This is a genomic window from Salipiger bermudensis (genome assembly GCF_019801965.1).
GTDB classification, from domain to species: Bacteria; Pseudomonadota; Alphaproteobacteria; order Rhodobacterales; family Rhodobacteraceae; genus Salipiger; species Salipiger bermudensis_A.
Genome location: NZ_JAHVIA010000002.1, coordinates 1 through 111,771, shown reverse-complemented (window position 1 = coordinate 111,771; position 111,771 = coordinate 1). Strand labels below are relative to the sequence as shown.

The window sequence follows — 111,771 nt, the reverse complement described above, 5'->3', positions numbered from 1 at the left end:
GTGCTGACCGGCGACTGGGAGGGGCTCTACGACGAGATGCGCCAGTTCCGCGAGGCCTGCGGCGAGGCGCATGTGAAGGCGATCCTCGCCACCGGCGAGCTCGGCACGTTGCAGAACGTCGCCCGCGCCTCGATGGTCTGCATGATGGCCGGCGCCGATTTCATCAAGACCTCGACCGGCAAGGAAAGCGTCAACGCCACCCTGCCGGTGAGCCTGGTGATGATGCGAGCGATCCGCGAGTATTACGAGGAAACCGGCTACCGCGTCGGCTACAAGCCCGCCGGCGGCATCTCCAAGGCCAAGGACGCGATCACCTACCTGGCGCTGGTCAAGGAAGAGCTGGGCGACCGTTGGCTGCGGCCGGACCTGTTCCGCTTCGGCGCCTCGAGCCTGCTGGGCGATATCGAGCGCCAGCTCGAGCATCACGTCACCGGCGCCTATTCCGCGAGCTGGCGTCACGCCATCGGCTGACGCGGCGCCGCCCCTGCCCGTTTCGCGGGCACCGCGCGACGCCAATGATTACCGGGCATGCGGTTTGCGCCGCATGCGACGCTTCTTCCTTTGCCAGCCCCTGCCGAAACGCTTACCGTCTGGTCAAAATTTAGACCAAAGCCAGGGGGCCACATGACCGACAGACGCACGCTTCTCACCCAGTTCAGCCGCCGCCGCATGCTCATGGGCACGGCCGGTTTCGCCGCCGCGGCGGGCACCGGACTTCTGCCCTCGCGCCTGCTCGCGCAAGAGCCGATCGCGGTCGCCGGGATCTACACCGTGCCGGTGGAGCAGCAATGGGTGAGCCGCATCCACATCGCCGCCGAGGCCGCCAAGGAAGCCGGCCAGATCACCTACAGTTTCTCGGAAAACACCGCCAATACCGACTATCCGCGCGTCATGCGCGAATATGCCGAGGCCGGTGCCAAGCTCATCATCGGCGAGATCTTCGGCGTCGAGCAGGAGGCCCGAGAGGTGGTGCTCGATTACCCCGACACCGCCTTCCTGATGGGCTCGTCCTTCATGCCCGACCCGGCCTACCCGAACCTCGCGGTGTTCGACAACTACATCCAGGACGCCTCCTATCTCTCGGGCATCATCGCCGGTGCGCTGACCGAGACCGGCAATATCGGCATGGTCGGCGGCTTCCCGATCCCGGAGGTCAACCGCCTGATGCACGCCTTCATGGCGGGCGTGAAGGAAATGAAGCCCGACGCCAGCTTCCAGGTCAGCTTCATCGGCTCCTGGTTCGATCCGCCCAAGGCCAAGGAAACCGCCTTCGCGATGATCGAGAACGGCGCCGATATGCTCTACGCCGAGCGCTTCGGGGTCTCCGACGCGGCGCAGGAGAAGGGCATCCTCGCCATCGGCAACGTCATCGACACCCAGTCCGACTATCCCGACACCGTGGCCGCCTCGGCGCTGTGGCATTTCGAGCCGACCCTGCAGGCAGCACTCGCCAAGGTGGCGGAGGGCAGCTTCGAGGCCGACAATTACGGCGTCTACAGCTTCATGAAGGAAGGCGGCTGTTCTCTGGCCCCGCTCGGCACGTTCGAGGGCAAGGTGCCGCAGGAGGCGCTCGACCTCGTGGCCGAACGGGAGGCCGCCATCAAGGCCGGCGAGTTCACCGTCGAGATCGACGACAGCGAGCCCACCTCCTCCTGATGACAGACCAAGACACGGCGCAGGGCGAGACCGTCCTGCGCCTCTCCGGCATCACCAAGCGCTTCGGCGCGCTCACCGCCAACGACGCGATCAGCTTCTCGCTGGCGAAGGGCGATGTCGTGGCGCTGCTGGGTGAGAACGGGGCCGGCAAGACTACGCTGATGAACATCCTCTTCGGCCATTACACCGCCGACGAGGGCATGGTCGAGGTCTTCGGCCAGGCCCTGCCCCCGGGCCAGCCCGGCGCCGCGCTGGCCGCCGGCGTCGGCATGGTGCACCAGCATTTCACCCTCGCCGACAACATGACCGTGCTCGAGAACGTGCTGCTTGGCACCGGATCGCTCTGGTCCCCCGGCCTTGGCAAGCCCGCCGCGCGGCGCAAGCTGCAGGCGCTGGCGCAGGATTTCGGCCTGCTCGTCGATCCCGACGCCCGCGTCGCCGAGCTTTCGGTGGGCGAGCGGCAGCGCGTCGAGATCCTCAAGGCGCTCTACCGCGATGCCCGCATCCTGATCCTCGACGAGCCCACCGCGGTGCTGACGCCGCAGGAGGCTGATGCGCTCTTTCTCACCCTGCGCAAGATGGTGGAGCAGGGGCTGTCGGTGATCTTCATCTCGCACAAGCTGCACGAGGTCATGGCGATCTCCTCGCGGGTGCTGGTGCTGCGCCATGGCAAGTTGGTGGGCGAGACCGCCACCAAAGCCACCGACCGCCACCAGCTCGCGACCCTCATGGTCGGCGCAGAGATCGAGGCCCCCGCCCCCGCTGAGGCCCGCCCCGGCGCCGTGCTGATGCGGCTCGATGGCGTGAGCACCGCGCCGCAGGGCAACCGGCCCGGGCTCAAAGCCGTCGATCTCGAGCTCAAGGCGGGCCAGATCCTCGGCCTCGCCGGGGTCTCCGGCAATGGCCAGGGTGCGCTCGCCGACCTGATCTCGGGGCTCGAGGCGCCCGCCTCCGGCAGGCTCGAGATCGCCGGCCACCCGGTCACCGGCTGGAGTCCGCGCAGCGCGTTGCTATCCGGCATTGGCCGCATCCCCGAGGATCGCCACCGCACCGGCACGGTGGCCGATTTCAGCCTGACCGAGAACGCCGTCCTCGAGAGCTACCGCGACGCCCCCATTGCCCGCGCCGGCTGGATGGACTGGGCCGCCGCCCGCCGCGCCACGGAGGCCATCATCACCAAATACGACGTGCGCTGCCCCGGTCCCGAGGCCCGCATCCGCCTGCTCTCCGGCGGCAACATGCAAAAGCTCATCCTGGGCCGCGTGCTCGAGGCCGCCCCGCGCATCATCCTCGCCAACCAGCCGGTGCGCGGGCTCGACATCGGCGCCGTGACCTATGTCCAGGAGCAGCTCATCGCCGCCCGCGACGCCGGCGCCGCGGTGCTGCTGATCTCCGAGGATCTCGACGAGATCCTCACCCTCTCCGACGTGATCCGGGTGATCTCAGGCGGCCGGCTCTCGCCCGAGTTCGCCCGCGGCGAAAAGACCCCGGCCGAGCTCGGCCAGTGGATGGCCGGCCAAGGCTTCGACCATGCCGCCTGACCCCGCCCTCCCCAGACCGACGCCCCTGTCTTCTTCTGGCCCAAAATATCCCGGGGGTCCGGGGGCAGCGCCCCCGAACCGCCCTCTCCGCCAGGTGCACCCATGATGCGACTAGACCCCATCGCCGCGCCCTCCCCGGCCCGCACGCTGGGCCTGCCGGCGCTCGCCATCCTGGCGACCATCGCGCTGGCAGCAGGCCTCGCCGCCATCGCCGGCGCCAACCCGCTCGAGACCTTCGGCCTCATCGTGAAGGGCGCCGTGGGGTCGAGATTCGCCACGCTCGAGACCCTCAACCGCGCCACGCCGCTAATCTTCACCGGCCTCGCCGTGGCCGTCGCCTTCCGCGCCCGGCTGTGGAACATCGGCGCCGAGGCGCAGCTCTATGCCGGCGCGCTGATGACCGTGGTCATCGGCACCCAGCTCGGTCTTCCCGGCCCGCTGGCGATCCCGCTGATGGCGCTCGGCGCCATCGTGGCCGGCGCGCTGGTGCTGCTCGGCCCGGTGCTGCTGAAGACACGGCTCGGGGTCGACGAGGTGGTCACCACGCTCTTGCTGAATTTCATCATGGCGCTGTTCATCTCCTACCTGCTCGAGGGCCCGCTGAAGGATCCGATGGGCATGGGCTGGCCGAAATCCCCCGCCCTGCCCCGCGACGCCCGCCTGCCGCGCATCGTCGAGGGGCTGCGGCTGCACTGGGGCTTTGCCCTGGCGCTGATCTGCGCCGCCGGCGTCTGGGTGATGCAGACCCGCACCACGCTGGGCTACGAGATCCGCGCTGTCGGCCAGAACCCGCAGGCGGCGCGCTTCGCCGGCATCCCGGTGGGCCGGGTGCTGGTCAAGACCGCGCTGATCTCCGGCGGCCTGGCGGCGCTTGCAGGCTTCTCCGAGGTCGCCGGCCTCAAGGGCAACCTGACCTCCGATCTCTCGCCCGATTTCGGCTATACCGGCATCATCGTCGCCATGCTGGCGCTGCTGCACCCCTTGGGCGTGGTGGTCTCTGCGCTCTTCGTCGCGGGCATCTTCGTCGGCGCCGACAGCATGTCACGCGCCGCCGAGGTCCCCACCTACATTGCCGACATCCTGCTCGCTGCGGCGCTGCTCTTCATGGTGCTGGCAATCCTTCTGACACGATACCGGGTGGTGCGCGGATGACCGAGATCGCCGATATCCTGATCTCCGCCAGCTTCTGGGCCGCGGTGCTGCGCATCGCCTCGCCGCTGATCTTCGCCACCATGGGCGAGCTGATCTGCGAGCGCGCCGGCGTGCTCAACCTCGGCATCGAGGGCATCATGGTGATCGGCGCCTTCGCCGGCTGGATGACGGTCTACGCGGGCGGCGGGCTCTGGACCGGCGTCGCCGTGGCGATGCTCGCCGGCATGGCCTTCGGCGCGCTGCATGGCGTGCTGACCGTGCCCTTCGGCCTGTCGCAGCACGTGGTCGGCCTCGGCATCACGCTCTTGGCCACCGCCTCGGCCTATTACGCCTACCGGCTGGCGCTGCCCGAGGTCACCAACCCGCCCCGCATCGAGCCCTTCCAGACCCTGCACATCCCAGGCCTGTCGGACCTGCCCTGGCTCGGCCAGGCGCTGTTTTCCCAGACCGCGCTGACCTGGGCCGCCTTCGCCTGCGTCGCGATCGTGGCGCTGGTGCTCTACCGCACGCCGCTCGGCCTCGCCCTGCGCGCCGCCGGAGAGAACCCCCACGCTGTCGAAGCCCAGGGCCTCTCGGTCGGCGCGATCCGCATCGGCGCGGTGATCGTGGGCTCGGGTCTGATGGCGGTGGGCGGCGCCTTCCTGACCATGTCGGCCTTCTCGTCCTTCTTCTTCGAGATGGTCAACGGGCGCGGCTGGATCTGCATTGCGCTGGTGGTGTTCGGCGCGTGGAAGCCCGGCAAGGCGCTCCTCGGTGCGCTGCTCTTCGCCGGGTTCGACGCGCTTCAGGTTCGGCTGCAGCAGACCGGCATGGGACAGGTGGTGCCCTACCAGGTGTTCCTGATGATCCCCTACCTGCTGTCGATCCTCGCCCTGATCCTGATGTCGCGGCGCGCCCGGGTGCCCGCCGCCCTGATGACCCCCTTCAACCGCGGAGAGCGCTAAGATGGCCAGCTTCGACATCCTCGTCACCGGCGGCACCCTGCCCGACGGCACCGTCAAGGACATCGGCATCACCGGTGACCGCATCGCCGCCATCGGCGACCTGACCGGCGCGGAGGCGGGCGAGGTGATCGCCGCCGCGGGCGACCTGGTCTCGCCGCCCTTCGTCGATCCGCATTTCCACATGGATGCGACGCTGAGCTACGGTACGCCGCGGATCAACGCCTCCGGCACCCTGCTCGAGGGCATCGCGCTCTGGGGCGAGCTCAAGCAGATCGCCAGTGTCGACGAGATGGTCGATCGCGCGCTGACCTATTGCGACTGGGCGGTGAGCATGGGGCTGCTGGCGGTGCGCAGCCATGTCGACACCTGCGACGACACGCTGAAGGGCGTCGAGGCGCTGCTGCACGTGCGCGAGGTGGTGAAACCTTACCTAGATCTACAGCTCGTGGCCTTCCCGCAGGACGGCTTCTACCGCGACCCGACGGCGCGGGCCAACACCCTCCGCGCGCTCGACATGGGCGTCGACGTGGTCGGCGGCATCCCGCATTTCGAGCGCACCATGGCCGACGGCGCCGCCTCGGTGCGCGAGCTCTGCGAGATCGCCGCCGCGCGCGGCCTGCTGGTCGACCTGCATTGCGACGAGACCGACGACCCGATGTCGCGCCATATTGAGGCGCTGGCCTTTGAAACCCAGCGGCTCGGGCTGCAGGGCCGGGTGGCGGGCTCGCACCTGACCTCGATGCACTCGATGGACAACTACTACGTCTCGAAACTGCTGCCGCTGATCGCCGAGGCCGGGATCGCGGCCATTCCCAACCCGCTGATCAACATCACCCTGCAGGGCCGCCACGACACCTACCCCAAGCGCCGCGGCCTGACCCGTGTGAAGGAGATGCAGGCACATGGCATCACCGTCGGCTGGGGTCAGGATTGCGTGCGCGACCCTTGGTATTCGCTCGGCACCGCCGACATGCTCGACGTGGCCTTCATGGGGTTGCACGTGGCGCAGATGACCTCGCCGCAGGAGATGGCGCGCTGCTTCACCATGGTCACGGAAGAGAACGCCAGGATCATGCATCTGGACGACTATGGCCTCGCCGCCGGCAAGATGGCCTCGCTGCTGGTGATGGATGCTGGCTCGAGCATCGAGGCGCTGCGGCTGCGCCCCGACCGGCTCTGCGTGATCTCCAAGGGCAAGATTGTCTCCCGGCAGGCGCGCAACGACGCCCGCCTCGCGCTTCCCGGGCGCCCGGACAGCGTGCGGCGGCGGCACAAGATCGCCGACGGTTAACACCTGGTGGCAGGAGCAGAAGGGGGCCAGCCCCCTCTTGGCCTTCGGCCAATTCACCCCCGAGGTATTTTTGAACCAAAGAAGACGAGGGCGCGGCGCCCCTGGCTTCTCTTCGTCAAAACTACTCCCGCCGGAGGCAGGCCGGCCCGTGGGTCAGCGCTGATCCTCGGCAAGGGCGCGATCACGCGACCATGCGCTCCGCCTTCTTGAGATCGACCGAGACCAGCTGCGAGACGCCCTGCTCCTGCATGGTGACGCCGAAGAGCCGGTCCATGCGCGCCATCGTCACCGCGTGGTGGGTGATGATCAGGAAGCGGGTGTCGGTCCGGCGGCACATCTCGTCGAGCAGATCGCAGAACCGGGTCACGTTGGCGTCGTCGAGCGGCGCGTCGACCTCGTCGAGCACGCAGATGGGCGCCGGATTGGCGAGGAACACCGCGAAGATCAGCGCCAGAGCGGTCAGCGTCTGCTCGCCGCCCGACAGCAGCGACAGGGTCGAGAGCTTTTTGCCCGGCGGCTGGCACATGATCTCGAGACCGGCCTCGAGCGGGTCGTCGCTCTCGACCATCACCAGGTTGGCCTCGCCGCCGTTGAACAGGTGGGTGAAGAGCATCGAGAAGTTGCTGTTGACCTGCTCGAAGGCGGTCAGCAGACGCTCGCGCCCTTCTCGGTTCAGGGAGGAGATGCCGGCGCGCAGCGTCTTGATCGCCTCCTCGAGATCCTGCTTCTCGGAGACCAGCTGGTCGTGCTCCTCGCGCACCTCCTTGGCGTCCTCCTCGGCGCGCAGGTTCACCGCGCCGAGGCTGTCGCGCTGGCGCTTGAGCCGGTTGACCTCGGCCTCGATCTGGTCGGAGGGCGGCATCTCGTCGGGGTTGGCCTCGAGCCGATCGAGCAGTTTCGACGGCGTGGTCTCCTGCTCCTCCTCGATGCGCTCGGCGGCGGCATCGACTGTCTCCCGCGCCGCCTCGACCCGCGCCTCGGCCCGGGCGCGGGCCTCGCGCGCCTCGGAGGCGCTGCGCTCGGCGTCGCGCTCGGCGCCGATGGCCTCGCGCAGCTGCGCCTCGGCATGGGCCAGCGCGTCGCCGGCCACCGCCTTGCGCTCCTCGGCCTCGGCGATCGACTGGCTCATCTCATCGCGCTTGGCCGCGAGCTCGGCGGGCGCGGCTGAGGCGCTCTGAAGCTCGGCCTCCGCCGCCGCCTTGCGCTCTTCGAGCTCGTCGGAGCGGGTGCGCGCCGTCTCGAGCCGGTGGCGCCAGCCCGAGAGCTCCTTGGTGACCTGCTGGCTGCGCGCCTTGCGGGCGTCGCCCTCGCGGCGCAGCTCGTCATGAGCCGAGCGCCGGGTCATCATGGTCATGCGCGCCGCCTCGACCGTCATCTTGATGTCCTCGGCCTCGGCGCGGGCGGTCTCGAGATCGTCGAGCTCCTCGAGCGCGCGCTCGGCCTCGAGCAACTGCTTGCGCGCGCCGGTGGCCTCGTCCTCGTGGCGGGTCACGGTCATCGCGAGGCTCTCGAGCTTGCCCTCGGCAAGGTTGCGGTCGGCCTCGGCGCGGTTCATCGCGCGGGTGCTCTCGTTGAGCTGCTGGTCGGCCTCGCGCCGCGCCTCGCGCGCCGCCTTGTCGGCACGGGTCAGCTCTGCCAGCCGCATCACCAGCGCCTCATGGGCGGTGCGCATGCCCTCGACGCGCGCCTCGGCAGCCGCCATCTCCTGCTTGAGCTCTTCGAGCCGGTTGAGCTGCTCGAGCCGCAGCGCCGCCGCCGAGGGGGCATCCTCGGCCCAGGCGCGGTAGCCGTCCCAGCGCCAGAGATCGCCCTCCGGGCTTACCAGGCGCTGGCCAGGCTTCAGGAGCGGCTGCAGACTCGCGCCGTCATCGGAATCGACCAGGCCGATCTGGCCCATGCGTCGCTCGAGCACCTCGGGCACCGAGACGTGGTTGGTCAGCGCGGTGACGCCCGGAGGCAACGGCTGGTCGCCATCGTAGGGCGGCAGCACGGTCCAGCCGGAGGGGCCCTCGGCATCGACCTCGGGGGCGCGCAGATCGTCGGCCAGTGCCGCGCCGAGCGCTTTCTCGAAACCCTGCTGCACCTGCAGCCGGTCGAGGATCTGGCCGCCTTCGGCGGTGTCGCGGTCGAGCAGCCGGGCCAGCGCGGTGACCTCGGCACGCAGGGCGTTGAACTCGCCCTCCGCCTCGGAGCGCTCGGCCCGTGCCTCGGCCTCGCGCGACTGGGCGTCGGCGCGCGCCTCGTCGGCATCGGTGAGCAGGGTCTCGCAGCGCTCGGCCATGTGCTGCGCCTCCTCGGCGCGGACGCGGGCCTCGCTGACGCGGTCGGTGGACTCCTCCAGCGTCTGCTTGGCAGAGGTCACGGCCTCGCGGGCGCGGCTTGCCTCGCCCTCGTGGCGCTCGAGCATGCGGCGGGCATCCGCGAGAAAGCGCTGCGCCGACTGGTGGCGGGCCGCAAGCCGGGCGACGTCCTCGGTGTATTGCGTGAGATCCGCCTCACGCTCCTGCAGCATGGCGGAGGCCTCGCTGGCGGCCTCGGCGGCCTCGGCGACGCGCTCGTCATGGCCGGCGCCGGCCTTCTCGAGCTCGCGCGCCTCCCATTCGAGTCGCTCGATGGTCTCGCCGGCGTCGCGGTTGAGACCGGCCTCGCGCTCCATGTCGCGGCGCATCTGCTCGATGCGGCGGGTCAGCGCGGCGATGGTCTCGGCGGCCTGGCGTTCCTGGTCGGCCAGCGCATCGCGCTGCACGCCGAGACGCTGCAGGATCGCCACCGCGATCGCCTCTTCCTCGCGCAAGGCCGGCAGCGCCTCCTCGCGCTCGGCCCGCAGCTTGGCGGCGGCGCGGGCAGTGCCCTCGGCCTGCGCGGCGGCGGTGACGCGTTCGCGGTGCTCGGCCTCGGCCTTCATGCGGGCCTCGTCGGCTTCCTTCCAGCGACGGTAGAGCAGAAGCCCCTCGGCGCGGCGCAGGTCGGTGCCGATGGCACGGTAGCGCGCCGCCTGCTTGGCCTGCCGCTCGAGCTGCGACAGCTGCGAGGCGAGCTGCTCGATCACATCATCGACGCGCAGCAGGTTGGCCTCGGTGCCGTTGAGCTTCAGCTCGGCCTCGTGGCGGCGCTGGTAGAGACCCGAGATGCCGGCGGCCTCCTCGAGGATGCGGCGGCGGTTCTTCGGCTTGGCGTTGATCAGCTCGGAGATCTGGCCCTGCCGCACCAGCGCCGGAGAATGCGCGCCGGTGGAAGCGTCGGCGAAGAGCATCTGCACGTCGCGGGCGCGCACGTCCTTGCCGTTGGTCTTGTAGGCGGAGCCGACATCGCGGGTGATCCGGCGGACGATCTCGAGCTGGTCGCTCTCGTTGAAGCCCGCCGGCGCCAGACGGTCGGAATTGTCGATGGTCAGGCAGACCTCGGCGAAGTTGCGCGCCGGGCGCGAGGAGGCGCCGGCAAAGATCACGTCCTCCATGCCGGAGCCGCGCATCGCCTTGGCGCGGGTCTCCCCCATCACCCAGCGCAGCGCCTCGAGCAGGTTCGACTTGCCGCAGCCATTCGGCCCGACGACGCCGGTCAGCCCCTCGGAAATGACGAGGTCGGTGGGGTCGACGAAGCTCTTGAAGCCCGTGAGTCTGAGGCGGGAAAATCGCAAGTCTGGCTGCCCTGATTCCTGATTATCGGGTATTTTCGCTGTCCGGCCGGGGGCGAGTCAAACGCTTTGCGCTGCATATCGCGGAGAGCCGCTCATTATCCACAAGATATTGCGTAGTTACCGTGAAAACGAGTTCTTGACGAATGGCGTGTTAGCGCTTTTCATCATCGCGCCTGCGAGGAGCTGCCCCATGCCTCTAGCCATACGACCGATCTCGCCCCGCGACCCGCGCGCCCGGGCGCTGCTGAGCGAAAGCCACGCGCTGATGAACGCACTGTTTCCGCCGGAGGAGAACCATTACCTCGACATCGAGGCGCTTTGTGCCGAGGGCATTACCTTCTATGGCGCCGAAGAGGAAGAGGGGGGAGACCTTCTCGGCTGCGCGGCGCTGGCCCGGCGCGATGGCTATGGCGAGGTGAAGTCGATGTTCGTGGCGCCGGTGGCGCGGGGCATCGGCGTGGCCCGCCGCCTGCTCTGCCATATCGAGCGCGCGGCGCTGGCCGAGGGCCTGCCGATGCTGCGGCTCGAGACCGGCGACAAGCTCGCCGCCGCGGTGTCGCTCTACGAGGGCTCGGGCTTCATCCGGCGCCCGCCCTTCGGCACCTACGAAGACAGCCCGTCGAGCATCTTCTATGAGAAATCGGTGGCGCTGCCCGCGCGCGGCTCAGCCTGACCGCCCCTTCCGAACGCACCGCTGGAGCCGATACAACGGAGGCCGCCAGTTCGCTTCGCCCCAGCGCCGCCGCAACGCGCGCTCGCAGATCGCTTCGCCCCAACGCAGTCAGCCTCAGTATCCCCTGCAGTCCAGCTCCGCGCTGCCGCCGAGCCCGGCGCTGGCATAGCCGCTGAAGATCGCGCAGGAGATCCGGCCCCGCCTTGGCTTGCTCGGCGCCGGCGCGCCATCGCAGGACAGACCCATCACCAGCACCGCAGGATCGCCAATGACCCAGTCGGGCTCGCAGCCGGTGTGAAGGAAGGCAGCCGTCTGCGCCCGCTGGGCAATCGGCTCGAACCGGGCGGGAAATTCCGGGCTGATGCGCGTTGCCTCCGCCATCGCGCCGTTAACCCGTAGAAGGAAACGCGTGCCCTCAACCTCCACCTTTTGCGCCGGAAGGCCGCGAAACCCGGGCCCGCCCATATTGCAGGCGGAGATCAGCAAAACCACCGTGAGCAGCACCCATCTCATGCCGCAACATAGGCAAGGATTGGTTAACCAGCCCTTAAGCCCGGCGGGCTCTCGGGCCGGTGCGCGCTTTTGGCGCGGGCGGTAGTATTTTGACATTCTTTTTTTTGAATGTATTATACATTCCGTAAAGCGAATTTATGGGAGGCCGTCATGGCACGCACGCTTGCACGACCCGCAGACACCTACTCGCCGACCTATTTCCTCGCGTCGCTGGGCGCGGGCGGTACGGCGGTCTCATTCTTCATGTACCTGATGTTCTGGGTGCCCCACCCCGGGCAGGCCGTTCCGGTCTTCGAGGACATCGCCGCCGCATGGGCCAAGGGGGCGCTGCCGCAACAGGTGGCGATCGCGGTCGCCATGCTCGGGATCGCGGTCTTCGCGGTGCTCAACATCAAGTCGCTGATCTGGAACCTGCGCAGCTTCAGCGCCTTCAAGCAGACCGTCGCCTGGCAGGAGATGAAACAGGCCAACACCGAGAGCTCGGTGCTCGCGATGCCGCTGGCGCTCGCCATGACGGTGAACGTGGGTTTCATCCTCGGGCTGGTCTTCGTGCCCGGCCTGTGGTCGGTCGTCGAATACCTCTTCCCCTTCGCCATGGTGGCCTTCACGCTGATCGGCGTGCTGGCCTTCCGGCAGCTCGGCGCCTTCCTCAGCCGGGTGCTTTCGAAGGGCGGTATCTTCGATGTCACCGCGCACAACTCCTTCGCCCAGCTGCTGCCGGCCTTCGCCATCGCCATGGTCGCCGTGGGCTTCGCCGCCCCCGCCGCGATGAGCAGCAACCCGGTGACCGTGGGCACGGCGCTGGTGCTCTCGACCTTCCTCGGCGTGACCGCGATGATCTACACCGTGATGGCGGCAATCACCGCTCTGAGCTCGATGCTGCACTACGGCACGGCGCGCGAAGCCGGTCCCACCCTGCTGATCATCGTGCCGATCATGACGGTGCTCGGCATCATGTTCCTGAGGCAGGCACACGGGCTGCACACCACCTTCGACGCGCATGGCAATGCCGGCGAGACGCTTGTCTTCCTAGCCCGGATGCTTTCGGTGCAGGTGGTGTTCCTGCTGCTCGGGATGACGGTGCTGCGCGCCCAGGGCTATTTCCGCGATTTCGTGCTCGGCCCCAAGACCTCGCCCGGCTCCTACGCCCTGGTCTGCCCGGCCGTGGCGCTCTCGGTGATGCTCCAGTTCTTCATCAACAAGGGTCTGGTGGCCGCAGGCATGGTCGACAAGTTCAGCCTCGCCTTCTGGACCCTGACCGCCGTGGCGCTGATCGCGCAGGCCATCGCGGTCTGGCTGGTGCTACGGCTGAACCGCCAGCATTTCGGCCGCCGCGAGGAGATCGCCATCCCGGCCGAATGATCCCGGTGCCACACTCACGAAACGCCAGGCAGGGCCGGAGGAACACCCTCCGGCCCTGCCCCTATTCGCGATATAGGCGAGTCGGAGACTTTTCTTTCGCGCAATCTCGTTTCGCGTCATGGTGATGGAACGGGGACGGTCCAGCGTGGTTACCCCTGCAGCACAGAGGAGTGACACATGTCCGGCCCCATGCCCCAACACGACACACCGCCGCGCCGCCCGCTCGGCCCCGACTGGCGCTGGCTGCTGGTTCTCGGCGCGCTGCTGGTTGTCGGCGGCATCGTGGCCTTCCTGAACCCCTTCGCCGCGTCGCTGACCGCCGTGGCCATTGCCGGCAGCATCCTGCTGCTGGGAGGCGTCCTCCAGCTCTGGATCGCGTTCCGCTACGATGGCCCCGGCACCGAGCGGCTGGTCTCGGGCCTGCTGGGCTTTCTCGTGCTGGCCTTCGGCGTGGCGCTGCTGGCCAACCCGCTGGCCGGGATCGTCTCCCTGACGCTGATCATCGCGGGCTTCTTCATCGCCGTCGGGCTGCTGCGCGTCCTGCTCGCCTTTCACCTGCGCGAGCGGCGCGGCTGGGGCTGGCTGGCGCTTGCCGGGGCGATCTCGGTGGCGCTCGGTCTCTGGATCATCTTCGCCATCCCGGAAGCCGGCGGCGGCATCCTCGGGATCTTTCTCGGCATCGAGCTCCTGAGCTCCGGGATCGGCGTCGCGGCGCTGGCCTGGCGGCTGCGCTAGGGGCGGATCAGAAGCGGATCTCGACGTCGGGCAGGTTGAGCGTCGACATCAGGTCGCGCAGCTCCTGCCGGGCGGCCACGTTGGAAATGTTGAGCTGCTTAACGCCGATATCCTTGAGATCGAGCAGCGTCAGCCCGCGCGGGAACAGCTCGCGGAAGATCACCCGCTCGGAGAAGCCCGGCGCAATGCGAAAGCCGATGCGCTTGGAGAGCCGCTCGAGCGCCTTCTCCATCTTCATCTTGTTGATCATCTGCTGGGCGCCGAGACGGTTGCGCAGCACGATCCAGTCGATCGGCTTGAGCCCGGCCTGGGCGCGCAGCTGGCGGGCGTTCCAGACCATCTCGGAATAGACCGAGGGCCCGATGATCTTGTCGCCGTCGCTGTCGATCCGGGCCAGAAGATCGAAGTCGATGAAGCTGTCGTTGAGCGGGGTGATCAGCGTGTCGGCCAGCGTATGCGCGACCTGGCTCAGACGGGTGTGCGAGCCGGGGCAGTCGATCAGGATGAAATCGCTCTCGGCCTCGAGCATCGACACCGCCTTGCTCAGGCGATGATCATAGGCGTTCTCACCCGGCGCCAGCTCGGAGGGATCGACCTGGGGCAGCTCCATGTAATGCGGGCTGGGCAGTTCGAGCCCCTCGCTCTCGAGGAAGCGGCGACGATTGTCGCAGTAGCGGCCGGTGGTCTGCTGGCGCAGGTCGAGGTCGAGCGCGCCGACCCTGTAGCCCAGACGGGCAAGCGCGGTGGCCACATGCATCGAGACGGTGGATTTGCCCGCCCCGCCCTTCTCGTTCCCGACGACGATGATATGTGCCACGCTACCCTCTTGTCCTGATGACCACATGTTCCGCTGTGGACCCGGTTGGGCTACCGTATCTGGTGGGCGCCAACAAGCAAAGTCTTGCCGACGGCATCCCGACAAGGCAAGCCCCGACCGTGTTCCACGTGCCGCAAATCCGACCACCAGACGCAGAAAAGCCCGACCAGATGGCCGGGCTCTTCCGAAATCTCAGGAACCTTGCGGGTCAGTGCAGCTTGGCACCGACCTCGGCGATCGACTCGTCGATCATCCGGTCCTTGTCTGCAGCGCTGGTCTGCTGCGCGATGACATCGCGGGCAGCTGCCACGGCCACGGCTGCGGCACGGTCGCGCACTTCCTTCACGGCCGATGCCTGAGCCGAAGCGATCTGGTCTTCGGCGGCGGCGAGACGGCGTGCGATGGCATCCTTGAGGTCCGCGCGGGCCTGTTCGGCGGCCATCTCGGCCTCTTGCTTGGCGTTCTCGACAATGCGCTCTGCCTGTGCCGAGACCTCCTGCTGCTTGCGCTCGTAGGAGGCAAGAAGCGTCTGGGCCTCTTCACGCAGCGCGCGGGCTTCGTCGAGCTCGTTGCGGATATCGTCGGCGCGCTTGTCCAGCAGCTTGCCCAGCATGCCCGGGACCTTGAAGTAGGCCAGGACGGCGAGGAAGAGCAGGAAGCCGAGCAGCACGACGAAATCGGTGTTGCGCAGCGAGAAGAACGGGCCGGACGCCGCCAGCGCGGGGCTGGCAAGGCTTGCGCCAATGGCGCTGGTGATGATCAGCTTGCGCATCGGCTCACCCTTTCATCCGGTTGTCGACAGCCGTCGAGATGGCTGCCTGGTCCGTCTTGCCACCGAGAGCGGCCACGATGGCCTCCGCAGTGTCCTTAGCGACGATCTCGACATTCGCGAGCGCCGACGCGCGGATCTCGGCGATGGCCGCTTCCGACTCGGCGGTCTTGGCAGCGATCTGGGCGTCCGCTTCGCGGGTCGCCTCTTCGAGCTTCGCCTTGATGTCCTCACGGGTCTGCTGACCGATGGCCTGAGCCTCGGCACGGGCATCCGCGAGAGCCTTGTCATACGCCGCTTCGGCGTCGGCGGCTTGGCGCTTCAGCTCCTCTGCGGCGGCGATGTCATTCGTGATCGTGCCCTGGCGCTCGGCCAGGACCGAAGCGATCCGCGGCAGAGCGATGCGCGACAGCACGAAGAAGATCACCACAAGCGTGATGACAAGCCAGAAGACCTGGTTCGGGATCCACTCAGCGCAGAGCTGGGGCATGCCGATGGCGGAGCCATGGCTGTCCACGCAGGCGCTGGTGATTTCTCCGGCGATGGGGTCTGTCGCCATGTCGTCCTCCGTCGGAACGTTGTCTCTACATCGGGCGGCCCGTCAGGGACGGGACCGCCCGCGCGTAAGGATTTTCGTTCCGTCTATTAGACGGCGAACATCAGCAGCAGAGCAACGAGGAAGGAGAAGATGCCCAGTGCTTCGGCGAATGCGATGCCGATGAACAGGGTTGCGGTCTGCGATGCGGCAGCCGAGGGGTTGCGCAGGGCGCCGGCGAGGAAGTTCGCTGCGACGTTGCCCACACCAAGTGCGGCGAGACCGGTGCCGAGACCTGCGAGACCTGCGCCGATGTGTGCGAGTTGACCTTCCATGGTGGTATCTCCTTACGTGTGGAAGTGATCGATAGGGTGTTCTGCGGGGTAGAGCGGGGCAACAGCGCCCCGCCGCTACGTCAGTGATGCGGGTGCAGTGCGTCCTTGAGGTAGACGCAGGTGAGGATCGTGAAGACGTAGGCCTGCACGAAGGCCACCATGACCTCGAGACCGTAGATCGCGGTGATGGCGACGATCGAGAGCGGCGAGATGATGGCGAGGCCGGCGAAGCCTGCGAAGACCTTGATCACCGCGTGGCCTGCCATGACGTTGCCGGCAAGACGAATGGAGTGGCTCACCGGGCGCACGAAGTACGAGATGATCTCGATGATGGCGAGCACCGGGCGCAGCGCCAGCGGCGCCGAGGTCACCCAGAACATCGACAGGAAGGACGGGCCGTTCTTGACGAAGCCGAGGATGGTCACGCCGAGGAACACGCAGAGTGCCAGCACCACGGTCACCGCGAAATGCGAGGTGGTGGTGAAGCTCATCGGGATCAGGCCGAGGAAGTTAGCCACCACGATGAACATGAACAGGGTCATGATGTAGGGGAAGTAGACGAGGCCTTCCTTGCCGGTCACGTCCTCGACCATCTTGTGGATGAAGCCGTAGGCAAGCTCGGCCACCGACTGGCTGCGCGACGGAACCACGGCACGGCGCGAGGTGCCAAGCACCATCAGAGCGACGATGACCAGGATCGCGATCGCCATCCACAGGGTGACGTTGGTGATGGTGAACATGCCGACCGCACCGTCGCCGAACAGCGGCTTGACGATGAACTGATCCATCGGGTGGAAGACGAGACCGCCCGTTTCAGCTGCGTGCTCCGCACCATGTCCGGCCATCTCAGCACCCTGCGTTGCTTCAGTCGCCATTGCGATCCCTCTTCTCGTCTTCTCCGGCCTGCTTGGCCAGTTGCGCCTGCTGGATTTCGGCTGCGCTGCGCAGCATCACCCGGATGCCCGCCACGATCCCCAGCAATGTGAACAGCACCATGAGGAACGGGGTTGTGCCAAACAGCACGTCGAGCCCGTATCCGATGCCAAAGCCGATCCCGAGACCGGCAACCATCTCCGTGACCATCCGCCAGGCGAGCTGTGCCTGGGAATAGTGTTCCTCCTGGTGAACCTTGTCGCTTTCCCGGGCGGCCTTGGCCGCCGCGATCTTCGCCTCCAGCGCATCGAGTTGCTGCTTTGGATCGGGATCGCTCACTGTTCAGCCCCAAAGGAGTTCCGCGATGTTGCTATGCGGCGGGACGCCCTGAGTCAAGAACCGGTGAACAGAGGATCAAGGCCACCCATCCATCTGATATTAAACAAATTTAGTTTCACGACCTGCACCACCTTCACATCCCCTCGGCCCGGTTAGCGCCAACGCCGACCCAAATCCTTATTCAACTGTGCGGTTGAGCATGGCCGGGAGCGGCTTGACGGCGGCCCCGGGGGCATCGCTTATGGCGGCATGACCGACACGCTCTCCGCCGTCTTCGCCGCCCTCGCGGACCCGACCCGTCGCCGCATCCTCGCGATGCTGCTCGAGGATGACATGGCGGTGACCGACGTGGCCGAGCCCTTCGAGATGTCGCTGGCAGCGGTGTCGAAGCACCTCGCCATCCTCGCTGCCGCCGGGCTGATCAGCCAGGAGAAGCGCGGCCGTGTGAAGTGGTGCAAGCTCGAGCCCGACGCGCTGCGCGAGGCCTCGGTCTGGATGGTGGGGTTCGGGCTGGTCGAACCGGTCAATCTCGACGCGTTCGAACGCTTCCTGGCAGAGGAGCTGGGAACGGGCCCCACGCCCTGAGCCGCAGCCTCACTCGTCCTTCAGCAACAGCAGCAGCGCCGCGATCGTCAGCGCGACGCCGACCAGCATCGTCGCCGGCGGCACCCCTTGCCCCAGCGCCAGCGTCCAGAGAATGACCCAGGACGGCGTGAGGTAGGTATAGGCCATGACCTTGGCCGAGGGCAGTCGCAGCGCCGCGAATTGCAGCAGCACGAATGTGGCGGCGGTGGCGGCAATGGCGGTATAGGCGATGGTGATCCAGACGATCGGCGGCAGCGCCGCCCAATCGGTCGCCATCAGCGCCGGCCAGCCCCAGATCAGCAGGAGCACGGTGCCCGCGAGGTTGGTCCAGAGGGTGAAGACCAGCGCCGGCTCGCCGCGGTTGAGCCTGCGCACCATTGGCGCATAGACCGCATGGGCCGCGCAGCCGACGAAGTAGACGGCCTCGCCGCGCCCAACGCCAAAGGCCAGCAGCGCGCCGAGATCGCCGCGGAAGATCACCCACAGCGCCCCGACGGCGCCCACGGCGAGCGCCAGCGCCATGCGGGAGGTCATGCGCTGGCGCATCAGCAGCCAGCCGAAGCCCGCCGCCATCAGCGGCGTCAGGGTGAAGACCGCCGACATGCTCACCGGCGCCGCGGTCTTGAGCCCTTCGAACATCAGCACGAAATAGGCGATCATCAGACCGCCGAGCACGAGGTAGCGCCACGGCGCCTCGAGGGAGGCGCGGCTCACCTTGCCGCTGGCCAGCGCCACGGCCGAGAGGATCAGCGCCGCCAGCACGAAGCGCACCGCGTTGAGCGCGGTGGGGGCGATATGCGGCGCCGCCAGCGATCCCATGGCGAAGGAGCCCGCGACGAGGGCCGAGAAGGCCAGCATCGCGAGGTGGCCCTGACTTGCGGGGCTCACGTCTTGTCGCGCTCGGTCGCGTAATCCTTCAGGTGCTTGAGGAAGGCCTGCACCTTCGGGGTGCGGTGCAGGTCGACATGGGTCACCAGCCAGAGCGGCGACGACCAGTCTTCCTGCGCCGGCAGGATCTGCACCAGGTCGGGATCCGCCCGCCCCTCCTGCTCGGCCATGAAGCCGAGCCCGGCCCCGGCGCGCACCGCCTCCTGCTGCACCCGGCCGTCTTCGGCGCGGAACACCACGCGCTCGAAGGGCACGTTCTTCTTCATCCAGATGGCATAGGGCGCGCGCGAATCGGGGTCGTCATAGCCGACGAAATCGTGGCTCTGCAGCGCCTCGACGCCCTCGGGCTTGCCGCGCCGCTCGACGTAGCCGCGCGATCCGAACAGCGCCACCGCCTGCCGCGCGAAGGGCTGCACCACGTTGTCGGGCTCCTGCGGCGCCGAGCCGGCGCGCAGCGCCACGTGGGCCTCGCCGTATTCGAGCCGAAACAGGCGCGTCCCGGTGAGGTAGCGCACGACGATCTCGGGATGCGCTTCGCGGAAGGACTGCAGCGCGCCGACCATCAGCGGCGAGAAATTGATCAGCGAGGTCACCAGAAGCTCGCCCGAGACCCCTTCGCCCTGCCCCTTGATGCGCCCTGCGAGCTGCTGGAACTGGTCGTCGGTGGCCTGCGCGACCCGGGCAAGATCCTGTCCGGCCTCGGTGGGCGTGTAGCCGCGGGCGTGGCGCTGGAAGAGCTTGACGCCCATGCGGGCCTCGAGCGCATCGATATGCCGGATCACCGTGGCGTGGTGAACTCCGAGAACTTCGGCCGCGCCGCTGACGGTGCCCAGTCGCGCCACCTGGTAAGCGGTGCGGATCTCATCCCAATTGGTCATGTCGCTGCCTGTGCGTCGGATCACATACAGCCCCGATATGCCGGGAATTCGTGCAGGATTTCAATGGCTCAGGCGCGTTTCGCGCCAACCGGCGCAAATTAGCCGGCGATCCCGGGGCCTGAAACACGAAACGCCCGGCACAAGGCCGGGCGCATCGAATTTCTTGTCGCACAGCGTCACCCTCGGGCGATCGCCGAAGCGCTGGCTTAGTCGGCCACGATGGTGGTGGTGGTCGACGAGCTGCCGTCGTCGTCATCCGAGGATGCGATCAGAGCGACGAGCACGGCACCGCCTGCGATGGCCGCGATGGCTGCCGGCGAGAGCGAGCTTGCTGCTTCGGCAACAACGAAGGGATCGTCTTCGACGACAACTTCGGTCGGGCCAGCTGCATATGCTGCGGAAGTGGCGAGCATGCTGATGATGGCCGCCGAGGTCATGAGGGATTTCAGTTTCATGCTACACCTTTGCAAAATGAGCGTTTCTCAAGTCTTCAATACCGGCTTCTTGCCGATTCAACCAGTCCGAATTCACGTTACGGCAGCATTCCGCGCGTAAAATAGCCACGTGTGTTATTTTTGCGCAGTTTGCCGGCAACGCCGTCCGGTGAGCGCGCGAGGCATCCACCATTCGGATCCGATCTTATCAACAGCTAGCGCAAAGCGTGTGCCACGACAACGGTTTGAATAGGATTAATGCTGCGCATGCAAAGCCCATAATACTTGACTCCAAGCCCCGCGCCCCGTATCCGCGACCCGACTCCGGAAGCCGAATTGCGCCTCCGGTCCCTTGGGGTCTGCCCGGGATCGCCCTCCGTCAGCGCGTTGCGCCCACGGGGGCCATTCTGCATTGCCCCGATGACTCATCGCGCCGTCACTCCTATCTCGGGGGGACACAAGGACAACAGACGGGAGGCCCGCGGCCCCATGTTCGAGAATCTATCAGAGCGCCTTGGCGGCGTCTTCGACCGGCTGACGAAACAGGGCGCACTGTCCGAGGACGATGTCCGCACGGCGCTGCGCGAGGTTCGCGTTGCCCTGCTCGAGGCCGACGTCTCGCTGCCGGTGGCGCGCCAGTTCATCAAGGCGGTCGAGAAGAAGGCCACCGGCGCCGCGGTCACCAAGTCGGTGACGCCGGGCCAGCAGGTCGTCAAGATCGTCCATGACGAGCTCATCGCGGTGCTGGCCGGCGAAGGCGAGCCCGGCTCCCTGCGCGTCGACAGCCCGCCCGCGCCGATCCTGATGGTCGGCCTGCAGGGCGGCGGCAAGACCACCACCACCGCCAAGCTCGCCAAGCGGCTGAAGGAGCGCGACGGCAAGAAGGTCCTGATGGCCTCGCTCGACGTCAACCGCCCCGCCGCCATGGAGCAGCTCGCCATCCTCGGCACCCAGATCGGCGTCGACACGCTGCCGATCGTCAAGGGCGAGGATCCGGTCTCGATCGCCAAGCGCGCCAAGACCCAGGCGGGCCTTGGCGGCTACGATGTCTACATGCTCGACACCGCCGGCCGCCTGTCGATCGACGAGGAGCTGATGGCGCAGGTCGAGGCGGTTCGCGATGTCGCCAACCCGCGCGAGACGCTGCTGGTGGTCGACGGCCTCACCGGTCAGGACGCGGTGCACACCGCCGAGAACTTCGACACGCGAATCGGCATTACCGGCGTGGTGCTGACCCGGATGGACGGCGACGGCCGCGGCGGTGCGGCGCTCTCGATGCGCGCCGTCACCGGCAAGCCGATCAAGTTCGTCGGCCTCGGCGAGAAGATGGACGCGCTCGAAACCTTCGAGCCCGACCGCGTCGCCGGCCGCATCCTCGGCATGGGCGACATCGTCGCGCTGGTCGAGAAGGCGCAGCAGACGCTCGAGGCCGAGCAGGCCGAGCGCATGATGAAGCGCTTCTCTAAGGGTCAGTTCAACATGAACGACCTGAAGATGCAGCTCGAGCAGATGATCAAGATGGGCGGCATGGAAGGCATGATGCAGATGCTGCCCGGCGCCGCCAAGATGGCCAAGCAGATGGACGGCGCGGGGATCGACGACAAGATCCTCAAGCAGCAGATCGCGCTGATCAACTCCATGACCAAGAAGGAGCGCGCCAACCCGCAACTCCTGCAGGCCTCGCGCAAGAAGCGCATCGCCAAGGGCGCCGGCATGGAAGTGTCGGATCTCAACAAGCTGCTGAAGATGCAGCGCCAGATGTCCGACATGATGAAGAAGATGGGCAAGATGGGCAAAGGCGGCATGCTGAAACAGGCCATGAAGGGCATGTTCGGCAAGGGCGGGATGCCCGAGGGCATGGACCCGAGCCAGATGGACCCGAAGGCGCTGGAACAGGCGGCCAAGGCGATGGGCGGCCGGATGCCCGGCGGCCTGCCCGGACTCGGCGGTGGCGGCGGTCTGCCGCCCGGCCTGAGCGGCATGGGGAAGAAGAAGTAAGCCCGTGCCCGCCCCCGTCCTCCATACCCCGCGGCTGACCCTGCGAGGCCACGTGCTGGCCGATCTCGAGGCGCTTTGCGACCTGTTCGAGACCGACCGCGCGCGCTTCATGGGTGGCCCGCTTCCGCGCAAGGAGGCGTGGCGCTGGATGGCGTCCGAGGTCGGCATGTGGGATCTGCGCGGCTTCGGCTACTGGGGCATCGAGACGAAGGACGGCGCCTTCCTCGGGCAGGTCGGCCTGTCGCAGCCGCCGCATTTCCCCGAGGCCGAGATCGGCTGGACCCTGCTCGAGGGCGCCGAGGGCAACGGCTATGCCGCCGAGGCGGCGCAGGCGGCGCTGCACTGGGCATGGGGGAACGGCTTCGAGACGCTGGTCTCCTACATCACCCCCGGCAACCACCGTTCCATCGCGCTGGCCGAGCGCCTTGGCGCAACGCAGGACGCAGGCGCACCTCTGCCCGAGGGCGAAACCCCGGCGGAGACCGTGGTCTACCGCCACCGCGCCGATGCGGATGGCAGCCCGGAGGCCTACGCATGATCGTGCCCAACGCCCCCCGCCTTGAGACCGAGCGCCTGATCCTGCGCGGCCCGGAAGCAACCGATGCCGAGCCGATGATCGCCTTCCTGCTCGACCGCGAGCGCGCCGACGGCTTCGGCGGCTACGAGCATCGCGGCGACGCGTGGCGCTGGTTCGCGCTCAACATCGGCCATTGGCAGCTGCGCGGTTACGGCTACTTCACCATCGAGATGAAAGAGACCGGCACGCCGGCCGGCATCTCCGGCATCTGGAATCCCGAGGGCTGGCCCGAGCCGGAAATCGGCTGGGTCGTCTTCGAGGGCTTCGAGGGCCGCGGCATTGCCCGCGAGGCCGCCGAGCGCGTGCGCCGCTATGCCTACGAGGATCTCGGCCTGACCACGCTGACCTCCAACATCGTGCCGGGAAATGCCCGCTCGGTGGCGCTGGCCGAGCGCATGGGCGCCACCTACGAGCGCACCTACGTGAACTACAACATGGGCGAGGACATGCTCTATCGCCATCCCGGACCCGAGGAGGTGCTGGGATGAGCGTCGAGGTGCCCGTGATCGAAACCGACCGCCTCGTGCTGCGCGCCCCGCGTCTCGAGGATCTCGATCCGCTCTGCGGCTTCTTCGCCGAGGAGCGCTCGAAATATGTCGGCGGCCCGTATGACCGCGGCGAGGTCTGGCGGATGCTGCTGCGCAGCGCCGGGCAATGGCAGCTGCGCGGCTACGGCCTGTGGCACATCACCGTGCGCGACAGCGGCGAGATGATCGGCCATGCCGGCGTGCTGCACCACATCGAGTGGCCCGAGCCGGAGCTCGCCTACGGCATCTTCGCCGCCTACGAGGGCAAGGGCTATGCCCACGAGGCCGTCGAGGCTGCGCGCGCCGCTGCCGCGCGCCACTTCGGCCTGACCCGCCTGATCAGCATGATCGACCCGACCAACGATCGCTCGCGGGCGCTGGCGCTGCGCCTCGGCGCGCATTTCGAGGGCGAAGACACGCTCTTCGGGCAGACCTGCCACGTCTACCGCCACCCCGAGCAGCGGGAGGGCGTGTGATGGCGCATCATGATATTCCCGTGCTCGAAACCGCCCGCCTCGTGCTGCGCGCCCCCGAGCCGCAGGACTACCCGGATTTCAAGGCGACCTTCGCCTCGTATCGCTCGCGCTTCATGGGCGGTCCGCTCAATGCCTACGAGGCATGGATGCTCTACGCCGCCGAGATCGGCCATTGGGAGATCCGCGGCTACGGCATGTGGATGGTCCACCTGCGCGACACCGGCGAGACCGTCGGCATGGCCGGCGGCTGGTACCCGGCGAAGTGGCCGGAGCGCGAGATCGCCTGGATCATCTGGCCCGACAAGGCCGGCAAGGGTTTTGCCCTCGAGGCCACCCACCGCGTCCGCGCGCACTTCTACGACGAGAAGGGCTGGGAGACCGCGGTCAGCTATATCGACCCGAAGAACCTCGATTCGATCCGCCTTGCGGAACGGCTCGGCGCCAAGAAGGACGCCGAGGCGCCCTCGATCGACGGCTCCGACGCGGTCTATCGTCATCCCGCCCCGGCGGCGCTGCGTGGCACGCAGCTCGCCCACGGCATCGACATGGAAATCGCGAATTTCCAGGATCCCCTGTTCAAACCGAAAGGCTGGGCCATTGACTGAGACCCAAGATCCGGTGGCACGCGCCGCGGCGCTGCTCAAGGAACACCGCGAAAGCATCGACCGGCTCGACGCGATCCTCGTCTTCACGCTGGCCGAGCGGTTCAAGCACACCCAGGCCGTGGGCGTCCTCAAGGCGCATCACGACCTCCCCCCTTCCGACCCCGCGCGAGAGGAAAAGCAGATCGCGCGGCTCCAGGATCTGGCGGAGAAGGCGGATCTCGACCCCGACTTCGCCAAGAAGTTCCTGAATTTCGTGATTCAGGAAGTCATCAAGCACCACGAACAACACCAATCGTAAGGCCGGCTCAACCGGCACGACCCAACGCCATTCGATAAGGAGAAACTGAAATGGCCATCAAGATTCGTCTCGCCCGCGGCGGTTCCAAGAAGCGCCCCCACTACGCCATCGTCGCATCCGACTCGCGCATGCCGCGTGACGGCCGCTTCATCGAGAAGCTCGGCACCTACAACCCGCTGCTCGCCAAGGACGACGAGCGCCGCGTGGTGATGGATCTCGAGCGCGTGCAGTACTGGCTCGGCCAGGGCGCCCAGCCCACCGACCGCATCGCGCGCTTCCTCGAGAACGCCGGCATCGCCGAGAAGAAAGCCCGCAACAACCCGAACAAGGCGAAGCCGGGCAAGGCTGCTCAGGAGCGCGCCGAAGCCAAGGCCGCCAAGGCCGCCGAAGCTGCAGAAGCGTCCGAAGAGGCCGCCGCCGAGTAATTTCGGCTGCCTTTCGGCAACACAGGCGCAGCGGGTTTGCCCCGCTGCGCCTTTTTTGTTCCATGACAGTGGGAAACGGTGCCAAAGGCGCTAGACTACGAGTCGCATCGCCCCAGTCAGGAGCCGCCCGATGACATCCCTTCGCAAAGCCGCCGCCCTTGCGTTCGCCCTGCTTGCCGCCCCCGCCGTGGCCAGCGCGCAGGATGTGAAATCGATCCTAAACGCGCCGTCCGACTACGCCGCCTCGACCGCGACGCTGTCGAGTCAGGGCGCCCGCCCGCGCGGCTTCGTCTTCTCCCTGCGCGGCGGCGTCGGCATGGCGCCGAAATATCTCGGCTCCGACGAATATGCCGTGGTGCCGGATCTCGGCTTCCGCTTCCACAGCCTGCGGCTGTCGGACGGGCTCGATTTCGGCGACGCCGATGCGTGGAACGATTTCCGCGGCGTCGATGTGCATGGCTCCTTCGATTACATCGGCAAGCGCGACTCCTCGGAATATGACGAGCTGCGCGGCATGGATGACATCGACGCGACGGTCGAGCTCGGCATCGGCGTCGGCTACACCACCGAGAACTATCGCACCTATGCCGACGTGCGCCGCGGCTTTGGCGGCCACGAGGGCTGGGTCGGCGAGGCCGGGTTCGATTTCATCACCCGCCCCACCAGCGCGTGGCGCCTGAGCATGGGCCCGCGGCTCTACTGGGGCAATGACGAGGTCGCCGACACCTATTTCGGCGTCTCCGCCTCCGAAGCCACCGCCGACCGCGCGGCCTTCGATGCCGATGGCGGCCTGCTCGGCGCCGGCGCCGAGTTCGTGGCACGCTACCAGCTCAACCGCGACTGGGGCCTCGAGGGCGGCGTGACCTATCGCTCGCTGCTCAACGATGCCGCCGACAGCCCGATCGTCGACGAGGGTGCGAAGGACCAGTGGAGCGTCCGCTTCGGCGTCATCCGCGTGATCCGTCTCAACTTCTGATCCCGCGTCGATTGCCAAGCGCCGCGGCTCTGGTCTATCCAGTAGCGCGGTATTTCAGGCATGAGCGAGGCCGACGTGAGCGAAACCATCTGTGTCGGAACGATTGCAGGCGCCTTCGGGGTGCATGGCGAGGTGCGGCTGAAGAGCTTCACCGCCGAGCCCGAGGCGCTGGCCGAGTATGCCCCGCTGACCACCGAGGATGGCAGCCGCAGCTTCGAGGTGCAGATCACCCGCCCGGTGAAGGGCGGCTTCGCGGCGCGGCTCTCCGGCGTGCGCAGCAAGGAAGAGGCCGACGCCCTGCGCGGCACCGGGCTCTACGCCCCGCGCGACCGGCTGCCCGCCCTGCCCGATGACGAGTTTTACCACACCGACCTGATCGGCCTCGCGGTCTACGACACCGGCGGCGCCGAGCTCGGCAAGGTCAAAGCGGTGCTCAATCACGGTGCCGCCGACCTGCTCGAGCTGACGATCCCCGGCCAGTCCAAGACCGTTCTGCTGCCCTTCACGCAGGCCGCGGTGCCGACGGTCGATCTGGCCTCGGGCCGCATCGTCGCCGATCCGCCGGAGGGCCTGCTCGAATGACCCGCGTGGTCATCCATGCAGGCTTTCACAAGACAGGAACCAGCAGCGTCCAGAGCACGCTGCGCGCCAATCGCGGCCTGCTTGAGCCGCATCTGCGGGTGTATCTCAAGGAAGACCTCGAAGCTCTGACAGAGGCCACGCGGGCGCATTGCGCCGCGCCCGAGGAACAGGAGCCGCTCAACGCCGTCGGGCGCTACGCCCTGCGCTTCTTTCGCCGCATCGATCGCCAGGATCCGCGGCCGTTGCTGATCTCCTCCGAGGATCTGTCGGGTCACCTGCCGGGCCGGCGGCGCCATCCGGGCTATCACGCCGCGCCGCGGATCATGTCGGTGATCGCCGAGAATGCCCGCCACCGCTTCGGCGAAGCGCTCGAGCTGAGCTTCTTCTTCTCGACGCGCGAGCAGGACAGCTGGCTGCACTCGACCTGGTGGCAGAACCTGCGCTCGACCCGGATCATCGACGATCTCGACCTCTACGCCGCGCGCCCGGAGCTTGCCGCCCCGCTGTCGCAGACCGTCGAGGCGGTGGCGCGGCAGGTGGCCCCGGCCCGCGTCCTGTCGGAACCGCTCGAGCAGAGCCGCACGCGCCGCGAGGGGCCGCTGGCGCCGCTGCTCGATCTGGTTGCTCTCGATCCAGGGATCCGCGCCCGGCTCACGCTGCTCCCCCCGGTCAACGCGCAGCCCGTCGCCGGTCTCGACGAGGTCTTCCTCGCCCTGAATCGCAGCGGGCTGGACGACGAGGATCTGCGCGACGCGAAGAAAATCCTGCGCAAGATCGCAAACAGAGGAACCGAAACAGGTCCATCGTAGAGCCCCGGGAAACAACCCGGCGCCAGAACCCGATCTCTCTGGCAATTGAAGAAATTCGTGCCAATCTGAGACCGTTGTCTCGGGAGGAGGGCGCGCTTTTGGTGCCGGCAGTTCAACGTGTGGTCTGGTCTGGTGCCGTCGCCGCCCCGGCGCTCGTCATCCTCATCCTTCCGCACTGGCTTGGCCCGTTCCGGACCGGCCACGCCGCCGCGGTGACCGGCATTGCCGCGGCGACCGCGCTCACGATCGTCGCCGCCCTACTCTCGCACCACGCCCGCCGTGCCCCGGAGCGCCGCAACCCTGCCCTGCTCACCCGTGCCGCCCGCCGTCGCCTCCAGCGCGATCTGCCCGACCCGGGCAGGCTACGTGAGGATCTCGCGGCGTTGCTTCTGGGCGCGCCCGCGCGGCGCGACAGCGCCGCTGCCACAGGCCCCGAGACCGCGACCGACGCGCTCTGCCGGGTGCTGTCGCGCGTGCTGCAGATCTGGCGGGCCGATAGCGTCGCGGCGCTCGACGACACCCAGCTGCGCGCGCTCTGGCTGCTCAGGCAGCTGATCGCCGCGCCGCCGCGCCGGGCCGGCGAACTGGCGCAGAACTTCCGCAAGCCCGACACCGTGCTCGAGATCCGCGACCGGATCCTCGAGATCGACGCCCGGCGGCAGCGCTTCGAGCGCGCGCGCCCGGCGAGCCGCGAGGCGCGCGGCACCGCTTGAGCCGCCCTGCCCTTGCGGCTACAGGAGGCGCATGAGCCAGTCACCCAAATCCCACGGTCGCAAGACCATCCGCCCGAGCCTCAAGCCGCGCGAGCTGATGACCGACCGCCCGGCGCTGGCCCGCGCCTGGACGGCGCAGATCATCACCCTTTTCCCCGAGGCCTTCCCCGGCGTGCTCGGCCTGTCGCTGACCGGCAAGGCGCTGCAGGACGGGCTCTGGCAGATCGACCCGGTGAACCTGCGCGATTTCGGCGAAGGCAAGCACCGCAATGTCGACGACACCCCCGCCGGCGGCGGCGCCGGCATGGTGCTGCGCCCCGACGTGATGGGCCGGGCGTTGGAAACCGCGCGCCGCAAGATCTCCAACGCCGCGCCGATCATCTACCTGTCCCCGCGGGGACGCCGCTTCGACCAGCCGATGGCGCGCCGCTTGGCGCAGGCCCCCGGCGTCACGCTGATCTGCGGGCGGTTCGAGGGGCTCGACCAGCGGGTGCTGGATCATTACGGCGTCATGGAGGTCTCGCTCGGGGACTACGTTCTGACCGGCGGCGAGATCGCCGCGCAGGCCATGCTCGACACCACCGTTCGGTTGCTGCCGGGCGTGCTCGGCAATGCCGACTCGATCGAGGAGGAGAGCTTCTCGCACGGGCTGCTCGAGCATCCGCAATACACCCGCCCCGCCGAATGGCAGGGCCACGAGATCCCGCCGGTGCTGCTCTCGGGCCATCACGGCGAGATCGAGAAATGGCGCCGCCAGCAATCCGAAGAGATCACCCGTGCCCGCCGCCCGGATCTCTGGGAAGCGCATGAGCGGGCGCTGGCCGAGGCCCCCAAGCCCAAGCGCTGAGCCCGGCCCCGCGCCTGCCCCGCCCCCGCCGAAACCCCTTGATTTGCGGGCCGAGGCGGCTTAACAGGGCGCATTCACGGCTTCGGGGCGACTCGGGGCCGTTGGATATTGGTGGACGGGCCGATCGCGGGCCGCCGCCACAAAACAAAGAACAGCCGACGCATCTGTGCCTGCACAGCTCTGTCAAGGACATCACCCGCGGGAAAACCGTGATGAAAAAGGAGAAGGTCAGATGGATCTGATCGCACAGCTCGAGGCGGAACAGATTGCCGCCCTGGGGAAAGACATCCCCGACTTCAAGCCCGGCGACACCGTGCGCGTCGGCTACAAGGTGACCGAAGGCACCCGTACCCGTGTGCAGAACTACGAAGGCGTCTGCATCAGCCGCAAGAACGGCGCGGGCATCGCGGGTTCGTTCACCGTTCGCAAGATTTCCTTCGGTGAAGGCGTGGAGCGTGTGTTCCCGCTGTACTCGACCAACATCGACTCGATCACCGTCGTGCGCCGCGGCCGCGTCCGTCGCGCCAAGCTCTACTACCTCCGCTCGCGTCGCGGCAAATCCGCCCGTATCGCGGAAGACACCAACTACAAGCCGCTCGCCGGCGCCGACGCATAAGGAGCGACGTCATGAAAAAGGGCATCCACCCCGAGTACCACGTCATCGACGTCAAGATGACCGACGGCACCATCTACCAGACCCGCACCACCTGGGGCAAAGAAGGCGACACCCTGTCGCTCGACGTTGACCCGACCGTGCACCCGGCCTGGAACGGCGGCACCTCGCGCCTGATGGACACCGGCGGCCGCGTGTCGAAGTTCAAGAAGAAATACGAAGGCCTCGGCTTCTGAGCCAACGCCTTTCGGTATCGCGAAGCGCCGCCCCTCGGGGCGGCGTTTTTCGTTTCAGCGCCCCCCCCCTCCCATGCGCCGAAGCCCGACGGATCGGCACGAAATGGCGGGCCTTGCACCAATGGCAACCATGCGACGCGACAACGCAGGACAAATTCATTACAATGAATGTATAGACACCCTGCCCATGATTCCTGTGCTGGAGGAGACGCGCCTTGGAATTCCGCAAAATCAACGAAGACCTCACGGTCTCGCCGCAGATCGCTCCGGCCGACCTGTCCGAGATCGCGGCAGCCGGCTACCGCTCGATCATCTGCAACCGCCCCGATGGCGAGGGCGCCGATCAGCCGGGCTTTGAAGAGATCGACGCGGCGGCGAAAGCGGTCGGTCTCGAGGCGCGCTACCTGCCGGTGATCGCCGGCAAGGTTCAGGATGCCGACGCCGACGCCTTTGGCCGCGCCATGCGCGAGCTGCCCGGCCCGGTCTTCGCCTATTGCCGCACCGGCACCCGCTCGGCGACCCTGTGGTCGCTGAGCCAGGCCGACCAGATGGCGCCGGCGCGCATCCTGATGGCCACCAAGCAGGCGGGCTACGACATGGCCGGCGTGGTCCGGCGCATCGTCAACGGCGGCAAGACCCCCACCGACACCGGCGATGCCAGTTTCGACGTGGTGGTCGTAGGCGGTGGTGCGGCGGGCATCGCCGTCTCGGCCAGCCTAAAGGCGCGCAAGCCCGATCTCGAGATCGCCCTGCTCGATCCGGCCGACGTGCATTACTACCAGCCCGGCTGGACCATGGTCGGCGGCGGCATCTTCGAGCCCGAGACCACCGCCCGTACCATGGGCAGCCTGATCCCCAAGGGCGTGCACTGGATCAAATCCGCCGTCGCCGCCTTCGAGCCGCAGAACAACGCGGTGATCCTCGATGGCTGCCGGGTGGTGAAATACCAGCGCCTGATCGTCTGCCCGGGGCTCAAGCTCGACTGGGCCAAGGTCGACGGGCTGGTCGAGACGCTGGGCAAGAACGGCGTCACCTCCAACTACCGCTACGATCTGGCGCCCTACACCTGGGAGTTGGTGAAGGGGCTGAAGGGCGGCAAGGCGCTGTTCACCCAGCCGCCGATGCCGATCAAATGCGCCGGCGCGCCGCAGAAGGCGATGTATCTCTCGGGCGATCACTGGCACCGCACCGGCATCCTGCCGCGCATCGACATCCAGTTCATGAATGCCGGCGGTGTGCTCTTCGGGGTGAAGGATTACGTCCCCGCTCTAATGGACTACGTGAAGCGCTACGACGCCACGCTCAATTTCTTCCACAACCTCGTGGCGGTGGACGGCCCGGCGAAGAAAGCCACCTTCGCGGTCAACGCACCCGACACCGAGCCGACCACGGTCGAGGTCGAGTTCGACATGATGCATGTCTGCCCGCCGCAGACCGCGCCCGACTTCATCCGCGTCTCGCCGCTGGCGGATGCGGCGGGCTGGGTCGATGTCGACCAGAGCACGCTGCGCCACAAGAGCTTCGACAATGTCTGGAGCCTCGGCGACGTGATGAACGCACCCAACGCCAAGACCGCCGCCGCCGCCCGGATGCAGGCGCCGATCGTGGCCGAGAACGTCGCCGCCGATATCGACGGGCTGTCGCCGCACGCGGTCTACAATGGCTACGGCTCCTGCCCGCTTACCGTCGAGCGCGGCAAGATCGTGCTGGCCGAGTTCGGCTATGGCGGTGCGCTGCTGCCGAGCTTCCCCAAGTGGCTGCTCGACGGCACCAAGCCGACCCGCGCCGCCTGGCTGCTGAAGGAGCAGATCCTGCCGCCGGTCTACTGGAAGGCGATGCTGCGCGGGAAGGAATGGATGGCCAAGCCCGAGAAGGTCACCGCCGGCTGAGCCGCGCAGGCGGCGCCAGAACATCCTTCCGGCTCCGGGCTTGATCCGGGGCCGGCTTCCCTCCTATCGAGGGAGGGGGACACCGATATTCCATTTCCCCCCTTCACAAATTCTATGTTTTGAATATATGTAGCGGCAACTCGGCGACTCTCCCCAGCCGCCCCTTCTGCCACCGATCCGCAGGACCATCTCCATGACCGTGCCCAGACCCACCCGCGAGACGCTCTTCCGCTATCTCCCAATCCTGACCTGGGCGCGGGTCTACAACCGCGACACCGCGACCTCTGACCTGGTGGCGGCGGTGATCGTGACGATCATGCTGATCCCGCAATCTCTGGCCTACGCGCTGCTCGCGGGCCTGCCCGCCGAGATGGGGCTCTACGCCTCGATCCTGCCGCTGGTGGCCTACGCCATCTTCGGCACCTCCCGGGCGCTGGCGGTGGGCCCGGTGGCGGTTGTCTCGCTGATGACCGCGGCGGCGATCGGCCAGCTCGGGCTCTCCAGCCCCGGCGACATCGCGCTCGCCGCGATCACGCTGGCCTTCATCTCGGGCGTGTTCCTGACGCTGCTGGGCGTGCTGAAGCTGGGATTTCTTGCCAACTTCCTGTCGCACCCGGTGATCGCCGGCTTCATCACCGCGTCGGGCGTGCTGATCGCCGCTTCGCAGCTCAAGCATATCTTCGGCATCGATGCGGGCGGGCACACGCTGGTCGAGCTGGTGATCTCGATCGGCGCGCATATCGGCGAGACCAACCTGATCACGCTGGTGATCGGCGTCTCGGCGACGGCCTTCCTGTTCTGGGTCCGCAAGGGGCTGAAGCCGCTCCTGCGCAAGGCTGGGCTCGGACCGCGCCTGGCCGACATCTTCGCCAAGGCCGGCCCGGTGGCGGCGGTGGTCGTCACCACGCTGGCGGCCTGGGCCCTCGGCCTCGGCGATCACGGCGTGAAGCTGGTGGGCGAGGTGCCGACCGGCCTGCCGCCGCTCTCGGCGCCATCCTTCGACCTGTCGATGTGGCAGACGCTGCTGCTGCCGGCGGTGCTGATCTCGATCATCGGCTTCGTCGAGTCGGTCTCGGTCGCCCAGACCCTCGCCGCCAAGCGCCGCCAGCGCATCGACCCCGACCAGGAACTGATCGGTCTCGGCACCTCCAACATCGCCTCGGCGATCTCCGGCGGCTTCCCGGTCACCGGCGGCTTTTCGCGCTCGGTGGTGAATTTCGACGCCGGCGCCGAGACCCCCGCCGCAGGCGCCTACACCGCCATCGGCATCGGCATCGCGACGCTGGTGCTGACCCCGCTGCTGTACTTCCTGCCCAAGGCGACGCTCGCCGCGACGATCATCGTCGCCGTTTTGAGCCTCGTCGATTTCTCGATCCTCAAGAAGACCTGGGGCTACTCGAAGGTCGATTTCACCGCCGTCACCGCAACCATTGTGCTGACCCTGCTGGTCGGCGTCGAGGTCGGCGTTTCGACGGGCGTCCTGCTGTCGATCTTCCTGCACCTCTACAAGACCTCGAAGCCGCACGTGGCCGAGGTCGGGCTGGTGCCGGGCACCCAGCATTTCCGCAACGTGAAGCGCCACAAGGTCGAGACCCTGCCCGGCGTGCTCACCCTCCGGGTCGACGAGAGCCTCTACTTCGTCAATGCCCGCTTCCTCGAGGATTATGTGCTCGAGCGTGTGGCGGACTGCGAGAAGCTAAGCCACGTGGTGCTCATGTGCCCGGCGGTCAACGAGGTCGACCACAGCGCGCTTGAAACCCTCGAGGAGCTGAACCGGCGGCTGGCCGAGCAGGGCATCGAACTGCACCTCACCGAGGTGAAGGGCCCGGTGATGGACCGCCTGCAACGCTCGCACTTCCTGCAGGATCTCTCCGGCCGGGTGTTCCTGTCGCAGTATGACGCGTGGTGCGCCCTAAAGCCGGGAGCGGCCAAAGGGTCCGAGGAGGAAGGCGTCGCGGCCCAGTAGCACAGCCGGGTAGAGCGGGCGCCCGTAGCCCGCGCCGCCATCCATGTTGAGCCGGTTCGGGTAGAGATGCGGCAGATCGAGCGCCGTATGCCCGTGCACCACCAGCCGGCCGTAATCCCCGGAATGCTCGAGGAAGCCCTTGCGAATCCACAGCAGGTCATCCTCGACCTGGTCCTCGAGCGCCACGCCAGGGCGCAGCCCGGCATGGACGAAGATCTGTTCCTCGGTTTCGTGCAGGCGCGGCAGCGCGGCGATCCAGTCGCGATGCGCCTGCGGCACCGCTTCGCGCGCGTCGGCGTGGATCGCCTCGGCGCTGCGGCGCGGGTCCATGTCGACGCCGTAGGAGGCCAGGGTCTTGTCACCGCCGATCGGCGGATCGGTGTAGAGCAGCGGCCGGCTGACCTGCGGATCCTGGTAGGTCGGGTCTTCAAGGTAACGCAGCAGGAAGCGGTCGTGATTGCCCATGATGCAGGTCCAGGGTTGCCCCTGGGCCTGCCCTTCCATCAGGAAATCGATGACCCCGCGGCTATCGGGACCACGATCCACGAAATCGCCGAGAAACACGATCGGCTGACCCGCCGCTTCGTCATTGAGGGTGAATTCGAGGGCCTTGATAAGCTCGTCGATCTGGCCGTGAATGTCGCCGATCGCGAAGATGGGGTGCATGATACTCGTCCTTTGCTTCCCTATCCTAGATGCCGCCTGCTGCAGCGCGGCGCAACCCAGCCTCCGGAAAATGTTAGCGCGAGCGCCGGCTGGCGGAAAACGCGCTCCGCCTCGCAATATAATCTCCATTTGATACTCGTCGTTTTCGCGCCATGCTGACAGCACGGGTGCGCGATGCCGCCCGCGGTTTGTTATCCATTGCGAGGGCAAAGACATGACGCAAAACGAATTGGGGCCGGACGCGCTCGAGTGGCTGGGAACCCGCTACAAGACGATCCTGAGCACCGCGGCGAGCGGTGGCGCGATCTCGGTGACCGACAGCGTGAGCCCGCTGCACAGCGGCCCGCCCCGCCATATCCATCATGACGCCGACGAAACCTTCGTGGTGCTGACCGGGCACTGCCTGTTCTGGCTCGAAGGCGAGACCTTCACCTGCGGCCCCGGCGAGACCGCCTTCATCCCGCGCGGCAAGGAACACACATTCCGGATCATCGGCGACGGCCCGTCGCGCCACCTCATCATCCTGAACCCCGGCGGCTTCGAGGGCTTCTTTGCCGAGATGGCCGAGCGCGCCTGCCGCATTCCGGAGGATATGGAAGACGTGGTCGCCACCGGCAAACGCTACCACCTCGATTTCACCGGCCCGCCGCTCGACGGCGAGGGCTGACACCCGGCAACGAAAAACGCCGCCCCGGGGATCGGGGCGGCGCCTTGGTTTCGGGATCCTTCTGCGAGGATCAGACCACGTCGAACTCGAGCGGCTTCACCTGGCGGAACAGGCCGGTCTCTTTCAGCGCCTCGACCACCGACGGCTCCATCGCTTCATCGAGATAGGCGATGGCGATGGCCTCGCCGCCCTGCGCGGCGCGGCCAAGGGTGAAGTTCGCGAGGTTGACCTTGTGGTCGCCCAGCAGGGTGCCGAGCTTGCCGATGATGCCCGGCACGTCCTCGTTGGTGGTGTAGAGCATGTGCTCGCCGACCTCGGCATCGATGTTGATGCCCTTGATCTGGATGAAGCGCGGCTTGCCGTCCGAGAACACCGTGCCGGCGATCGACCGCTCGCGCTTCTCGGTGGTCACGGAGACCTTGATGTAGCCCTCGAACACACCGGATTGCTCCTGGCGGGTGGTGGCGATCTGGATGCCGCGCTCCTTGGCGATGACCGGCGCGGAGACCATGTTCACCTCGGGGCTACTGGCCTTCATGATGCCCGCGATCAGGGCGCAGTTGAGCGCCTCGAGGTTCATCGTGGCGGCCTCGCCGTCATAGGTGATGTTGATCGCCTTCACCGCCTCTTCGGTCATCTGGCCGATGAAGCCGCCGAGATGCTCGGCCACCTTGATCCACGGGCCCATGACCTTGGCTTCCTCGGCGGTCACCGACGGCATGTTGAGCGCGTTGCTGACGGCGCCGGTCAGCAGATAATCCGACATCTGCTCGGCGACCTGCAGGGCGACGTTCTCCTGCGCCTCGGTGGTCGACGCGCCGAGATGCGGGGTGCAGACCACGTTGGGCAGACCGAAGAGCGGGTTTTCCTTGGCGGGCTCCTCGGCGAAGACGTCGAAAGCAGCGCCGGCGACGTGGCCCGATTTGATCAGCTCGGCCAGCGCGGCTTCGTCGACGAGGCCGCCACGGGCGCAGTTGATGATGCGCACGCCCTTCTTGGTCTTCTCGAGGTTCTCCTTCGAGAGGATGTTGCGGGTGCCATCGGTCAGCGGCACATGCAGGGTGATGAAATCGGCGCGGCGCAGCAGCTCGTCGAGCTCGACCTTCTCGACCTGCATCTGCGCGGCCTTTTCTTCCGACAGGAAGGGATCGTAGGCCACCACCTTCATCTTCAAGCCCCGGGCGCGGTCGCAGACGATGCCGCCGATGTTGCCGGCGCCGATCACGCCGAGGGTCTTGGCGGTGAGCTCGACACCCATGAACTTGGACTTCTCCCACTTGCCGGCCTGGGTCGAGGCATCGGCGGCGGGGATCTGGCGGGCCACGGCGAACATCATCGCGATGGCGTGCTCGGCGGTGGTGATCATGTTGCCGAACGGCGTGTTCATCACGATCACGCCCTTCTTGGACGCCGCTTCCTTGTCGACATTGTCGGTGCCGATGCCGGCGCGGCCCACCACCTTGAGGTTGGTGGCGTGCTCGAGGATGGTCGGGGTGACCTTGGTGGCCGAGCGGATGGCGAGGCCGTCATACTTGCCGATCACCTCGGCGAGCTTGTCCTTGTCCTTGCCGAGATCGGGCATGAAATCGACGTCGATGCCGCGATCGCGGAAGATTTGGACGGCGGTTTCGGAAAGCTTGTCGGAAACGAGAACCTTGGGGGCCATTGGGCTTGTCCTTTGGATATGATGAGAGAAGACGGTGGGCGCTCCGGCCCGCTCCGCACTGTCATTCAGGTATTCTTTGGAGGGTCGGGTGGGCGCATCGCCCACCCTTGCGGATCACGCGGTCGCGGTCTGCGCTTCGAGCACTTCCTCGAAGGCCCACTTGAGCCAGAGGGTCAGGGCCTCGACATCCGACGACTCGACGGTCGCGCCGCACCAGACGCGCAGGCCGGCAGGGGCATCGCGATACGCGCCGACATCATAGGCGGCGTTGTAATCCTCGAGCTTCTTGGCCACCGCCTTGGCGAAAGCCGCGCCGTCCTGGATGCGGTCGTCGGTGAACTTGAGGCACACGGAGGTGTTCGAGCGCGTCACCGGATCGACCGCGAGATTGGCGATCCAGTCGTTGCGGTCGCAGAAGTCCCACAGCACCTTAGCGTTGGTGTCGGCGCGCTTCATCAGCTCCGGCAGGCCGCCGATCTTGCGAGCCCAATCCAGCGCCACGAGATAATCCTCGACCGCCAGCATGGAGGGCGTGTTGATCGTCGCGCCGGTGAAGATGCCGTCGATCAGCTTGCCGCCCTTGGTCAGGCGGAATATCTTCGGCAGCGGCCAGGCGGGGGTGTAGCTCTCGAGCCGCTCGACGGCGCGCGGGCTCAGGATCAGCATGCCGTGGGCCGCTTCGCCGCCCATCACCTTCTGCCAGGAGAATGTGGTCACGTCGAGCTTGTCCCAGGGCAGATCCTGCGCGAAGGCGGCCGAGGTGGCGTCGCAGATGGTCAGGCCCTCGCGGTCGGCGGGGATCGCGTCACCGTTGGGGACGCGGACGCCGGAGGTGGTGCCGTTCCAGGTGAAGACGACATCGGTGTCGAAGTCGATCTCGGCGAAATCGACGATCTCGCCATACTCGGCGGTCTTGACCTCGGCCTCGATCTTGAGCTGCTTGACGACGTCGGTGACCCAGCCCGCGCCGAAGCTCTCCCACGCCACCATGGTGGCCTTGCGGGCGCCGAGCATCGACCACATCGCCATTTCGACGGCGCCGGTGTCGGAGGCGGGGACGATGCCGATCTTGTAGTCGGCGGGGATGCCCAGAACCTCGCGGGTGCCCTCGATGGCGGCTTTCAGCTTGTCCTTGCCGACCTTGGCACGGTGCGAGCGGCCGAGCGGAGCATCGGCGAGCATATCCAGGGAATAATGGGGAATCTTGGCACAGGGGCCAGAAGAAAAACGCGGGTTTGCCGGCCGCGCGGACGGGTGCTTGGTAGCCATATCTGCCTAACCTTCCAGATAGATGCCCCTCGTTGGGGAGGGGTGTCCCGCCGCTGGAGCTAAGCCCCCGGACGCGACAAGGCAAGCGAATCTTTTTGCCGTTTGCACGAGAATTGCCCGAGCCACCCCTCGCCGGGGCGCCGCCCGCGCCCCTCCGGAAACCGGCATCTCCTATGGGAAACGGCGGTTTGCTGAAGGAAATCGACGAAAGTTGCGCCGGTCCGAAACCGGCACTTCGCCACATCTTCGCGACACGCAATTTTGTGTCAGCGCGTCTCCCCGCCCCGGCCGATCTCCGCCATCTCCCTGCGCCGGCACGGCGAATCACCGGCGCGACGCTCGGCCTTTTCTTGCAAGCCCCGCGCGGCGGCGATACCAAGAGGGCCATTCAGGGCAACGGACAGGTCGCATGACTGCGGAAACTACCGACTTCGCCGAGGCGCTGCGCGCCGCGGGGCTGCGCGTGACGCAGCAGCGTCTGCGCGTGCTGTCGATCCTGATGCAGGCGCAGGACCATCCCAATGCCGACGAGGTCTTCACCCGCGCCCGCGAGATCGACGGCTCGGTCTCCTTCGCGACGGTCTACCGCACGCTCTCGGCGCTCGAGGAGGCCGGACTGATCCAGCGCCTCAGCTTCGAGAACGAGCCGGCGCGGTTCGAGGTCATGCCCTCCGCCGATCACGACCACTTGGTGGATATCGACACCGGCGAGGTGATCGAGATCACCAGCGACGAGATCAACCGCCTGCGCGCCGAGCTGGTGGCGCGGCTGGGCTACGAGATCGTCAGCCAGCACACGCTGATCCGCGCCCGCCGCAAGCCCGACGCCTGAGCCGGAGCCCGCGCCGATGACAGCGCTGATGATCCAGGGCACCGGCTCGAACGTGGGCAAGTCGCTGCTGGTCGCGGGGCTCTGCCGCGCCGCCCGCAAGCGCGGCATCGACGTGGCGCCGTTCAAGCCGCAGAACATGTCGAACAACGCCGCCGTCACCGCTGATGGCGGCGAGATCGGCCGCGCGCAGGCGCTGCAGGCGCTGGCCTGCGGGTTGCCGCTCTCAAGCGACATGAACCCGGTGCTGCTCAAGCCCGAGACCGACACCGGCGCGCAGGTCGTGGTGCAGGGCCAGCGGCTCGGCGCCGCCGAGGCGCGCGAATACGGCGCGCTCACGCCCCGCCTGCTAGGCGCAGTGCTCGAAAGCTTCGCCCGGCTGCGCGCTCGCCATGATCTGGTGATCGTCGAGGGCGCGGGCAGCCCGGCCGAGATCAACCTCCGCCCGCGCGACATCGCCAACATGGGCTTTGCCCGTGCCGGCGACGTGCCGGTGGTGCTGGCCGGTGACATCGACCGCGGCGGCGTCATCGCGCAGATCGTCGGCACTCAGGCGGTGCTCGATCCCGCCGACGCGGCGATGGTGAAAGGCTTCCTGATCAACCGCTTCCGCGGCGATATCCGGCTCTTCGACGATGGCTTCCGGATGATCGAGGCGCAGACCGGCTGGCCCGGCTTCGGCACCCTGCCGTGGTTTACCGACGCCTGGAAACTTCCCGCCGAAGACGCTTTCGACCTCCACACTCCGCGCCGCGCCGAAGGGCTGCACGTGGTCTGTCTCGCGCTCTCGCGGATCGCCAATTTCGACGATCTCGATCCGCTGGCGCATGAGCCGGGCGTGCGGCTCACCATGCTGGGGCCGGGCCGCGCCATCCCGGGCGACGCCGATCTGGTGATCCTGCCCGGCAGCAAGTCGACCCGCGGCGACCTCGCCTTCCTGCGGGCGCAGGGCTGGGACGTGGACCTCAGGGCGCATGTGCGGCGCGGCGGGCGGGTGCTGGGGATTTGCGGCGGCTACCAGATGCTGGGGTGCAGCGTCTCCGACCCGGAGGGCATCGAGGGCACGCCCGGCACTACGCAGGGTCTCGGGCTGCTGGAGATCGACACGGTGATGACCGGCGACAAGCGCTTGACCGAGACCCACGCCACCCATGCCGCGACCGGCCAGCGCTTCCACGGCTACGAGATCCATAACGGCCGCAGCGACGGCCCGGACCGTGCCCGTCCCTTCGCCCATGTCCAGGGACGCCCGGAAGGCGCGGTGAGCCCGGATGGCCGCATTGCCGGCAGCTACCTGCACGGCATGTTCAGAGACGATGGCTTCCGCGCAGCCTGGCTCGCCGGCTTCGGCGTGGAAACCGCCGGGCGGTATGACGCCACCGTCGAGGCGGTGCTCGACGCGCTGGCCGCGCACATGGAGGCCCATCTCGACGTGACCGGCCTGCTCGCGCTGGCGCGCTAGAGGCGGCTCCGACTCAGCTCCAGCTCATGCCCGCGAAGTCCTCGCGATGGGCAAAACGCTTGAGGTGGTCATCGATGATGAAACGCGCTTCCGCGAGATCTGCCTCGCTCTGCGCGCTGATCTCCACCAGCAGCGCCTCGGCACTGGCGCTGAGCAGCGCCGGTCCCGGCGGCAGCGCGGCGCGCCCCTCCGACTCGTCGAAGATCACCGCCACCTTGTGGGCGAAGTGCTTGCAGAGCTGCTGAAGGTATTTCGAGGCATTCGGCGTCTGGAACGTGCCGGTTTGCTGCAGAGCCATGACGGCACTCCAAAAGTTGATCGTTTATGTCAGTTACCGCATTGCAGGCAGGAGAAACAATCCGTTATCAGACGAATATCCTTGCGAAGCCGGCTGACGCCACGCCACGCACCCCTCAACGACCGGGAGCCTCCCATGCGTCCTCTGCTGCTTGCAGGGCTGTTTGCCTGCACCTCCGCCGCCTCCGCCCTCGCCCACGAGATCACCATCGAGACCGCCGCCGGCCCGATGCAGGTGCCGCATCCGCCCGAAACCGTCGTCGTCTTCGATCCGGCTTCGATCGACACCATCGCGGCCCTCGGCCAGCCGATCGCCGGCCTGCCGAGCCCGCTCTACCTTGACGGCATCGATGACGTGAAGGCCTCGGCCGAGGTGGTCGGCACGCTGTTCGAGCCGGATTTCGAGTCCCTCGCCGTCATGCAGCCCGACGTGATCGTCATTGGCGGCCGCTCGTCCGAGCAGGCCCCGGCGCTGCGCCAGATCGCGCCCACCATCGACATGACGATCTGGGGCGATGACATGCTGGCGCAGGCGCGCGACCGCATCGCCGCGTTCGGCACCCTGTTCGACAAGCAGGACGAGGCCACCGCGCTGACCGAGGCGCTCGACGCCAAGATCGAGGAGGCCCGCGCCGCCGTCGAGGGCAAGGGCACCGGCCTCATCCTCCTGACCAATGGCGGCAAGATCTCGGCCTATGGCGTCAACAGCCGCTTCGGCTGGCTGCACAGCGCGCTCGATCTGCCCGAGGCGCATCCGGGCCTGTCGGACGACACCCACGGCCAGGCAATCTCGTTCGAGTTCATCGCCGAGACCAACCCCGACTGGCTGCTGGTGATCGACCGTGCCGCCGCCATCGGCGCAGATGGCGAGGCCGCCGCCTCGACCCTCGACAACCCGCTGGTGGCGCGCAGCACCGCCGCGCAGGAAGGCCAAATCGTCTATCTCGACGCCGCGCCGATGTATGTCTCGGGCGGCGGCGCCAGCTCGATGATGCACACGCTCGACGAGATCATCTCGGCCTTCGGCGGCGCGAGCGAGAGCTGATCCCGCCGTGCGCCTCTGGACCCTCACCTTCGCCCTGCTGGCCGCGCTGATCGTGACCAGCCTGTCGCTCGGAGCGGCCTCGTTCGGCGATGACGCCGGCTGGCTGCTGATGGTGAGCCGCATCCCGCGCACCGCCGCGGCGCTTCTTGCCGGCGCCGGGCTCGCGCTGGCGGGGGTGGTGGTCCAGCAGGTGGTGCAGAACCGGCTGGTGGAGCCGTCGCTCACCGGCGCGCCGGAGGCCTCGATGCTGGGGCTGCTGCTGGTGACACTGATCGCGCCGGGCATGGCGGTGGCGGGCAAGATGCTGATCGCCGCTGCCGCCGCGCTGCTGGGCATGGCGGGCTACCTCGCGCTGGCAGCCCGGCTGCCGCGCGAGGATCCGATGCTGCTGCCCATCGTCGGCATCGTCTATGGCGGCATCGTCGGCGCCATCTGCGTCTACATCGCCTGGGCCACCGACCTGATGCAGTTTCTCGGCGCCTGGCAACTGGGCGAGTTCTCCGGCGTGATGATCGGGCGCTACGAGTGGCTCTGGGCGATCGCCGCGCTGGCCGGACTGCTCTACGTGGTGGCCGACCGCATCACCATCCTCGGGCTCGGCGAGGCGCAGGCCCGCAGCCTCGGGCTCGACTATGCCCAGACCCGCGCGCTGGGGCTGGTGGTGGTCTCGGTGATCACCGCGCTGGTGCTGGTCACCGTGGGTGCGTTTCCCTTCGTCGGGCTCGTGGCGCCGAACCTGATCGCGCGCTGGCGCGGCGACAACCTGCGCGTCAACCTGCCGCTGATCGCGGTGGGCGGCGGCATGCTGCTGCTGACCGCCGACATCATCGGCCGGGCCATCCGCTATCCCTTCGAGATCCCCGCCGCGACGGTCGTCGCCGTGTTCGGCGCCGGCGTCTTCCTCTGGCTTCTGCATGCGGCCCCGGGGCGACGTCATGGCTGAGCGGCGCGTCCTCTGGCTCGGCCTCGCGCTGCTGGTGCTCTGCGGCGCCTTCCTGGCGTGGCAGCTGCGCGCACCGATGGGTTTCATCCTCGGCCTCCGCGCCGCCAAGCTCGGCGCGCTGGTCTGCGTCGGCGCCGCCACCGGCGCCGCCACCGTGCTGTTCCAGACCGTCGCCGGCAACCGCCTGCTGACCCCGGGCCTCGTCGGCTTCGACGCGCTCTTCGTGCTGATGCAGACGCTGCTGGTGCTGCTGCTCGGCGGCGTCGGCGCCGCGTCGCTGCCCGCAGGCCCGCGCTTCCTGATGGAGGTCGCCGCCCTCGGCGTCGCCTCCGTGGCGCTCTTCGGCCTGCTGTTGCGCCGCGATGCGCGCGACATCACCCGCATGATCCTCACCGGCATCATCCTCGGCGTGCTGCTGCGCGGCCTCTCGAGCATGGTGCAGCGGCTGATGGACCCGTCGGATTTCGCCGTGGTGCAACAGGCGATGTTCGCCAGTTTCGGCCGGGTCGACCCGCAGCAACTGGCGTTCTCAGCGGTGGTCCTGCTGGCGGCGATGGCGGTGGCCCTGCGCATGGCCCCGGCGCTCGACGTGGCCGGGCTCGGCCGCGACACCGCGCGCGGGCTCGGGCTCAACCATGACCGCGTGGTGATGACGGCGCTCCTGCTGATGGCGGCGATGGTCTCGGTCTCGACTGCCCTCGTCGGCCCGATCACCTTCCTCGGCCTGCTCACCGCCAGCCTTGCACGTCAGGTCACCGGCAGCCACCGCCACGCCGTCCTGCTGCCCGCCGCCGCCATACTCGGCGCGCTGATCCTCGTCGCCGGCCAGTTCCTCTTCGAGCGCCTCCTCGGCAGCCAGTCGGCGCTGGCGGTGATCGTCGAGTTCTTCGGCGGGCTGGTGTTCCTCTTCCTCGTGCTGAAACGGAGACGTCGATGATCGAGATTTCCTCGCTGAGCTACCATGCCGGACCGACCCCGATCCTGCACGACATCTCGACCCGGATCGAGTGCGGCGGCATCACCGCGCTGATCGGCCCGAACGGCGCCGGCAAGTCGACCCTGCTGCATTGCATCTCCGGGCTCGAGAAGCCCTCCTCGGGCAGCGTGCGCATCAATGGTATCGACCCGTTCTCGGTACCACATCGGCAGCGGGCAAAGACGGTGGCGCTGCTGCAGCAATCGCCGGCGCTGGTGAGCCGGTTGCGGGTGCGCGAGCTGGTGAGCTTCGGGCGCTGGCCGCATCATCAGGGCCGGCCCTGCCGAGCCGACGAGGAGGCCGTGGACCGCGCGCTGGTGGCCTTCGCGCTGACCGAGCTCTCCGATCGCACCATCGACACGCTCTCGGGTGGCCAGCGCCAGCGCGCCTTCATCGCGATGACCTACGCACAGGACACGCCGTGGATGCTGCTCGACGAGCCGCTCAACGCGCTCGACCCGCGCCACGCCCGCGACCTGATGGCGCGGCTGCACGGGCTGTCGCGCGATGGCGCGCGCAGCATCGTCATCGTGCTGCACGACATCAACGCCGCCGCCGGCTGGGCGGATCACATCGTGGCGATGAAGGACGGGCGGATCATGGCGCAGGATGCGAGCGCGTCGGTGCTCACCGAAGAGACCCTGCGCGACGTGTTCGACACGCCCTTCGAACTGTTGCAGCACAAGGGCCGTCCGGTGGTGGTGGCACGGTAGAGGCAAAGACCGCGCGGCACGGCGTCTTCTCTTGGGGGCTCAACGTCGGGACGCCGCCGCGCATCGCCGGTCCGCGGGGCGGCGAACGAACCGGTGAATCCCTCGATTTATCCCAGCCAAGTCCGAAAGACCTCAAAGCTGTGCGCGGATGTAAAGCTGTGCGCGGATGTCACCATATCGCCGGCCCGGGGGGGGGGGGCGGACCGGCGATGCGCGGCGGCGCTTGCAGCGCCTTGATCCCGCGCAGCTCAACGCTCCGAGGATCAAGCTTGATGGATGCTTTCAGCATGACCGATGCGCGGCGGCCTGCGGCCTTGATTCCGCGTGGGGCAACGCTCAAATGCCGCGTGCTCACCCAAGCAGTAGCACCCCTCAACAAATCCGCGGCAACTGCTCCCCGACCAGCATGTCGACGATCCGTGTGCCGCCGAAGGCCGAACGCATCCGCACCGGGACGCTGCCCTTCTCCACCGCCCGTCCGACGATCACCGCCTCGCGCCCTGCCTCGACCGAGCGCATCGCGGCCAATGCCGCCTCGGCCTCGACCTCTGGCACGAAGAGCACCAGCGCACCCTCGTTGGCGAGGTAGAGCGGATCGAGCCCGAGGATCTCGCACATGCCCTTGACCTCCGGGCGCAGCGGCAGCGCCGCCTCGTCGAGTTCCACCGACACCCCCGCCGCCTCGGCCATCTCGTTGAGCGCCGAGGCCAGCCCGCCGCGCGTTGCGTCCCGCGCCGCGCGCAGGTTCGGACAGGCCTCCGCCACGGCGGCCACCAGGTGCCCGAGCGCCTGGCAGTCCGACTGCAGCGGCGCCGACAGCGCAAGGTCGCCCCGCGCTGCGAGGATCGTCGCGCCATGATCGCCCAGCACACCGTTGACGATGGCCACGTCGCCGGGCCGGATATGCACCGCTCCGAGATCGCGCCCCGCCGGGATCACCCCGACGCCGGAGGTGGTGATGAACACCGTGTCGCAGGAGCCCTTCTCGACCACCTTGGTGTCGCCGGTAACGATCTTCACCCCCGCCGCCTCGGCCTCGCGCGCCATGCTGGCAACGATGCGGCGCAGGAGCGCGATCTCGCAGCCCTCCTCGATGATGAAGGAGGCCGAGAGCCAGAGCGGCTCGGCGCCACCCACGGCGAGATCGTTGACCGTGCCGCAGACCGCGAGCTTGCCGATGTCGCCGCCGGGGAACTCCACCGGCGTGACCACGTAGCTGTCGGTGGTGAAGGCCAGCCGCGCGCCCGTGACCTGCAGCGCGTCATGCATGAGCCGAGCCTGGTCCTCGCCGCTCTCGGGCCGGAAGACCCCCGTGAAAACCTCTTCGATCAGGTCGCGCATGGCGCGCCCGCCGCCGCCATGGGCCAGCGTCACGCGGTCGCCGCGCAGGCGGGAAGGTTTGGAGGCCATGTTCATTCCGCCGGCTCCATCACCCGCGCCCCGCCATAGGTCCAGTACGCCGCGCAGGCGCCTTCGGACGAGACCATCAGCGCGCCCAGAGGGGTGTCGGGGGTGCAGCCACGGCCGAATTGCGGGCAGGCGGTGGGCTTGATCCGCCCCGTCATCACCGCGCCGCAGGCGCAACCCTCGGGCTCCTCGATCTTTTTCCGCCCGACCGCGTAGCCGATGCCGAATTTCTCCTCCGCATCCCAGGCGCGATAGGCCGCGCGGATGCGCAGGCCGGAGGCGTCGATCTCGCCAAGGCCGCGCCATTCAAACGACGGCCGCTCCTCGTAGACATCGGCGATGGCCGCAAGCGAGACCGGGTTGCCATGCTCGGGCACCACGCGGGCATACTGGTTTTCCACCTCGGCGCGGCCGTCGCGGATCTGCTCCAGCACCATGAGCACCGATTGCAGCAGGTCGAGCGGCTCGAACCCGGCCACGGCGATGGGCTTGCCGTAATCGCGGGCGATGAAATCGTAAGGGTGGATGCCGATCACCATCGAGACATGGCCTGGCCCGACGAAGCCGTCGAGCCTCATGTGCGGATCGTCGAGCAGCGCCTTGATCGGCGGCGGCACGGTGATGTGGTTGCAGAACACGCTGAAATTCGCGATCTCCTCGCGCGCAGCCTGCTGCAGGGTCAGCGCGGTCGAGGGCGTGGTGGTCTCGAAGCCGAGCCCGAAGAACACAACCTCGCGGTCGGGGTTGCGCCGCGCCAGCTCGAGCGCGTCGAGCGGCGAGTAGACCATGCGGATATCGCAGCCATCGGCCTTGGCCTGCATCAGCGACTTGCGCGAGCCCGGCACCCGCAGGGCATCGCCGAAGGTGGTGAAGATGACACCCGGACGCTCGGCGATCTCGACGCATTCGTCGACCCGGCTCATCGGCAGCACGCAGACCGGGCAGCCGGGGCCGTGGATGAACTCGATGCCCTCGTGGACCAGCTTGTCGAGCCCGTAGCGGAAGATCGCGTGGGTGTGACCGCCGCAGATCTCCATGATGCGGACGGGCGCTTCGCGGGTCGCGCCGATCTCGTCTGCGACGCGGGCGATGGCCGCCAGAACGCCCTTGGCGGCCTTGGGATCGCGGAATTCCTCGACATATCTCATTGTGCCGCCTCCACCTTAGCGGGCTCGTCAAAGGCCCGTGCGCCCTCTTCCATCGCCTCGAGCGCCTCCTGCGCCTCGCCGAGGCCGCGCAGCGCCTCGAGCGTCTCGGCGGCCTCGTGTTCGTCGATCACCGCCATGGCAAAGCCCACGTGGATCAGCACCCATTCGCCCACCAGGTCCGCGAGCGGACGGTCGGCGACCGGGGCGAGGCTCACCTCTCGCTTGACCCCGGAAACATCGGCCATCGCCATCTGGCGGTATGGGTCGGTGATCTCGGTGATCTGGCCGGGAATGCCCAGACACATGGCTCAGTCCTCCTCCGATACGGACGCGTGCGGCTCGATGCCGTACCGGTCCAGCTTTGCCCGAAGCCCGACGCGGCTGAGCCCGAGCTCTGCCGCCGCCTTCGACTTATTCCATTTCAGCCGGGTCAGCGTCTCGCCGAGGATGCGCATCTCCATCAGCTCGACGCGTTCCTTCAGCGTGCCTTCCAGCGTGCAGAGATCGGTGCCGCTCGCCGGCAGCTCGGCCCCCTCGGCGCGCTCGCCGTGATTGCCCGCCTGCAGGATGTGGCGCGAGATCAGCTCGGGCCCCAGCGTCATGTCCTGCGCGAGGATCAGCATCCGGGTCACCTCGTTGCGCAGTTCGGGCAGGTTGCCCGGCCAGTCGTAGCTCTCGAGGAAGGCCAGCGCCGGGCGGGCGATGCCGCGCACCGGCTTGCCATGCAGCTCGGCCGCCTCGTGCAACATGCGCTCGGCCAGAAGCGGGATGTCGGGGACGCGGCTGCGCAGCGCTGGGATGGCAAGCTCGGTCACCGCCATCTCGAAGAACAGGTCGCTGCGGAACTGGCCGCGCTGGATCATCGCGCGCAGGTCGCGATGGGTGCCGAAGAGCAGCCGCGCGCCGCTCTGCAGGGTCTCGTGCCCACCCACCGGCTGGAAGCTGCCCTCGGTCACGAGGTGCAGGAGCTGCAGCTGCATCGCCGGGCTCAGCGCGTCGACGCCGTTGAGAAAGAGGGTGCCGCGATCGGCCTTCTGCAGCAGACCCGCCCGCGCCTGCACCGCGCCCGGCACCGCGCCGCGCTTGGCGCCGAAGAGCTCGGCCGCCAGCACCTCGTCGGACATGCCGGCGCAATTGAGCTTGTAGAACGGCCGGTCGGCGCGCAGCGAGCCGTAATGCATGGCGCGGGCCAGATCGCCCTTGCCGGTGCCCGCCTCGCCGGTGATCAGCACCGGCACCTCGAAGCTGGCATATTGCCGCGCAAGAGCGATGGTCGGGTTGAGCGGGCTGCCGGTGCCGCGCAGCACCTTGTCGAACCCCGCCGCCTCCTGCGCCTGCTGGCGCCTGGCCTGCATCTTCTGGGTCGCGGTGTTGCCGAGGTAGCGCATCTCGAGGCTCATGCGCTCGTGCTCGCGGCTCAGTTCGAAGAGCCGCGCCGCGTTGCGCACCGCCATCAGGAACTGCTCGGGATGCCATGGCTTGGTGATGAACTGGTAGATCCCCGCCTTGTTGATGGCGTCGATCATGTCCGAGCTCTCGGTGTAGCCGGTGACGATGATGCGCACCGTCTCGGGCCAGCGGTCGCGCACGTCCGAGAGCAGCTCGACCCCGGTGCGGCCGGGCATGCGCTGGTCGGAGACCACCACCTGCACCCAGTTTTCCTCGAGCAGGCGCCACGCCGCCTCGGCGTCGGTGGCCTCGAGCACGTTGAAATCGTCCTCCAGCGCCATGCGCATGGAGGCGACCGAGAACGGCTCGTCATCGACGACCAGAACGGTGGGAAGCGTGCCGCCCGACATCCCTCTTACTCCGTCGCCTGCGCGCGGCGCTTGGCGAGCGCCTCGCTGCGCAGCCAGCCGATCCACTGGTCGAGCCCTTCGCCGGTGCGGGCCGAGACCCGGATCACCTCGATGGTGGGGTTCACCCGGCGCAGGTTGGCCTCGTAGAGATCGAGATCGACATCGCAATGCGGCGCGAGATCGACCTTGTTCAGCAGCGCGATGCGCGCGGCGGTGAACATGTCGGGGTATTTCAGCGGCTTGTCCTCGCCCTCGGTGACCGACAGGATCGCCACCTTGGCATCCTCCCCGAGATCGAAGGCCGCCGGACAGACGAGGTTGCCGACGTTCTCGATGAACAGCGTGGCCTCGTCGTGCAGGTGCAGGTGATCGAGCGCGTGGCCCACCATGTGGCCGTCGAGATGGCAGCCCTTGCCGGTGTTGATCTGCACCGCAGGCGCCCCGGTCTCGCGGATGCGGTCGGCATCGTTGCTGGTCTGCTGGTCGCCCTCGATGACGGCGACATCGCCCCCCATGGCGCGGATGGTGGCGCAGAGCAGCGTGGTCTTGCCCGAACCGGGCGAAGAGACGAGGTTGACCGCGAAGACCCCCTGCCGCGCCAGCCGGGCACGGTTGGCCGCAGCGTAGCGGTCGTTTTCCGACAGGATGCCGGTCTCGATCTCGATCAGCCGTTCCTGGCTCATGTTGCCCACCGCGACGCCGGCAGCGCCGGTGCCGAAATGGATGTCGCCATGGGCGCCGTGATGGTGGTGGTGATCGTGGTGGTGATGGTGATGGCCATGTCCATGCGCGTGGCCATGGGCGTGGTCATGCGTATGCCCCGCGCCGTGATCGTGCGAATGCCCGTCGACCGTGCTGCCGCTGCAGCCGCAAACCGTGCACATCAGATGACCTCCATATCCTTGATTCTCATTTCGTCGCCCCCGTCGGGCATCAGCTTTCCGCCGCCGCATGTCGGGCAGGGATCGAGCCGGTGGGCGATCTCCACCGTCTCCATGCAGTCATAGCAGAGCGCGCGGCCCGGCAGGTCGATCATCTCGAGCGCCGCGCCCTCGGCCTTGGAGCCGCGCATCACGACCTCCCAGGCAAATTCCAGCGCCGGTTTCTCGACCCCGGCGAAGCGGCCGATCTCAAGCCGGACGCGGGTCACGCGCTGGATCTCCGGCGCCGCAGCGGCCTGGTCGACGACCCGGCGGATGCCCTCGCAGAGCGACATTTCATGCATCTTGCACCTCCCGCAGCCGCACCGGGCTGCACGGGTCGAGAATGTCGAGCAGCAGCGCCCCGAGGCCGGTTTTCTCTGCCGGCAGCGTGGCGAGGCAGCGCGCAAGGATGCCCTCCGGCGCCAGCAGCGCATCGGTGGGGGTGACCCGGTCGAAGGTGATAACGTGGCCGTTTTCCACTTCCATCCGAATGGCATAGGCCCCGCGCGCGGCAGGGACAAGCGCCCGCCCGGGCGCCGCCTCAAGCGCCGGGAGGCGGCCCAGGGCGGCGGCCTCGATGTCATAGAGCCGGGCGGTGGCGCGCCACAGCGGGCCGCGACCGTGGCTGGCCTCGAGCGCCCGCATCACCGGGTGCGCGAGGTGGCGCGCGGCGACGGAGTTCTCGCAGGGGGCGCGTTGCCAGATCGCCTGGGCCTGCGGCGCGGGCAGGCCCTCGGCCACCGCCTCGCCGGGGGCGAAGAGCTGCGCGATGCGGGCCAGCGGCGCGGCGACGGGGCGCTCGCTCGCGAGGAACGCCCGGAACGCCGCGGGCGTCGCAGGGGCCGCGACCTCGGGGCCAAAGAGCGCTTCGAGGAGCGCAGCCCCGCCGGCGCGCCAGTCGTCGGGCAGCGGCTGCGGCGCGAGGCCGAGCAGGTTCGGCCAGGCGGCGTGCAGCTTGAGAAGGTGATCGCGCAGCACGTCCTGCGCGATTTCAGCGGCGGCGGTGTGGTCATCGGCCCGTCCAAGGGCCGCCGACACCGCCGCCGCCTGCGCCCCGCGGCAGAGGTTGAAGAGACGGGGGAGAGTCGCCTCGACCTCGGCCACCGGCCTGCCGAGCACCAGCCGCGCCACCGGGAGGCCCGGGGCTGGCTGGGCGACAAGCCGGGCTGTGGGGCGCTTGTCCAGCATCAGGCGGCGCCCTGTTCCGGTGCGTCCTGCACATCCTGCGACAGCCCGCCGGTGATCACCGCGCGGCGCGAGGGGCTCGCATCGGGCGCAGCCTCCTCGGCCTCTTGCGCGGCCTCCTCGGCGGCGGCCAGCTCGGCCTCGCGGGAGGCGCGGATCTCGGCGGCGCGATCGGTCTCGGCGCGGTGCTCCTCCTGGAACAGCGCCACCATGACCGCGCGGGCGACATCGGTCGCGTCCTTCTGCCGGGTGAACTCGTGCATCGGCGAGAACAGCGAGCAGGCCTTGTAGCCGCCCGTCAGCTCGCGGCTGTTGTGGATGAACTCGTAATCACCGGAAGGAAAGGAGATCACCTCCTTCTCGCCCGCCGTGAGCCCCGACCACTCTTGCCCGGCATCGGGCAGCAACACGAGGTTCATGAACCACGGGCTGACCAGCACGCCGAGCAGACAGTCGCCGTGCTTCTGGAAGTCGATGGCCTCGACCTGCAGCGCCTTGTTGACGATCGGCACATCGCGCATCTTGGCGTTGTAGACCTCGCGGAAATCCACCACCAGCCGATCGGTCACCGCGCGGATGCGGGTGGCCTCGAGCAGATCCGCCGCGCCGGGATCCTCCAGCACCATGAACTGCTCCTTTGGGCCCGAGCAGTTCGGGCAGGACCAGTCCTCCGGCAGGGCGTGGAACGGCGTGCCCGGCTCGACCTGCCTTGTGTCGTCGCCCTCCGCCGGATCGTAGGGCGTCCAGCAGATCTTGCACTCCATGATCGCCTGATCCGAGATCCGGTCATTGGCACCGAGATAGCTGCCCTCGAAGCTCATGTGATCGCCTCCAGCACTTCGCGCAGGCGCTCGGCGCTGTCGCTCAGATCCTCGGCGGCGGCGATGGCGACCTCGGGCATGTCGGTGACCTCGAAGGTGTCGAGGATGAGCTGGTCCATCGAGTTGTAGAACTGCACCCGCCAGACATGCGGCAAAGCCGTCGCGGTGACCCGGCAATTGCCGTAGCCGCGCGACAGGATGTCGGTGGAACCCACCCCCAGCCGCGCGTCGAGCCAGGCGAGATCGCCTTCGGTGTGCGGCAGCAGGGTGAGGTTGACCACGTGCAGCTCGCCGCTTGCCCTGTAGCCGGCGCTCTTGTCCTGCAGCTCGACCAGCAGCGCCGGCGCGTTGACCACGCCGGCGCCAGCGGCGTTGGCATCGCCCGGGCGGAACGGCTCGAAGGCGCGGGCGCGGGCATCGGAGGGCACGCTTGCCACCTCGATGGCGTCGAGCCCGGCGCCATGCAGCACCCAGATGCCGGCAAAGACCGATTCCTGCGCCCTGACCGAGGGCAGGCCACGGATCTTCATCGCCACCTCGCCCTCACCCATGGTCTCGGCGATGAGGCGGCGGTTGGGCGCGTCGAGCGTTGCGAGGTCGAAGCGCTCGGCACCGCCCTGCGCGGCCACCCGGTCGGCGGCGGCGGCGACCCGCGCCAGCAGGTCCATCGCCGGGGCCAGCCCGCCGGTGTCCTCGACATCGGGAATGTGGACCGAGAAGGTGCGCATGTCCTGCGGCAGCGGCATGTATTCCAGCTCGGCCTCGTCCTCGGGCTGCGAGCCGGGACCGTAGCCCACGGGCGGCATGTGGAAATTGTTGACCATCGTGTCCTCCGTCAGGCCGCCGGGGCCGGGATCGTGTTCAGGATCTGCGGGATGCGCGCCATGTAGTCATCCCAATCGCGCACCTTGGGAATGCCGCCGAGGCAGGCCCCGTCGCGGAAGAAGATCAGCGACGGCGTCTTCAGCACGCCGGTGGCCTCGCGCAGCTGGGTCTCGATGGCGTCATCGACCACGGCGCAATCGAAGGCGCGCTGGAAGGCGATGCGCAGCTCGGGCAGGATCACCGCCACGTCGGCGCTCTCGAGGTTGCGCTTCGGGTCGCCCGGCACGAAGAGGCAATGGGCGCCCGGCGCCTCGGTGAAGGCCGCGACATCAGCCATTGTGCTCAGGCGGGGCCAGCCAAGCTCGCTCACCAGCCGGTCGATCAGGGGGTGTGACATAGGTCCTCCTCGGGCGCTTGTCAGGCGGTCTTGCTCGGGTCGTCTTGCGCGGGCTGCCCTGCTCGGGCCGCCTCGCTCAGGCGGTTGTCTTGCCCGCCAGCCGCGCCGCTTCGAGATGCGGCGGCAGGCTCGGGCTGCGGTTGTCGAGATCGGCAAAGGCATCGCCCGCCCCGGCCCCCTGCATGATGCTGCGCAGGCCGCGCAGGGCGCGGGCGATGAGCTCGGCCTCCTGTTCGGTGATGACCTCGCGGGCGTGGCCGAGATGGGTCAGCACCCAGGTGCCCGGCGCCACGTCGCCGACCAGCGACAGGTCGATCAGCGCCTCGCCCTCGTCGCCGGTGGCGCGGCCGGCGATGCCGTCGACCGAGAGGATCTTCATCGGGATGCCGACGCACATCGGCCCTACTCCGCCGCCGGGAAGAAGCGGGCGTCGCCTGTGCGGCAGGCTTCGTCCTCGGAGGGGCGGCCGGCCTCGTAGGCCTGATGCCGGATCGAGCTGTCGGCCAGCGCGTCGGTCTCGGTGCGGCCCTCCGCGGCGTGGAAGCCGCGCGCGGCGAGCCAGTGGCGGGCGATCCCGACCGCCTCGGGGATGCGCGCTGCAACGACCGCGCGCAGCCCCCCGCCGTAATCCTCGAGCTCCTCGGGCTGGCAGCCGACGAGCAGCAGCTCGGCGGGGCAGTAGTCCATCAGCTGGGCGGTGGCGATCACGTCCTGAAAGCCGGTCTGGTGCAGCGACATCTTCTTGGCGCCCATGAAGCGCGGCACCTCGTCGCCCTCGACCACCTTCATGGTGCCGGGCTGGAGGCCGTAGTCCACCGCGTCGAACACCACGAGCAGGTCGGCCTCCTCGAGGAAGGGCAGCAGGTAGAGCCCCTGCGTGCCGCCATCGAGCACCTTGACGTCGTCGCCGAAGGAGAGAGTCTCGGCGAGATGCTCGACGCAGCGCACGCCGAATCCCTCGTCTGCCCAGAGCACGTTGCCGATGCCGAGAATGAGCGCCTTTTGCGCCATGCCGTCCCCTCCCCTTGCTTGCCCGGCGAAAGATCTGTTTCCGCCTGCTGGCCCGAACGACCTTATCGTTTCCGCCCCGGGACGGCAGGGATTCTGCATCTCACAGTCACCTTTACTCATCCCTCTGAAAATAAAAGAAAACACGCCTAAAACGGCAGCAGTGGCCAGGCGCATGACGGAAAGATACTTTCCACAATTCACCATCATCGCAAGGCAAAGTTCCGCAAAGAAAAACGGGCCCTGCAAGGGCCCGTTCCACGTCTTATGCAAAACCGGAAAGCTCAGTCCGGCAGGTCGTCCTTGAAGGTGCGGTGGCCGGAGATCATCGTCGAGACCATCGACTGGCGCGACATGATATCCTCGCGGATCGCGGCGTAGATATGGATCATCATGAAGATGATGATGAACCACATGCCGAGGTGATGCAGCGAGTGCAGCACCTGCGTGTTCTGCACCCAGGCGATCAGCCAGCCCATCGCCAGATCCGGCAGCGAGCCCTGCCCCGCGCCCTCGGCATAAAGCGCCCAGCCGGTCAGCAGCATGAAGGTGATGCCCACCGTCATGAAGAAGAACATCGCCACCTGTGCCAGTGGGTTATGTCCGACGTATTTCTTCGGCACGTCCTCGAGGAAGGCATACCAGCGCAGCTCGTGGACAACCTCTTTCCACCACGCCTTCTTCCACACCGGCACGTAGAACAGCTGCTTGGAGTGGTGGTTGCCCACCAGCGCCCAGTAGACCCGACCGGCGAAGGCCACGGTCAGCAGCTGGCCGGCGGCGAAATGGATGAAGCGGTTGTAGCCCATGACGAACTGGTAGGTCGCCTCGGCGAAGTTCATCGTCGGCAGCGGCGAGGCGATGAGCCAGCCGGTGCCGATCAGGGTCATGATCAGCGCCGCGTTGATCCAGTGCCAGAGCCGCACCGGCCATTCGTAGACGAAGACCGAGGTCCGCCGGCGGATCGACTCGATGTCCTGTTCCGTGGCGTCTCCGGTGAGCCGGGCGGTCGAGAGCGGCTCGACGCCCGGGTTCGGGGAGTGGATGGTTTTCTGCTCCATCGGATCACTCCTTGCGGCGGGCGCGGATCACCGCCCACAGGATGACGGCCAGCGCCAGAACGCCCAGCCCATGCAGGGGCGAGAGCAGCCAGTGCGCCGCGCTGTCGGCCGGCAGGGCAGCGTCGTGGCCGGAATGGGCGAAAGCGGCGGAGGCCGAGGCCAGCCAGAATGCGATTGCCTGTTTCATGGGGTCTCTCCTCCTCAGCGGACCTTGACGTTGGCGAGCTCGTCGCCGTCGGGCGACATCACGTGGGTGGAGCACGCAAGGCAGGGATCGAAGCTGTGCAGCGTGCGCAGGATCTCGACCGGCTCCTCGGGACGCTCGACCTTGGTGTTCATCAGCGAGGCCTCGAAGGCACCGATATTGCCGGCGGTATCGCGGGGCGAGCCGTTCCACGTGGTCGGCACGACGCATTGGTAGTTCTCGATGCGCCCGTCCTTGATCTTGATCCAGTGGCCCAGCGCGCCGCGCGGCGCCTCGGTCATGCCCACGCCCTTGGCCTCGGAGGGCCAGGTCGAGGGATCCCACTTCTCGACATTCGCGGTCGTCTCGTCGCCGTTGCGGATGTTGGTCATCATCTTGTCGAAGAAGTGCCTCTGCAGACGGCCGCAATACTCGGACTCAAGCGCCCGCGCCGCGGTCCGGCCCAGCGTCGAGAACAGCGCCTCCATAGGCAGGTCCATGTCCGACAGCAGCCGGTCGACCTGATCGCGGATGTCCTCGTGGCCCTTGGCGTAGCCCACGATGTAGCGCGCCAGCGGGCCCACCTCCATCGCGTGACCGCGCCAGCGCGGGGCCTTGATCCACGAGTACTTCGCCGCCTCGTCGAGCTCCTTGATATCGGTGCGGGTGCCCTTGGCGTTGGGGCCGAGCTCGTATTTCGGCTCGGTGACGCCATCCCACGGGTGCAGGCCCTTGCCGGCCTCGCCATAGGTGTACCACGAGTGATCGACGAATTCCTGCACCTGCTCGGGATCGCGCACGTCGACATCGAGCACCTCGTTGAGGTTGCCGTTGATGATCGCGCCGCGCGGCAGGTGCAGCTGCTCGGGCGAGAAATCATTGGGATGCTCGGGGATGTCGCCATAGGCGAGGCAGGCCTGCGACGACAGGCCGCCACCGTAAAGCCAGTTGCGGTAGAAGCCCCCGATCGCCTTCACGTCCGGGATATAGACGTTGCGGTTGAACTCCTGGGTCTGGTCGATGATCGACGAGACCATATTGAGCCGCTCCATGTTGATCGCGCCGACCGAGCCCACGCCATCCATGTTGATCGGGCACGGCACGCCGCCCACCAGCCAGTTCGGATGCGGGTTCTTGCCGCCGAAGATGGTGTGGACCTTGACGATCTCCTTCTGCAGATCGAGCGCCTCGAGATAGTGGGTCGTCGCCATCAGGTCCGCCTCTGGCGGCAGCTTGTAGGCGGGGTTGTCCCAGTAGCCGTTCTTGAAGAGTCCGAGCTGGCCGCTCTCGACGAATTTCTTCAGCCGGTTCTGCACGTCGCGGAAGTAGCCCGGCGACGACAGCGGATGGTTCGGGCCCACGGTCTGCTGCAGCTCCGAGGTCGCCTTCGGGTCGGCCTTGAGCGCGTTGATCGGGTTGACCCAGTCGAGCGCGTGCAGGTGGTAGAAATGCACCACGTGGTCGTGGATCTCGAGCGCCAGCTGCATCATGTTGCGGATCGAGTTGGCGTTGTCGGGGATCGAGATACCGAGCGCATCCTCCACCGCACGCACCGAGGTCAGCGCGTGGGTGCCGGTGCAGACGCCGCAGATGCGCTCGGTGAAGGCCCAGGCATCGCGCGGATCGCGGCCCTTGAGGATGACCTCGAGCCCGCGCCACATGGTCCCGGTCGAGACCGCATTGGTGATGATGTTGTCATCGTTGACGTTGACCTCGCAGCGCATGTGGCCCTCGATCCGGGTCACCGGGTCGATCACCACGCGCTGGCCGCCATTGTCGAGCGTGTAGCCATTGGGGGTCTGGATAACCATCGGTTACACCTCCTCTTTAGACGTCTGGGTCTTTTTCTGTGCGGTTTTCAGCGCCGAGACGGCGGCGTGCAGCGCGATGCCGCCACCGACCACGCCGGCCGCCGCCATGCCGATCTTGTCGGCATTGGCCTCGACCCCGAACTGGGTCAGGTCGGTGACGCGGTTGTAGAAGCTGCCCTGATCCCAGAAGCCGTCTTCCGAGCAGCCGATGCAGCCATGGCCCGACTGGATCGGGAACGAGACACCCTCGTTCCAGCGCACCGTCGAGCAGGCGTTATAGGTGGTCGGCCCCTTGCACCCCATCTTGTAGAGGCAATAGCCCTTGCGCGCGTTCTCGTCGTCCCAGGCCTCGACGAACTGACCGGCATCGAAATGCGGCCGGCGATAGCACTTGTCATGGATACGCTGAGAGTAAAACATCGCCGGCCGCCCCTGCCGATCAAGCTCCGGCAGACGGTCAAAGGTGAGCATGTAGGTGATGACCCCGGTCATCACCTCCGCGATGGGCGGACAGCCCGGCACCTTGATGATCGGTTTGTCGGTGATGACCTTGTGCACCGGGGTGGCCCGGGTCGGGTTGGGCTTGGCGGCCTGCACGCAGCCATAGGAGGCACACGCCCCCCACGAGATGATCGCCTTGGCGTGCTCCGCGGCGTGCTTGAGCTGGTCGACGAAGGGCTTGCCGCCGACGATACAATACATGCCATCCTCGTTGAGCGGCGGGTTGCCCTCGACCGCGAGGATGTAGTTGCCCTTGTACTTGTCGATGGTCTCCTGCAGCGCCGCCTCGGCCTGATGGCCGGCCGCCGCCATCAGCGTGTCGTCGTAATCGAGGCTGATCATCGACAGCACCACGTCCTTGGCGAGCGGGTGCGCCGAACGGATGAAGCTCTCGGAGCAGCAGGTGCATTCGAGCCCGTGCACCCAGATCACCGGGGTGCGCGGCTTGGTCTCCATCGCGTGGGCGATCTTGGGGACGAAGGCCGGCCCGAGGCCCAGCGCGGCGGCGGTCAGCGAGCAGTATTTCATGAAACTGCGCCGGGTGATCCCCTGGCTGCGCATGACCTCGTAGAAGGTTTCGATCTGGCTCAAGCTGGCGCCCTCCTCCAATTCGCGAAATCCCTGCGCCGACGCTCCCTGTCGCGCAGCATTAACCGAGCATCGCGGTATGCCGCCGTGTGCGGAAGGCCGATGCCCGTTTCGCGGGCGCTTGGAAAAGATGAACCTAGACAGTATGTTAGATGGATATGCCGGGGCGTGGCGCGGTCAGGGGCTTTCCGGGCCGCGCCGGGCTCCGGTCAGCGGCTTTCCAGCCCTGCGAGCGCCACCAGCGCCTGACCGAGCGCGAGGCCGCCATCGTTGGCCGGCGTGCTGCGGTGAATCAGCACGGGCAGATCGCCCAGCGCCTTCACCGTGAGATCGAGCAGAAGCGCGTTCTGGAAGCAGCCCCCCGAGAGCGCCACCGCCTCGGCCCGCCCACTCTCGACCAGCGCCCGCGCCTGCGCCGCGAAGGCCTCCGCCAGCCCGGCATGGAAGCGCCACGCCCGCTGGCCCGCGCGCACGCCGTCGCGCCCGTCCTGCACGAGTTGCCGGATCATCGGCGCGGTCTCGAAGACCCCGCTCTCGAAGGGCAGCCCGTAGCCCTCCCCCGACCCCTCGGCCATCGCCTCGAGGCGCATCGCCGCCTCGCCCTCGAAGCTCTGCGCCTCGGCACAAATGCCGAGACAGGCCGCCGCCGCATCGAAGAGCCGCCCGGCGCTGGAGGAAAGCGGCGCGTTTAGGCCCCGCTCCGCCGCCATCCGCAGTGCCGCCAGCGGCTGCGCAGCAAACAGCGCCTCTGCCTCTTCCGCCAGCCCCGCCTGATCGAGCCGCACCAGCGCGTTGCGCCACGGCTCCCGCGCCGCTTTGTCGCCGCCCACCAGCGGCGCCGGCCGCAGCCAGCCGACACGCTCGAAACCGCGGTAATCGCCCAGCAGCAGCTCGCCACCCCAGAGCGTCCCGTCCGCGCCGAGCCCGGTGCCGTCGAGCACGATCCCCGCCACCGGCCCGCCCTCCAGCGGCCAGAGGTTTTCGCCCAGACAGGCGGCAAGATGGGCGTGGTGATGCTGCACCTCCAGCACCGGCAGGCCCAGCCCCTGCGCATGCTGCGTCGCGCGGTACCCCGGGTGCAGGTCGCAGGCCACCGCCTCAGGGCGATGATCGAAGAGCGCGGCATAGTCGCGATCCGCCTGCAGGAAGGCCTCCCAGGTCAGCGCCTCGTCGAGCTCGCCCAAGTGATGGCCAAGCATCGCCTGCCCATTCTTCACCAGGCAGATCGCCGCCTTCATCTGCCCGCCATAGGCCACCACCTGCCGCTCCGGGAAACCCTCTGGCAGAGGCAACGTCCCCGGCACCCGCCCGCGCGCCCGCCGCAGCACCATCGGCCCGTGCGGCGTGATCCGCTCAACGCTATCATCAAGCCGCCGGGCGATGTCGCGGTCATGCATCAGGAAGCCGTCGGCGATGCCGCCAAGCGTCTCCCGCGCTTCACCGTTGCCGATCGCCTGCGGCTCGCCCGAGAGGTTGCCGCTGGTCATCACAAGAGGCCGCCCGAGCGCGGCGCAAAGCAGGTGATGCAGCGGCGTGTAGGGCAGCATCCACCCGAGCGCCCCCTGCCCCGGCGCCAGCACCTCGGGCAGCCCCCCCTCCCGCTTCGCGAGCAACACGATCGGCGCCGCCGCCTCGCGCAGCAGCGCCCGCTCCGCCTCCCCCGGCGCCGCATAGCCTTCCAACACCTCGCAAGAGGCCATCAGCGCCAGCGGCTTCGCCGGCCGCCGCTTGCGCGCCCGCAACGCTGCCACCGCCGCCGCGTCGGTGGCATCGCAGCATAGGTGAAATCCGCCCAGGCCCTTCACCGCGAGGATCTCGCCGCGTCCCAAGGCCTCCGCCGCCAGCGCCAGAGCATCGCCCCCGACCTCACCTCCATCACGCTCGAACCACAGCCGCGGCCCGCAATCCGGGCAGGCCACAGGCTGCGCGTGGAAGCGCCGGTCGCCCGGATCCTCGTATTCCGCCCGGCAAGGCTCGCAGAGCGCAAACCCCGCCATGGTGGTCTGCGCCCGGTCATAGGGAAGCCCGGTCAGGATGGTGAAACGCGGCCCGCAATTGGTGCAATTGGTGAAGGCATAGCCCCGCCGCCGCCCGTCGCCGAAGATCTCCGCCACGCACTCGCCGCAGCTCGCCGCATCCGGCGTGACGCGCGTCTCCGCACCCGGCCCGCCAGAGGCCACGATGGCAAAGCCCTCGCCCTCCGCAACCTGCGCCGCACGGCTCTCCACCGCATCGACCCGCGCCAGCGGCGGCGCATCCAGCCGCAACGCGGCCTCGAAGCCCTCGAGATCGCCCCCGGCGCAGAGGATCAGTACCCCCTCGGCATCGTTCGACACCTCGCCCGAGACCCCGAAGCGTCGCGCCAGCGCCCAGACGAAGGGCCGAAACCCCACCCCCTGCACCTGCCCGCGCACCCTTATGCGCCGCCCGCTCAGCACGCCCGCATCTTCTTCTGGCCAAAAATATCCCGGGGGAGTCCGCGCCCCGCGCGGACGGGGGCAGCGCCCCCTTCTGCCCGTGCCATCAATGCACCGTGCAGACCATGCATGGATCGAAACTCCGCACCACGTGCTGCACCATCACCGGCGTGGTCTCGCCCTCGCCCACAGGCGCACCGACCAGCGCCGCCTCCACCGGCCCCGGCACGCCACCAGCGTCGCGCGGCGAGAAGTTCCATGTCGTCGGCGCCACGATCTGGTAGCGCGCGATCCGCCCCTTCTCGACCGCGATCCAGTGCCCCAGCGTGCCGCGCGCCGCCTCGACGAGCCCCACGCCAACGCCTTCGCGCAGCGACGGCGCCGGGTCCATGAACACCGCCCCAGGGTCCAGTGCCGCCGCCCAGTCCTCGAGCCAGAGCACGGTGCGGGCGATCTCGAGCAGCCGCCCCGCGATGCGCGCCCGCACCGAGCCTTCGTCGGCCAGGCCCAGCGCCAGCGGATGGCCGTCGACCACCTGTCGCGCCAGCGCGCCGACCTCGACCGTGCGGCCGCCCAGGCGCGGCGCCTTGCACCAGCTGTAGCCCGGCTCGGCCATGTCCTCGTCGGGCAGCGTCGCGCCCTGGGCGGGGTGCGCCGCATCGCCCAGCATCCAGGCATGGCTAACATCCTCGACGATCTCGCCGGGATCGAATTCCGAGACCGCGCCGCCCTCCCAGACCCCAGAGCGGGTCACCCGCCCCTCGGCCAGCGGGTAGGCGCCGCAAGAGAGGTAGCGCCGCGGCCCGACGCCGATCGCCTCCAGCCCCAGATCCGCCGAGATCTCCGAGAACAGCGCCACGTCGCCGCGGGTCCAGCCCTCGCAAGCGGCGACCGATCCCAGCGCCGCGAAATCCTCCAGAGACCCGCCGAAAAGCTCGCGTTCGAGCACGCGCCTGGCGGCGCGCAGCGTGGTCTGGATGCGAATGCGGTCGCGCGCATCGGGCGCGCGCGTCACCCCGCCGGGCTGGATCGCCAGCGTGTGCGGCCACTTGCCGCCGAGGAGCCCGACGATGTGGAAGAGCTGCGCCCGCGCCTCGATCAGCGGCCGCACCGCCGAGCCTTCCTGCGCGGTGTAGCGCGCCACCGCGCGATCGTGCCAGCCGCGCCCGGCATAGACCGGCCGGGCGAAATCCGGCATGAAGAACAGCGCGAAATGGCTGATGTGATCGCAGAGGTTCTCGACCCCGTGCAGGATCGCCGCCGCCAGCCGCCCCTGCGGCGGCATCGTCACCGCGCCGGCATCGGCCAGCGCCAGTGCCGCCGCCGCCGACTGGCTGATCGAGCAGATGCCGCAGATCCGCGGCGTCAGGGTCAGCGCGTCGCTCGGGGCCTTGCCCTGCAGCATCATCTCGAAACCGCGGAACAGCGGCGAGTTGGCCCGCGCCTCGACCACCCGGCCCTCCCGCACGTCGAGGGCAATCTCGAGATCTCCCTCCACGCGGTTGAAGGGGCCAACCAGAAGCTGCCTGTCGCTCATTTCCGGGCCTTCACGCTGGGCGCCTGCACGAGGCGGTCGGAATGGGCGTTGCGCTCGATGCGCTGCGGCGTCGCGGCCTTCGAGAGTGAGGCCAGCGCCATGAACCACGCCTTCGGCATGTCGGAGGGCAGCCCCACCGGGATGCCGGCGATGGTCGGCGTCTCGGTGAACGGGTGGCCCGGCTCCTCGAATTCCGGCGCGGTGCAGGCGATGCAGGGGTAATTCCCCCGCGTGCACGAGCCCTCGCCGTTCCACGGCCGGATGTTGCAATCGCCCACCGCCTGCGTGCCGACGCAGCCCAGGTGCTCCATCATGCAGCCCATCTCGCAAAGCGTCCGGGCGCTGGCCTTGTACTCGTAGAACTCGTTCTTGGTGCAGCCGTGATGCACGAGGTGATCGGCGTAGAAGCGCGGCCGGGCCAGCGCGTCGAGATCGCCCGCGCCCAGCGCCCCGCCCGCCAGCATCAGAAGCGTCTCGGTGACCCAGGCCGGATGCGTCGGGCAGCCCGCCACATTGATCACCGGCAGGCCGGAGCGGCTGGTGAAGCCTTCGTCGAGCGCCGCGCCCTTCTGGCGGCCGTCATATTGCAGACCCACCGCGCCCGCCGGGTTGCCGCCCGCCGCCGTGATGCCGCCAAAGGCCGCGCAGGTGCCGACGGCGACCACGTGTTCGGCCATCGGCGCCAGCGCCCGCACCCAATCGAGCATCGAGCGCCCGGTGCCGGCCAGCATGTGGAACTTGCCCGTCCCGCGCGGGCCGGTCACCACCGACCCCTCGAAACACAGCACGTCGAGCGCGATCTCGCCGCGCTCCACCGAGCCCAGCAGCGCCTGCACCTCGCAGCCGGTCTCGACCGAGAGCGACGGGTGCCAGAGAAACTCGATGCCGGCATCGCCCAGCGTGTCGAGCACGTTGGGATTCTCGGCGCAGAGCAGCGACATGGTGCAGCCGCCGCAGCCGGCCGATTGCAGCCAGAGGATATTCATTCAGGCCTCTCCCGGTGTGTCCGCCAGCGGCAGCTCGAGCACGAAGACCGCCCCCGGCCCGGGCAGCAACGACAGCTGCCCGCCATGTTCATCGGCGATCTTGGCGCTGATGGAAAGCCCCAGCCCGGTGCCCTTGCCCACCGGCTTGGTGGTGAAGAACGGGTCGAACACCGCCGCCCGCTGCTCGTCGGGGATGCCGGGGCCATTGTCGGAGACGGTCATGCGCGCCCGCCCGCCATGCGCGGCAAGGTCGATGCGGACCTCGGGCGCCGCGACCCCGTCGACGGCATCGAGCGCGTTCTGCACGAGGTTCATCACGATCTGCTGGATGTGCCCCGGCACGCCGATCACCCGCAGGCTCTCGGTCCCGGTAAAGGCCACCGTGACCCCCGACTTGGCGCCGCGCTCGACCCAGCGCGCGCCCACGCGCGCGGTCTCGGCGAGATCGAACGGCACTTTCTCGCCGCTGCCCTCGGAAGACAGCCGGCGCAGGTCGGCCACGATGTCGCGCACCCGCTCGGCGCCTTCACGGGCGCCGTGGATCGCGGTCGAGAGATTGCCAAGCGCGCGCTCGAGCTTGAGATCGCTGCGCAGCCGCACCAGCTCCTCGCGCGGCGCGCCCGACTGAACCTGCTCGAAATAGGTCTCGAACTGGCCAACGTATTTCTCCAGCGCGTGCACGCTGGCATAGACGAAGCTGATCGGGTTGTTGAGTTCGTGCGCCACCCCCGCCAGCAGCCGGCCCAGCGAGGCGAGCTTCTCGTTGCGCACGATCTGGCTCTGCGCCTGCTTCAGCTGCTCATGGCTGAGCTCGAGCTCGGCATAGGCCCGGCGCAGCTCGCCCAGCGGGCGCCCGCTGAGCACCGCGCCGCCGAAGCGGTCGCGGGCGTCGAGCCGCGGCGAGAGCACGATGTGAAACGGCTGCGCGCCGGTCTCGGTGGGGATGCTGGCCTCGAAATCCGCCACCGCGTGGTTCATTCGCAGCTGGTTCAGCGCCGCGCCGATCTGCGCCGCCCCCTCGGCATCGAAGATCTCGGCCACCGGGCGCCCGATCACCGCCGCCGCCCCGCCGCTGACCAGCGCGAAGAGCGACTCGCTGGCCTCGGCGACGCTGCCGTCGCGGTCGATCACGATGAGCACGTCGCTCACCGAGTGCAGAACGCCCTCGATGAGATGCTTGGCGGCGGTCAGCTCGGCATTCTGGTGCTCGAGCTGCTCCTGATGCGCCACCAGCTCGCTATAGGTCTGGTCGACGGCGCGCAGCACCGACTGCCACGCCTCGTCGGTCATGGCATTGGGATCGTCTTGCGTCAGCGTGCCGGGCTCGTCCATGCGCCGATACTATGCGCGGGCCGCGCGCCGTGGCAATCGGCGCCGCGCCCCTGACCGCAACGTGACCGCTAACGGCGCCTGCGCAGAATTTATCCATTTTCGCCAGATGCTTCCCTTCCGCGCCCCCATTTCCGCGCGCTTCCTTGACAGTCCGGGGGCGCCGGGCAAACTCCGCCCGATCCCGCCGTGGCGGGCCAGAAAGACCAACAAGGAGCAGCCCTCTCATGGACAGCAACGGCATTCCCGAACTCGTCTCGCGCGACGTCCACGTGGGCATCTTCGATCTCGACGGGCTGTTCCGCCACAAGCTCATGGACGGGGCCAAGGCCGACAAGCTGATCGAGAAGGGCTACAGCTTCTGCGACGTGCTGCACGCCTGGGACAGTGCCGAGAAGACCTGGGACGACAGCGAGACCTATATCGATCGCCCGGCGCAGATCTTCCCCGAGACCCGCCGCCACTGGCCCTTCGGCGCCAATGCCGAGGTGATGGTCGCCGATTTCACCGGCGATTTCGGCAAGAAATCCCCGCGCAACCAGCTGCTGAAGCATCTGGGCCGCGCCGAGGCGATGGGCTTCGAGGTCACCGCCGCCTTCGAATACGAGTTCTTCCTGCTCGACGAGACCGCCGACAGCCTGCGCGAGAAGGGCTATCGTAACCTGCAGCATTTCGCCAAGGCCAACCGCACCTACTCGTTGCAATCCGCCGCCGCCTATGGCGACCTGTTCGACGGTCTGCGGCAATGCATGAGCCTGATGGATATCGGGCTCGACAGCCTGCACACCGAGCTCGGGCCGGGCTGTTTCGAGGCCCCTCTGACGGTGGCGAAGGGCGTCAAGGCGGCGGATGACGCGGCACTGTTCCGCAATTTCGCGCGCGCCTACTTCGCCCGCAACGCGCTCACCACCGTGTTCATGTCGAAGCTCTCGCCGGAACTCTCGGGCCAGTCCGGGCATTTCCACATCTCGCTGCAGAAGGACGGTGCACCCGCCTTCGCCGATCCCGACGCGGCGGACGGCCTGTCGCAGACGGCGCGGCACTTCCTTGGCGGGCTGCTCGAGCTGATGCCCGAGATGCTCGTGCTGACGGCGCAGACGGTCAACGCCTACAAGCGGCTGGTACCCGGCGCCTGGGCCCCCACATGGGCGAGCTGGGGGGTGCAGAACCGCACCGCCGCGGTGCGCATCATCAACGACAGCCCCGAGGCCACCCGGCTTGAATTCCGCGTCCCGGCGGCGGATTCCAACCCGCACGCCGTCATGGCGCTCTGCCTCGCCGCCGGTCTGCGCGGCATCGAGACCGGGGCCGAGCCGCCCGCCCCGGTCAAGGGCAGCGCCTACGAAGTGCAGCCCGCTGCCAGCGCGCGGTTCCCGCGCGATCTCGTCGAGGCCACCGACCGGCTCGAGACCAGCGAGGCGGCCCGCTCGCTCTTCGGCGATACCTTCGTCGATCATTTCGTGCGCTCGCGGCGCTTCGAGGTGCAGGATTACCTGCGCCACGTCAGCCCGTGGGAGATCGAGCGCTATATCGAGCTGTTCTGAGCGCCGCCTCACCTGCTGTTGATGGCCTGTGACCGGCGAGGCGCGCCCGGCGGGTTTCCTTTCGCGGCCCTGCGGCCAAGTCTTGTGGTATCCCTTTCCGAGCCCGCAGGAGCCCCGCCATGCTGTCGCGCCGCAGTTTTTCCCTCGCCCTCGCCGGCAGCCTCGCCGCGCCGTCGCTGCTGCGCGCCCAGCAGGGCCCCGGCGAAATCCGCGACCTCGCGGTCGACCTCGACCAGCTGCACTCGATCCAGATCCGTCGCGGCGACGAGACCCTGCTGGCCGAGGCGCCGCGCGGGCCGGGGCTGGGCCGGGTCGCCAATATCAAGTCCTGCTCCAAGAGCCTGCTGGCGCTGATCCTCGGCGCGGTGATCGACGAGGGCGGCATCGAGAGCGTCGAGGCGCGGCTGGGTGACGTTGCCCCCGGCCTGATCCCCTCCGGCGCCACCGCGGGCGTCGAAGACCTCACCATGCGCGATCTCGTCACCCTGCGTGGCGGGCTCGAAGGCACCTCGGGGGGGAACTACGGCGCCTGGGTCAGCTCGTCCAATTGGGTCTCCTACGTGCTGCGCCAGCCGCGCATCGCCGAGAACGGCGGCCGGATGATCTATTCCACCGGCACCACCCACCTGCTGGGCGCCGCTATCGCGACGGCCACGGGCGAGAGCCTGCTGACGCTGGCGCGGCGGCATCTCGGCACTCCGCTGGGCATCGAGATCCCGGCCTGGACCCGCGACCCGCAGGGCTACTACTTCGGCGGCAACGAGATGGCGCTGACGCCCGAGGCGATGCTGCGCGTGGCGGTGGCGATGCGTGACGAAGGACGCTACCGCGGTGAACAGGCGCTGCCCGCCGCTTGGGTCGAGGCCTCGCAGGAGGCGCGGACCCGCTCACCGTGGTCGGGGCTCGGCTATGGCTATGGCTGGTTCCTGAGCGACAGCGGCTGGATCCTCGGGCGCGGCTATGGCGGTCAGGTGATCGCGGCGCACCCGGCCCGCGACCTCGCTGTCGCCATCACCTCCGACCCGACGCGCCCGGCCCGCTCGGCCGGCTATTTCGGCGACCTGATGGGGCTGCTCGACGGGCCGATCATCGCGCTGGGCTGAGCCGCGCCGGCGGGCGCGCAAAATATCTCGCACGCGAATGAACCCTGTGGAGGGGCACCGGCACTAACCCGGTATCCAGAGCGAGATGGTCTGGGCCAGACACCACCACAGGAGACATTTGCATGAAACTTCTTACCCTGATCGCCGGCGCCGCCCTGTCCGTTGCCGCGTCCACCGCAATCGCAGCCCCGGCCGGCATGTCCGGTGGCGGCGTGCTCGTTGATGGCGAGGGCATGACCCTCTACATCTTCGACAAGGACGCCCCGGGCACCACCAATTGCTATGGCGGCTGCGCCGCGAGCTGGCCGCCCTTCGTCGCCAAGTCGGGCGCAAGCGCCGAGGGCAATTTCAGCCTCGTGACCCGCAAGGACGGCGCCGAGCAATGGGCCTACAAGGGCATGCCGCTCTATTACTGGGCCGGCGACCGCAAGCCGGGCGACACCAAGGGCGACGGCGTCGGCGGCGTCTGGCACGTGCTGAAGTAATCCCCCCGCACTCCCTTCCTCCCCGCGCACGGTCCGGCAGCTCCCTAGGGGCTTCCGGGCCGTGTTGCGTTTGCAGGCCCTCCGCTCGAGACGACCCGGACGACGACGCATTCACGCGTGGAATTTCGGCAACTTCAGGTTGATAAGCCACCACGAGAGAACGTAGGGTCAATTACAACGAAAATTACAACGCTCACGACAACGCTTTGCCCGATCGAGTGATGTATCGTTGTTCGTGAGCCACTTAGGAATTGCGCTCAGGACCGAACCGGCGGGCCACCCCGGCGGCGAGACATCAACCGGGAGAGGATCTCCACACCAGCGCCACGTCAACACGGGCAGGTCGCACGGCCAGATGCGATGCCGCCCGGTGGCGCCAAGCCGGATCCTTCCCGCGTCGCGCCCCTGCACAAGGGGATGCACGCAGCAATGTCTTCGCCGCCCAGGCAGCATTGGGCCGGATGCAGATATTCACTCCGGTAACCCGGTGCCCAAATTTTTTGTTGATCCGATGAACCTTTTTCAACCGGCAGGGCACCTATCACCGCAGACAGCAAAGCGATGATTTTGGCATGCGCATACTCAATTCCCTCCGGGCCGCCCGTACCGGCCCAAGACCCAGAACCGACGAGGCCTTGCTGGCTGCGGTGGCCAAGGGCGACGTTGCCGCCTTCGAGGAGCTGCATCGGAAATATTTCCCGAAGCTGATGCATTTCGCCCGACGCATCACCGACAATGCCGAATCCGCCGAGGAGGTCGCCAACGATGCGCTGATGACCGTCTGGCGCACCGCCGACCGCTTCCAGGGCCTGTCGAAGCCCTCGTCCTGGATCTTCGGCATCGCCTACCGGATGTCGCTCAAGCAGCGCCAGAAGCTCGGCAAGCGCAGAGGAGACGTGGAATTGGACGAAGGACTGATCGCCGATGGCAGCGACACCGAAACATCGGTGATGCACAAAAAGGATCTCGCCGCCGCGCTCCAGCAGCTGACGCCGGAATTGCGCGCGGTCGTGGAGCTCACCTACTATAACGGCTATCTCTACACAGAGATCGCGGAAATCCTCGAGTGCCCGGTGGGCACGGTGAAGACGCGCATGATGACGGCACGCAAACGCCTGCGCGAGATGCTGTCGGACGAGGCGCACCAAAGTTCGGAGAACGCAGTTGCATGATTCCAAGCCCATACCCAGGTCAGAGGCCTACGAGACTGCCTGGGAGCTGATCCCGTGGTACGTCAATGGCAGCCTCCCCGAGGACGAGGCGGAGCTGGTGCGGCACCAGGCCCGGATCTCCCCGGAATTCGCCGCCGAGGTGGCGCGGCAGCACGACCTCGCGCAGCAGGTCGCCACTGTCGACCCTTCTGACGCCCCCGTCGACCGCAGCTGGGAAAAGCTGCGCGCCCAGATCGACGCCGAAGCCACGGCGCGCGCCCCGGTGCCGCGGTCCCGCGGCTGGCTCGCCGGTCTACGCGGGGGCTACACGCTCGGAGGGCTGGGCGTCGCCGCCTGCGTGCTGCTCGCGGTGGTGCTGTTCCAGCCGGAGGGCGATGACTACCAGACCCTGACCAGCGGCTCGGAGGCCGGCCCCGCGATCAAGTTCCAGCTCGCCGGCGACCTGTCCCCCGACGCCTTGGCGCAGCTTCTCGCCGCGCATGGCCTGACGCTGATCGACGGCCCCTCCGAGGCCGGCGTCTACACCGCCGCGGCCTCCGCCGAGGCCGACCTTGCCACCGCCGCACGGGATCTGATGGCCACGCCCGAGGTCCTGTTCGCCGCCCCCGACGAGTGATCCCCATGCTGCGTGCCATCGTCTCGCTCCTGCTTGCCGCCCTCCTGCTCGCCGTCCCCGCGCGGGCGCAGCAGGCCCCGCCCTGGCGGCTGGTGCCGGCCGATGGCATCGCCACGCAGACCCACCTGATCCTCACCGTGCCGTTGGCCGACCCCGACGCACTGAGCGCCGTCGCCGCCGGCATCGAGGCCCGTTTCAATGTCACGCTCACCGCCGAGTGGCCGCTGCAATCGCTCGCCGTTCACTGCCTCGTGGTCGACACCGAGGGCAATCCCGATCTCGACGCGCTGATCGCCCGGATGCAGGCCGATGCGGAGATCCGGACGGTGCAGCGGATGAACGATTTCCAGGTCTTCGAGGCGCTCTACCGTGATCCGCTGCTGCCGATGCAAAGCGCGCTGAAACAGATCAACGCCGCCGCCGCCCACCGCCTCAGCACCGGCGCGGGCGTGCGCGTGGGCGTCATCGACAGCGCCATCGACAGCGACCATCCCGATCTCGCGGGCCGCCTCGCCGACCTGCGCGATTTCGTCGGCAACGCGCAGGGCAGCGCCGCCGAGCCGCATGGCACCGCCATTGCCGGCATCATCGCCGCCGATGCGGGCAACGAGATCGGCATGATCGGCGTCGCGCCGCAGGCCGAACTCGTGGGCCTGCGCGCCTGCTGGCAGCCGGAGGGGCTGGGCGGGCGCTGCAACAGCTTCTCGCTGGCGCGGGCGCTGAACTTCGCCATCCTCAACGACGTGCACGTGCTCAACATGAGCCTCGGCGGCCCGCCGGACCCGCTTTTGCAGGAGCTGGTCGAGGCGGCCGAGGCGGCGGGGATGATCGTCGTCGCGGCCTGGGGCGAGAGCGCGGAGCCCACCTTCCCGGCCTCGCTTCCGGGGGTGATCGCCGCCGGGAATGGCACCGAGCGGCAGGTGCCGGCGCCCGCGGTCGACGTGATCAGCGCGGCACCGCACAACGATTACCGCTATGTCTCCGGCTCCTCCGTCGCCGCCGCCCATGTGAGCGGCGTCGTGGCGCTTCTGCGCGCCCGGCACCACGATCTCGCCGCGCCCGACATCGCCCACGCCCTTCATGGCGCGGTGGTGATGCATGGCGATGTGCCGATGGTCGATGCCTGCGAGGCGCTGCGCGCGGTCGAGGCCAGCGCCCCGGCCTGCCACGACTGACCCGCGCCTCGCGGCAAAATAATTCCCCCATGACATGAACCTCTCTCTCGGCTCCGGGCACCTACGGGATGACCGGAGCCGAGACCGGTCGGGCGCGTTCTCCCCCGCCCCGCCTCTCCGCTCCGGCGCCACGACGCCAACGGAAGAGAGGCCCCGCCATGTTTGCCCGCGTTGTCCTGACGACCCTCAGCCTAATGTTCGCCGCCTTGTCCGGCGCGGCCCAGACCAGCGACCGCACCGTCGCGCTCGTGATCTCGGTCGGAGAGGGCGGCGCCCGGGCCGACGCGGTGCAGACCCAGCTCCAGCTGATGGGCGCCGAGACCCTGCGCGCCGCCGATCCGAACAACGCCGAGCTGCGCTCGATCCTCAAGCGTTTCGCCCGCGAGGCCGAGGATTCCCGCGCCACATTCGTCTATCTCGATGCGCCCGCGGTGATCTTCGAGGGGCGCGACTACGTGCTGCCAGCGGGCGCGACGCTGGGCCGCTCCACCGATCTCTTCACGCAGGCGATCCCGACACTGGCCTTCGCCCGCTCTGCCGCGCTCTCCGAGCAGGGCGGCGCCGTGGTGCTGACCGTGACCGCGCCGCCTTCCGGCCTGCCGGGCGGCATCAGCAAGGTCGAGCGCGCGCCCGATCCGGTGGCCGGCGCGGCCGCGGTCGTGGTGGCCGGGATCGGCGCCTTCGGCCCGGTGCTGACAGTGCTCGAGGCCGCCGCACGGCAGGAGGAGGTCGAACTCGGCACCATCCTGCGCGGCATGTTCACCAAGGACGGCGTGACGCTCTCCGACCTGCCCTCGAACCGCATCCTGCTGCGCGCCGCGCCCGAACTCGCCGCGGACCCTGAACCGGCCCCCGTTGCGACCCCGGCAGCCACGCCCGAGTCGGTCGCGGCCCCTCAGCCGGTGGCAGAGCCCGAACCGGTGGTCGAGGCAACGGCCACGCCCGAACTGCCCGCCGAAACCATCGACGAGCTGCGCATCCTCGAGCAGTCGCTCTCGCGCTCGGCCAAGCGCGGCATCCAGCGCGAGCTGCGCGCCGGGGGCTTCTATCGCGGACTCGTCGACGGGATCTTCGGCCCCCAGACCCGCGAGGCGATCACCGACTTCCAGCAGAGCCGCTCGGAGGAGGCCACCGGCGTGCTCAACCGCCGCCAGCTTCTCGACCTCAGATCCTGATCCCCTCGGGCCACGCGCCCGCCTGCCCCGCTGCGGGCTCGGTCCCGCCTGCCCACCCCTGCGCACGCATGCGCGAACCCGCCCGCGCCGAGCCGCGCACAACCTGGAAGGAGCGAGCCCATGGGCCTGCGTTTCAAGTACAACATCGTCCTGCTTCTGGCCTGCGTCATCGGCATCGGCGCCGCCGCCGGCCTCTCCTACCGCTTCGTGCAGGCATCGGCGGTGGAGGAGATCGAGGAATCGATCCGGCTCCTGCGCGCCAACGCCCTCGCCGTGCGCTCCTACACGCTGACCAATATCGACCCGCTGCTCTCGGACGACAACGACATCCTGTTCCTGCCCGAGACCGTCACCTCCTTCGCGGCGCGCTCGGTCTTTGCCAACGTGCAGGAGCATTTCCCCGAGTTCAGCTACAAGGAAGCCGCGCTCGACCCGACCAACCCCGCCGATCTGCCCACGCCGCTCGAGAAGGAGCTGATCGAGCAGTTCCGCGCCGATCCCGCGCTCGAGCAGCTCTCGACCGTGATCGAGGGCGAGAGCGGCCGCGTCCTGACTGTCGCCTTCCCGCTGACCATCTACCAGGAGGGCTGCCTGCGCTGCCATTCGACCCCCGAGGCCGCGCCGCCCGCCATGGTCGATCTTTACGGCCCCGATCACGGCTTCGGCTGGGAGCTGGGCGAGACCGTGGGCGCGCAGATCATCTCGGCACCGATGGCGCTGGCCGACAAGCGCGCGCTGGAGACCGGGATCATCCTGATCGTTGGGCTCGCGGGCGTGTTCCTGCTGGTCTTCGTGCTCACCAACCTGATGCTCGGCCGCATCGTGCTGCGCCCGGTACGGCGGATGTCGGAGGTGGCCGAGAAGGTCAGCATGGGCGATTTCTCGGTCGAGGAATACAAGAAGCCGGGGCGCGACGAGATCAGCTCGCTGTCGGTCTCGTTCAACCGGATGCGCCGCAGCCTCGAACGCGCGATGAGCATGATCGATGTCTGACGCCACGGTCATCGTGCCCGGCGGCGGGCGCCGCATGGTCGGCAAGTACCGCATCGACGGGGTGCTCGGCGAAGGCGCCATGGGTGTGGTCTATGCCGGGCAGGACCCGGATATCGACCGCCCTGTCGCCATCAAGACCATCCACCAGCACCTGGTCGGCGCGGCGGGCAGCCAGGACTGGCTCGACCGCTTCGCCCGCGAGGCCCGCGCCGCGGGCCGGGTGCAGCATCCCAACCTCGTCACCGTGTTCGACTTCCTGCAGCAGGAGGGCGTGCCCTACCTCGTGATGGAGCGGGTGCGTTCGGTGACGCTCGAAGACCGGCTGGCCGACGGCGCGCGGCTGCCGCACGAGGAGATCCACGCGATCTTTGCCCAGATCCTCGCCGGTCTTTCGGGCATCCATGCCGCCGGCATCGTGCACCGGGATCTCAAGCCCGCCAACGTCATGCTGACTGATGACGGCACGGTGAAGCTCACCGATTTCGGCATCGCACGGCTGACCGCGATGGAGGCCACCGGCGCCGGTATGGTCGGCACCCCCTCCTACATGGCGCCCGAGCAGCTCACCGGCGGCGAGATCGATGCCCGCGCCGACATCTATGCCTGCGGCGTGGTGCTCTACGAGCTGCTGACCGGACGCAAGCCCTACAAGGGCGGCGGCGTCGAGGCGCTGTTTGCCGCCGTGCGCGAGGGCCGGGCGCCGCGTCCGGGCGAGATCAACGAGGGCATCCCGGCCGAGCTCGACCATATCGTGATGACCGCGATGCATGTCGATCCAGAAAGGCGCTTTGCCCGCGCCGAGGAGATGCGCGCCGCGCTTGCGGGGATCCTACCCGCCGCCAACCGCACCGGGCTGATCGAGGCCGCGCCCAGCGCCCGGGCCCCGGATGCCACGCTGACCAAGACCATGCTGACCCGCATGAGCGGCGGCACGCTGGCGCGGCTCGAGCAGCACCTGACCGGCAGCCTCGGCCCCATGGGCCGGGTGATCGCCCGCCGTGCCGCCGCCAAGGCCTCCACGACGGAGCAGCTCGTCGCCGCGGTGCTGACCGAGGTCGAGGACGAGGCCGAGCGCCAGACCCTGCGCCGCGCCATCGAGAGCGCGCTGGCGCAGGACGCCACCGCGCTCGGCACCGCGCCGGGCCTGCCCGACGCCGCGCTCACCCGCCTGACCGAGCTGCTGACGCCGCATCTCGGCCCCATCGCCCCGGTGCTGGTGCGCAAGAGCGCCCGCAAGGCCGCGAGCTTCGAGGCGCTGGCGCAGACGCTCTCCGAGGCGATTTCCGCCCCCGACGAGCGCGCGCGCTTCCTGCGCGCCGCCCTGACCTGACTTGCTTTGACCCGCGAAAGGCCCCGCCATGCTTGACCTCGCCGCCTTCCTCGCCGCCATCGACGCCGACGCGCCGAGCGGCCCCGATCTCGAATACGACCCCGAGTTCACCGCTTTGGAGCTGGCCAACGCGCCCGGCGAGGAGCGCGTGATCGGCGACGCGGTGATCCCCGCCGAAGACCCGGATTTCGCCGAGGTCACCCGCGCGGCCCGCGCACTTCTGGAGCGCAGCCGCGACCTGCGGGTGGCGGTGATCCTCGCCAATGCCACGCTGCGCACCGACGGGCTTACCGGCTTCGAGACGGTGCTGGGCTACATCCGCCACGGGCTCGAAGCGCACTGGGACAGCGTGCATCCCCAGCTCGACGCCGAGGATGACGACGATCCGACGATGCGCGTCAACGCCGTGCTGGGCCTGACGGATCGCGACACGGTTCTCGCGGCGCTGCGCGCGGCAGCGCTGGCGGAAAGCCGCGCCTTCGGGCATGTCTCGCTGCGCGACGTGAAGATCGCCGAGGGTGAACTGCCCGCCCCCCCGGAGGGCGAGGCGCTGAGCCCGCAGAGCATCGAGGCGGCCTTCATGGACAGCGACCCCGAGGCGCTCGCCGCCCGCGCCGCGGCGGCCGAGACCAGCCTCGCGCATGTGCGCGCCATCTCCGAAACCTTCGACGCCCGGATCGGCAGCGACGGGCCGGATCTCGAGCCGCTTGAGCGCGTCCTGCGCGAGATCGTCCGGCGCTTGTCGGAGCACGTCGCGGCCCCGGCGGATGCCGAAGAAGAGGACACGACGGAGGCCGAGACGGGCGACGGGGTCGAGCACGCCCCGCACTTCCCCGCGCCAGGCGCCGCGCCAACCGCAAGCGCCCCCGGCGCCATCGCCTCGCCCGAGGATGTGAAGCGCGCCATCGACCGGATCATCGACTACTACACCCGCACCGAACCCTCGAGCCCGGTGCCGCTGCTGCTGACGCGCGCACGCCGGCTCGTCTCGGCGGATTTCCTTTCGATCATGAAGGACATGGCCCCGCTCGGGGTCGAGAACGTCGCGCTGATCGGCGGGCTCGAAGAGAGCGACGACGAATAATCTCCGCCTCGCGTGAACCTTTCCCCCGGGCCCGGGCACTCATTTGCAGACCAACACGGGAGTTTTCACCATGGCCGACAGCAGTCAGAAATTCGTGGCCCGCAACCGCGCGCCACGCGTCCAGATCGAATACGACGTCGAACTCTACGGCGCCGAGAAATCCGTCCAGCTGCCCTTTGTCATGGGCGTGATGTCGGACCTTTCGGGCAAGTCGGTGGAGCCGCTTCCGGCGGTGGCCGACCGCAAGTTTCTCGAGATCGACACCGACAATTTCGACGACCGGATGGCCTCGATGAAGCCGCGCGCCGCCTTCAACCTGCCCAACACCCTGACCGGAGAGGGCAATCTCGCCGTCGACATCACCTTCGAGAGCCTCGACGATTTCGCCCCCGACGCCATCGCCTGCAAGGTCGCGCCGCTGCGCAAGCTGCTCGAGGCGCGCACCCAGCTTTCCAACCTGACCACCTACATGGACGGCAAGACCGGCGCCGAGGAGCTCGTCACCAAGCTCCTGCAGGACCCGGATCTGCTCAAGGCCCTGGCCTCGGCCCCGACGCCGTCCTCCGAGACCGAGGACTAGGCCATGACCAAGATGCAGACCAACGCCGCCCAGGAGGCCGCCGCCGAGACCGCCGAGACGACCTTCGGCTCGGGCGAGTTCGCCGCCCTGCTGGAGAAGGAATTCCGGCCGAAATCCGAGCAGGCCCGCAGCGCCGTGGAAGAGGCGGTGCGTACGCTCGCCGAGCAGGTGCTGGCCAATGAGACGCTGGTCTCGGACGACGCGCTGCGCTCGATCGAGGGCATCATCGCCGAGATCGACCGCAAGCTCACCGAGCAGGTCAATCTCGTGCTGCACCACAGGGATTTCCAGCAGCTCGAAAGCGCTTGGCGCGGGCTGCACTACCTGGTGAACAACACCGAGACCGACGAGCAGCTGAAGATCCGGGTGCTCAATGTCTCGAAGAAGGATCTTTCCAAGACCCTGCGCAAGTTCAAGGGCACCGCCTGGGACCAGTCGCCGATCTTCAAGAAGCTCTATGAAGAGGAATACGGCCAGTTCGGCGGCGAGCCCTATGGCTGCCTCGTCGGCGATTACCATTTCGATCACAGCCCTAAGGATGTCGAGCTGCTGGGCGAGATGTCCAAGGTCGCGGCCTCGGCCCACGCTCCGTTCATCGCCGGGGCCGATCCGTCGCTGTTCCAGATGGACAGCTGGTCGGAGCTCGCCAACCCGCGCGACCTGTCGAAGATCTTCCAGACCCCGGAATACGCCGCCTGGCGCTCGCTGCGCGAAAGCGAGGACAGCCGCTATCTCGGCCTCGCCATGCCGCGCTTCCTCGGCCGCCAGCCCTATGGCGACAAGACCGAGCCGGTCGAGGCCTTTGCCTTTGAGGAAGACACGGAAGGCGCCGGCTCGGAGAAGTACTGCTGGGTCAACGCGGCCTACGGCATGGCGCGCAACGTCACCCGCTCGTTCAAGGAATACGGCTGGTGCACGCGCATCCGCGGGGTCGAATCCGGCGGCACGGTCGACAACCTGCCAACCCACAGCTTCCCCACCGACGATGGCGGCATCGACATGAAATGCCCGACCGAGATCGCCATCTCCGATCGCCGCGAGGCGGAGCTCGCCAAGAACGGCATGATGCCGCTGGTGCACCGCAAGAACACCGACATGGCCGCCTTCATCGGCGCCCAGTCGCTGCAGAAGCCGGCGGAATACGACGATCCCGACGCCTCGGCCAACGCCAATCTCGCGGCGCGCCTGCCCTATCTCTTCGCGACCTGCCGCTTCGCGCATTACCTGAAATGCATCGTGCGCGACAAGGTCGGCTCGTTCCGCGAGCGCGACGAGATGCAGGAATGGCTGCAGAACTGGATCAACAACTACGTCGACTACAACGCCGAGACCTCGCCCGAAGAAGTCAAGGCGCGCCATCCGCTGGCCGCCGCCGAGGTGCTGGTCGACGAGGTCGAGGGCAATCCCGGCTACTACGCGTCGCGCTTCTTCCTGCGGCCGCATTACCAGCTCGAGGGGCTCTCGGTCTCGCTGCGGCTGGTCTCGAAGCTGCCGTCCCAGAGGGGCGACTGAGCTGGTCGCCTCTGCCTGATCCCCCCGGGCCCGGAGCAAGATCCCGGGCCGCTCTCCCCCACCGTCCAACCAGACTGACGAAAGGACACTCCAATGGCGTTCGACGCTTACATGTACTTCCCCGGCCAATCCCGGGTGCAGGGCGAAACCCATGACGAGGCGATGGCCGCAAAGAAGGCCTTCGAGATCGTCTCCTTCAACTTCGGTGCCGAGAACAACATCAACATCGGCTCCGCCACCGGCGGCGGCGGCGCGGGCAAGGCCTGGTTCAAGGATTTCGAGGTCTCGAAATCCACCGACACCGCCTCCTGCGGCCTGTTCAGCACGCTGTGCAACGGCACCCATTTCGACGAGGCGATCATCGAGCTGCGCCGCTCCGGCGGTTCCACCAGCGCCTCGGGCTCCACCTTCATGAAGTTCCACTTCAAGCTGGTCATGGTGAAGGACATGACCTGGGAAGGCTCCGACGGCGACGACAATTGCAACGAGACCGTTATCTTCAACTACGGCGCCATCAAGGTCGAGTATTACAAGCAGGACAAGACCGGCAAGCTCACCAAGGCCTCCGGCGACCAGGGCGAGACCAAGTTCAGCCAGGTCAAGAACAAGGCCGACTACGTGGTCTGACCGTTCGTCCGGGCGCGTGCCCGTCGCGCCCGGACCTTCGCCCCCTCATCCATCCCCCCAAGGAGACCGGCCATGGCCGACCGCATGCTGGCCGAACGCCTGCAGCCCTCGCTGCTCGACCGGCTCACCGACGAGGCGCCCGACCGCGCCACCGACACCGCCGCGCACCGGATGATCGACGTCACCCGCCTGCGCCAGATCCTCCAGCGCGATCTCGCCTGGCTGCTGAACTGCGCCAATCTCGAGGCCGAGCACGATCTCGAGGCGTATCCGCAAGTCGCCCGCTCGGTTCTGAATTACGGCCTGCCTGCCGCGTCGGGCCGCAACGAGACCCGCCGCCGCGCCGAGACCCTGCGGCAGGCGATCCGCAGCGCCATCGAGCGCTTCGAGCCGCGCATCCTGCCCCACAGCCTCGAGATCGTGGTCCGGCAGGAGCGTGCCCGCTCGGGCGCCATCGTCTCCTTCGACATCCGCGGCGATCTCTGGGCCGAGCCGCTGCCGGTCGATCTCTATCTTCGCACCGCGCTCGACATGTCGACCGGCGACGTCAGCGTCAGCCGGCAGGGGTAGCGAAGATGGATTCCCGCCTCCTGCGCCATTACGAGGCCGAGCTCGGCTATCTCCGCGAGATGGGCGCCGAGTTTGCCGAAGCCTATCCCAAGATCGCCTCACGGCTCGGCATGGACCAGCTCGAGGTCATGGACCCTTACGTCGAGCGGCTGCTCGAGGGCAGCGCCTTCATGGCCGCACGGGTGCAGCTCGAGCTCGAGCAGCAATACCCCGCCTTCACCCAGAACCTGCTCGAGATCGTCTACCCGCATTTCCTCGCGCCGACGCCCTCGATGATGGTGGCGCGGCTCCGGCCCGACACCGCGCAGGGCGGGCTGTCCGAGGGCTTCACCCTGCCGCGCGGCACGCTGATGCGCGGGCAGGTGCTCGAGGGCGAGCAGACCGCCTGCCGCTTCACCACCGCGCAGGACGCGACGCTCTGGCCGGTGGAGATCACCGAGGCCGAGTATGTCGAGGGCCGCTCCGAGCTGGTGGCGGCGGGGCTGGGCACCGGCAACCAGGCCAAGGCGGCGCTGCGCCTGCGGCTGGCGCGCAGCGGCGGCGCGCCGCTCTCGGCGCTGCCGCTCGACAAGCTCACGCTGTTCCTCGCTGGCGCCGGGGCCGAGCCGTGGCGGCTCTACGAGTCCATTCTGGGCCAGGGCGTGGCGCTCGCCGGGCGCTCCACCGACCGCCGCGCCGATTGGTCCCTCCCGCTCGGGCACGACATCCGCCCACGCGGCTTCGATCCCGAAGAGGCGCTGCTGCCGGTGCCGGGGCAATCTTTCGAAGGCTACCGGCTGCTGCAGGAATACTTCGCCATGCCGCAGCGCTTCTTCTTCATCGACCTCTGCGGCCTACACCCGGCCATCCGGCGCACCGAGGGCAGCGATCTCGACCTCTACATCCTGCTCTCCGAGGGCAACCCGGCGCTGAAATCGATCACGCCATCGAGCTTCGACCTGCACGCCGTCCCCGCGATCAACCTCTTCCCCAAGCGCTGCGACCGGGTGCCGGTCTCGGGCCGCGAGATCGACCATCACGTCATCCCCGACCGCACCGCGCCGCTCGATTACGAGATCTACCGCCTCGACAGCGTCACCGGGATCGCCGGGGACGATGCCGACGACGTGACCTTCCGCCCGTTCTACAGCGCCGAGGATTTCACCCCCTTCGGCGACCGGCAGAGCGCCTATTACAGCATCCGCCGCCGGATGCGGCAGCGCTCGGAAAAGCAGCGCCTCAAGGGTCAGCGCACCTCCTATCTCGGCAGCGATCTCTACCTGTCGCTCGCCGACCGGTCGCAGGCGCCCTACCCGGGCCGCATCGAGCAGCTCGCGGTCATCGCGCTCTGCACCAACCGCGACCTGCCGCTGCTGACCCCGATCGGCGCCGGCAGCACCGATTTCTTTCTCCCCGATGGCGGCCCGGTGACCGAGATCCGCGCCATCGTGCCGCCGACCCGCCCGCGCCAGAGCCTCGCCGAGGGGCAGCGCGCCTGGCAGCTGATCAGCCACCTGAGCCTCAACTACCTCTCCATCGCCGATGCCGATCGCGGCACCGGAGCGGCGGCCCTGCGCGAGCTGGTGGGGCTCTATGCCCCGCTCGGCGATCCCTCGATGGCGGCGCAGCTCGAAGGGCTGGTCTCGGTCGCCTCGCGCCCCATCGTGCGGCGCATGGCCGACGGGGTGCTCTCGACCGCGGTGCGCGGGCTCGAGCTGCGGGTGGGCTTCGACGAGAGCTTCTTCGAGGGCACCGGCTGCTACCTGCTGGGCGCGGTGCTCGAGGCATTCTTCGCCAAGTATGTCTCGCTCAACAGCTTCACCGAGACCGTCATTCACTCACAGCAACGGGGAGACATCACGCGATGGATGCCGAGAAGCGGCCGCCGGGTGCTGATCTGAGCCGCCTTGATGCGCTCAGGGAGGCCCCGCAGGCCCATCACCTGTTCCAGGCGCTGCGCCTCATCGAGGCGGCGCATCCCGAGAGGCCCCGGCTCGGGCGCTCGCGGCGTCCGGCAGAGGATCAGGTGCGGCTCGGACAGGCGCCGGAACTGGCCTTCCCGCGCTCCACGGTCACCGGCTTCGGCCCGGACGAGACCACCGGGCGCGACCGCCTCACCCAGCAGGCCTTTGGCCTCTTCGGCCCGCATGGCGCGCTGCCGCTGCACCTGACGGAATACGCCCGCGACCGGCAGCGCAACAATGGCGACGGCGCGTTTGTCGGCTTTGCCGACATGCTGCACCACCGCATGATCTCGCTGTTCTACCGCGCCTGGGCCAGCGCCGAGCCCGCGCCCTCCTTCGACCGCCCCGACGACGACCCGTTCGGCGAGAAGCTCGACGCGCTGGCCGGCGTCTCGGGCGAGGCCTTCGACTGCCGCGATGCCATGCCCGACAGCGCCCGGCGCCACTTCGCCGGGCTGCTCGGCGCCGCGCCGCGCAGCGAGGCCGGGCTCGCCGCCATCCTGCGCCGGTTCCTTGGGGCCGAGGTCGAGATCGAGAGCTTCGTGGGCTCCTGGCTGCATCTCGAACCGCAGGATCGCGGCACGCTCGGGGGCGCGGTACTCGGCCAGAGTGCCAGCCTCGGCGAGAAGGTCTGGTCGCGCGAGGCCAAGTTCAGGCTCCGCATCGAGCCGCTCTCGCTCGAGGACTACCGCCGCCTGCTGCCCGGCGGCCAGAGCCTCAAGCGGCTCGCCGCGCTGATCCGCGCCTATACCGGCGACACGCTCGACTGGGAGGCCACTCTGGTGCTGCGCGCCGAAGAGGTCCCGCCCACGGCGCTCGGCGGCAGCGCCCGGCTCGGCCTGACCAGCTGGATCGGCCAGCGCCCCGCCAACGACGCCTGTGATCTCTCCCTCACCGCGCCGCAGCGGGCCCTGCCCTGAGCCGCGCCCCGACACGTCGCAAGACACCAAGAAGGACGAACCGATGACCGAAATCAGCCGCGTGGCCCTGTTCGGCAAGCTCAACAAGCTGGCCTATCAGAGCATCGAAAGCGCCACCGTGTTCTGCAAGATGCGGGGCAACCCTTATGTCGAACTGGCGCATTGGCTGCACCAGATCCTGCAGGGGCAGGACAGCGATCTGCACCGCCTGATCGACGGATTCGACCTCGACCCGGGCCGCGTCGCCGCCGATCTGGTGCGTGCGCTCGACGCATTGCCGCGCGGGGCGACCGCCGTCTCCGACCTGTCGCCGCATCTCGAGGAAACGGTCGAGCGCGCCTGGGTCTATGCCTCGCTGCTGTTCAACGCGACGCAAGTGCGCACCGGGCACCTCGTGCTCGGCATCGTCAAGACGCCGCGGCTGCGCAACGTGCTGCAGGCGATCTCGCCCGAGTTCCGCAAGATCGGTGCCGATGCCCTCTCCGAGCGTTTCAATGATCTGCTCGCGGGCTCTCCCGAGGAGGCGGCGACGGCGCCTGCGCCGGAGCGATCCGAAGAGGGCACCCCCGCGCAGCTCGGCGGCGGCGCGGCGATGGCGCAGTTCTGCACCGATCTCACCGAGAAGGCCCGCGCCGGCGAGATCGACCCGATCGTCGGCCGCGACGAGGAGATCCGCCAGATCGTCGACGTGCTGATGCGCCGGCGCCAGAACAACCCGATCCTCACCGGAGAGGCGGGGGTCGGCAAGACCGCGGTGGTCGAGGGCTTCGCCCTGCGCATCGCCCGCGGCGACGTGCCCCCTGCCCTGCGCGAGGCACGGCTGCTGTCTCTCGACGTCGGCCTCTTGCAGGCTGGCGCCTCGATGAAGGGCGAGTTCGAAACCCGCCTCCGCGGGGTGATCGACGAAGTGCAGGCGAGCCCGGTGCCGATCGTGATGTTCGTCGACGAGACCCACACGCTGGTCGGCGCCGGCGGCGCGGCGGGCACCGGCGACGCCGCCAACCTGCTCAAGCCCGCGCTGGCCCGCGGCACCCTGCGCACCATCGGCGCCACCACCTGGGCCGAGTACAAGAAGCACATCGAGAAGGACCCCGCCCTCACCCGCCGCTTCCAGGTCGTCCAGGTCGCCGAGCCCGACGAGGCCCGCTCGGTGCTGATGATGCGCGGCGTGGCCTCGATGCTCGAACGCCACCACGGGGTGCAGATCCTCGACGAGGCGCTCGAGGCAGCGGTGACGCTCTCCGCCCGCTACATCCCGGCGCGCCAGCTGCCAGACAAGTCGGTGAGTGTGCTCGACACCGCCTGCGCCCGCGTGGCGATCAGCCTGCACGCGGTGCCCGCCCCGGTCGACGACGCCCAGCGCCGCATCGATGCGCTCGAGACCGAGCTTGCCATCATCGCCCGCGATGCCAGCGCCGGGGCCGAGATCGGCGACCGAGAGGCCCGCGCCCGTGCCGCGCTTGGCGAAGAGACCGCGCGCCTCGCAGAGATCACCGGGCGCTGGCAGGCCGAGAAGGCGCTGGTCACCGACATCCTCGACCTGCGTGCGCGGCTGCGCGAGGGGGCCCAGCCGGTCGACACGCCCCCCGAGGCCACGCCCGGCAGTACCGCAGAGCCTCCCGCCATATGCCCGCCCGAGGCCGATGCACTGCTCTCGGGGACAGAGCGCGAAGCGGTGCTCCGCGAGCTACACGCGAAACAGGCCGAGCTAACCGCGCTTCAGGGCGAGGCGCCGCTGATGCTGCCAATCGTCGATGCGCAGGCGGTGGGCTCGGTGGTGGCGGACTGGACCGGCATCCCGGTGGGCCGCATGGTCAAGGACGAGATTCGCACCGTGCTCACCCTCGCCTCGCATCTCTCCAAGCGGGTGATCGGGCAGGATCACGCCATGGAGATGATCGCCAAGCGCGTGAAGGCCTCGCGCGCCGGGCTCGACAACCCGTCGAAGCCGGTGGGTGTCTTCCTGCTCGCCGGCACCTCCGGCGTCGGCAAGACCGAGACCGCGCTGGCGCTGGCCGAGACGCTCTATGGCGGCGAGCAGAACGTCATCACCATCAACATGTCCGAGTACCAGGAGGCTCACACCGTCTCCAGCCTGAAGGGCGCGCCTCCGGGCTATGTCGGCTATGGCGAGGGCGGCGTGCTGACCGAAGCGGTGCGGCGCAGGCCCTATTCGGTCGTACTGCTCGACGAGGTCGAGAAGGCCCACCCGGACGTGCACGAGATGTTCTTCCAGGTCTTCGACAAGGGCGTGATGGAGGATGGCGAGGGGCGGATGATCGATTTCCGCAACACGCTGATCCTGCTGACCTCGAATGTCGGCTCCGAGGCGATCATGAAGCTCTGCGCGCGCCCCGACCCGCGCCCCGAGCCCCAGGCCATCGCCAAGGCGCTACGCGCGCCGCTGCTCCGGGTCTTTCCGGCGGCGCTTCTGGGACGCATGGTGACGATCCCCTACTATCCGCTCGCCCCCGACATGATCGCCGAGATCACCCGGCTCCAGCTTGGCCGCATCGAGAAACGCGTCGCCGCGACCTATGACGTGCCGTTCCGCTATTCCGACGCCGTGGTCGAGACCATCGTGTCGCGCTGTCAGGAGCTCGAGAGCGGCGGTCGGATGATCGACGCCATCGTCACCAACACCATGCTGCCCGAGATCTCGACCGAGTTCCTCACCCGGATGATGGAGGGCCGCAGGGTCGGTCACGTCTCGGTCGACGTGGAGGGCACAGAGTTCACCTACGCCTTCGGCTGAGGCGCAACCGCCCCGCGCGTCCGCCCCGCCAGCCGCGCGGGGCGGCTTCCTGCTGTCTGGCGTCCAACCGTGGCGATTTTTTTCTCCAGAGTCGCGAACCCTCCGGCGCGCTCCCGGCACTAACGGGGTGAGAACGGTCGCGGCAGCCCGCCCGGCCAGCCCCCAAAAGCCGAGAACGCGCCCCATGCCGAACAGCGATCAGACCATCGTCGAGCCGGAACCGGCCTCCGAGACCGGCCTTGCGCAGTACACCGCCCTGCCCTTCGGATGCCTTGATGCCGAGCGGCCCGAGGATCTCGACGCCCCGCGCGAGCGCTTCCGCATCGCCATTCTCGGCGATTTTTCCGGCCGCGCCAGCCGGGGCACGCTTGCCATCGGCGACGATCTCGCCCGCCGCCGCCCGATCCGCTTCGATGTCGACCGGCTCGACGCGGTGATCGCCGGGTTCGCCACTACCCTCACCCTGCCGATCGGGCGCGACGGCGCCGCCGTCGAGGTCCCCCTGCGCGAGATCGACGACCTGCATCCCGATGAGCTCTACGACAATGTCGCGCTGTTCGAGGAGCTCGATGATCTGCGCCAGCGCGTCGCCCGTGGCGACAGCCGTGCCTTGGCCGAGCTTCACGGCTGGGCTGAAGAACATGGCCAGCCGATGCCCGCCAGCCGTCCCCGCGCCAAGGGCAGCGCGGTGCCCGCCGACCGCCGTCTGAGCGACTTTCAGGCGCTGCTCGGCGACAGCCCGGCTTTCGCCCATGACAGCGACGCCGCCGAGGCGCTGATCGCCCGCATCGTTGGCCCGCATGTGCAGGCCGCCCCCGACCCGGCGCAACCCGCCATGCTCGCCGCCATCGACGCCGCGCTGTCCGATGCCATGCGCGCCATCCTGCACCACCCCGATTTCCAGGCGGTCGAAGCCAGCTGGCGCGCGCTCGACTTTCTCGCCCGCCGCGTCGAGACCGGGCCGAAGCTCGAGATCGTGCTCTACGACGTCTCGGCCGAGGAATGGGCCGCCGATCTCTCGGCGCAGGAGGATCTCGCCGAGAGCGGCCTGTTCCGCATGCTCGCCGAAGCGCCCCGGCTCGACGCCCAGCAGGGTCCGATCTCGGCGGTTTTCGGGCTCTACACGCTCGAGGAAACCCCGCCCCACGCGGCGCTGCTCGCCCGCATGGGCAAGATCGCGGCGTGGATGAACGCCCCCTTCGTGACAGCGATCTCGCCGCGCTTCCTCGATACGCCCAAGCAGGATCGCCACCCGCTGGTGGCCGAGAGCTGGGACGCCCTTCGCGCCCTGCCCGAGGCGCGCAATCTCGGCATCGCCGCGCCGCGCTTTCTCTTGCGCGCCCCCTATGGGCGCCGCACCGATCCGATCGAGCCCTTCGATTTCGAGGAATTCAGCCTGCGCGAAGGGCTGCACGGCATGCTCTGGGCCAACCCGGCGGTGCTCTCGGCCACCCTGCTGGCGGCGAGCGTGGCGAAGTCCGGCAAGAACATGCGGCTGGGCGAGATCATGTCGCTCGGCGACATGCCGGTGCACGTGATGACCGACGCCCATGGCGACCAGGTCGCCCTGCCCTGCACCGAGCGGCTGCTCACCACGTGCAGCATGGCAGAGGTTGTCGCGCGTGGCTTCATGCCGCTCCTGTCGATCAAGGGCCGCAACGAGGTCCGCCAGGGCTCGTTCCAGGCGCTCGGCGGCGACATGCTCGCCGGCCCCTGGGCGCTGGCGTCGGGCAAGGCAAAAGGCGGCCACGAGACCAGCGTAGGCTTCGGGAAGCCGCCGGCCGGGGCCAAACCCGCCACCGCGAGCGCCCGAGACAACTCGGGGGCGAGCGACGACGATCCGTTGGCCGCGTTCGGAGAAGAGGACGGCCTGCCCGACATGGGCGAGACCGCCTTTCCCGATTTCGGTGAGGATGACGCAGCGCCCGAGTTCGATGCGGGCGACCTGCCAGACTTCGACGGCGACGATGCCTTCGCCGATTTCGGAAGCTCCGACATGCCTGACTGCGACGGCGACGGCGACGCCGCCCTGCCCGATTTCGATGACAGCGATCTCGACGACATGCTGGCCGCCTTCGGCGACGACACCCCCGCCGAGGACGACGCAGACATCGACCCGGCCCTCGCGGCCATGCTGGAGGACCTGTGATGCGCGACGATCTTCCTCATGACGGCCCCGGCGGCGAAAGCGGCATCCTGCTCGCCCGGATCGGCAATGCCTGCTGGCTGATCGACGGCGAGGCCCATCTCGACGCCCTGCTCACCAGCACCGACGGTTACCCGACCCCGGTGCGCTGCCTGAGCCTGCCCTCGATGGACGCGCTCGACGCGCTGCTGCCCGAGGGGCTCGAGACCGGCGCGCTCTGGGCCATCCACCCCGCCATCGTGGCGCGGCTCGAGCGCGACGGCCAGCTCAAGGTGATGACGCTGCCGGAGGAGGGCTGAGCGACATGGCACAGGACACCGTTCTCGAGGGCCGGCAGGTCCGGCTCAAGCTCCCCGGCAAGCTCAAGGGCTTCCTGATGCGGGCGCAGGTCGACGAGGGTCTGAGCCGCCTCACCGAGACCACCATCGAGTTCATGTCCCCGGACATCGACCTCGACCTACAAAAGCTGGTGGGCGAGCGCCTACCGCTCGAGATCGACGCCCCCAAGGACAAGATCCGCTATTTCCAGGGCCGCTGCACCGGCGCCGAATATCTCGGCTCCCATGCCGGGCGCGGCTATTTCCGCGCCACCGTGCGGCCCTGGCTGTGGTTCCTGACCCGCAGCGCCAATTGCCGGATCTTCCAGGACAAATCCGTCATCGACGTGATCAAGGAGGTGTTCTCACAGCACGGCTTCTCGGATTTCCGCGACCGCACCAAGCATGCCTATCCCAAGCGCGGCTACTGCGTGCAGTATCGCGAGAGCGATTTCGACTTCCTCAGCCGGCTGATGGAGGAGGAAGGCATCTACTACTACCACGATCACGAGAAATCGAAGGAGGTGCTGATCCTCGCCGACGAAGCCAGCGCCCACCGCGCGGTCGAGGACCATGCCGAGATCGATTTCCACTTCCGCGCCCCCGAGTACCGCCGCCGCGACGATCACGTCTTCGACTGGCGCGGCGGCGAGAGCATCCAGACTGGCCGCGTCACGCTGCAGGATTACGATTTCGAGAAGCCCAGGTCGGACCTTCGGACCGTCAAGGCGCTGCCGGTGGGCAAGCACGCCTTCAAGAGCTATGAGCTCTACGACTATCCCGGCCGTCATAGCGACACCCGCACCGGCGAACATCACGCCCGGGTCCGCGTCGAGGGGCTTGCGGCGCAGGCCCAGCGCGCCACCGGCGCGTGCAACGTGCGCCAGATGGGTGCGGGCGCAAAGTTCAAGCTCAAGCTGCACCCGCGCAAGTCCGAGAATGCCGAGTATCTGGTGATCTCGGCCCGCCATCAGCTGCAGATCGACGCCGATATCGAAGACCGCGAGATGGTCGAGGCGATCCTCGGCCCGCTGCTGGCCTTCGACCGCAAAACCAGCCCCGACACCTATCGCTGCCTCTTCGAGGTGCAGCCCATCAAGGCCGCCTTCCGCGCACCGCAGGTCACCCCGCGCCCCGAGCATCCCGGCGTGCAGACCGCCGTCGTGGTCGGCAAGAAGGGCGAGGAGATCTGGACCGACCGCTATGGCCGGGTGAAGGTGCAGTTCCACTGGGACCGCGAGGGCCGCGCCGACGACAGCGCCTCATGCTGGATCCGCACGGCGGTGCCGTGGAGCGGCAAGGGCTGGGGCATGGTCGGCGTGCCGCGCATCGGCCAGGAGGTCGTGGTGCAGTTCGAGGAGGGCGATCTCGACCGCCCGCTGATCACCGGCATGGTCTATAACGGCGACACCGATCCGCCCTATGCCCTGCCCGGCAACCAGACCCAGACGGGGCTGAAGACCAACAGCTCGAAGGGCGGCGGCGGTTTCAGCGAGCTGATCTTCGAGGACAAGAAGGATGCCGAGTTCGTCCGCCTGCAGTCCGAGCGTGATTTCCGGCAGATCATCAAGAACAACGCCGAGATCACCGTCGGGCTCGAGCACAAGACGGGCGGCACCTTCACCCAGACCATCCACGGCGACAAGACCGAGACCATCCGCGAGGGCGACCACGCCTTCACCGTCGCCAAGGGCAAGGAGAGCGTCGAGATCGCCAAGGCGCGCGCCACCAAGGTGGGGGCCGACGATGCGCTGAGCGTCGCGGGCGATCAGTCGCTCGACGTCAGGGGCGGCAAGACCGACGACATCGGCAAGGGCTATAGGATCGACGTGGGCGCGGCGCTCGAGATCTCGGCCAGGTCTAAGATCGTCCTGACCTGCGGCGGCTCGAAGATCGAGATGACGCCCTCCAAGATCACCGTCTCCTCGGCGCAGGTCGAGGTGAAGGCCAGCGCGACGGGCAAGTTCACCGCCGGCGGCCAGCTCAAGATGGAGGCCAAGGGACAGGCGGCGCTGAAGGGCGCCGGGATGCTGAAGCTCGAGGGCGGCGGCATGACGCAACTGAAATCCTCCGGGCTGCTCCTCGCCAAGGGCGCCCTCACGATGATCAACTGACATGAGCGCCCCCGATCATACCGACCGCTTCGCCGGTCTGCGCAAGCTGCCCGAGGCCCCCGCCGCGAAGCTGCTCGCCGCCGGTAACGCGGTGCTGCAGACGCCGCTCGACCTGCCGGCTTCGGCCACGGTGCCCGAGATGCTGGCGGCGCTCGAGGCCAAGGCCGCGCTGCTCGACATGCTGCTGCTCCTCTGCCACGCCCTGCCCCCGCGCGAGGCCACGTGGTTTGCCTGCCTCGCCGCGCGCGAGACGGTTCCCGAAGGCACGTCGATGCCCGCGCCGCTCCGTGCCGCCGAGGCCTGGGTCTTCAAGCCCGGGACCGAGACCCGCGCCGCCGCCCGCGCCGCGCTGGACGCTGCAGGCAACGAGGACGAGACCGCGCTCTGCGCCATGGCAGCCTCGATGGCCGACGGCACGCTCGGCCCGGGCGAGCTCGAAGATTACGCCGCCCCTCCGGGCGCGGTCGGCGGGGCGGCCTTCGGCATGGCGCTGACCGCGCTCTACCACGACGACGACAAGGTCGAGCAGCGCGGCCCCGAACTGCTGGCCCGCGCGCTCGACATCGCCCGCGGCGGCAACGGCGCGCTGCCCGCTCAGGCGGAGGGCACGCCATGACCCTGCCCGCCGTCCGCGTCACCGACACGCATGTCTGCCCGATGGTCACCGGCATCATCCCGCATGTGGGCGGGCCCATCGTGGTGCCCTGCCCGACGGTGCTGATCGGCAAGCTGCCCGCCGCCACCGCGACCGCCATGGCGGTCTGCGTCGGCCCGCCGGACATGATCGCCAAGGGCTCGACCAAGGTGCTCACCGGCAAGAAGCCGCAGGCGCGGCTCTCGGACACCTGCGCCCATGGCGGCGCGGTGGTGATGGGCTGCCCGACGGTTCTGGTGGGAGGATAAGCGATGTCCCTGTGTCTGCGACTGACAAGCTCCGGCCCGCTGCCCGACGGGCGCGACCGCATCGAGATGACCGACGGCGCGCTGACCGTCGGGCGCGGCGCGGAGAACGACCTCTCGCTGCCCGATCCCGACCGGACGCTGTCGAAGCGCCATTGCGTGCTGGAGGAGCGCGGCGGCGACTACGTGCTGCGAGACCTGAGCACCAATGGGACCTTCCTCAACTACGCCGGCGAGCACATCGGCGACATTCCCGCGCCGCTGAGCCATGGCGACGTGATCCAGATCGGCAGCTTCGAGCTGGTGGTCGAGATCGCCGGCGCATCGAGTGCCCCGGACGCCCCGCTGCCGCCCGCCGGGGACAGCCTGCTGCTGCCGGCGCAGGCCCCGACCGCCGAGGCGGTTTCGCACGATCCGCTCGGCGGCTCGGACGACGATTTCCTCGATGCGCTCCTGGGTGCCCCTGCCGAGCCCTCGGCCCAGCGCGCCGCGATCCCCAAGGATCCCTTCGCCGCCGATCCGCTGCCCGCGGGCGACACGCCGCCCGAGGCCTGGCCCGCCCTCGGCGCCAGCGCGCCCGATCACAGCCCCGCCGCGCAGGACGCCTTCACCGCGCCGGAGGTGCAGCCGGGCCAGATCCCCGACGATTGGGACGATCTCTTTGCCCCCGAGCCGCCCGCAGCGCCCCTGCCCGAGGCCGCGCCAAAGCCGGCTGCCGAACCCGCGGCACCCATGCAACCCGCGCCACCTCCTGCACCCGCGCCTCAGCCGGCCCCGCCGCCGTCTGCCGCGCCCGTCCCGCCTGCCCCCACCGCCTCCGACGCCGCCCTGCGCGCCTTCCTCGAGGGTGCCGGCGCCCCCCATCTCGCCATTCCCGAGGCCGAGACGCCCGAGACCATGGCCCGGCTCGGCCGCGTCTTTGCCGCCATGACCGCCGGCATGCGCGAGATCCTGATGACCCGCGCCGCGATCAAGAGCGAGATGCGGATGGACCGCACGATGATCAACAACGGCGGCAACAACCCCCTGAAGTTCTCGATCTCCCCCGAGCAGGCGGTCGAGGCGATGATCCGCCCCACCGTGCGCGGCTATCTCGATGCCGAGGTGGCCACCCACGAGGCGCTGGGCGACATCCGCGCCCACGAGGTCGCGATGATGGCGGGCATGGAGGCGGCGCTGAAGGCGCTTCTGGCCCGGCTCGGCCCCGACCAGCTCGCCTCGCGCATCGAGCAGGGCAGCTCGCTCGGCGGTCTGCTGGGCGGAAAGAAGGCCCGCTACTGGGAGGCCTACGAGAAAATGTACGCCCAGATCGCCCGCGAAACCGAAGATGACTTCCAGTCGACCTTCGGACGCGAATTCGCCCGCGCCTACCAGGACCAACTCCGCAAACTCTGAAAGGACTCCCCATGTTCAAGCTCTTCTCCCTCATCGCCGCGTTCTTCCTCTCGGTCACGCTCTCGGGCTGCATCTCCAACCCCGAGCCGCCGAGCACCGGCGTGGCGCTCAACATCTCTGCCTCGGCAGAGATGAACGGCGGCCTGCCGACGCAGGTGAAGGTCTACTACCTCACCTCCGACGCCAGCTTCCGCTCGGGCGATTTCTTCGCGCTGTTCAACGAGCCCGAGGCGACACTGGGCTCCGATCTCGTGGCGGTCGACGACTTCCAGCTCGCCCCCGGCCGCAGCGTCAGCGACAGCCGCAGCTTCGCGCAAGCACCCGGCGCCATCGGCGTGGTCGCGGCCTTCCGCGACATCGACGGCAGCCGCTTCCTCGCCAGCCGCGCGCTGATCCCCGACAGCCCCAACGCCGTCAGCGTCAGCATCGGCGCCAACACCGTCTCGATCCGCTGATCGCGGCCCCCGCAACGCAAGGAAGGATCACCACCGTGTCCTGGGAAAACAAGGTCGTCTGGCAGGAGGGGATGTTCCTCCAGCCGCATCACTTCCAGCAGCACGACCGCTATGTCGAAGCGCTGGTCTCCGGGGTGGCGGGTGCGCTCACCCCCTATGGCTGGGGCGTGACCGAGCTGTCGCTCGACCAGGAGCTGTTGAAGCTGGGCAAGCTGGCGGTGAAATCCTGCTCCGGCCTCACCCCCGACGGCGCCGCCTTCCGGGTGCCCGAGGCCGATGCTTTGCCGCCGGCGCTCGACGTGCCAGAGAGCGCGAAGAACACGGTGGTCTATCTCGCGATCCCGGCGCGCCGCCATGGCGCGGCGGAGGTCGATCTGAGCGGCGCGGAGCAATCGGCGGCGCGCTACAGGCCCGAGGAGATCGAGGTCACCGACAGCATGGGCCGCGACCGGCGCGCGGTGCAGATGGCGGTGGGCAAGCTGCGGATGACGCTGGCGCTCGATCTCGATGACCTGTCGGACCAGCTGGTGATCCCGGTGGCGCGCATCATCGAGGTCCGCCCCGACCGCGAGGTGGTGCTCGACCGGGCCTTCATCCCCTCGGCGCTCGATGCCCGCGCCGGCGCGCCGCTGCACGATTTCCTGCGCGAGCTCGAGGGCCTGCTGAGCCACCGGGCCGAGGCGCTGGCCGGGCGGCTGACCCAGACCGGCGCCGCCAAGGGCGTGGCCGAGATCTCGGATTTCCTGCTGCTGATGTGCGTGAACCGCACCCTGCCGCAGATCCGCCACCTGATGACCCTGCGCAACGCCCATCCGCAGGCGATCTTCCAGAGCCTCACCGCGCTTGCCGGTGAGCTTTCCACGCTGATGACGCCGGAAAAGCGCGCGCCGGAGTTCCCGGCCTACGCCCATGACGACCTAACCAACGTCTTCCAGCCGGTGTTCCGCGCCCTGCGCCAGTATCTCAGCGCGGTGCTCGAGCAGACCGCCGTGGCGATCCCGATCGAGCCGCGCAAGTATGGCGTCTCGGTGGCGATGATCTCGGACAAGCGGCTGCTCGGCTCGGCCAATTTCGTGCTCGCCGCCAAGGCCGCGGTGCCGCCCGAGAACGTGCGCCGCCACTTCCCGACCCAGGCCAAGATGGGCCCGGTCGAGGAGATACGGCAGCTGGTCAACTCGGCGCTTCCGGGGATCGGGATGCGGCCGCTGCCGGTGGCGCCGCGTCAGGTGCCCTACCATTCGGGCGTGGTCTATTTCGAGCTCGACCGCGACAGCGCCTACTGGAAGCAGATGGCCAGCTCTGGCGGCCTGGCCGTGCATGTCTCCGGCGACTTCCCCGACCTTGAAATGGAACTTTGGGCGATCCGCTGAGGCGGCCCCCGTTGAGGAGCGATGTCATGACCCGCGACGACCCCTTCGCCGAACCCTCGGACACCGAGAAGACCATTGTGCGCCCCAATCCCGGCGGACGCCGCCCCGCGGTGCCGCCGCACATGCCGCCGCCGCAGGGCGCGCAGGCAGAGATGCCGCCGGCCCCGCCGCCGATGCCCGCCGCAACGCCAGCGCCGCAACGCCCAGCGCTTTCAGCGGTCCCGCAGCCCCCCGCCGTGGCGGTGGGCGCGGCGGCGACCGGGATGAACCCGCTCAACGCCGCCGCCTCCACGCTGTTCTCGCTGGTGGCGCGGATCCGCAACCGGGCGCAGCACTCGGACCCGGCGGCGCTGCGCGAGAGCGTCATCGCCGAGATCCGCAGCTTCGAGGACGCCGCCCTCAAGGCCGGCGTTCCGGCCCAGACCGTGCGGGTGGCGCGCTATGCCATCTGCGCCACCATCGACGACGTGGTGCTCAACACGCCCTGGGGCGGGCGCAGCGTCTGGGCCCAGCGCAGCATGGTCGGCACCTTCCACAAGGAGACCCATGGCGGCGACCGGTTCTACGACCTGCTGTCGCGGCTCGAGGCGGCCCCCGCCGCCAATCGCGACCTGCTGGAATTCCTCTACATGTGCCTCAGCCTCGGCTTCGAGGGCCGGCTCCGGGTCGAGCCGCGCGGCGCCGAGAAGCATCTCGCCATCCGCGACGGGCTGGCGCGGCTGATCCGCAGCCATCGCGGACAGGCCGAGCGCGATCTCTCGCCGCGCTGGCGGGGCGTCGAGGTGGCGCACCGCCTGCTCTCGGCCTGGACACCGGCCTGGCTGGCGGGCGGACTGACGCTCTTCGGGGTCTGCGCCGCCTTTGCCGGCTTCTCCTTCGCGCTCAACGGCTCGACCGAGGCGCTGAGGGGCCAGATCGCCGCGCTCGACGTGACCGGGCCGGTTGAGCTCGACCGTCCGGCCCCGCCGCCACCCCCGGCGCCGCCCGCCCCGCGCGAGGTGGAGACGGTCGAGACCGTCTCGGCCTTCCTGCAGCCCGAGATCGACGAGGGGCTGGTGACGGTGGAGAGCGCCGGCAACACGCTCACGGTGCAGATCTCGGGGGCCAACATGTTCGCCCCGGCCTCCGACACGCTCGAGCCGCGCTTTGCCGAGGTGGTCGACCGCGTCGCCGGCGCACTCAACGAGGAAGGCGGGCAGATCATCGTCGCCGGCCATTCCGACAATATCCCGATCAACACCGCGCGCTTCCCCTCGAACCTCGCGCTGTCGCTGGCGCGGGCGCAGTTCGTCATGAATCGGATCTCGCAGACGCTGGTCGACAGCACACGCATCAGCGCCGAGGGCCGCGCCGACCGCGAGCCCATCGCCCCCAACGACACGCCCGAGGGGCGCGCCAAGAACCGTCGCATCGAAGTCATTCTCGTGAAGGCAGGCTGACCCATGACCCGTAGACTCCTCTCCAAGATCTTCAGCCCGATCGGCGTTGTGATCCTGTTCGGCCTCGCGCTGGCCGCCGCCACATGGTATCTCGGACCTCTGGTCTCGATCGGCAATCTGCGGCCCTTCGACCGTCAGTCGAACCGGCTGATCGCGCTGGCGGGCATCGCCGCCGCCACCACCATCGCGATCCTGATCCTGCTGCTGCGCCGCCGCGCCCGCGAGCAGGCGATGACCGAGGCGATCACCGACAGCGCCGCCGCCAGCGATGCCCGCGATACCGCCGTCGAGGCCGAGCTGGCCGAGCTGCGCGGGCGCATGGGCGAGGCGCTCGTGATGCTGCGCAAATCAAAGCTCGGCGGGCGCTTCGGTGCACGCCATCTCTACCAGCTGCCTTGGTATATCGTGATCGGCCCGCCGGGCGCCGGCAAGACCACCGCGATCGTCAATTCAGGGCTGAAATTTCCGCTCGCCGACCATCTCGGCAAGGGTGCCATCGGCGGCATCGGCGGCACCCGCAACTGCGACTGGTGGTTCACCAACGAGGCGGTGCTGCTCGACACCGCCGGGCGCTACACCACGCAGGACAGCGATGCCGAGGCCGACAGCCAGGCCTGGGGCGGCTTTCTCGACATGCTCAGGAAGCACCGCCGCCGCCAGCCGATCAACGGCGCCATCGTGGCGATCAGCCTCTCGGATCTTTCGCTTCAGGACGAGCAGGAGCGCCGCGCCCACGCGAAAGCGGTGCGCACCCGCCTGCGCGAGCTGCGCGGGCGGCTGGGCGTCCGCTTCCCAGTCTATGTGCTGTTCACCAAGGCCGACCTGATCGCCGGCTTCCAAGAGTATTTCGACACGCTCGGCAGCGAGGAGCGCGAGCAGGTCTGGGGCTTTACCCTGCCGCACGAGAAGAAGGCCGTAGGCGATCCGCTGGCGGGCTTCGGGGCCGAGTTCGACGGGCTCTTGGCGCAGCTCTCGAACCGCAGCCTCGAGCGCATGCAGGCCGAGACCGATTACCAGCGCCGCAGCCTGATCGCCGGCTTCCCGGCGCAGGTCGCCTCGCTGCGCGGCGTCGCCGAGAGCTTCCTCGGCGACATCTTCCAGGAGAGCCGCTTCGAGGACGGCCAGCTCCTGCGCGGGATCTATTTCACCTCCGGCACCCAGGAAGGCACCCCGATCGACCGGCTGATGATGGGCATGGCGCGCACCTTCGGCATTGGCCGCCAGGCCATCGGAAGCGGCAAGGGACAGGGGCGAAGCTTCTTCCTGACGCGGCTGCTGAACGGCGTGATTTTCCGCGAATCCGGACTGGTCTCGGCGAATGACGCGGTCGAGCGGCGCTATCGTCTCGTGCGGGCCGGGGCGGTGGCGGCCAGCGTGCTTCTCTTCGGTGGCACTGCAGCGGTGCTGTCGAACAGCTTCCTCGGCAACCGTCAGCTCGTCGCCGAGGCCAGCACCCGGCTCGACAGCTTCCGTGACCTGACTGCCGACATCCCGCGCGACCGGGTGGGCGATGCCGACCTGCCTTCGGTGGTGCCGGCGCTCAACATCCTGCGCGAGCTGCCGGGCAATCCCTCGGCCAGCGATCCCGAGCCGCCGGTGGAGCTGACCTTCGGGCTCTACCAGGGTGACGCCATCGGCACCGAGAGCGCCCAGAGCTATCGCGGCGCGCTCAACACCCTGCTGCTGCCGCGCCTGCTGCTGCGGCTCGAGACCCAGATGCAGGCCAGCCTCAACGACCCCGAGCTGCTCTTCGAGGCGCTCAAGGTCTACCTGATGCTGGGCCTGCAGGGGCAGATGGACGAGGACACTGTCACCCAGTGGATGGAGATCGAGTGGGGGCTCGCCTTCCCGAACGATCCGGCGCTGCAGGAGGACCTGATGGTCCATCTCACGGCCATGCTGTCGCAGCCGATGCAGGAGATCGCCCTCAACGGCCCGCTGGTCGCGCAGATCCAGGGCCTGCTGGCCGAGACCCCGCTGGCCGAGCGCCTCTACCAGGGCATCATCACCGCCCCCGCCGCCCGCGCGCTCGATCCGTTCCGCATCACCGAAGTCGGCGGGCCGGCGGTGTCGCGGGTGATCCTGCGGCCCTCGGGCAAGCCACTCAGCGCCGGGGTCGAGGGCGTGTTCACCCGCGACGGCTTCTATGGCTACGTGCTGCCCGAGCTGACGCGGGTGGCCGAGCGGGCGCGCTTCGAGAACCTTGTGCTCGGCGACCGCGCCGAGGAGGTGACGCCGGCGGTGCTCGACCGGCTGGGCCGTGACGTGCTGGCGCTCTACGAGAACGATTACGTCACCCGCTACGACCAGCTCTTGGGCGATCTCGACATCCTGCCGATGGAGAGCCTCGGGCAGGCGACGGAGGTGATCAACATCCTCTCCGGCCCCGCCTCGCCAATCCGCAACATCCTCGAGGCGGTCTCCGACGAGACCCGGCTCACCGAGCTGCCCGAGAGCGCCCAGCTTGCCGAGGACGCCGCCGGCGCGGCACTGGGCTTCGTGCAGGGCGAGGTGCTCTCGGCGCTCGACTCGCAAGGCTCCGCCATCGCAGAGGCGCTGGCTTCGGTGGCGCCGAAGGAGACCGGCGACGCGCGTCAGCCCGGCCAGTTCGTCGAGGAGCGCTTCCGCCCGCTGCACGATCTCACCGCCCGCTTCGAGGGCGCGCCGTCGCAGCTCGACGAGGTGATCGCGCAGATGAACGCGGTGTTCGGCGATCTCAACCGCCTGTCGCTGGGCCAGAGCACCGGCACCGCCATCGCGGGCCAGGGCGCCGGCGCGGCGGCGGAGCTTCAGGCCGGGCTAGCGCGGCTTCCGAACCCGCTCCAACGCTGGGCGGCGCAGGTGGTCGAGGGCTCCTCGGGCGCCGCCGTGGGCGGGGCGCGGGCCGAGCTCAACGCCAAGTGGCAGGCGCAGGTGCTGCCGGTCTGCCGCCAGACCATCGAGGGCCGCTACCCGTTTACCCGGCAGGCGCAGGCCGACGTGACGCTGCAGGATTTCTCCCGGCTCTTCGCGCCGCAGGGGCTCATCGACACGTTCTTCGAAGAGAACCTCGCGCCGTTTGTCGACCAGACCACCAACCCGTGGCGGCTGAAGCGCGTGAATGGCGTCGAGCTCGGCATCTCCGAGGCGGTGGTGGCGCAGTTCCAGCGCGCCTCGGAGATCCAGGACAGCTTCTTCCTCGCCCCGGGCCAGCCCTCGATCACCTTCGATGTGACGCCGGTGGCGCTTGATCCCAATGTCGAGCGGGTGACGCTCGAGGTCGAGGGAGAGAGCCTGATCTATGCCCACGGCCCTCCGCAGGTCACCCCGATGACATGGCCCGGACAGGGCGGCCGCACACGGGTGCGCTTTGCCCCGAACAGCCCCGACCGCGAGAACGCCATCCAGGCCGACGGGCCCTGGGCGTGGTTCCGCCTGCTCGACACCGCCGAGCTGCGCCGCACCAACGTCTCCGACCGCAACCGGGTGATCTTCAACCTCGGCGGCCGCATCGCGATCTTCCAGCTGCGTGCGGGCTCGGCACTGAACCCGTTCACCGTCTCGGCGCTGTCGAGCTTCTCCTGCCCGGCCTCTCTGTGATGGGGAAGGCAGGCACATACGGCTATTACGGCAAGGCGCCGTGCCGCGGGGATTTCCTGCGCGCGGGTCTTTCCCCCGGGTTCGTCGGCGCGTGGGACGCGGCCATGCAGGCGCTTCTGCTGGACGGGCGCGAGGCGCTCGGGCCGCGCTGGCAGGGCTGCTATCACGGCGCCCCGATCTGGCGCTTCGCGATCTCTCCGGGCGTGCTCGGCGCCCGGGCCAGCGCCGGGATCATGATGCCCAGTGTCGACCGGGTTGGCCGGCAGTTTCCGCTCTGCCTGGCCTGCGAGCTCGAGGGCAGCGCCTGGCAGGCGTTCTGCGCCCTTGCGCCGCTGGTCGAGTCGCTAGAGGCGGCGGCGCTGATGATGCTGGAGGACGGCGCCACGCCCACCGATCTCGACGCGGCGCTTGCCGCCGTGCCGGTGCCCTTGCCCGCGCGGCCCGCCTCTCAGGTGCGCGTCGGGGACGCCACAGCGCTGGTCGGCTGCAGCGGCCCGGATATCGCGCTCGCCGCCCTAGCCGCCCGCGATCCAGTCGGCCTCTGGCAGTCCGGGCATAATGGGGCCTCGCGGCTCCTGGTGCTGCCGGACCTGCCCGGCGGACGCGCGCAGGCCGCGGCGATCTTCGACATCGACGCCCCGGTCTGGGGCCGACGCCTGCCGCAGGCCACCGCATCCGAGAGGGCGCCGACATGATCCGCAGCACCAGGGCCCCCGCCCTGAACCATTGCGCCCTGACCCATACCGGGCACCTGCGCGAGATCAACGAGGACGCCGTCCTCGCCCGCCCCGAGCTCGGCCTCTGGGTCGTCTCGGACGGCATGGGCGGGCACGCGGCGGGCGACTATGCCAGCCAGACCGTCATCGCTGCGCTCGAAGCACTGCCCGGCGATCTGGCCCCCGAACAGATCCCGCGCGCCGCCCGCGACGCGCTGCACCGCGCCCATGCCGCCATCCGCGCCGAGGGAATGCGGCTCGGACAGGGCCCCATTGGCGCCACGGTCGTGCTTCTGGTCGTCGCCGAGGGCCATTTCATGTGCCTCTGGGCCGGGGACAGCCGGCTCTACCGTCTGCGCGACGGCCAGATCGAGATGATCAGCGCCGATCACTCGGTGGTTGGAGAGCTGGTCGAGCAGGGCCATCTCGACTGGGACGAAGCCGAGCACCATCCCCATTCAAACCAGATCACCCGCGCCGTGGGCGTCGGAGAGACGCTCGCGCCCGACAAGCGCCGCGGCGATGTGCGCCCCGGCGACCGCTTCCTTTTGTGCTCGGACGGGCTGACCAGATACGCAAGCGCCGAGACGCTGCGCCGGCAGGTCGACGGCGTGGCGCTGGCGCGGGCCGGAGAAATCCTGTTGCAGACCGCGCTCGACGGCGGCGGCACCGACAACGTGTCCCTGATCCTGGTGGAGGCCTGAGCCATGCCGTGTTTCTGCGAGATCCCCGCCAGCGCCGCCCGCAACCGCTTCCAGATCGGCGCGATCCCGATCCTGCCGCCGATTCCGCTCTCGCTGAAGCTCGCCGCGGCGCTGCCGGCGCTCGACCCGGAGAACCGGCTCGACCTGCAGATCGCCGCCGCGCTCGACCCGGTGGTGATGCCCAGTCTCGACATGGGCGGCGGCGGGCTCGCGAATATCGCGATGATGCTGTCGCTGATGACCGGCACCTTCGCCTTCGATGACCTGCCGCAGCTCGAACTGCAGATGCAGCAGGCGGGTGAGAGCATCGCGCGCAATGTCTGGCCGCGGCTCGGCTGGCTGACCCAGCTGAAGATCCAGCCGCTGATCGCCTATTCCCTCGTGGCGCGATTGGTGCTCGACCTGCGCGCCCTCGGGCTCGACCCCCTCCACGCCACGGAGGCGCCGCCCGCGCCCTATTTCGACAGTGTCGCCCTCGCCCTGACGCGGCCGCAGTTCCGCATGGCGCAGTTGATGGGAGGGCTGCCGCAGCTCCTCGCGATGAACGCGGCCTTCGACCTGCCACCGCTGGGCGAGCCGGGGTCGGTCTCGGGGCTGCAGAACCGACTGCACGGGCTGGCGAGCCTGTCGCCGCCGAGCCTGATCATCCCGATGCCGCTGTTGCAGAAGCTCGCCATGGTGCTCGAGGCGCTGGCCACCATCGAGCAGGCCTTCGGCCCGGACGGCTTCTCGCCCGCCACCCTGTCGCGCATCCAGGCGATGCTGCGGCTCTGGGCGAGCTTCCGGATGGGGCTGCCGCTCGGCGCGCTGACGCTGGCCAACAAGCTCGCAATGCTGCCGAGCTTCGAGGATTTCAAGCTGGGAGAATCGGCGGCGAGCAGCACGGCGCTGGCCGGGCTGGCCTCGTTTTCACCGCCGCGCCTCGCCATCGCGCCCTTCCTCAACGTGGCGCTGGCGCTGCAGGGCTCGCTGCAGATGGCGCTCGACATGGAGCCCTTCGACATGTGTTCGCTCTGCCCCTGCGCGTGAGCGCGGTGGCTTTGCTTCACGGGAAACACCGGTCCGGCAGACCAGGGCACGCCTCCAGACGAGACAGGCCCACCTTTTGACATACCGCGAGCGCGGCGCTCAGATCTCTCCCAGCCGCCGCCACTGCTCGAGCTTGTCGCGGCTGACTTCGAAATGCATCGAGTCCTCGCGGCCGAAGCCGGCGCCCCAGATCCAACCTTCCTTCTTGAAGAAATCCGCCAGCAGGATCAGCCCGAGCTGGGTCTTGCCGTCGGCGAGGCTGTCGAGCACGCCGTCGATATTGATGTCAACCGCGAGCCCGTAGGCATGGGCGGAGGCGGCGCTCTGCGCCCCCCGGATGCGGCGCACGCAGAGCGAGCCGGCGGTCTTGATACGGTCGTAGAGCTCGGGCTCGAAGACCTGCACATTGGCAAAGACCTGCCGGATCGAGACCAGTGCCGGGCGCACCAGCGTGGCGCGGATCGGGCCGACATCCTCGGTCGAGAGCAGATCACGCAGCCTGGGGTTTGTGGCCGACTGGCAATTGTCGGTGAGATCCGGGCGCGGCAGGCCGATGAGTTCGCGCAGGAAGGAGGGGGTGGCGTGGCTGAGCCCGTCATTGGCCGAACGCCGATCGGCGATCAGCACCACCTGCGCGAAGGCATCCTTGAGCGAATCCGTGGCCTCGGGGATCTCGGCGCGGGGCTCAAGCGGGCGCGCCACGCTGGCGAGGTTGAGCGCCGTGCGGCTGTCGAGCGCGTCGACGCGCTGGCTCAGTCGGGCGAGCTGATCGGAGAGAAACGCCACCTCCGCCTCGAGCGCCGCCGGGGCGGCCTCTGCGCTGGCCGGCGCGGGCTCCGGCGCATCGGGCTCGGTCGCGGGGATCAGGGTCTGGGCATAGCGCCACGAGAACGGCGCGGCGGCGATGGCGAGGGCGATCAGCAGGGCACCAACGATGCGCATGAGGCGAACCTCTCAGAGACAGGGGACGGGTGGTGCCCATAGGTGCCCCCTCCGGCTCGAAAGGTTCAGCATGGCGGGTCTTGCAGAGCGAAAACCCGCGCGGCTCAGATACCGTATTCGGTCAGGAAATCGCGGATCGCGGCCATGCAGGTCTGCCACGCGGGCTCGTAGCCCACCAGCACGTGGTTGCGGCTCTCCAGCGGCACGAAATGCGCGCCGGGGATGCCGCGTGCGATCTGGCGCCCGTCGCTCACCGGGATGCGCTGGTCGCCGGTCGAGTGCAGCACCAGCGTCGGCGCGGTCACGTCGCCCAGCCGGTGGCGCACGTCGATGTCGCCGAAAGCGTCCTGGAAGCGCGCGGCGTTCTCCGGCGAGGTGGTAAGGCGTTGGAACTCGTCGAACCATGCCAGCTCGTCGGGCGCCACGCCGGGCATGAAGGTCTGCGAGAAGATGTGCCGGTAGGCCGGGTTGTCCGTGCCCCAGCCGACCCGCGTCAGATCCCGCACCGCCTCGCGGCGGGCCTTCTCGTCATCGCTGGTGGTATGGCGCCAGCCGGCGGCGTAGCCCCCGAACAGGATCAGCCCCGAGACACGCTCCGGATGGCGCGCGGCATACTCGATCGACACCGCCGCGCCCTGCGAGATGCCCAGAAGCGGGAAGCGCTCGAGCTCGAGCCGGTCGGCCACCGCCTCGAGATCCTCGACGAAGGCATCGAAGCTCAGGTCGTCGGTGTCCCAGTCCGACAGGCCACAGCCGCGCTCGTCGTAGCGGATGAAGCTGCGCTCGCGGGCGATGTCGGCAAAGCACTCGCCCCAGATCGGGCTGGTCCAGTCGAACTCAAGGTGGGTCAGCCAGTTTGCCGCCTTGAGCAGCGGCGGACCGCTGCCCACGGTGGCATAGGCGATGGTGGTGCCGTCGGCGACGTCGCAGAAGCCGATCTTCTGGGCCCGCAAGCCGCTCGAGATGCGCGGCGGCCGGCCGGTCGGCGCGGGGGCGCGCGGCGGGGCCGGGTCCGGCGCATCGCACGCGGCGCCAGGATCGGCGGCATGCCAGAGGCGGCGCCACTTCTCGGCGATGGCAGGCGGGTTGGCGGGATGGTTGGCAAGATGGCGCAGCACGTCGATCCGTTCGGCCTCGGCATCGGCGCGTTCGGCGCTGAGCCACGCGCCGAAAGCCTCGCCCCCCGCCCCGTCGAGCCCGTCGAACAAGACCTCGTCGAGCCGCCGCGCCATGCGCTCGAGAGTCTCGAGCGGCAGGCTGTCGAGGCCGGAGGCGATGTCTTCTCGGACGGCGCGGATGTCGAGCCTCAGCCCTTCGGTATCGACCGCGACGCGCTCGCGATCCGCGACGATGCGCGGCCGGTCGGGATCGTCGATCACCTTGCGCAGCTTGGTCAGCGACCAGCGCAGCGCGGCGCGCGGATCATCGGGCAGATCCCAGAACAGCTCGCACAGGCGCTCGCGGCGATGCGGCCGGCCAGTGGCCACGAGGAAGGCCAGCAGCGCCCTTGCCTTGCGCGATGCCGGGAGGGCGAGCTCCTGCTCGCCGCGAAACACGCGGAGCTCTCCCAGAAGCGAGATGCTGAGCGTTTCTCCGACATGATCTGCCTGCTGCGGCACCCTGCTGCTCCCGCGTATCCGATCAGGAAATCCCCTGCGTTCGGCGGCCAGTCTGGCCTATCTATACAGCGCCATGTCAAGACTGTCCGGGGCGGCTCCTGTTGCGGAACGCGGCCGCTCTGATGGTTTTTTCAGCACAACGACGCCGTCGGCCGAGATCCTCTCACCGGGCGGCGCGGCGGGCGCTCGACTCGCCCGCGCCACTTGAACGGCACAAGGCCTGCCCGACCACGCGGATCGGGCAGGCCTGCGGAAATTCTGCAGACGGTTGAAACGCGCGTCAGGCGCGCCCTGGCCGGAACGCGATCACGTTCGGCAGGTAGGGATCGCTCTCAACCTCGGCCAGATCATTCACCGTCTTGCGGGTCAGGATCCCTGCCCCAAGCGCAAGCGCGATGAACGGTGTCGCAATCAGAAGGCCGATTCCGAGGCCGACGATAAAAAGCATCATGTTGTGTTCCTCCCTGAGGAGAACGGTAGCACGGATTCGTCGTGACACAATGCCGCATCTTGCCGGTTGGACTTGCAATTCTCGATTTCGCTTTTGCGCTGCAGTGCAGCAAAAATCCCGGCCCCGCGTGATGCGGAACCGGGATGCAAATGCTCATGAAACAGGCTGTTAAGGGCGCTTTCAGCCGACGATCAGCTGCTTCAGCTTGAGCGCTTCGTATTCCAGCGCGGTCAGGCGGTAATTCACCACGTCGCCGATCGAGATCAGGCCGATCAGCGCGCCCTCTTCGATCACCGGCATGTGGCGGAATCGGCCATCGTTCATGCGCCGAAGCACCACCACCAGCGATTCGTCCGGGCTGCAGGTCTCGACCTCGGGGGTCATCAGCTCCTCGACCTTCTGTGGCAGCGTGCGCCCCGGGGTGTCCGCGAGTCGGCGCACGATGTCGCGCTCCGAAAGGATGCCCACCAGCGCGCCCTGCGGATCCTTCACGAGAATCGCGCCGATGCGCTTGTCCCGCAGGACTTCGACCGCCTTGCCGATGGTCTCCTGCGGCTGAATCCAGAACACCTCTTCGCCCTTGTCGTCGAGCACGTGGCGCACCGTCGCCTCGGCGGCGGAGAGGTTGGTGTCGACGGTCTGGCTCATGGTCCGTTCTTGATCGTCGTCACCGACGGTGTGGGGTTGGTATGATGCAGGCATGGCGTGACCTCCCTTGATCCTGTTTCAGGTTAGTGCAATCAGCTCATCTGTAAACGCGCTTGTTTCAGAGAGGTTGCAGATTGCCCGAGCTCACGCTCACGCCCGCCAGCGCCACGGTGCTGTTCGTGATCGCCTGCCTTGCGGGCTATCGCTACCGGACGGTCTGGAAAACCGAAGGTCCGCGCTGGCAGCTCTGGCTGTTCGGAACGGTGGCTGCGGTGCTGCTTCTCGCGCTCGGGCTGCTGCCGATGTCGGAAGGCTGAGGCCGCGCTGGCCCCCTGACGGGCCTCGCGCAAGACGCGTTGCCACCGGCCTGCGGCGGGAGCGACCTCCGGACATGAAAAACCCTCGCAGCAGCGTGCGAGGGCATCCAATCTTCCCGAAGGCAATGTGCCGCCGGCCTGAAACTCAGGCCTGCTCGCGCTCCATATCTTCGAGCATCTTGCGCGCCTTGGGGCAGTGCAGCCGGTCGCGCAGCGGGCTGTTGGGGTCGATCTCCTGCTTGCAGACCACGCAGTGATCCGCGTCGGCGATCGCGTTCAGGCCGCCGCAGCTCCCCTTGATGGTGCGCCCGTTGAGGATGACGCCGAGCGCCATGCCCAGCATCACGATCATCAGAAGACCAAAGGCGAGAAGGAACGTCGACACGTCGGACCGACCCTTTCAGTATCAGATGTGAGGCGGCGGCCCGGAGGCCGCCTTCAGGCTCAGGCCTGCAGCGCCTCGAAGCGCGCGCTGGCCGTGGTGGTGAAGCCCTTGTCGCCCGCCTTGCCGGCGCGATCAACGAAGAGCACCGCCATATCACGATCATTTGCGATCTCGAGGCCGCGCTCGGTGCCCAGCACCAGCAGCGCGGTGGCCCAGGCGTCGGCCAGCATGGCGTTCTCGGTCATCACGGTCACCGAGGCGGTGGCGTGGGTGACCGGGCGGCCGGTGGTGGCGTCGATGATGTGCGAGAAGCGCTGGCCGTCCTTCTCGAAGAAGTTGCGGTAATCGCCCGAGGTCGCCATGCCGTGATCCGACAGGCCCACGACCTTCATCACGCCGCGATCGAAGGCTTCCGGCGACTCGATGCCGATCTGCCAGGGCTGGCCATCGGGGTTGCGGCCGGCGGTGTAGAGATCGCCACCGATCTCGACCATGTAGTCGGTGAGGCCGAAATCCTTGAGCGCGCTGGCGACCTGGTCGACGCCGAAGCCCTTGCCGATGGCCGAGAGATAGACCTCTGCCTCGGGGCGCAGCTTCTGCAGGGCGCCATTGCCGACGCGGATCGACTCGGTCTGACCGCAGCAGGCCAGCGCCTCGGCGATCTCGCGCTCGCCCGGCTCGTCGTTGCGGGTGCCATTGGCGCCGAAGCCCCAGAGATCGATCAGCGGGCCGACGGTGACGTCGAAGCGGCCGTCGCTGGCGGTGTTCACGTCCTGCGCGGCCTGCATCACATAGGCCAACTCGTGCGAGACGCCGAACTGCCCGGTCGAGCCGGTCGCGTTGAAGCGCGAGATCTCGGAGCTGCTATCCCAGTTGGACATCTGGGTGTTCACCGTGGCAAGTTTGGCCTCGACGGCGGCCTTGAGCTCCGCCTTGTCGATCTGACGCGAATGATCGACCGCCACGATGGAATAGCTGGTTCCCATGGTCAGCCCGGTCAGTTCGAGGATCGACCATCCCTTCTTGCAGGCTGCCAGGGCGAGCGGCATTGCAAGGAGGCTACGGCGAGAAAGGAGGAGGGGCTTGGTCACGGGGATATCTCCGCTGAAGGCTGCTTCATGTACGACGATGAGATGATGGGCTTCTGAGCGAAGTTCCGGGGCAGTTCAACAATAAATTGGAGAATCGCCTCTGAAGAACTTCCAAAATCCGGCTCGGCAGCGCATAAGACCGGCAAAAATGGACAGGACGAAACAACGTGCAGCGATATACGTTAAAGAAAGGTCTGGATGTCCCGGTACTGGGGGCACCCGAAGGCGGGATCCAAGACGCTCCTGCGGTCCGAACAGTCGCCATCCTCGGAGACGATTACATCGGTCTGAAGCCGCGCCTCGCGGTCCAGGAAGGCGATCTCGTGGCCGCCGGCGCGCCCATTCTGGCGCATAAGGACACCCCCACGGTTCAAGTCACCTCGCCGGTCTCCGGCCGAATCAAGGCGATCAACCGGGGCGCCCGCCGCAAGCTGGTGAGTGTCGAGATCGAGATCGATCCGAGCGCCGCCGAGCCGGTGGACTTCTCCGGAGTCGGCGATCCGCACACGCCGGAAGGCGTCGTCGAGCGGCTCTGCGCCGCCGGCCTCTGGACCTCGTTCCGTACCCGTCCCTATTCCAAGGTCCCCGATCCCGAGACCCGTCCGGCGGCGATCTACGTCACGGCGATGGACAGCGAGCCGCTGAGCGGTGACGCGGCGGCGATCATCGCAGAGGACAGCAAGGCCTTCACCCACGGCCTGCAGGCGATGACCCTACTGACCGAGGGCCATGTCTACCTCTGCCAGGACGCCGACAGCGACGTGCCGGGCGCCGGCATGCCGGGCGTGTTCGTGGCGGGCTTCTCCGGGCCGCACCCGGCGGGCCTCGCGGGCACCCACATGCACTTCCTCGAGCCGCCCTCGGCCAGCAAGACGGTCTGGACCGTCGGCTACCACGACATCATCGCGATCGGGAAGCTGCTCGACACTGGCAGGCTCGACATGTCGCGCACCATCGCGCTCTCGGGCCCGCTCTGCCGCAAGCCGCGGCTGGTGCGCACCATTGCCGGCGCGTCGATGGCCGATCTCTGCCACGACGACCTGCAGACCAAGCTGCCGGTGCGGGTGATCTCGGGCTCGATCCTGAGCGGCCGCATGGGCGACGGTCCGACCTGCTATCTCGGCCGCTACGCGCGCCAGATCACGCTGATCAAGGAAGACCGCGAGCAGAACACGCTCGGCTGGATCCTCCCGATGCCGTCGAAATATGCCTACCAGCCGGTGCTGGGCTCGGCCTTCAGCAAGAAGCTCTACGCGCTGACCTCGAACCTCAACGGTGGCCGCCGCGCCATGGTGCCGCTGGGCACCTTCGAGGAGCTGATGCCGCAGGATTTCCTGCCCACGCAGCTGCTGCGCGCGCTGCTGGTGATGGACACGGACACCGCGCAGGCGCTCGGTGCGATGGAGCTCGACGAGGAAGACCTCGCGCTCTGCGGCTTCGCCTGCCCGGCCAAGTATGAATATGGCCTCGCCTTGCGCGACAGCCTCACCAAGATCGAGAAGGAGGGGTAAGGCCGTGGGTCTTCGCAATCTCTTCGACCGGATCGAGCCGGCCTTCCACAAGGGCGGCAGGTTCGAGAAATACTACTCCATCTACGAGATGGTGGAGAGTCTCGTCTACACGCCCAAGACGGTGACCACCGTCGCCCCGCATGCCCGCTCCTACATCGACATGAAGCGGATCATGACCTACGTGGTGCTGGCGACGATCCCGTGCATCCTGTTCGGCCTCTACAACACCGGCCTGCAGACCAACCTCGCGATCGCCGAATATGGCGCCTCGGGCTGGCGTGCCTGGATCATCGAGACGCTGGGCATCGGCTTCAACCCGGCAAACCCGCTGGCCAACATGCTGCACGGGCTGCTGTATTTCCTGCCGATCTACATCGTCACGCTGGTTGCCGGCGGCATCTTCGAGGTGATCTTCGCGGTGGTGCGCGGCCACGAGGTCAACGAGGGCTTCCTCGTCAGCTCGATGCTCTACACCCTGATCCTGCCGGCCTCGACGCCGCTGTGGCAGGTCGCGCTCGGCATCATCTTCGGCGTGGTGATCGGCAAGGAAGTGTTCGGCGGAACCGGCAAGAACTTCCTCAACCCGGCGCTTGTCGGCCGTGCCTTCCTCTACTTCGCCTACCCGGCGCAGATGTCCGGTGACACGGTCTGGACCCCGGTCGACGGCTTCTCCGGCGCCACCGCGCTCTCGGTCAGCGCCAGCGACGGCTACGCCGCCCTGCCCGAGCGCGGCATCACCTGGATGGACGCCTTCATCGGCACGATCCAGGGCTGCCTCGGCGAGACCTCGACCATCGCCTGCCTGATCGGTCTGGCCTTCCTGCTGGTGACCAAGATCGCCAACTGGCGCCTCGTCGCAGGCTGCCTGCTCGGCATGATCGCGTTCTCCTCGCTGCTCAACGTCATCGGCTCCGACAGCAACCCGATGTTCGCGATGCCGTGGTACTGGCACCTCGTCGTCGGCGGCTACGCCTTCGGCCTCGTCTTCATGGTGACCGAGCCGGTCTCGGCTTCGCATACCAATGCCGGACGCTGGATCTACGGCGCGCTGATCGGCTTCATGGTGGTGATGATCCGCGTCGTGAACCCGGCCTTCCCGGAAGGCATGATGCTCGCGATCCTTTTCGGCAACGTCTTTGCGCCGCTGATCGACTACTTCGTCGTTCAGGCCAACATCAAACGGAGGGCCAAGCGCAATGCCTGACGCGAATGAGAAAAAAGGCCTCATCCGTCGCTTCCTCGACATGCCCAACGACTCGGTCGGCAAGACCGTGTTCGTGGCGGTGACCCTGTGCCTCGTGGCCTCGATGATCGTGTCGGCGGCAGCGGTGTCGCTGCGCCCGGTGCAGCAGGCCAACGCGCTGCGCGACAAGCAGTCGAACGTGCTGCAGGTGGCCGGCGTCTATGATCCCAACGTCAGCGTGGCCGAGGCGTTCGAGGCGATGGAGCCGCACGTGCTCGAGCTCGACACCGGCGAGTTCACCGACCAGTTCGAGATCGACACGTTCGACGAGCTGGCCGCCAAGGGCGATCCCGCGATCATCCGTGCGCTCGACGAAGACCCGGCGGGTCTCGGCGGCTCGATGCAGGCCTTCCGCATGGTCTACATCCTGCGCAGCGAGGATGGCGGCATCGACAAGGTGATCCTGCCGATCGAGGGCTATGGCCTCTGGTCGACCCTCTACGGCTTCATCGCGCTGGAAGAGAACGGCAACGACATCTACGGCCTGCAGTTCTACCAGCACGGCGAGACCCCGGGCCTCGGCGCCGAGGTCGACAACCCGCGCTGGAAGGCGCTGTGGAACGGCAAGAAGCTGCGGGACGAGGATGGCGATCTGCAGATCACCGTCGCCAAGACCCCGCCGGCGGCCGGCCGCGAGTACTACATCGACGCGCTGGCAGGGGCGACCCTGACCTCGCGCGGCGTCGACAACCTTGTCCGCTTCTGGATGGGTGAGCAGGGCTACGGCCCGTTCCTCGAGCGGCTTAAGGCAGGAGAGATCTGATGGCTCAGACACGCAAATCGCAACTTGTCGATCCGTTGATCGACAACAACCCGATCACGCTGCAGGTCCTGGGCATCTGCTCGGCCCTTGCGGTGACCTCGTCGCTCAGCGTGGCCTTCGTGATGGCCATCGCGGTGACGCTGGTGACGGGCTTCTCGTCGCTGTTCATCTCGATGCTGCGCAACCAGATCCCGAGCTCGATCCGGATCATCGTGCAGATGGTGATCATCGCGAGCCTGGTGATCCTCGTCGACCAGGTGCTCAAGGCCTATGCCTACGAGATCTCCAAGACACTCTCGGTCTTCGTCGGCCTGATCATCACCAACTGCATCGTGATGGGCCGCGCCGAAGCCTTCGCCATGAGCAACCCGCCGGTGGCCAGCTTCATCGACGGTGTCGGCAACGGGCTCGGCTACGGCGTCATCCTGATGACCGTGGGCGTGATCCGCGAGCTCTTCGGCTCGGGCTCGCTGTTCGGCATCACCATCCTGGAGACCGTGAACAACGGCGGCTGGTACGTGCCCAACGGCCTGCTGCTGCTGCCGCCCTCGGCCTTCTTCGTCATCGGCCTCCTGATCTGGGCGATCCGCACCTGGAAGCCGAAGCAGGTCGAAGAGCGCGAGTACAAGATCCAGACGGTGGAGGCACACTGATGGAAGGTCTCATCTCCCTCGCCGTGAAGGCGATCTTCGTCGAGAACCTTGCGCTGTCCTTCTTCCTCGGCATGTGTACCTTCATCGCCGTGTCGAAGAAGATCTCGACCGCGATGGGCCTCGGCATCTCGGTGATGATCGTGCAGGCCATCACCGTGCCGGCCAACAACCTGATCCTGACCTACCTGCTGGCGCCCGGCGCGCTGGCGTGGGCCGGGTTCCCGGACGTCGATCTCACCTTCCTCGGCCTGATCTCGTATATCGGGGTGATCGCCGCGCTGGTGCAGATCCTCGAGATGGTGCTCGATAAGTATTTCCCGCCCCTCTACAACGCGCTGGGTGTGTTCCTGCCCCTGATCACGGTGAACTGCGCCATCCTCGGCGGCTCGCTGTTCATGGTCGAACGCGCCTACGATTTCCCCGAGGCGCTGACCTACGGCGTCTCCTCGGGCTTCGGCTGGGCGCTGGCGATCACCGCCATGGCCGGCGTGCGCGAAAAGCTCAAGTATTCCGACATCCCCGACGGGCTGCAGGGTCTGGGCATCACCTTCATCACCGCGGGACTGATGGCGCTGGCCTTCATGTCGTTCAGCGGCGTGAATCTCTGAGGCGGAGGACAGAACCACAATGCTTACTTTCAGCCTCGGCGTCGTTCTCTTCACCCTGATCGTGATCGCGCTGGTGACCATCATCATGGTCGCGCGCTCGCGCCTGGTGTCGTCAGGCAACGTCAACATCACCATCAACCACGAGAAGACCATCTCGGTCCCGGCGGGCGGCAAGCTGCTGCAGACGCTGGCGGCCCAGAAGCTCTTCGTGCCCTCCGCCTGCGGCGGCGGCGGCACCTGCGCGCAGTGCCGGGTGCGGATCCATTCCGGCGGCGGCTCGATCCTGCCGACCGAGGAATCGCACATCACCAAGCGCGAAGCCGCCTGCGGCGACCGCCTGTCCTGCCAGGTGGCGGTCAAGCAGGACATGGATATCGAGGTTCCCGAGGAGGTCTTCGGCGTCAAGAAGTGGGAATGCACCGTGCGTTCCAACGACAACGTCGCGACCTTCATCAAGAACCTCGTCCTGGAGCTTCCCGAGGGCGAGGACGTCAACTTTCGCGCCGGCGGCTACATCCAGATCGAGGCGCCCGCGCACAAGCTCTCCTACAAGGAGTTCGACATCGCCGAGGAGTATCGCCCGGATTGGGACAAGTTCAATCTGTGGCAGTATGAATCGACGGTCGACGAGCCGATCGAGCGCGCCTACTCGATGGCCAACTACCCGGACGAGAAGGGCCTGATCATGCTCAACGTCCGCGTCGCCTCGCCGCCCCCGGGCTCGACCGGCATCCCGCCGGGGCAGATGTCTTCGTACATCTTCAACCTCAAGCCCGGCGACAAGGTCACCATCTCCGGCCCGTTCGGCGAATTCTTTGCCCGCGACACGCAGAAGGAAATGGTCTTCATCGGCGGCGGTGCCGGCATGGCGCCGATGCGCTCGCACATCTTCGACCAGCTCAAGCGCCTGAAGAACAAGGATCGCAAGATCACCTTCTGGTACGGCGCCCGCTCCAAGCGCGAGATGTTCTTCGTCGAGGATTTCGACGATCTGGCGGCGGAGTTCCCGAACTTCGAATGGCACGTGGCGCTTTCCGATGCGCTCCCCGAGGACGAGTGGAAAGGCTACACGGGCTTCATCCACAACGTGCTCTACGAGGAGTATCTGAAGAACCACCCCGCCCCCGAGGATTGCGAGTTCTACATGTGCGGTCCGCCGATCATGAACCAGTCGGTGATCAACATGCTGCTCGATCTGGGCGTTGATCGCGAAGACATCATGCTCGACGATTTCGGCGGCTGATCGCGCCGACAGCACGGGATCAGGAAGGGGGCCGCGAGGCCCCCTTTTTCTTTGCCGCGACGGCGGCGCAGCGCGCGAGCGGCATGACGGGGGATGCTTCTTGAGCACGCAGGAGCGTCGGCCGCACGTGCGCCACGCTCGGCGTGAGGTCATCGGTGATTCTTGGTGCTGGTGCCGGGTCAGGCTGCCGCATCGAGCCCGGCGCCTTGGCGCCCACGACGGTCATTCGACGCGGCTGGCGCAGCCTCTTCAGATGCGTCCCTTCTCTCCGCCCAAGCGACACAAGCGCGCCGCCTGCCCCGCACAGTGCCCTGTCAGACCCTTGAGACGCCACCGTCCAGGGCCACCAGAAGCCCCGCACATCGCGTGTCAGCGCACCTCAGCTCCGCCCTGTCATCGTGACCTGCTCCCCATAGAGTCCGCGTTTATGAGTTAGCTCTGTTCAGGGTTTGGTCCTCTACTGACCGTTGGTGATACTCCCACGGGGTGAGCCCGTCGAGGCTCGTGTGGGGGCGGTGATGGTTGTAGTCGTTGCGCCAGCCGGCGATCAACTCGTGGGCGTGGCGCAGATTGGCGAACAGGTGCTCGTTCAGGC

The 111,771-nt window shown here is 68.3% G+C and carries 112 protein-coding genes (1 of these 112 only partly in view); 70 read left to right on the top strand and 42 right to left on the bottom strand.

Translation table 11 applies throughout. From position 1 onward, the window contains the following. From deoC to KUV62_RS04425, 6 genes are all read left to right on the top strand, one after another. On the top strand, positions 1–471 hold the 3' portion of the coding sequence (deoC, locus tag KUV62_RS04450; RefSeq protein WP_222602481.1) for a deoxyribose-phosphate aldolase. It extends 525 nt beyond the left edge of the window; 471 of the gene's 996 nt are visible here — the last part of the coding sequence; the start codon falls outside the window, past its left edge; the stop codon is at positions 469–471. A 153-nt stretch (positions 472–624) separates the two neighbouring features. Further along, a complete protein-coding gene (locus KUV62_RS04445) occupies positions 625–1,656 on the top strand; it encodes a BMP family protein (protein ID WP_222602480.1) in 1,032 nt (343 codons plus the stop codon). Beyond that, a complete protein-coding gene (locus KUV62_RS04440) occupies positions 1,656–3,197 on the top strand; it encodes an ABC transporter ATP-binding protein (RefSeq protein ID WP_222602479.1) in 1,542 nt (513 codons plus the stop codon). The genes KUV62_RS04445 and KUV62_RS04440 overlap by 1 nt, the downstream gene beginning before the upstream one ends. 105 nt (positions 3,198–3,302) lie before the next feature. Then, positions 3,303–4,349, top strand: a complete 1,047-nt coding sequence (locus KUV62_RS04435; RefSeq protein ID WP_222602956.1) for an ABC transporter permease — start codon at positions 3,303–3,305, stop codon at positions 4,347–4,349. Continuing rightward, positions 4,346–5,293, top strand: a complete 948-nt coding sequence (locus KUV62_RS04430) for an ABC transporter permease (RefSeq protein ID WP_222602478.1) — start codon at positions 4,346–4,348, stop codon at positions 5,291–5,293. Before KUV62_RS04435 ends, KUV62_RS04430 begins: the two co-directional genes overlap by 4 nt. Before the next feature lies 1 nt (position 5,294). Next, a complete protein-coding gene (locus KUV62_RS04425; RefSeq protein ID WP_222602477.1) occupies positions 5,295–6,584 on the top strand; it encodes an amidohydrolase family protein in 1,290 nt (429 codons plus the stop codon). Positions 6,585–6,765: 181 nt separating this feature from the next. On the opposite strand, the gene smc is transcribed toward KUV62_RS04425, so the two are convergent. Continuing rightward, complete coding sequence (smc, locus tag KUV62_RS04420) at positions 6,766–10,221, bottom strand: chromosome segregation protein SMC (protein WP_222602476.1); 3,456 nt, start codon at positions 10,219–10,221, stop codon at positions 6,766–6,768. Between the two features lie 190 nt (positions 10,222–10,411). On the opposite strand from smc, the gene KUV62_RS04415 reads away from it, so the two are divergent. Continuing rightward, on the top strand, positions 10,412–10,894 hold the full coding sequence (locus KUV62_RS04415; protein ID WP_222602475.1) for a GNAT family N-acetyltransferase: 483 nt from the start codon (positions 10,412–10,414) through the stop codon (positions 10,892–10,894). Positions 10,895–11,008: 114 nt separating this feature from the next. Here the strand turns inward: KUV62_RS04415 and KUV62_RS04410 are convergent, their stop codons facing one another. Continuing rightward, complete coding sequence (locus KUV62_RS04410) at positions 11,009–11,407, bottom strand: hypothetical protein (RefSeq protein WP_261395312.1); 399 nt, start codon at positions 11,405–11,407, stop codon at positions 11,009–11,011. 150 nt (positions 11,408–11,557) lie between these two features. On the opposite strand from KUV62_RS04410, the gene KUV62_RS04405 reads away from it, so the two are divergent. Both KUV62_RS04405 and KUV62_RS04400 read left to right on the top strand, forming a co-directional pair. Further along, positions 11,558–12,769 (top strand): TsoY family (seleno)protein, encoded by a 1,212-nt coding sequence (locus KUV62_RS04405; RefSeq protein WP_222602473.1) that lies wholly within the window; start codon positions 11,558–11,560, stop codon positions 12,767–12,769. A 177-nt stretch (positions 12,770–12,946) separates the two neighbouring features. Beyond that, entirely contained in the window at positions 12,947–13,504 is a 558-nt protein-coding gene (locus KUV62_RS04400) for an HdeD family acid-resistance protein (RefSeq protein WP_222602472.1), read from the top strand. A gap of 7 nt (positions 13,505–13,511) precedes the next feature. Here the strand turns inward: KUV62_RS04400 and KUV62_RS04395 are convergent, their stop codons facing one another. The 6 genes from KUV62_RS04395 to KUV62_RS04370 form a co-directional block, all read right to left on the bottom strand. Then, positions 13,512–14,321 carry a division plane positioning ATPase MipZ gene (locus KUV62_RS04395; RefSeq protein ID WP_222602471.1) on the bottom strand — a complete coding sequence of 270 codons (810 nt, stop codon included), beginning with the start codon at positions 14,319–14,321 and terminating at the stop codon, positions 13,512–13,514. A 208-nt stretch (positions 14,322–14,529) separates the two neighbouring features. Continuing rightward, positions 14,530–15,093 carry a F0F1 ATP synthase subunit B gene (locus KUV62_RS04390; protein ID WP_222602470.1) on the bottom strand — a complete coding sequence of 188 codons (564 nt, stop codon included), beginning with the start codon at positions 15,091–15,093 and terminating at the stop codon, positions 14,530–14,532. A 4-nt stretch (positions 15,094–15,097) separates the two neighbouring features. After that, positions 15,098–15,649, bottom strand: coding sequence for a F0F1 ATP synthase subunit B' (locus KUV62_RS04385; protein WP_222602469.1), 552 nt, complete (start codon positions 15,647–15,649; stop codon positions 15,098–15,100). A gap of 86 nt (positions 15,650–15,735) precedes the next feature. Further along, positions 15,736–15,960 (bottom strand): F0F1 ATP synthase subunit C, encoded by a 225-nt coding sequence (locus KUV62_RS04380; RefSeq protein ID WP_007796655.1) that lies wholly within the window; start codon positions 15,958–15,960, stop codon positions 15,736–15,738. A gap of 80 nt (positions 15,961–16,040) precedes the next feature. Continuing rightward, on the bottom strand, positions 16,041–16,835 hold the full coding sequence (locus KUV62_RS04375) for a F0F1 ATP synthase subunit A (RefSeq protein ID WP_261395309.1): 795 nt from the start codon (positions 16,833–16,835) through the stop codon (positions 16,041–16,043). Further along, the gene (locus tag KUV62_RS04370) at positions 16,825–17,172 is read right to left on the bottom strand and encodes an AtpZ/AtpI family protein (protein ID WP_207076245.1); all 348 of its coding nucleotides are present in this window, start codon (positions 17,170–17,172) and stop codon (positions 16,825–16,827) included. The genes KUV62_RS04375 and KUV62_RS04370 overlap by 11 nt, the downstream gene beginning before the upstream one ends. Before the next feature lie 249 nt (positions 17,173–17,421). On the opposite strand from KUV62_RS04370, the gene KUV62_RS04365 reads away from it, so the two are divergent. Beyond that, the gene (locus KUV62_RS04365; protein WP_222602468.1) at positions 17,422–17,757 is read left to right on the top strand and encodes an ArsR/SmtB family transcription factor; all 336 of its coding nucleotides are present in this window, start codon (positions 17,422–17,424) and stop codon (positions 17,755–17,757) included. 9 nt (positions 17,758–17,766) lie between these two features. On the opposite strand, the gene KUV62_RS04360 is transcribed toward KUV62_RS04365, so the two are convergent. The 3 genes from KUV62_RS04360 to KUV62_RS04350 form a co-directional block, all read right to left on the bottom strand. Continuing rightward, a complete protein-coding gene (locus tag KUV62_RS04360) occupies positions 17,767–18,615 on the bottom strand; it encodes a DMT family transporter (RefSeq protein ID WP_222602954.1) in 849 nt (282 codons plus the stop codon). Between the two features lie 26 nt (positions 18,616–18,641). After that, entirely contained in the window at positions 18,642–19,523 is an 882-nt protein-coding gene (locus KUV62_RS04355) for a LysR family transcriptional regulator (protein ID WP_222602467.1), read from the bottom strand. A gap of 206 nt (positions 19,524–19,729) precedes the next feature. Continuing rightward, entirely contained in the window at positions 19,730–19,978 is a 249-nt protein-coding gene (locus tag KUV62_RS04350; RefSeq protein ID WP_222602466.1) for a hypothetical protein, read from the bottom strand. A gap of 468 nt (positions 19,979–20,446) precedes the next feature. On the opposite strand from KUV62_RS04350, the gene ffh reads away from it, so the two are divergent. The 16 genes from ffh to KUV62_RS04270 all read left to right on the top strand — a co-directional run bounded on the left by ffh (position 20,447) and on the right by KUV62_RS04270 (position 33,494). Next, positions 20,447–21,955, top strand: coding sequence for a signal recognition particle protein (gene ffh, locus KUV62_RS04345; RefSeq protein WP_222602465.1), 1,509 nt, complete (start codon positions 20,447–20,449; stop codon positions 21,953–21,955). 4 nt (positions 21,956–21,959) lie between these two features. Next, a complete protein-coding gene (locus KUV62_RS04340; RefSeq protein WP_222602464.1) occupies positions 21,960–22,493 on the top strand; it encodes a GNAT family N-acetyltransferase in 534 nt (177 codons plus the stop codon). Next, entirely contained in the window at positions 22,490–23,020 is a 531-nt protein-coding gene (locus KUV62_RS04335) for a GNAT family N-acetyltransferase (protein ID WP_222602463.1), read from the top strand. Before KUV62_RS04340 ends, KUV62_RS04335 begins: the two co-directional genes overlap by 4 nt. Further along, complete coding sequence (locus KUV62_RS04330) at positions 23,017–23,535, top strand: GNAT family N-acetyltransferase (protein WP_222602462.1); 519 nt, start codon at positions 23,017–23,019, stop codon at positions 23,533–23,535. Before KUV62_RS04335 ends, KUV62_RS04330 begins: the two co-directional genes overlap by 4 nt. Further along, positions 23,535–24,140 (top strand): GNAT family N-acetyltransferase, encoded by a 606-nt coding sequence (locus KUV62_RS04325; protein ID WP_222602461.1) that lies wholly within the window; start codon positions 23,535–23,537, stop codon positions 24,138–24,140. Before KUV62_RS04330 ends, KUV62_RS04325 begins: the two co-directional genes overlap by 1 nt. Next, positions 24,133–24,438: a chorismate mutase gene (locus tag KUV62_RS04320; protein WP_222602460.1), complete on the top strand. Its 306-nt coding sequence runs from the start codon at positions 24,133–24,135 to the stop codon at positions 24,436–24,438. Before KUV62_RS04325 ends, KUV62_RS04320 begins: the two co-directional genes overlap by 8 nt. Before the next feature lie 50 nt (positions 24,439–24,488). Continuing rightward, positions 24,489–24,863 carry a 30S ribosomal protein S16 gene (gene rpsP, locus KUV62_RS04315; RefSeq protein ID WP_222602459.1) on the top strand — a complete coding sequence of 125 codons (375 nt, stop codon included), beginning with the start codon at positions 24,489–24,491 and terminating at the stop codon, positions 24,861–24,863. Positions 24,864–24,993: 130 nt separating this feature from the next. After that, the gene (locus KUV62_RS04310) at positions 24,994–25,839 is read left to right on the top strand and encodes a MipA/OmpV family protein (RefSeq protein WP_222602458.1); all 846 of its coding nucleotides are present in this window, start codon (positions 24,994–24,996) and stop codon (positions 25,837–25,839) included. 75 nt (positions 25,840–25,914) lie between these two features. After that, complete coding sequence (gene rimM / locus KUV62_RS04305) at positions 25,915–26,421, top strand: ribosome maturation factor RimM (RefSeq protein WP_222602457.1); 507 nt, start codon at positions 25,915–25,917, stop codon at positions 26,419–26,421. Beyond that, positions 26,418–27,230, top strand: a complete 813-nt coding sequence (locus tag KUV62_RS04300) for a hypothetical protein (RefSeq protein WP_222602456.1) — start codon at positions 26,418–26,420, stop codon at positions 27,228–27,230. The genes rimM and KUV62_RS04300 overlap by 4 nt, the downstream gene beginning before the upstream one ends. A gap of 98 nt (positions 27,231–27,328) precedes the next feature. After that, complete coding sequence (locus KUV62_RS04295; protein ID WP_222602455.1) at positions 27,329–27,943, top strand: hypothetical protein; 615 nt, start codon at positions 27,329–27,331, stop codon at positions 27,941–27,943. Positions 27,944–27,974: 31 nt separating this feature from the next. Further along, on the top strand, positions 27,975–28,790 hold the full coding sequence (trmD, locus tag KUV62_RS04290; protein WP_222602454.1) for a tRNA (guanosine(37)-N1)-methyltransferase TrmD: 816 nt from the start codon (positions 27,975–27,977) through the stop codon (positions 28,788–28,790). Between the two features lie 232 nt (positions 28,791–29,022). Further along, the gene (gene rplS / locus KUV62_RS04285) at positions 29,023–29,406 is read left to right on the top strand and encodes a 50S ribosomal protein L19 (RefSeq protein WP_222602453.1); all 384 of its coding nucleotides are present in this window, start codon (positions 29,023–29,025) and stop codon (positions 29,404–29,406) included. A gap of 11 nt (positions 29,407–29,417) precedes the next feature. Then, a complete protein-coding gene (gene rpmE / locus KUV62_RS04280; protein WP_007796595.1) occupies positions 29,418–29,639 on the top strand; it encodes a 50S ribosomal protein L31 in 222 nt (73 codons plus the stop codon). Between the two features lie 215 nt (positions 29,640–29,854). After that, the gene (locus tag KUV62_RS04275; protein ID WP_222602452.1) at positions 29,855–31,528 is read left to right on the top strand and encodes a bifunctional protein tyrosine phosphatase family protein/NAD(P)/FAD-dependent oxidoreductase; all 1,674 of its coding nucleotides are present in this window, start codon (positions 29,855–29,857) and stop codon (positions 31,526–31,528) included. 193 nt (positions 31,529–31,721) lie between these two features. Next, positions 31,722–33,494 carry a SulP family inorganic anion transporter gene (locus tag KUV62_RS04270; protein WP_222602451.1) on the top strand — a complete coding sequence of 591 codons (1,773 nt, stop codon included), beginning with the start codon at positions 31,722–31,724 and terminating at the stop codon, positions 33,492–33,494. Here the strand turns inward: KUV62_RS04270 and KUV62_RS04265 are convergent. After that, a complete protein-coding gene (locus KUV62_RS04265) occupies positions 33,441–34,160 on the bottom strand; it encodes a metallophosphoesterase family protein (protein ID WP_222602450.1) in 720 nt (239 codons plus the stop codon). The genes KUV62_RS04270 and KUV62_RS04265 overlap by 54 nt on opposite strands. A 214-nt stretch (positions 34,161–34,374) precedes the next feature. Between KUV62_RS04265 and KUV62_RS04260 the strand changes: the two genes are divergently transcribed. Beyond that, a complete protein-coding gene (locus KUV62_RS04260; RefSeq protein WP_222602449.1) occupies positions 34,375–34,827 on the top strand; it encodes a cupin domain-containing protein in 453 nt (150 codons plus the stop codon). Positions 34,828–34,897: 70 nt separating this feature from the next. On the opposite strand, the gene serA is transcribed toward KUV62_RS04260, so the two are convergent. Together serA and KUV62_RS04250 are read right to left on the bottom strand one after the other, a co-directional pair. Beyond that, entirely contained in the window at positions 34,898–36,493 is a 1,596-nt protein-coding gene (gene serA, locus KUV62_RS04255) for a phosphoglycerate dehydrogenase (protein ID WP_222602448.1), read from the bottom strand. A gap of 114 nt (positions 36,494–36,607) precedes the next feature. Then, positions 36,608–37,762 (bottom strand): phosphoserine transaminase, encoded by a 1,155-nt coding sequence (locus KUV62_RS04250; RefSeq protein WP_222602447.1) that lies wholly within the window; start codon positions 37,760–37,762, stop codon positions 36,608–36,610. 409 nt (positions 37,763–38,171) lie between these two features. On the opposite strand from KUV62_RS04250, the gene KUV62_RS04245 reads away from it, so the two are divergent. Both KUV62_RS04245 and KUV62_RS04240 read left to right on the top strand, forming a co-directional pair. After that, positions 38,172–38,594, top strand: coding sequence for a Fur family transcriptional regulator (locus KUV62_RS04245; RefSeq protein ID WP_007796574.1), 423 nt, complete (start codon positions 38,172–38,174; stop codon positions 38,592–38,594). 16 nt (positions 38,595–38,610) lie between these two features. Beyond that, the gene (locus KUV62_RS04240; RefSeq protein ID WP_222602446.1) at positions 38,611–40,053 is read left to right on the top strand and encodes a cobyric acid synthase; all 1,443 of its coding nucleotides are present in this window, start codon (positions 38,611–38,613) and stop codon (positions 40,051–40,053) included. A gap of 13 nt (positions 40,054–40,066) precedes the next feature. On the opposite strand, the gene KUV62_RS04235 is transcribed toward KUV62_RS04240, so the two are convergent. Further along, positions 40,067–40,351, bottom strand: a complete 285-nt coding sequence (locus KUV62_RS04235; RefSeq protein WP_222602445.1) for a DUF2218 domain-containing protein — start codon at positions 40,349–40,351, stop codon at positions 40,067–40,069. 135 nt (positions 40,352–40,486) lie between these two features. Here KUV62_RS04235 and KUV62_RS04230 point away from each other — a divergent pair, with 135 nt between their 5' ends. From KUV62_RS04230 to KUV62_RS04215, 4 genes are read left to right on the top strand one after another with little or no spacing between them, the layout of a single operon-like run. Then, on the top strand, positions 40,487–41,395 hold the full coding sequence (locus KUV62_RS04230; protein ID WP_222602444.1) for a siderophore ABC transporter substrate-binding protein: 909 nt from the start codon (positions 40,487–40,489) through the stop codon (positions 41,393–41,395). A gap of 7 nt (positions 41,396–41,402) precedes the next feature. After that, the gene (locus KUV62_RS04225; RefSeq protein ID WP_222602443.1) at positions 41,403–42,338 is read left to right on the top strand and encodes an iron chelate uptake ABC transporter family permease subunit; all 936 of its coding nucleotides are present in this window, start codon (positions 41,403–41,405) and stop codon (positions 42,336–42,338) included. Next, on the top strand, positions 42,331–43,275 hold the full coding sequence (locus KUV62_RS04220; protein WP_222602442.1) for an iron chelate uptake ABC transporter family permease subunit: 945 nt from the start codon (positions 42,331–42,333) through the stop codon (positions 43,273–43,275). The genes KUV62_RS04225 and KUV62_RS04220 overlap by 8 nt, the downstream gene beginning before the upstream one ends. Continuing rightward, positions 43,272–44,027: an ABC transporter ATP-binding protein gene (locus KUV62_RS04215; protein WP_222602441.1), complete on the top strand. Its 756-nt coding sequence runs from the start codon at positions 43,272–43,274 to the stop codon at positions 44,025–44,027. Before KUV62_RS04220 ends, KUV62_RS04215 begins: the two co-directional genes overlap by 4 nt. Before the next feature lie 372 nt (positions 44,028–44,399). Here KUV62_RS04215 and hypE read toward each other — a convergent pair whose 3' ends face one another. From hypE to KUV62_RS04115, 20 genes are all read right to left on the bottom strand, one after another. Continuing rightward, on the bottom strand, positions 44,400–45,443 hold the full coding sequence (gene hypE, locus KUV62_RS04210) for a hydrogenase expression/formation protein HypE (RefSeq protein ID WP_222602440.1): 1,044 nt from the start codon (positions 45,441–45,443) through the stop codon (positions 44,400–44,402). After that, positions 45,440–46,582, bottom strand: a complete 1,143-nt coding sequence (gene hypD / locus KUV62_RS04205) for a hydrogenase formation protein HypD (protein ID WP_222602439.1) — start codon at positions 46,580–46,582, stop codon at positions 45,440–45,442. The genes hypE and hypD overlap by 4 nt, the downstream gene beginning before the upstream one ends. Continuing rightward, entirely contained in the window at positions 46,579–46,887 is a 309-nt protein-coding gene (locus KUV62_RS04200) for a HypC/HybG/HupF family hydrogenase formation chaperone (protein ID WP_222602438.1), read from the bottom strand. Before KUV62_RS04200 ends, hypD begins: the two co-directional genes overlap by 4 nt. Positions 46,888–46,890: 3 nt before the next feature. Further along, entirely contained in the window at positions 46,891–48,381 is a 1,491-nt protein-coding gene (locus KUV62_RS04195; RefSeq protein WP_207076223.1) for a sigma-54-dependent transcriptional regulator, read from the bottom strand. 5 nt (positions 48,382–48,386) lie between these two features. Beyond that, the gene (hypB, locus tag KUV62_RS04190; protein ID WP_222602437.1) at positions 48,387–49,265 is read right to left on the bottom strand and encodes a hydrogenase nickel incorporation protein HypB; all 879 of its coding nucleotides are present in this window, start codon (positions 49,263–49,265) and stop codon (positions 48,387–48,389) included. Next, entirely contained in the window at positions 49,265–49,606 is a 342-nt protein-coding gene (hypA, locus tag KUV62_RS04185) for a hydrogenase maturation nickel metallochaperone HypA (protein ID WP_222602436.1), read from the bottom strand. The genes hypB and hypA overlap by 1 nt, the downstream gene beginning before the upstream one ends. Then, complete coding sequence (locus KUV62_RS04180; RefSeq protein WP_222602435.1) at positions 49,599–50,492, bottom strand: hydrogenase expression/formation protein HupK; 894 nt, start codon at positions 50,490–50,492, stop codon at positions 49,599–49,601. The genes hypA and KUV62_RS04180 overlap by 8 nt, the downstream gene beginning before the upstream one ends. Beyond that, positions 50,492–51,310: a [NiFe]-hydrogenase assembly chaperone HybE gene (gene hybE / locus KUV62_RS04175; protein WP_222602434.1), complete on the bottom strand. Its 819-nt coding sequence runs from the start codon at positions 51,308–51,310 to the stop codon at positions 50,492–50,494. The genes KUV62_RS04180 and hybE overlap by 1 nt, the downstream gene beginning before the upstream one ends. Next, on the bottom strand, positions 51,307–52,134 hold the full coding sequence (locus KUV62_RS04170) for a hydrogenase expression/formation protein (RefSeq protein ID WP_222602433.1): 828 nt from the start codon (positions 52,132–52,134) through the stop codon (positions 51,307–51,309). Before KUV62_RS04170 ends, hybE begins: the two co-directional genes overlap by 4 nt. Positions 52,135–52,145: 11 nt before the next feature. After that, complete coding sequence (locus KUV62_RS04165) at positions 52,146–52,532, bottom strand: hydrogenase accessory protein (protein ID WP_222602432.1); 387 nt, start codon at positions 52,530–52,532, stop codon at positions 52,146–52,148. A 76-nt stretch (positions 52,533–52,608) separates the two neighbouring features. After that, a complete protein-coding gene (locus KUV62_RS04160; RefSeq protein WP_222602431.1) occupies positions 52,609–52,929 on the bottom strand; it encodes a HypC/HybG/HupF family hydrogenase formation chaperone in 321 nt (106 codons plus the stop codon). Between the two features lie 5 nt (positions 52,930–52,934). Beyond that, positions 52,935–53,543, bottom strand: a complete 609-nt coding sequence (locus KUV62_RS04155; RefSeq protein WP_222602430.1) for a HyaD/HybD family hydrogenase maturation endopeptidase — start codon at positions 53,541–53,543, stop codon at positions 52,935–52,937. A 281-nt stretch (positions 53,544–53,824) separates the two neighbouring features. Beyond that, positions 53,825–54,601, bottom strand: coding sequence for a Ni/Fe-hydrogenase, b-type cytochrome subunit (gene cybH / locus KUV62_RS04150; protein WP_222602429.1), 777 nt, complete (start codon positions 54,599–54,601; stop codon positions 53,825–53,827). A 4-nt stretch (positions 54,602–54,605) separates the two neighbouring features. Further along, the gene (locus KUV62_RS04145) at positions 54,606–54,788 is read right to left on the bottom strand and encodes a hypothetical protein (protein ID WP_222602428.1); all 183 of its coding nucleotides are present in this window, start codon (positions 54,786–54,788) and stop codon (positions 54,606–54,608) included. Positions 54,789–54,802: 14 nt separating this feature from the next. After that, positions 54,803–56,596: a nickel-dependent hydrogenase large subunit gene (locus KUV62_RS04140; RefSeq protein WP_222602427.1), complete on the bottom strand. Its 1,794-nt coding sequence runs from the start codon at positions 56,594–56,596 to the stop codon at positions 54,803–54,805. 3 nt (positions 56,597–56,599) lie between these two features. Then, entirely contained in the window at positions 56,600–57,688 is a 1,089-nt protein-coding gene (locus KUV62_RS04135) for a hydrogenase small subunit (RefSeq protein ID WP_222602426.1), read from the bottom strand. Between the two features lie 206 nt (positions 57,689–57,894). Then, the gene (gene hypF / locus KUV62_RS04130; RefSeq protein ID WP_222602425.1) at positions 57,895–60,123 is read right to left on the bottom strand and encodes a carbamoyltransferase HypF; all 2,229 of its coding nucleotides are present in this window, start codon (positions 60,121–60,123) and stop codon (positions 57,895–57,897) included. 85 nt (positions 60,124–60,208) lie between these two features. Then, on the bottom strand, positions 60,209–61,639 hold the full coding sequence (locus tag KUV62_RS04125; RefSeq protein WP_222602424.1) for a nickel-dependent hydrogenase large subunit: 1,431 nt from the start codon (positions 61,637–61,639) through the stop codon (positions 60,209–60,211). Continuing rightward, positions 61,636–62,625, bottom strand: a complete 990-nt coding sequence (locus tag KUV62_RS04120; RefSeq protein ID WP_222602423.1) for a HupU protein — start codon at positions 62,623–62,625, stop codon at positions 61,636–61,638. Before KUV62_RS04120 ends, KUV62_RS04125 begins: the two co-directional genes overlap by 4 nt. Continuing rightward, positions 62,626–63,957 (bottom strand): sensor histidine kinase, encoded by a 1,332-nt coding sequence (locus tag KUV62_RS04115; protein ID WP_222602422.1) that lies wholly within the window; start codon positions 63,955–63,957, stop codon positions 62,626–62,628. Between the two features lie 224 nt (positions 63,958–64,181). Between KUV62_RS04115 and KUV62_RS04110 the strand changes: the two genes are divergently transcribed. The 30 genes from KUV62_RS04110 (at position 64,182) to KUV62_RS03965 (ending at position 99,702) form a co-directional block, all read left to right on the top strand. Then, positions 64,182–65,498, top strand: a complete 1,317-nt coding sequence (locus KUV62_RS04110) for a glutamine synthetase family protein (protein ID WP_222602421.1) — start codon at positions 64,182–64,184, stop codon at positions 65,496–65,498. Between the two features lie 119 nt (positions 65,499–65,617). Further along, positions 65,618–66,601 (top strand): serine hydrolase domain-containing protein, encoded by a 984-nt coding sequence (locus KUV62_RS04105; protein WP_222602420.1) that lies wholly within the window; start codon positions 65,618–65,620, stop codon positions 66,599–66,601. Between the two features lie 122 nt (positions 66,602–66,723). Continuing rightward, on the top strand, positions 66,724–67,086 hold the full coding sequence (locus KUV62_RS04100; RefSeq protein WP_222602419.1) for a hypothetical protein: 363 nt from the start codon (positions 66,724–66,726) through the stop codon (positions 67,084–67,086). A 635-nt stretch (positions 67,087–67,721) separates the two neighbouring features. Next, on the top strand, positions 67,722–68,258 hold the full coding sequence (locus KUV62_RS04095) for an RNA polymerase sigma factor (RefSeq protein ID WP_222602418.1): 537 nt from the start codon (positions 67,722–67,724) through the stop codon (positions 68,256–68,258). Continuing rightward, a complete protein-coding gene (locus KUV62_RS04090) occupies positions 68,251–68,874 on the top strand; it encodes a hypothetical protein (protein WP_222602417.1) in 624 nt (207 codons plus the stop codon). Before KUV62_RS04095 ends, KUV62_RS04090 begins: the two co-directional genes overlap by 8 nt. 5 nt (positions 68,875–68,879) lie before the next feature. Next, entirely contained in the window at positions 68,880–70,049 is a 1,170-nt protein-coding gene (locus KUV62_RS04085; RefSeq protein WP_222602416.1) for a S8 family serine peptidase, read from the top strand. Between the two features lie 158 nt (positions 70,050–70,207). Then, on the top strand, positions 70,208–71,224 hold the full coding sequence (locus KUV62_RS04080) for a peptidoglycan-binding protein (protein WP_222602415.1): 1,017 nt from the start codon (positions 70,208–70,210) through the stop codon (positions 71,222–71,224). Between the two features lie 120 nt (positions 71,225–71,344). Continuing rightward, a complete protein-coding gene (locus KUV62_RS04075; RefSeq protein WP_222602414.1) occupies positions 71,345–72,217 on the top strand; it encodes a DUF3365 domain-containing protein in 873 nt (290 codons plus the stop codon). Further along, positions 72,210–73,547 (top strand): serine/threonine-protein kinase, encoded by a 1,338-nt coding sequence (locus tag KUV62_RS04070; RefSeq protein WP_222602413.1) that lies wholly within the window; start codon positions 72,210–72,212, stop codon positions 73,545–73,547. The genes KUV62_RS04075 and KUV62_RS04070 overlap by 8 nt, the downstream gene beginning before the upstream one ends. Positions 73,548–73,575: 28 nt before the next feature. Further along, on the top strand, positions 73,576–74,631 hold the full coding sequence (gene tssA / locus KUV62_RS04065; RefSeq protein WP_222602412.1) for a type VI secretion system protein TssA: 1,056 nt from the start codon (positions 73,576–73,578) through the stop codon (positions 74,629–74,631). Between the two features lie 70 nt (positions 74,632–74,701). After that, a complete protein-coding gene (tssB, locus tag KUV62_RS04060; RefSeq protein ID WP_222602411.1) occupies positions 74,702–75,211 on the top strand; it encodes a type VI secretion system contractile sheath small subunit in 510 nt (169 codons plus the stop codon). Between the two features lie 3 nt (positions 75,212–75,214). Continuing rightward, on the top strand, positions 75,215–76,723 hold the full coding sequence (gene tssC, locus KUV62_RS04055; RefSeq protein ID WP_261395296.1) for a type VI secretion system contractile sheath large subunit: 1,509 nt from the start codon (positions 75,215–75,217) through the stop codon (positions 76,721–76,723). Between the two features lie 93 nt (positions 76,724–76,816). Next, positions 76,817–77,350 (top strand): type VI secretion system tube protein Hcp, encoded by a 534-nt coding sequence (locus tag KUV62_RS04050; RefSeq protein ID WP_222602410.1) that lies wholly within the window; start codon positions 76,817–76,819, stop codon positions 77,348–77,350. A 72-nt stretch (positions 77,351–77,422) separates the two neighbouring features. After that, positions 77,423–77,920, top strand: a complete 498-nt coding sequence (tssE, locus tag KUV62_RS04045; RefSeq protein ID WP_222602409.1) for a type VI secretion system baseplate subunit TssE — start codon at positions 77,423–77,425, stop codon at positions 77,918–77,920. A 5-nt stretch (positions 77,921–77,925) separates the two neighbouring features. Beyond that, entirely contained in the window at positions 77,926–79,800 is a 1,875-nt protein-coding gene (tssF, locus tag KUV62_RS04040) for a type VI secretion system baseplate subunit TssF (protein ID WP_222602408.1), read from the top strand. Further along, complete coding sequence (gene tssG / locus KUV62_RS04035; RefSeq protein ID WP_222602407.1) at positions 79,764–80,783, top strand: type VI secretion system baseplate subunit TssG; 1,020 nt, start codon at positions 79,764–79,766, stop codon at positions 80,781–80,783. The genes tssF and tssG overlap by 37 nt, the downstream gene beginning before the upstream one ends. Before the next feature lie 43 nt (positions 80,784–80,826). Then, entirely contained in the window at positions 80,827–83,538 is a 2,712-nt protein-coding gene (gene tssH, locus KUV62_RS04030; RefSeq protein ID WP_222602406.1) for a type VI secretion system ATPase TssH, read from the top strand. A gap of 184 nt (positions 83,539–83,722) precedes the next feature. Continuing rightward, positions 83,723–85,687, top strand: a complete 1,965-nt coding sequence (locus KUV62_RS04025; RefSeq protein ID WP_222602405.1) for a type VI secretion system contractile sheath domain-containing protein — start codon at positions 83,723–83,725, stop codon at positions 85,685–85,687. Further along, positions 85,687–85,983, top strand: coding sequence for a hypothetical protein (locus KUV62_RS04020; protein ID WP_222602404.1), 297 nt, complete (start codon positions 85,687–85,689; stop codon positions 85,981–85,983). Before KUV62_RS04025 ends, KUV62_RS04020 begins: the two co-directional genes overlap by 1 nt. A 5-nt stretch (positions 85,984–85,988) precedes the next feature. Continuing rightward, complete coding sequence (locus KUV62_RS04015; RefSeq protein ID WP_222602403.1) at positions 85,989–88,115, top strand: type VI secretion system Vgr family protein; 2,127 nt, start codon at positions 85,989–85,991, stop codon at positions 88,113–88,115. 1 nt (position 88,116) lies between these two features. Then, positions 88,117–88,731 (top strand): DUF6931 family protein, encoded by a 615-nt coding sequence (locus KUV62_RS04010; protein WP_222602402.1) that lies wholly within the window; start codon positions 88,117–88,119, stop codon positions 88,729–88,731. Then, a complete protein-coding gene (locus KUV62_RS04005; protein ID WP_222602401.1) occupies positions 88,728–89,018 on the top strand; it encodes a PAAR domain-containing protein in 291 nt (96 codons plus the stop codon). The genes KUV62_RS04010 and KUV62_RS04005 overlap by 4 nt, the downstream gene beginning before the upstream one ends. 3 nt (positions 89,019–89,021) lie before the next feature. Then, the gene (gene tagH, locus KUV62_RS04000) at positions 89,022–90,410 is read left to right on the top strand and encodes a type VI secretion system-associated FHA domain protein TagH (RefSeq protein ID WP_222602400.1); all 1,389 of its coding nucleotides are present in this window, start codon (positions 89,022–89,024) and stop codon (positions 90,408–90,410) included. Between the two features lie 11 nt (positions 90,411–90,421). After that, positions 90,422–90,865: a type VI secretion system lipoprotein TssJ gene (gene tssJ, locus KUV62_RS03995; RefSeq protein WP_222602399.1), complete on the top strand. Its 444-nt coding sequence runs from the start codon at positions 90,422–90,424 to the stop codon at positions 90,863–90,865. Between the two features lie 35 nt (positions 90,866–90,900). Then, positions 90,901–92,235: a type VI secretion system baseplate subunit TssK gene (tssK, locus tag KUV62_RS03990; RefSeq protein WP_222602398.1), complete on the top strand. Its 1,335-nt coding sequence runs from the start codon at positions 90,901–90,903 to the stop codon at positions 92,233–92,235. 26 nt (positions 92,236–92,261) lie between these two features. Next, entirely contained in the window at positions 92,262–93,674 is a 1,413-nt protein-coding gene (gene tssL / locus KUV62_RS03985; RefSeq protein WP_222602397.1) for a type VI secretion system protein TssL, long form, read from the top strand. 3 nt (positions 93,675–93,677) lie between these two features. Then, complete coding sequence (gene tssM / locus KUV62_RS03980; RefSeq protein WP_222602396.1) at positions 93,678–97,253, top strand: type VI secretion system membrane subunit TssM; 3,576 nt, start codon at positions 93,678–93,680, stop codon at positions 97,251–97,253. Continuing rightward, the gene (gene tagF, locus KUV62_RS03975; protein WP_222602395.1) at positions 97,253–97,948 is read left to right on the top strand and encodes a type VI secretion system-associated protein TagF; all 696 of its coding nucleotides are present in this window, start codon (positions 97,253–97,255) and stop codon (positions 97,946–97,948) included. The genes tssM and tagF overlap by 1 nt, the downstream gene beginning before the upstream one ends. Then, positions 97,945–98,673, top strand: coding sequence for a PP2C family protein-serine/threonine phosphatase (locus KUV62_RS03970; protein ID WP_222602394.1), 729 nt, complete (start codon positions 97,945–97,947; stop codon positions 98,671–98,673). The genes tagF and KUV62_RS03970 overlap by 4 nt, the downstream gene beginning before the upstream one ends. A gap of 3 nt (positions 98,674–98,676) precedes the next feature. Further along, the gene (locus tag KUV62_RS03965; protein WP_222602393.1) at positions 98,677–99,702 is read left to right on the top strand and encodes a hypothetical protein; all 1,026 of its coding nucleotides are present in this window, start codon (positions 98,677–98,679) and stop codon (positions 99,700–99,702) included. A 99-nt stretch (positions 99,703–99,801) separates the two neighbouring features. On the opposite strand, the gene KUV62_RS03960 is transcribed toward KUV62_RS03965, so the two are convergent. From KUV62_RS03960 to KUV62_RS03945, 4 genes are all read right to left on the bottom strand, one after another. Next, positions 99,802–100,644: a M15 family metallopeptidase gene (locus KUV62_RS03960; RefSeq protein ID WP_222602392.1), complete on the bottom strand. Its 843-nt coding sequence runs from the start codon at positions 100,642–100,644 to the stop codon at positions 99,802–99,804. A gap of 104 nt (positions 100,645–100,748) precedes the next feature. Beyond that, positions 100,749–102,263, bottom strand: coding sequence for an alpha/beta hydrolase (locus KUV62_RS03955; protein ID WP_222602391.1), 1,515 nt, complete (start codon positions 102,261–102,263; stop codon positions 100,749–100,751). A gap of 280 nt (positions 102,264–102,543) precedes the next feature. Continuing rightward, on the bottom strand, positions 102,544–102,714 hold the full coding sequence (locus KUV62_RS03950; RefSeq protein ID WP_222602390.1) for a hypothetical protein: 171 nt from the start codon (positions 102,712–102,714) through the stop codon (positions 102,544–102,546). A gap of 180 nt (positions 102,715–102,894) precedes the next feature. Then, entirely contained in the window at positions 102,895–103,416 is a 522-nt protein-coding gene (locus tag KUV62_RS03945) for a CBS domain-containing protein (protein WP_222602389.1), read from the bottom strand. Positions 103,417–103,496: 80 nt separating this feature from the next. Here KUV62_RS03945 and KUV62_RS03940 point away from each other — a divergent pair, with 80 nt between their 5' ends. After that, the gene (locus KUV62_RS03940; protein WP_222602388.1) at positions 103,497–103,679 is read left to right on the top strand and encodes a hypothetical protein; all 183 of its coding nucleotides are present in this window, start codon (positions 103,497–103,499) and stop codon (positions 103,677–103,679) included. A gap of 145 nt (positions 103,680–103,824) precedes the next feature. Here KUV62_RS03940 and nqrM read toward each other — a convergent pair whose 3' ends face one another. Together nqrM and KUV62_RS03930 are read right to left on the bottom strand one after the other, a co-directional pair. Further along, the gene (nqrM, locus tag KUV62_RS03935) at positions 103,825–104,064 is read right to left on the bottom strand and encodes a (Na+)-NQR maturation NqrM (protein WP_222602387.1); all 240 of its coding nucleotides are present in this window, start codon (positions 104,062–104,064) and stop codon (positions 103,825–103,827) included. A 59-nt stretch (positions 104,065–104,123) separates the two neighbouring features. Further along, positions 104,124–105,113, bottom strand: a complete 990-nt coding sequence (locus KUV62_RS03930; protein ID WP_222602386.1) for an FAD:protein FMN transferase — start codon at positions 105,111–105,113, stop codon at positions 104,124–104,126. Positions 105,114–105,322: 209 nt separating this feature from the next. On the opposite strand from KUV62_RS03930, the gene KUV62_RS03925 reads away from it, so the two are divergent. From KUV62_RS03925 to nqrF, 6 genes are read left to right on the top strand one after another with little or no spacing between them, the layout of a single operon-like run. Continuing rightward, positions 105,323–106,666 carry a Na(+)-translocating NADH-quinone reductase subunit A gene (locus tag KUV62_RS03925; RefSeq protein WP_222602385.1) on the top strand — a complete coding sequence of 448 codons (1,344 nt, stop codon included), beginning with the start codon at positions 105,323–105,325 and terminating at the stop codon, positions 106,664–106,666. A 4-nt stretch (positions 106,667–106,670) separates the two neighbouring features. Continuing rightward, positions 106,671–107,870, top strand: coding sequence for an NADH:ubiquinone reductase (Na(+)-transporting) subunit B (locus tag KUV62_RS03920; RefSeq protein ID WP_222602384.1), 1,200 nt, complete (start codon positions 106,671–106,673; stop codon positions 107,868–107,870). Next, the gene (locus KUV62_RS03915) at positions 107,863–108,672 is read left to right on the top strand and encodes a Na(+)-translocating NADH-quinone reductase subunit C (protein ID WP_222602383.1); all 810 of its coding nucleotides are present in this window, start codon (positions 107,863–107,865) and stop codon (positions 108,670–108,672) included. The genes KUV62_RS03920 and KUV62_RS03915 overlap by 8 nt, the downstream gene beginning before the upstream one ends. Next, positions 108,672–109,325 carry an NADH:ubiquinone reductase (Na(+)-transporting) subunit D gene (locus KUV62_RS03910; protein WP_222602382.1) on the top strand — a complete coding sequence of 218 codons (654 nt, stop codon included), beginning with the start codon at positions 108,672–108,674 and terminating at the stop codon, positions 109,323–109,325. The genes KUV62_RS03915 and KUV62_RS03910 overlap by 1 nt, the downstream gene beginning before the upstream one ends. Continuing rightward, positions 109,325–109,933, top strand: a complete 609-nt coding sequence (gene nqrE, locus KUV62_RS03905) for an NADH:ubiquinone reductase (Na(+)-transporting) subunit E (protein WP_222602381.1) — start codon at positions 109,325–109,327, stop codon at positions 109,931–109,933. Before KUV62_RS03910 ends, nqrE begins: the two co-directional genes overlap by 1 nt. Positions 109,934–109,952: 19 nt before the next feature. Further along, the gene (gene nqrF / locus KUV62_RS03900) at positions 109,953–111,176 is read left to right on the top strand and encodes an NADH:ubiquinone reductase (Na(+)-transporting) subunit F (protein ID WP_222602380.1); all 1,224 of its coding nucleotides are present in this window, start codon (positions 109,953–109,955) and stop codon (positions 111,174–111,176) included. Positions 111,177–111,601: 425 nt separating this feature from the next. On the opposite strand, the gene KUV62_RS03895 is transcribed toward nqrF, so the two are convergent. Then, positions 111,602–111,771 (bottom strand): integrase core domain-containing protein (locus KUV62_RS03895; RefSeq protein ID WP_222602952.1); only part of this gene is annotated, 170 nt, incomplete at its 5' end.

Coding starts and splice junctions, on each gene's coding strand:
- KUV62_RS04020 (WP_222602404.1), top strand. CDS start 85,687: ATGCGCGACGATCTTCCTCATGACGGCCCCGGCGGCGAAAGCGGCATC.
- KUV62_RS04115 (WP_222602422.1), bottom strand. CDS start 63,957: ATGGACGAGCCCGGCACGCTGACGCAAGACGATCCCAATGCCATGACC.
- nqrF (WP_222602380.1), top strand. CDS start 109,953: ATGCTTACTTTCAGCCTCGGCGTCGTTCTCTTCACCCTGATCGTGATC.
- tssB (WP_222602411.1), top strand. CDS start 74,702: ATGGCCGACAGCAGTCAGAAATTCGTGGCCCGCAACCGCGCGCCACGC.
- KUV62_RS04325 (WP_222602461.1), top strand. CDS start 23,535: ATGGCGCATCATGATATTCCCGTGCTCGAAACCGCCCGCCTCGTGCTG.
- KUV62_RS04445 (WP_222602480.1), top strand. CDS start 625: ATGACCGACAGACGCACGCTTCTCACCCAGTTCAGCCGCCGCCGCATG.
- KUV62_RS04110 (WP_222602421.1), top strand. CDS start 64,182: ATGGACAGCAACGGCATTCCCGAACTCGTCTCGCGCGACGTCCACGTG.
- KUV62_RS04165 (WP_222602432.1), bottom strand. CDS start 52,532: ATGTCACACCCCCTGATCGACCGGCTGGTGAGCGAGCTTGGCTGGCCC.
- KUV62_RS04360 (WP_222602954.1), bottom strand. CDS start 18,615: ATGCTGGCCTTCTCGGCCCTCGTCGCGGGCTCCTTCGCCATGGGATCG.
- cybH (WP_222602429.1), bottom strand. CDS start 54,601: ATGGAGCAGAAAACCATCCACTCCCCGAACCCGGGCGTCGAGCCGCTC.
- trmD (WP_222602454.1), top strand. CDS start 27,975: ATGAGCCAGTCACCCAAATCCCACGGTCGCAAGACCATCCGCCCGAGC.
- KUV62_RS04145 (WP_222602428.1), bottom strand. CDS start 54,788: ATGAAACAGGCAATCGCATTCTGGCTGGCCTCGGCCTCCGCCGCTTTC.
- tssJ (WP_222602399.1), top strand. CDS start 90,422: ATGTTCAAGCTCTTCTCCCTCATCGCCGCGTTCTTCCTCTCGGTCACG.
- KUV62_RS04080 (WP_222602415.1), top strand. CDS start 70,208: ATGTTTGCCCGCGTTGTCCTGACGACCCTCAGCCTAATGTTCGCCGCC.
- KUV62_RS04230 (WP_222602444.1), top strand. CDS start 40,487: ATGCGTCCTCTGCTGCTTGCAGGGCTGTTTGCCTGCACCTCCGCCGCC.
- KUV62_RS03945 (WP_222602389.1), bottom strand. CDS start 103,416: ATGCCTGCATCATACCAACCCCACACCGTCGGTGACGACGATCAAGAA.
- ffh (WP_222602465.1), top strand. CDS start 20,447: ATGTTCGAGAATCTATCAGAGCGCCTTGGCGGCGTCTTCGACCGGCTG.
- KUV62_RS04265 (WP_222602450.1), bottom strand. CDS start 34,160: ATGCACCCCATCTTCGCGATCGGCGACATTCACGGCCAGATCGACGAG.
- KUV62_RS04375 (WP_261395309.1), bottom strand. CDS start 16,835: ATGGCGACTGAAGCAACGCAGGGTGCTGAGATGGCCGGACATGGTGCG.
- KUV62_RS04310 (WP_222602458.1), top strand. CDS start 24,994: ATGACATCCCTTCGCAAAGCCGCCGCCCTTGCGTTCGCCCTGCTTGCC.
- KUV62_RS04240 (WP_222602446.1), top strand. CDS start 38,611: ATGACAGCGCTGATGATCCAGGGCACCGGCTCGAACGTGGGCAAGTCG.
- KUV62_RS04385 (WP_222602469.1), bottom strand. CDS start 15,649: ATGGCGACAGACCCCATCGCCGGAGAAATCACCAGCGCCTGCGTGGAC.
- rpsP (WP_222602459.1), top strand. CDS start 24,489: ATGGCCATCAAGATTCGTCTCGCCCGCGGCGGTTCCAAGAAGCGCCCC.
- KUV62_RS04250 (WP_222602447.1), bottom strand. CDS start 37,762: ATGGCTACCAAGCACCCGTCCGCGCGGCCGGCAAACCCGCGTTTTTCT.
- KUV62_RS04235 (WP_222602445.1), bottom strand. CDS start 40,351: ATGGCTCTGCAGCAAACCGGCACGTTCCAGACGCCGAATGCCTCGAAA.
- KUV62_RS04100 (WP_222602419.1), top strand. CDS start 66,724: ATGAAACTTCTTACCCTGATCGCCGGCGCCGCCCTGTCCGTTGCCGCG.
- hybE (WP_222602434.1), bottom strand. CDS start 51,310: ATGAGCTTCGAGGGCAGCTATCTCGGTGCCAATGACCGGATCTCGGAT.
- KUV62_RS04120 (WP_222602423.1), bottom strand. CDS start 62,625: ATGAATATCCTCTGGCTGCAATCGGCCGGCTGCGGCGGCTGCACCATG.
- KUV62_RS03960 (WP_222602392.1), bottom strand. CDS start 100,644: ATGCGCATCGTTGGTGCCCTGCTGATCGCCCTCGCCATCGCCGCCGCG.
- KUV62_RS04155 (WP_222602430.1), bottom strand. CDS start 53,543: ATGGCGCAAAAGGCGCTCATTCTCGGCATCGGCAACGTGCTCTGGGCA.
- KUV62_RS04215 (WP_222602441.1), top strand. CDS start 43,272: ATGATCGAGATTTCCTCGCTGAGCTACCATGCCGGACCGACCCCGATC.
- KUV62_RS04010 (WP_222602402.1), top strand. CDS start 88,117: ATGAGCGCCCCCGATCATACCGACCGCTTCGCCGGTCTGCGCAAGCTG.
- KUV62_RS03930 (WP_222602386.1), bottom strand. CDS start 105,113: ATGCCGCTCGCCCTGGCAGCCTGCAAGAAGGGATGGTCGATCCTCGAA.
- rpmE (WP_007796595.1), top strand. CDS start 29,418: ATGAAAAAGGGCATCCACCCCGAGTACCACGTCATCGACGTCAAGATG.
- KUV62_RS03910 (WP_222602382.1), top strand. CDS start 108,672: ATGGCTCAGACACGCAAATCGCAACTTGTCGATCCGTTGATCGACAAC.
- tssF (WP_222602408.1), top strand. CDS start 77,926: ATGGATTCCCGCCTCCTGCGCCATTACGAGGCCGAGCTCGGCTATCTC.
- tagH (WP_222602400.1), top strand. CDS start 89,022: ATGTCCCTGTGTCTGCGACTGACAAGCTCCGGCCCGCTGCCCGACGGG.
- KUV62_RS04365 (WP_222602468.1), top strand. CDS start 17,422: ATGACCGACACGCTCTCCGCCGTCTTCGCCGCCCTCGCGGACCCGACC.
- hypE (WP_222602440.1), bottom strand. CDS start 45,443: ATGAACATGGCCTCCAAACCTTCCCGCCTGCGCGGCGACCGCGTGACG.
- KUV62_RS04400 (WP_222602472.1), top strand. CDS start 12,947: ATGTCCGGCCCCATGCCCCAACACGACACACCGCCGCGCCGCCCGCTC.
- KUV62_RS03970 (WP_222602394.1), top strand. CDS start 97,945: ATGATCCGCAGCACCAGGGCCCCCGCCCTGAACCATTGCGCCCTGACC.
- KUV62_RS04220 (WP_222602442.1), top strand. CDS start 42,331: ATGGCTGAGCGGCGCGTCCTCTGGCTCGGCCTCGCGCTGCTGGTGCTC.
- KUV62_RS04415 (WP_222602475.1), top strand. CDS start 10,412: ATGCCTCTAGCCATACGACCGATCTCGCCCCGCGACCCGCGCGCCCGG.
- KUV62_RS04125 (WP_222602424.1), bottom strand. CDS start 61,639: ATGAGCGACAGGCAGCTTCTGGTTGGCCCCTTCAACCGCGTGGAGGGA.
- hypD (WP_222602439.1), bottom strand. CDS start 46,582: ATGAGATATGTCGAGGAATTCCGCGATCCCAAGGCCGCCAAGGGCGTT.
- KUV62_RS04270 (WP_222602451.1), top strand. CDS start 31,722: ATGACCGTGCCCAGACCCACCCGCGAGACGCTCTTCCGCTATCTCCCA.
- KUV62_RS04390 (WP_222602470.1), bottom strand. CDS start 15,093: ATGCGCAAGCTGATCATCACCAGCGCCATTGGCGCAAGCCTTGCCAGC.
- KUV62_RS04435 (WP_222602956.1), top strand. CDS start 3,303: ATGCGACTAGACCCCATCGCCGCGCCCTCCCCGGCCCGCACGCTGGGC.
- KUV62_RS04160 (WP_222602431.1), bottom strand. CDS start 52,929: ATGTGCGTCGGCATCCCGATGAAGATCCTCTCGGTCGACGGCATCGCC.
- KUV62_RS04300 (WP_222602456.1), top strand. CDS start 26,418: ATGACCCGCGTGGTCATCCATGCAGGCTTTCACAAGACAGGAACCAGC.
- KUV62_RS04260 (WP_222602449.1), top strand. CDS start 34,375: ATGACGCAAAACGAATTGGGGCCGGACGCGCTCGAGTGGCTGGGAACC.
- KUV62_RS04105 (WP_222602420.1), top strand. CDS start 65,618: ATGCTGTCGCGCCGCAGTTTTTCCCTCGCCCTCGCCGGCAGCCTCGCC.
- KUV62_RS04140 (WP_222602427.1), bottom strand. CDS start 56,596: ATGGTTATCCAGACCCCCAATGGCTACACGCTCGACAATGGCGGCCAG.
- KUV62_RS04335 (WP_222602463.1), top strand. CDS start 22,490: ATGATCGTGCCCAACGCCCCCCGCCTTGAGACCGAGCGCCTGATCCTG.
- KUV62_RS04085 (WP_222602416.1), top strand. CDS start 68,880: ATGCTGCGTGCCATCGTCTCGCTCCTGCTTGCCGCCCTCCTGCTCGCC.
- KUV62_RS04440 (WP_222602479.1), top strand. CDS start 1,656: ATGACAGACCAAGACACGGCGCAGGGCGAGACCGTCCTGCGCCTCTCC.
- KUV62_RS03965 (WP_222602393.1), top strand. CDS start 98,677: ATGCCGTGTTTCTGCGAGATCCCCGCCAGCGCCGCCCGCAACCGCTTC.
- KUV62_RS04180 (WP_222602435.1), bottom strand. CDS start 50,492: ATGCTGGACAAGCGCCCCACAGCCCGGCTTGTCGCCCAGCCAGCCCCG.
- tssA (WP_222602412.1), top strand. CDS start 73,576: ATGCTTGACCTCGCCGCCTTCCTCGCCGCCATCGACGCCGACGCGCCG.
- tssL (WP_222602397.1), top strand. CDS start 92,262: ATGACCCGCGACGACCCCTTCGCCGAACCCTCGGACACCGAGAAGACC.
- tssE (WP_222602409.1), top strand. CDS start 77,423: ATGGCCGACCGCATGCTGGCCGAACGCCTGCAGCCCTCGCTGCTCGAC.
- KUV62_RS04245 (WP_007796574.1), top strand. CDS start 38,172: ATGACTGCGGAAACTACCGACTTCGCCGAGGCGCTGCGCGCCGCGGGG.
- KUV62_RS04200 (WP_222602438.1), bottom strand. CDS start 46,887: ATGTGTCTGGGCATTCCCGGCCAGATCACCGAGATCACCGACCCATAC.
- KUV62_RS04005 (WP_222602401.1), top strand. CDS start 88,728: ATGACCCTGCCCGCCGTCCGCGTCACCGACACGCATGTCTGCCCGATG.
- KUV62_RS03915 (WP_222602383.1), top strand. CDS start 107,863: ATGCCTGACGCGAATGAGAAAAAAGGCCTCATCCGTCGCTTCCTCGAC.
- KUV62_RS04430 (WP_222602478.1), top strand. CDS start 4,346: ATGACCGAGATCGCCGATATCCTGATCTCCGCCAGCTTCTGGGCCGCG.
- KUV62_RS04025 (WP_222602405.1), top strand. CDS start 83,723: ATGCCGAACAGCGATCAGACCATCGTCGAGCCGGAACCGGCCTCCGAG.
- tssG (WP_222602407.1), top strand. CDS start 79,764: ATGGATGCCGAGAAGCGGCCGCCGGGTGCTGATCTGAGCCGCCTTGAT.
- KUV62_RS04380 (WP_007796655.1), bottom strand. CDS start 15,960: ATGGAAGGTCAACTCGCACACATCGGCGCAGGTCTCGCAGGTCTCGGC.
- KUV62_RS04410 (WP_261395312.1), bottom strand. CDS start 11,407: ATGAGATGGGTGCTGCTCACGGTGGTTTTGCTGATCTCCGCCTGCAAT.
- KUV62_RS04405 (WP_222602473.1), top strand. CDS start 11,558: ATGGCACGCACGCTTGCACGACCCGCAGACACCTACTCGCCGACCTAT.
- KUV62_RS04075 (WP_222602414.1), top strand. CDS start 71,345: ATGGGCCTGCGTTTCAAGTACAACATCGTCCTGCTTCTGGCCTGCGTC.
- serA (WP_222602448.1), bottom strand. CDS start 36,493: ATGGCCCCCAAGGTTCTCGTTTCCGACAAGCTTTCCGAAACCGCCGTC.
- KUV62_RS04070 (WP_222602413.1), top strand. CDS start 72,210: ATGTCTGACGCCACGGTCATCGTGCCCGGCGGCGGGCGCCGCATGGTC.
- KUV62_RS04350 (WP_222602466.1), bottom strand. CDS start 19,978: ATGAAACTGAAATCCCTCATGACCTCGGCGGCCATCATCAGCATGCTC.
- nqrE (WP_222602381.1), top strand. CDS start 109,325: ATGGAAGGTCTCATCTCCCTCGCCGTGAAGGCGATCTTCGTCGAGAAC.
- KUV62_RS04425 (WP_222602477.1), top strand. CDS start 5,295: ATGGCCAGCTTCGACATCCTCGTCACCGGCGGCACCCTGCCCGACGGC.
- KUV62_RS03950 (WP_222602390.1), bottom strand. CDS start 102,714: ATGATGCTTTTTATCGTCGGCCTCGGAATCGGCCTTCTGATTGCGACA.
- tssC (WP_261395296.1), top strand. CDS start 75,215: ATGACCAAGATGCAGACCAACGCCGCCCAGGAGGCCGCCGCCGAGACC.
- KUV62_RS04330 (WP_222602462.1), top strand. CDS start 23,017: ATGAGCGTCGAGGTGCCCGTGATCGAAACCGACCGCCTCGTGCTGCGC.
- tagF (WP_222602395.1), top strand. CDS start 97,253: ATGGGGAAGGCAGGCACATACGGCTATTACGGCAAGGCGCCGTGCCGC.
- tssM (WP_222602396.1), top strand. CDS start 93,678: ATGACCCGTAGACTCCTCTCCAAGATCTTCAGCCCGATCGGCGTTGTG.
- rplS (WP_222602453.1), top strand. CDS start 29,023: ATGGATCTGATCGCACAGCTCGAGGCGGAACAGATTGCCGCCCTGGGG.
- KUV62_RS04015 (WP_222602403.1), top strand. CDS start 85,989: ATGGCACAGGACACCGTTCTCGAGGGCCGGCAGGTCCGGCTCAAGCTC.
- KUV62_RS04170 (WP_222602433.1), bottom strand. CDS start 52,134: ATGGTCAACAATTTCCACATGCCGCCCGTGGGCTACGGTCCCGGCTCG.
- tssH (WP_222602406.1), top strand. CDS start 80,827: ATGACCGAAATCAGCCGCGTGGCCCTGTTCGGCAAGCTCAACAAGCTG.
- hypA (WP_222602436.1), bottom strand. CDS start 49,606: ATGCATGAAATGTCGCTCTGCGAGGGCATCCGCCGGGTCGTCGACCAG.
- KUV62_RS04050 (WP_222602410.1), top strand. CDS start 76,817: ATGGCGTTCGACGCTTACATGTACTTCCCCGGCCAATCCCGGGTGCAG.
- KUV62_RS04195 (WP_207076223.1), bottom strand. CDS start 48,381: ATGTCGGGCGGCACGCTTCCCACCGTTCTGGTCGTCGATGACGAGCCG.
- KUV62_RS04355 (WP_222602467.1), bottom strand. CDS start 19,523: ATGACCAATTGGGATGAGATCCGCACCGCTTACCAGGTGGCGCGACTG.
- hypB (WP_222602437.1), bottom strand. CDS start 49,265: ATGTGCACGGTTTGCGGCTGCAGCGGCAGCACGGTCGACGGGCATTCG.